Source organism: Arthrobacter sp. Bi26 (assembly GCF_918697925.1).
In the GTDB taxonomy this organism is placed as follows: Bacteria; Actinomycetota; Actinomycetes; order Actinomycetales; family Micrococcaceae; genus Arthrobacter.
In genome coordinates this window covers 1-86,388 of the sequence record NZ_CAKKMF010000009.1, presented here as the reverse complement: position 1 = coordinate 86,388, position 86,388 = coordinate 1, and the positions used below count along the sequence as shown (strand labels likewise).

Annotated in this window: 78 protein-coding genes and 1 pseudogene; 43 read left to right on the top strand and 36 right to left on the bottom strand. The window is 67.6% G+C overall.

Translation table 11 applies throughout. From position 1 onward, the window contains the following. The first annotated feature begins 28 nt into the window (after window positions 1-28). From uvrA to LQV16_RS03955, 13 genes are all read left to right on the top strand, one after another. On the top strand, window positions 29-2,869 hold the full coding sequence (gene uvrA / locus LQV16_RS04015; protein ID WP_229992646.1) for an excinuclease ABC subunit UvrA: 2,841 nt from the start codon (window positions 29-31) through the stop codon (window positions 2,867-2,869). 181 nt (window positions 2,870-3,050) lie between these two features. After that, on the top strand, window positions 3,051-3,815 hold the full coding sequence (locus tag LQV16_RS04010; RefSeq protein WP_229992645.1) for an HAD hydrolase-like protein: 765 nt from the start codon (window positions 3,051-3,053) through the stop codon (window positions 3,813-3,815). Next, window positions 3,802-4,470, top strand: coding sequence for a lysophospholipid acyltransferase family protein (locus LQV16_RS04005; protein WP_229992644.1), 669 nt, complete (start codon window positions 3,802-3,804; stop codon window positions 4,468-4,470). Before LQV16_RS04010 ends, LQV16_RS04005 begins: the two co-directional genes overlap by 14 nt. A gap of 67 nt (window positions 4,471-4,537) precedes the next feature. Then, on the top strand, window positions 4,538-6,547 hold the full coding sequence (gene uvrC, locus LQV16_RS04000) for an excinuclease ABC subunit UvrC (protein ID WP_229992643.1): 2,010 nt from the start codon (window positions 4,538-4,540) through the stop codon (window positions 6,545-6,547). Between the two features lie 124 nt (window positions 6,548-6,671). Then, window positions 6,672-7,595 (top strand): RNase adapter RapZ, encoded by a 924-nt coding sequence (gene rapZ, locus LQV16_RS03995; RefSeq protein ID WP_229992642.1) that lies wholly within the window; start codon window positions 6,672-6,674, stop codon window positions 7,593-7,595. Beyond that, on the top strand, window positions 7,595-8,614 hold the full coding sequence (gene yvcK, locus LQV16_RS03990; RefSeq protein ID WP_229992641.1) for a uridine diphosphate-N-acetylglucosamine-binding protein YvcK: 1,020 nt from the start codon (window positions 7,595-7,597) through the stop codon (window positions 8,612-8,614). Before rapZ ends, yvcK begins: the two co-directional genes overlap by 1 nt. A gap of 10 nt (window positions 8,615-8,624) precedes the next feature. Further along, entirely contained in the window at window positions 8,625-9,605 is a 981-nt protein-coding gene (gene whiA / locus LQV16_RS03985) for a DNA-binding protein WhiA (RefSeq protein WP_229992640.1), read from the top strand. A gap of 169 nt (window positions 9,606-9,774) precedes the next feature. Continuing rightward, entirely contained in the window at window positions 9,775-10,398 is a 624-nt protein-coding gene (locus LQV16_RS03980; protein ID WP_090956088.1) for a superoxide dismutase, read from the top strand. A 267-nt stretch (window positions 10,399-10,665) separates the two neighbouring features. Beyond that, window positions 10,666-11,676 (top strand): type I glyceraldehyde-3-phosphate dehydrogenase, encoded by a 1,011-nt coding sequence (gap, locus tag LQV16_RS03975; RefSeq protein WP_091561639.1) that lies wholly within the window; start codon window positions 10,666-10,668, stop codon window positions 11,674-11,676. 10 nt (window positions 11,677-11,686) lie between these two features. Next, a complete protein-coding gene (locus LQV16_RS03970; protein ID WP_229992639.1) occupies window positions 11,687-12,913 on the top strand; it encodes a phosphoglycerate kinase in 1,227 nt (408 codons plus the stop codon). Between the two features lie 162 nt (window positions 12,914-13,075). Then, window positions 13,076-13,891, top strand: coding sequence for a triose-phosphate isomerase (gene tpiA, locus LQV16_RS03965; protein WP_229992638.1), 816 nt, complete (start codon window positions 13,076-13,078; stop codon window positions 13,889-13,891). A 48-nt stretch (window positions 13,892-13,939) separates the two neighbouring features. Further along, window positions 13,940-14,197, top strand: coding sequence for a preprotein translocase subunit SecG (gene secG, locus LQV16_RS03960; RefSeq protein ID WP_229992637.1), 258 nt, complete (start codon window positions 13,940-13,942; stop codon window positions 14,195-14,197). 117 nt (window positions 14,198-14,314) lie between these two features. After that, window positions 14,315-14,710 (top strand): RNA polymerase-binding protein RbpA, encoded by a 396-nt coding sequence (locus tag LQV16_RS03955; RefSeq protein ID WP_090577749.1) that lies wholly within the window; start codon window positions 14,315-14,317, stop codon window positions 14,708-14,710. On the opposite strand, the gene pgl is transcribed toward LQV16_RS03955, so the two are convergent. From pgl to tkt, 6 genes are all read right to left on the bottom strand, one after another. After that, the gene (gene pgl / locus LQV16_RS03950) at window positions 14,669-15,481 is read right to left on the bottom strand and encodes a 6-phosphogluconolactonase (protein ID WP_290369322.1); all 813 of its coding nucleotides are present in this window, start codon (window positions 15,479-15,481) and stop codon (window positions 14,669-14,671) included. The genes LQV16_RS03955 and pgl overlap by 42 nt on opposite strands. After that, a complete protein-coding gene (locus LQV16_RS03945) occupies window positions 15,471-16,412 on the bottom strand; it encodes a glucose-6-phosphate dehydrogenase assembly protein OpcA (protein ID WP_229992636.1) in 942 nt (313 codons plus the stop codon). Before LQV16_RS03945 ends, pgl begins: the two co-directional genes overlap by 11 nt. Continuing rightward, a complete protein-coding gene (zwf, locus tag LQV16_RS03940) occupies window positions 16,409-17,971 on the bottom strand; it encodes a glucose-6-phosphate dehydrogenase (RefSeq protein ID WP_229992635.1) in 1,563 nt (520 codons plus the stop codon). The genes LQV16_RS03945 and zwf overlap by 4 nt, the downstream gene beginning before the upstream one ends. A 15-nt stretch (window positions 17,972-17,986) precedes the next feature. Then, window positions 17,987-19,621 (bottom strand): glucose-6-phosphate isomerase, encoded by a 1,635-nt coding sequence (locus LQV16_RS03935; RefSeq protein ID WP_229992634.1) that lies wholly within the window; start codon window positions 19,619-19,621, stop codon window positions 17,987-17,989. Between the two features lie 6 nt (window positions 19,622-19,627). Then, window positions 19,628-20,743 carry a transaldolase gene (gene tal, locus LQV16_RS03930; RefSeq protein WP_229992633.1) on the bottom strand — a complete coding sequence of 372 codons (1,116 nt, stop codon included), beginning with the start codon at window positions 20,741-20,743 and terminating at the stop codon, window positions 19,628-19,630. 62 nt (window positions 20,744-20,805) lie between these two features. Then, complete coding sequence (gene tkt / locus LQV16_RS03925; protein ID WP_229992632.1) at window positions 20,806-22,923, bottom strand: transketolase; 2,118 nt, start codon at window positions 22,921-22,923, stop codon at window positions 20,806-20,808. Between the two features lie 498 nt (window positions 22,924-23,421). Here tkt and LQV16_RS03920 point away from each other — a divergent pair, with 498 nt between their 5' ends. Next, window positions 23,422-24,384 carry a heme o synthase gene (locus tag LQV16_RS03920; protein WP_229992631.1) on the top strand — a complete coding sequence of 321 codons (963 nt, stop codon included), beginning with the start codon at window positions 23,422-23,424 and terminating at the stop codon, window positions 24,382-24,384. Between the two features lie 189 nt (window positions 24,385-24,573). Further along, the gene (locus LQV16_RS03915) at window positions 24,574-25,545 is read left to right on the top strand and encodes a threonine/serine dehydratase (RefSeq protein ID WP_229992630.1); all 972 of its coding nucleotides are present in this window, start codon (window positions 24,574-24,576) and stop codon (window positions 25,543-25,545) included. A gap of 81 nt (window positions 25,546-25,626) precedes the next feature. Here LQV16_RS03915 and LQV16_RS03910 read toward each other — a convergent pair whose 3' ends face one another. The 5 genes from LQV16_RS03910 to LQV16_RS03890 all read right to left on the bottom strand — a co-directional run bounded on the left by LQV16_RS03910 (window position 25,627) and on the right by LQV16_RS03890 (window position 30,680). Beyond that, window positions 25,627-26,829, bottom strand: coding sequence for an acyltransferase (locus LQV16_RS03910; RefSeq protein WP_229992629.1), 1,203 nt, complete (start codon window positions 26,827-26,829; stop codon window positions 25,627-25,629). 329 nt (window positions 26,830-27,158) lie between these two features. Continuing rightward, entirely contained in the window at window positions 27,159-27,683 is a 525-nt protein-coding gene (locus tag LQV16_RS03905) for a hypothetical protein (protein WP_229992628.1), read from the bottom strand. Between the two features lie 267 nt (window positions 27,684-27,950). Beyond that, a complete protein-coding gene (locus tag LQV16_RS03900) occupies window positions 27,951-28,895 on the bottom strand; it encodes a COX15/CtaA family protein (RefSeq protein WP_229992627.1) in 945 nt (314 codons plus the stop codon). A 7-nt stretch (window positions 28,896-28,902) separates the two neighbouring features. Next, complete coding sequence (locus LQV16_RS03895) at window positions 28,903-29,715, bottom strand: ABC transporter permease (protein WP_229992626.1); 813 nt, start codon at window positions 29,713-29,715, stop codon at window positions 28,903-28,905. Further along, window positions 29,712-30,680, bottom strand: a complete 969-nt coding sequence (locus LQV16_RS03890) for an ABC transporter ATP-binding protein (protein ID WP_229992625.1) — start codon at window positions 30,678-30,680, stop codon at window positions 29,712-29,714. Before LQV16_RS03890 ends, LQV16_RS03895 begins: the two co-directional genes overlap by 4 nt. 115 nt (window positions 30,681-30,795) lie before the next feature. Between LQV16_RS03890 and LQV16_RS03885 the strand changes: the two genes are divergently transcribed. The 7 genes from LQV16_RS03885 (at window position 30,796) to LQV16_RS03855 (ending at window position 36,868) form a co-directional block, all read left to right on the top strand. After that, window positions 30,796-31,653 (top strand): winged helix-turn-helix transcriptional regulator, encoded by an 858-nt coding sequence (locus LQV16_RS03885; protein WP_229992624.1) that lies wholly within the window; start codon window positions 30,796-30,798, stop codon window positions 31,651-31,653. Further along, a complete protein-coding gene (gene sufB / locus LQV16_RS03880; RefSeq protein ID WP_229992623.1) occupies window positions 31,653-33,116 on the top strand; it encodes a Fe-S cluster assembly protein SufB in 1,464 nt (487 codons plus the stop codon). Before LQV16_RS03885 ends, sufB begins: the two co-directional genes overlap by 1 nt. Next, window positions 33,116-34,402, top strand: coding sequence for a Fe-S cluster assembly protein SufD (sufD, locus tag LQV16_RS03875; RefSeq protein WP_229992622.1), 1,287 nt, complete (start codon window positions 33,116-33,118; stop codon window positions 34,400-34,402). The genes sufB and sufD overlap by 1 nt, the downstream gene beginning before the upstream one ends. Before the next feature lie 31 nt (window positions 34,403-34,433). Beyond that, window positions 34,434-34,793, top strand: a complete 360-nt coding sequence (locus tag LQV16_RS03870; protein WP_090577778.1) for a non-heme iron oxygenase ferredoxin subunit — start codon at window positions 34,434-34,436, stop codon at window positions 34,791-34,793. 89 nt (window positions 34,794-34,882) lie between these two features. Next, the gene (sufC, locus tag LQV16_RS03865) at window positions 34,883-35,680 is read left to right on the top strand and encodes a Fe-S cluster assembly ATPase SufC (protein ID WP_229992621.1); all 798 of its coding nucleotides are present in this window, start codon (window positions 34,883-34,885) and stop codon (window positions 35,678-35,680) included. A 13-nt stretch (window positions 35,681-35,693) separates the two neighbouring features. Beyond that, a complete protein-coding gene (locus LQV16_RS03860; RefSeq protein ID WP_056434018.1) occupies window positions 35,694-36,026 on the top strand; it encodes a metal-sulfur cluster assembly factor in 333 nt (110 codons plus the stop codon). Between the two features lie 242 nt (window positions 36,027-36,268). Then, complete coding sequence (locus LQV16_RS03855) at window positions 36,269-36,868, top strand: hypothetical protein (RefSeq protein WP_229992620.1); 600 nt, start codon at window positions 36,269-36,271, stop codon at window positions 36,866-36,868. A gap of 45 nt (window positions 36,869-36,913) precedes the next feature. Here the strand turns inward: LQV16_RS03855 and LQV16_RS03850 are convergent, their stop codons facing one another. Beyond that, entirely contained in the window at window positions 36,914-37,801 is an 888-nt protein-coding gene (locus LQV16_RS03850; protein WP_229992619.1) for a neutral zinc metallopeptidase, read from the bottom strand. Between the two features lie 58 nt (window positions 37,802-37,859). Here LQV16_RS03850 and LQV16_RS03845 point away from each other — a divergent pair, with 58 nt between their 5' ends. Together LQV16_RS03845 and LQV16_RS03840 are read left to right on the top strand one after the other, a co-directional pair. Continuing rightward, a complete protein-coding gene (locus LQV16_RS03845; protein ID WP_229992618.1) occupies window positions 37,860-39,326 on the top strand; it encodes an AMP-binding protein in 1,467 nt (488 codons plus the stop codon). Between the two features lie 34 nt (window positions 39,327-39,360). Next, window positions 39,361-40,575 (top strand): thiolase family protein, encoded by a 1,215-nt coding sequence (locus LQV16_RS03840; RefSeq protein ID WP_229992650.1) that lies wholly within the window; start codon window positions 39,361-39,363, stop codon window positions 40,573-40,575. 412 nt (window positions 40,576-40,987) lie between these two features. On the opposite strand, the gene LQV16_RS03835 is transcribed toward LQV16_RS03840, so the two are convergent. From LQV16_RS03835 to LQV16_RS03825, 3 genes are read right to left on the bottom strand one after another with little or no spacing between them, the layout of a single operon-like run. Next, window positions 40,988-41,620 (bottom strand): energy-coupling factor transporter transmembrane protein EcfT, encoded by a 633-nt coding sequence (locus LQV16_RS03835; RefSeq protein WP_229992617.1) that lies wholly within the window; start codon window positions 41,618-41,620, stop codon window positions 40,988-40,990. Further along, window positions 41,617-42,450 (bottom strand): ABC transporter ATP-binding protein, encoded by an 834-nt coding sequence (locus LQV16_RS03830; protein ID WP_229992616.1) that lies wholly within the window; start codon window positions 42,448-42,450, stop codon window positions 41,617-41,619. The genes LQV16_RS03835 and LQV16_RS03830 overlap by 4 nt, the downstream gene beginning before the upstream one ends. Then, window positions 42,447-43,094: a biotin transporter BioY gene (locus LQV16_RS03825; protein ID WP_229992615.1), complete on the bottom strand. Its 648-nt coding sequence runs from the start codon at window positions 43,092-43,094 to the stop codon at window positions 42,447-42,449. The genes LQV16_RS03830 and LQV16_RS03825 overlap by 4 nt, the downstream gene beginning before the upstream one ends. A 314-nt stretch (window positions 43,095-43,408) precedes the next feature. On the opposite strand from LQV16_RS03825, the gene LQV16_RS03820 reads away from it, so the two are divergent. Further along, complete coding sequence (locus LQV16_RS03820) at window positions 43,409-45,007, top strand: ABC-F family ATP-binding cassette domain-containing protein (protein WP_229992614.1); 1,599 nt, start codon at window positions 43,409-43,411, stop codon at window positions 45,005-45,007. A 71-nt stretch (window positions 45,008-45,078) separates the two neighbouring features. On the opposite strand, the gene LQV16_RS03815 is transcribed toward LQV16_RS03820, so the two are convergent. The 4 genes from LQV16_RS03815 to LQV16_RS03800 are packed head-to-tail and all read right to left on the bottom strand — an operon-like array spanning window position 45,079 to window position 47,186. Then, window positions 45,079-45,558: a YbaK/EbsC family protein gene (locus LQV16_RS03815; RefSeq protein WP_229992613.1), complete on the bottom strand. Its 480-nt coding sequence runs from the start codon at window positions 45,556-45,558 to the stop codon at window positions 45,079-45,081. Window positions 45,559-45,561: 3 nt separating this feature from the next. Next, a complete protein-coding gene (locus LQV16_RS03810) occupies window positions 45,562-46,440 on the bottom strand; it encodes an SURF1 family protein (RefSeq protein ID WP_229992612.1) in 879 nt (292 codons plus the stop codon). Then, the gene (locus tag LQV16_RS03805; RefSeq protein ID WP_229992611.1) at window positions 46,441-46,734 is read right to left on the bottom strand and encodes a hypothetical protein; all 294 of its coding nucleotides are present in this window, start codon (window positions 46,732-46,734) and stop codon (window positions 46,441-46,443) included. Further along, window positions 46,731-47,186 carry a DUF3099 domain-containing protein gene (locus tag LQV16_RS03800; protein WP_229992610.1) on the bottom strand — a complete coding sequence of 152 codons (456 nt, stop codon included), beginning with the start codon at window positions 47,184-47,186 and terminating at the stop codon, window positions 46,731-46,733. The genes LQV16_RS03805 and LQV16_RS03800 overlap by 4 nt, the downstream gene beginning before the upstream one ends. A gap of 149 nt (window positions 47,187-47,335) precedes the next feature. Between LQV16_RS03800 and fabG the strand changes: the two genes are divergently transcribed. From fabG to LQV16_RS03785, 3 genes are all read left to right on the top strand, one after another. After that, window positions 47,336-48,061 carry a 3-oxoacyl-ACP reductase FabG gene (gene fabG / locus LQV16_RS03795; RefSeq protein ID WP_229992609.1) on the top strand — a complete coding sequence of 242 codons (726 nt, stop codon included), beginning with the start codon at window positions 47,336-47,338 and terminating at the stop codon, window positions 48,059-48,061. A gap of 169 nt (window positions 48,062-48,230) precedes the next feature. Beyond that, window positions 48,231-48,650 (top strand): Hsp20/alpha crystallin family protein, encoded by a 420-nt coding sequence (locus LQV16_RS03790; protein WP_229992608.1) that lies wholly within the window; start codon window positions 48,231-48,233, stop codon window positions 48,648-48,650. A gap of 149 nt (window positions 48,651-48,799) precedes the next feature. Then, a complete protein-coding gene (locus LQV16_RS03785) occupies window positions 48,800-49,564 on the top strand; it encodes an SDR family oxidoreductase (protein WP_229992607.1) in 765 nt (254 codons plus the stop codon). 79 nt (window positions 49,565-49,643) lie between these two features. Here LQV16_RS03785 and serB read toward each other — a convergent pair whose 3' ends face one another. Further along, a complete protein-coding gene (gene serB, locus LQV16_RS03780; RefSeq protein ID WP_229992606.1) occupies window positions 49,644-50,582 on the bottom strand; it encodes a phosphoserine phosphatase SerB in 939 nt (312 codons plus the stop codon). A gap of 132 nt (window positions 50,583-50,714) precedes the next feature. On the opposite strand from serB, the gene LQV16_RS03775 reads away from it, so the two are divergent. From LQV16_RS03775 to LQV16_RS03765, 3 genes are read left to right on the top strand one after another with little or no spacing between them, the layout of a single operon-like run. Further along, window positions 50,715-51,500 (top strand): ABC transporter ATP-binding protein, encoded by a 786-nt coding sequence (locus LQV16_RS03775; RefSeq protein WP_229992605.1) that lies wholly within the window; start codon window positions 50,715-50,717, stop codon window positions 51,498-51,500. Window positions 51,501-51,518: 18 nt separating this feature from the next. Next, complete coding sequence (locus LQV16_RS03770; RefSeq protein WP_229992604.1) at window positions 51,519-52,304, top strand: sulfite exporter TauE/SafE family protein; 786 nt, start codon at window positions 51,519-51,521, stop codon at window positions 52,302-52,304. A 33-nt stretch (window positions 52,305-52,337) separates the two neighbouring features. Next, window positions 52,338-53,153 carry an RNA methyltransferase gene (locus LQV16_RS03765; RefSeq protein WP_229992603.1) on the top strand — a complete coding sequence of 272 codons (816 nt, stop codon included), beginning with the start codon at window positions 52,338-52,340 and terminating at the stop codon, window positions 53,151-53,153. Window positions 53,154-53,511: 358 nt separating this feature from the next. On the opposite strand, the gene LQV16_RS03760 is transcribed toward LQV16_RS03765, so the two are convergent. Together LQV16_RS03760 and LQV16_RS03755 are read right to left on the bottom strand one after the other, a co-directional pair. Beyond that, window positions 53,512-53,670 carry a hypothetical protein gene (locus tag LQV16_RS03760; protein WP_229992602.1) on the bottom strand — a complete coding sequence of 53 codons (159 nt, stop codon included), beginning with the start codon at window positions 53,668-53,670 and terminating at the stop codon, window positions 53,512-53,514. Between the two features lies 1 nt (window position 53,671). Then, a complete protein-coding gene (locus LQV16_RS03755) occupies window positions 53,672-54,145 on the bottom strand; it encodes a DUF6325 family protein (RefSeq protein WP_229992601.1) in 474 nt (157 codons plus the stop codon). A 325-nt stretch (window positions 54,146-54,470) separates the two neighbouring features. Here LQV16_RS03755 and LQV16_RS03750 point away from each other — a divergent pair, with 325 nt between their 5' ends. Both LQV16_RS03750 and LQV16_RS03745 read left to right on the top strand, forming a co-directional pair. After that, window positions 54,471-54,728 (top strand): type B 50S ribosomal protein L31, encoded by a 258-nt coding sequence (locus tag LQV16_RS03750; RefSeq protein WP_018772953.1) that lies wholly within the window; start codon window positions 54,471-54,473, stop codon window positions 54,726-54,728. A gap of 139 nt (window positions 54,729-54,867) precedes the next feature. After that, window positions 54,868-55,971 (top strand): biotin/lipoate A/B protein ligase family protein, encoded by a 1,104-nt coding sequence (locus LQV16_RS03745; protein ID WP_229992600.1) that lies wholly within the window; start codon window positions 54,868-54,870, stop codon window positions 55,969-55,971. Window positions 55,972-56,088: 117 nt separating this feature from the next. Here the strand turns inward: LQV16_RS03745 and pepN are convergent, their stop codons facing one another. Then, complete coding sequence (pepN, locus tag LQV16_RS03740) at window positions 56,089-58,728, bottom strand: aminopeptidase N (RefSeq protein WP_229992599.1); 2,640 nt, start codon at window positions 58,726-58,728, stop codon at window positions 56,089-56,091. A 34-nt stretch (window positions 58,729-58,762) separates the two neighbouring features. Beyond that, window positions 58,763-59,773, bottom strand: coding sequence for a putative sulfate exporter family transporter (locus LQV16_RS03735; protein WP_229992598.1), 1,011 nt, complete (start codon window positions 59,771-59,773; stop codon window positions 58,763-58,765). A 144-nt stretch (window positions 59,774-59,917) separates the two neighbouring features. Here LQV16_RS03735 and LQV16_RS03730 point away from each other — a divergent pair, with 144 nt between their 5' ends. The 3 genes from LQV16_RS03730 to LQV16_RS03720 are packed head-to-tail and all read left to right on the top strand — an operon-like array spanning window position 59,918 to window position 63,280. Next, window positions 59,918-61,513 carry a circularly permuted type 2 ATP-grasp protein gene (locus tag LQV16_RS03730; RefSeq protein ID WP_229992597.1) on the top strand — a complete coding sequence of 532 codons (1,596 nt, stop codon included), beginning with the start codon at window positions 59,918-59,920 and terminating at the stop codon, window positions 61,511-61,513. Continuing rightward, complete coding sequence (locus tag LQV16_RS03725; protein ID WP_090577845.1) at window positions 61,506-62,432, top strand: alpha-E domain-containing protein; 927 nt, start codon at window positions 61,506-61,508, stop codon at window positions 62,430-62,432. The genes LQV16_RS03730 and LQV16_RS03725 overlap by 8 nt, the downstream gene beginning before the upstream one ends. Beyond that, a complete protein-coding gene (locus LQV16_RS03720; protein ID WP_229992596.1) occupies window positions 62,429-63,280 on the top strand; it encodes a transglutaminase family protein in 852 nt (283 codons plus the stop codon). Before LQV16_RS03725 ends, LQV16_RS03720 begins: the two co-directional genes overlap by 4 nt. A 95-nt stretch (window positions 63,281-63,375) precedes the next feature. On the opposite strand, the gene LQV16_RS03715 is transcribed toward LQV16_RS03720, so the two are convergent. Beyond that, complete coding sequence (locus LQV16_RS03715) at window positions 63,376-63,873, bottom strand: pyridoxamine 5'-phosphate oxidase family protein (protein WP_229992595.1); 498 nt, start codon at window positions 63,871-63,873, stop codon at window positions 63,376-63,378. A gap of 158 nt (window positions 63,874-64,031) precedes the next feature. On the opposite strand from LQV16_RS03715, the gene LQV16_RS03710 reads away from it, so the two are divergent. Then, on the top strand, window positions 64,032-65,732 hold the full coding sequence (locus LQV16_RS03710; protein WP_229992594.1) for a GAF domain-containing sensor histidine kinase: 1,701 nt from the start codon (window positions 64,032-64,034) through the stop codon (window positions 65,730-65,732). Between the two features lie 46 nt (window positions 65,733-65,778). Here LQV16_RS03710 and LQV16_RS03705 read toward each other — a convergent pair whose 3' ends face one another. After that, window positions 65,779-66,510 (bottom strand): response regulator transcription factor, encoded by a 732-nt coding sequence (locus tag LQV16_RS03705; RefSeq protein WP_290369320.1) that lies wholly within the window; start codon window positions 66,508-66,510, stop codon window positions 65,779-65,781. 307 nt (window positions 66,511-66,817) lie between these two features. On the opposite strand from LQV16_RS03705, the gene LQV16_RS03700 reads away from it, so the two are divergent. Further along, window positions 66,818-67,261, top strand: a complete 444-nt coding sequence (locus LQV16_RS03700) for a universal stress protein (protein ID WP_229992593.1) — start codon at window positions 66,818-66,820, stop codon at window positions 67,259-67,261. 68 nt (window positions 67,262-67,329) lie between these two features. On the opposite strand, the gene LQV16_RS03695 is transcribed toward LQV16_RS03700, so the two are convergent. The 3 genes from LQV16_RS03695 to glgC form a co-directional block, all read right to left on the bottom strand. After that, on the bottom strand, window positions 67,330-67,797 hold the full coding sequence (locus LQV16_RS03695) for a pyridoxamine 5'-phosphate oxidase family protein (RefSeq protein WP_229992592.1): 468 nt from the start codon (window positions 67,795-67,797) through the stop codon (window positions 67,330-67,332). A gap of 108 nt (window positions 67,798-67,905) precedes the next feature. Next, complete coding sequence (locus LQV16_RS03690) at window positions 67,906-69,414, bottom strand: SDR family oxidoreductase (RefSeq protein WP_229992591.1); 1,509 nt, start codon at window positions 69,412-69,414, stop codon at window positions 67,906-67,908. A gap of 60 nt (window positions 69,415-69,474) precedes the next feature. Continuing rightward, window positions 69,475-70,896: a glucose-1-phosphate adenylyltransferase gene (glgC, locus tag LQV16_RS03685; protein WP_229992648.1), complete on the bottom strand. Its 1,422-nt coding sequence runs from the start codon at window positions 70,894-70,896 to the stop codon at window positions 69,475-69,477. 96 nt (window positions 70,897-70,992) lie between these two features. On the opposite strand from glgC, the gene glgA reads away from it, so the two are divergent. Then, on the top strand, window positions 70,993-72,198 hold the full coding sequence (gene glgA / locus LQV16_RS03680; RefSeq protein ID WP_229992590.1) for a glycogen synthase: 1,206 nt from the start codon (window positions 70,993-70,995) through the stop codon (window positions 72,196-72,198). 75 nt (window positions 72,199-72,273) lie between these two features. Here the strand turns inward: glgA and LQV16_RS03675 are convergent, their stop codons facing one another. Together LQV16_RS03675 and LQV16_RS03670 are read right to left on the bottom strand one after the other, a co-directional pair. Further along, window positions 72,274-74,448: an acyl-CoA dehydrogenase gene (locus LQV16_RS03675; RefSeq protein ID WP_229992589.1), complete on the bottom strand. Its 2,175-nt coding sequence runs from the start codon at window positions 74,446-74,448 to the stop codon at window positions 72,274-72,276. 74 nt (window positions 74,449-74,522) lie between these two features. After that, window positions 74,523-75,245 (bottom strand): TetR/AcrR family transcriptional regulator, encoded by a 723-nt coding sequence (locus LQV16_RS03670; RefSeq protein ID WP_229992588.1) that lies wholly within the window; start codon window positions 75,243-75,245, stop codon window positions 74,523-74,525. Between the two features lie 61 nt (window positions 75,246-75,306). Between LQV16_RS03670 and LQV16_RS03665 the strand changes: the two genes are divergently transcribed. From LQV16_RS03665 to LQV16_RS03655, 3 genes are read left to right on the top strand one after another with little or no spacing between them, the layout of a single operon-like run. Continuing rightward, window positions 75,307-76,743 carry an acetyl-CoA C-acetyltransferase gene (locus LQV16_RS03665; protein ID WP_229992587.1) on the top strand — a complete coding sequence of 479 codons (1,437 nt, stop codon included), beginning with the start codon at window positions 75,307-75,309 and terminating at the stop codon, window positions 76,741-76,743. A 10-nt stretch (window positions 76,744-76,753) separates the two neighbouring features. After that, entirely contained in the window at window positions 76,754-78,094 is a 1,341-nt protein-coding gene (locus LQV16_RS03660) for a 3-oxoacyl-ACP reductase (protein WP_229992586.1), read from the top strand. Then, window positions 78,091-79,005: a MaoC/PaaZ C-terminal domain-containing protein gene (locus LQV16_RS03655; RefSeq protein ID WP_229992585.1), complete on the top strand. Its 915-nt coding sequence runs from the start codon at window positions 78,091-78,093 to the stop codon at window positions 79,003-79,005. Before LQV16_RS03660 ends, LQV16_RS03655 begins: the two co-directional genes overlap by 4 nt. Before the next feature lie 99 nt (window positions 79,006-79,104). On the opposite strand, the gene LQV16_RS03650 is transcribed toward LQV16_RS03655, so the two are convergent. The 5 genes and pseudogenes from LQV16_RS03650 to LQV16_RS03630 form a co-directional block, all read right to left on the bottom strand. Next, on the bottom strand, window positions 79,105-80,256 hold the full coding sequence (locus LQV16_RS03650; protein WP_356815675.1) for an aromatic acid exporter family protein: 1,152 nt from the start codon (window positions 80,254-80,256) through the stop codon (window positions 79,105-79,107). An 81-nt stretch (window positions 80,257-80,337) separates the two neighbouring features. Then, window positions 80,338-81,462: pseudogene (locus LQV16_RS03645) on the bottom strand (serine hydrolase domain-containing protein). 65 nt (window positions 81,463-81,527) lie between these two features. Next, window positions 81,528-82,595 carry a glutathione S-transferase C-terminal domain-containing protein gene (locus LQV16_RS03640; RefSeq protein ID WP_229992584.1) on the bottom strand — a complete coding sequence of 356 codons (1,068 nt, stop codon included), beginning with the start codon at window positions 82,593-82,595 and terminating at the stop codon, window positions 81,528-81,530. 48 nt (window positions 82,596-82,643) lie between these two features. Continuing rightward, entirely contained in the window at window positions 82,644-83,408 is a 765-nt protein-coding gene (locus LQV16_RS03635) for a M50 family metallopeptidase (RefSeq protein ID WP_229992583.1), read from the bottom strand. Next, window positions 83,405-83,758 carry a TraR/DksA C4-type zinc finger protein gene (locus tag LQV16_RS03630; RefSeq protein ID WP_229992582.1) on the bottom strand — a complete coding sequence of 118 codons (354 nt, stop codon included), beginning with the start codon at window positions 83,756-83,758 and terminating at the stop codon, window positions 83,405-83,407. Before LQV16_RS03630 ends, LQV16_RS03635 begins: the two co-directional genes overlap by 4 nt. Before the next feature lie 201 nt (window positions 83,759-83,959). On the opposite strand from LQV16_RS03630, the gene malQ reads away from it, so the two are divergent. Then, a complete protein-coding gene (gene malQ, locus LQV16_RS03625; protein ID WP_229992581.1) occupies window positions 83,960-86,179 on the top strand; it encodes a 4-alpha-glucanotransferase in 2,220 nt (739 codons plus the stop codon). The last annotated feature ends 209 nt before the right edge of the window (window positions 86,180-86,388 follow it).

The following is an 86,388-nucleotide window of genomic DNA, read 5'->3' as shown; positions in this document are numbered from 1 at the left end:
GTCCCGCCCCGTGATGAAACGTCCGGACATGACGCGCCTGGTCGTTAAGGGCGCCCGCGAGCACAACCTGCGCAACGTGGACCTGGACCTGCCCCGCGATGCCATGATCGTGTTCACCGGCCTGTCCGGCTCCGGCAAGTCCTCCCTGGCGTTCGACACCATCTTCGCCGAGGGCCAGCGCCGCTACGTCGAATCACTCTCTGCCTATGCCCGGCAGTTCCTGGGCCAGGTGGACAAGCCCGACGTCGACTTCATCGAGGGCCTCTCGCCGGCGGTGTCCATCGACCAGAAGTCCACGAGCAAGAACCCGCGCTCCACCGTGGGCACCATCACCGAGATCTACGACTACATGCGCCTGCTCTGGGCCCGTGTGGGCCGGCCGCATTGCCCCGTCTGCGGGGAGCCTGTGACCAAGCAGACCCCGCAGCAGATCGTGGACCAGCTGCTCGAGCTCCCGGACGGCACGCGCTTCCAGGTGCTGGCACCCGTGGTCCGCGGCCGCAAGGGCGAGTTCGTCGACCTCTTCAAGGAACTCACCGCCAAGGGCTACTCGCGGGCCCGTGTGGACGGCGAGCTCGTCCACCTGAGCGATCCGCCGAAGCTGGGCAAGCAGTTCAAGCACACCATTGAAGTGGTGGTTGACCGCCTCGTGGTCAAGGAAGGCATCAGCCAGCGCCTGACCGACTCCGTCGAAACCGCCCTCGGGCTGGCGGAGGGCCGCATCCTGGCCGAATTCGTCGACCTCGAAGCGGACGACCCCGAGCGGATCAGGGCCTTCTCCGAACACCTTGCCTGCCCCAACGAGCACCCCCTGGCGATCGACGAGATCGAGCCCCGCTCCTTCTCGTTCAACAACCCGTTCGGCGCCTGCAGCGCGTGCAGCGGCATCGGCACCAAGCTCGAAGTCGACGAGGAACTCCTCATCCCCAACCCGGAGCTCTCGCTCTCCGAGGGGGCCATCGCGCCGTGGTCTCTGGGCACCGCCACCACGGAGTACTGGAACCGGCTGCTGGCCGGCCTCGCGGACGAGCTCGGCTTCTCCATGACGACGGCGTGGGAGAAGCTCGACACCGACGTCCGGCAGACGGTCCTGCACGGCAAGGACCACAAAGTGGTGGTGCAATACCGCAACCGCTTCGGCCGGGAACGCAAGTACAGCACCGGCTTTGAGGGCGTGGTGCAGTACGTCCACCGCAAGCATGGTGAGACCGATTCGGACTCTGCGCGCGACCGCTACGAGGAGTACATGCGCCAGGTCCCGTGCCCGGCCTGCAACGGCGCACGGCTGAATCCTGCGTCCCTCTCGGTGCTGATCAACGGCAAGTCAATCGCCGAGGTCGCCGCACTGCCCATGCGTGAATGTGCAGGCTTCCTTGACAACCTCGTCCTCACCGGCCGCGAAGCCCAGATCGCCCACCAGGTCCTCAAGGAAATCCAGGCCCGGCTGACCTTCCTCCTCGACGTCGGACTGGAGTACCTGAACCTGGAACGGCCCTCCGGCACTTTGTCCGGCGGCGAGGCCCAGCGCATCCGGCTGGCCACCCAGATCGGCTCCGGCCTCGTGGGCGTGCTCTACGTCCTTGACGAGCCCTCGATCGGCCTGCACCAGCGGGACAACCGCCGCCTGATCGAAACCCTCACCCGGCTCCGGGACCTCGGCAACACCCTGATCGTGGTGGAGCATGACGAGGACACCATCCAAGAGGCCGACTGGGTGGTGGACATCGGACCGGGCGCCGGCGAGCACGGCGGCATGGTGGTCCACTCCGGCTCCTACCAGGCGCTGCTGGAAAACACGGATTCGCTCACCGGCGACTACCTCTCGGGCCGGAAGAAAATCGAGATCCCCAAAAAGCGGCGCAAATACGACAAGAAGCGCGAGCTCAAGGTGGTCGGGGCCAAGGAGAACAACCTCCTCAACATCGATGCCAGCTTCCCGCTGGGCCTCTTCACCGCCGTCACCGGCGTCAGCGGCTCGGGCAAGTCCACCCTGGTCAACGAGATCCTCTACAAAGTACTTGCCAACAAGCTCAACGGCGCCAAGCAAGTGGCCGGCCGGCACAAGTCCGTCCAGGGCCTCGAACACCTGGACAAGGTGGTGCACGTCGACCAGAGCCCCATCGGACGCACCCCGCGCTCGAACCCGGCCACCTACACCGGCGTGTTCGACCACATCCGGAAGCTCTTCGCCGAGACCACCGAGGCCAAGGTACGCGGCTACCTGCCGGGCCGGTTCTCCTTCAACGTCAAGGGCGGCCGCTGCGAGGCCTGCTCCGGCGACGGCACCCTGAAGATCGAGATGAACTTCCTGCCGGACGTCTACGTCCCCTGCGAGGTCTGCCACGGCGCACGCTACAACCGCGAAACCCTGGAGGTCCACTACAAGGGCAAGACCATCGCGGACGTGCTGAACATGCCCATCGAGGAAGGGGCCGAATTCTTCGCGGCCTTCTCACCGATCGCCCGGCACCTCAACACGCTCGTCGACGTCGGCCTTGGCTACGTCCGGCTGGGCCAGCCTGCCACCACGCTCTCCGGCGGTGAGGCCCAGCGCGTGAAGCTCGCGGCCGAGCTCCAGAAACGCTCAAACGGCCGCAGCGTCTATGTCCTGGACGAACCCACCACAGGCCTGCACTTCGAGGACATCCGCAAGCTCCTCATGGTGCTGCAGGGCCTCGTGGAGAAGGGCAACACCGTGATCACGATCGAGCACAACCTCGATGTCATCAAGAGCGCGGACTGGATCGTGGACCTTGGCCCCGACGGCGGTTCGGGCGGCGGCCGAGTGATCGCCTCCGGCACGCCGGAGCAGGTGGCCAAATCGAGCGAAAGCCACACGGCCGCCTTCCTCGCCGAGCTTCTGGCCTGACCATCTGCCGCCGGGGACACGTGCGGGCGGGCGCAGGCGGCAAGGACATACTGTCGCCGCACGTGTCCCCGCCCGCACGGGAATGCATTCACCTGATGCAATCGGCTGATGTATCGCCTGACGTATTCCTGAAGGAGTATGCGAATTTCTGGCATCCGCACACTCGTGAGAAACTAAGCCGGTGACGCATACAACAGTGCCCGTAATCTTCGACCTTGACGGCACTCTTGTCGATCCAGCCGGAGGGATTACGGACGGAATCGCCGCGGCCCTCACCGAGCTTGGCCTGCCGGTTCCGGGCAAGTCCCGGATGGACGCCATGATCGGACCCAAGCTGAGCCATTCCCTCACCGAAATCGCCGGGGTTCCGGCCGCGCTGCTCGAAGACGCAATCCGCATCTATCGCGCGCACTACGTTTCCACCGGAATCGCGCAGAGCCGGCTGTACCCGGGGATCCGGGAACTGCTCGAGGACTTTGTGGCCGCGGGCCGCCCCATCGCCGTCGCCACCCAGAAGCCCGAAGGGCTTGCCCGCACCGTCCTGGCGCACCACGGCATCGCCGGGCTCTTCCACAGCATCCGGGGCTCCGCTGCCGACGAGGCCGCCGCCGGCCCGGGATCGGCCTCTGTCCCCGAAGACGCCGTCCCCGAAGGCAAGGCCGGGATTGTCGCTGCCGCGCTCTCGGACCTGGCGGTGGCCGGCCCTACGGCGGCCGGCCGTGCCGTGATGGTGGGGGACCGGGCGCAGGACGTGGCCGGGGCCGCTGCGAACGGACTGGACTGCATCGGCGTAGGCTGGGGTTTTGCGCCCGACGGCGAACTGCACACGGCTGGTGCCATCGAGATCGTGCACAACACCACGGCGCTTCACGCGACGATCAACAGACTCTCCGAACGCCCGGGGATCACAGCCCTGAACGAGGTGCACACCGATGGCAATGTTTGACGCAATCCGCTGGACCACCCGCGGGCTCATATCCTCCACGTGCCGTCCCACGGTTATTGGTCTGGAAAACGTGCCCAAGGACGGACCGTTCATCGTGGCCCCGAACCATCTCTCCTTCCTGGACAGCGTGATCGTCCAGGCCCTGATGCCTCGGCCCGTGGCGTTCTTCGCGAAGGCGGAATACTTCACCACCGGCGGCGTCAAGGGCAAGGTCATGAAGTCCTTCTTCGAGGCTGTGGGCTCCATTCCGGTGGAACGCGGCGAGCAGGCGGCGAGCGTGCAGGCACTGAAGACGCTGCTGGACATCCTCGACTCAGGCAAGGGCGTGGGCATCTATCCCGAAGGGACGCGCTCCCGCGACGGGATCCTGTACCGCGGCCGCACCGGCGTCGGCTGGCTGGCCCTCACCACGGGCGCGCCGGTGGTCCCGGTGGGCCTGATCGGCACTGAACACCTGCAGCCCGCGGACAGCAAGTCCGTCAAACCGCAGCACTTCACCATGAAGGTGGGCGAGCCGCTGTACTTCGACAAGACCGGCCCGGACCACTCCCTGCCGGCCCGCCGCCAGGTCACGGACCGCATCATGGACGCAATCGCGGACCTGAGCGGCCAGGAACGCTCCACGAGCTACAACCAGAGCAAGTCGGCCGAATAGCGCACGCCATCCTGCTCTCCGCAGGGCAGGTGCCTCGGCACCGCCGGCGGCTCAGTAGACTGGATGTGTGGCAGATCCAGCGAGTTACCGACCCCAGACGGGTGAAATTCCGACCAATCCGGGCGTGTACCGCTTCCGCGATCCGCACGGCCGGGTCATCTACGTCGGAAAGGCCAAGAACCTCCGTTCCCGGCTGAATACGTACTTCGCCAACCCCGCCGGGCTCATGCCTAAGACCTACGCGATGGTGCATACGGCCAGCAGCGTCGAATGGACCGTAGTGGGCAGCGAGCTCGAGTCGCTGCAGCTGGAATACACCTGGATCAAGGAATTCACGCCCCGCTTCAACGTGATGTTCCGGGACGACAAAACCTACCCGTACCTGGCCGTCACGATGGGGGAGAAGTACCCGCGCGTCCAGGTGCTGCGCGGCGACCGTCGCAAGGGGACCCGGTATTTCGGCCCGTACACCGCCGGGGCGATCCGGGACACCATGGACACCCTCCTGCGCGTGTTCCCGGTACGGAGCTGCAGTCCCGGGGTGCTGAAGCGCGCCGAAGCCAGCGGCCGGCCCTGCCTGCTCGGCTACATCGACAAATGTTCCGCGCCCTGCGTCGGCCGGATCTCCGCCGAGGACCACCGCGCTCTTGCCGAGGACTTCTGTACCTTCATGGGCGGCGAAGCCAAGCCGTTCGTCAACCGGCTGGAACGGGAGATGGCCGCGGCAGTTGCCGAGCTCGACTACGAACGCGCGGCCCGGCTCCGGGACGACATCGTGGCGCTGAAGAAGGTCTTCGAACGCAACGCCGTGGTCCTCGCCGAGGGCACGGACGCCGACGTCTTCGCCCTGCACGAAGACGAGCTCGAAGCCGCCGTCCAGGTCTTCCACGTCCGCGGCGGCCGGATCCGCGGCCAGCGCGGCTGGGTCGTGGAAAAAGTCGAGGACTCCACCACCCCGGAACTGGTCGAACACCTGCTCCAGCAGGTCTACGGCGAGGAAGCCGGGCTGCAGGGCAGGTTGCCCCGCGAGGTCCTGGTGCCCACCGAACCCAGCAACGCCACGGAGCTCACGCAATGGCTCAGCGGCCTGCGCGGGGCCCGGGTGGACGTCCGGGTGCCCCAACGCGGAGACAAGGCCGCGCTCATGTCCACGGTCCGTGAAAACGCCGAGCACGCGCTCAAGCTCCACAAGTCCCGGCGCGCCGGCGACCTTACCATGCGCTCCCAGGCCCTTCAGGAGATCCAGGAAGCCCTCGAGCTTCCCGTGGCGCTGCTGCGGATCGAGTGCTTCGACATCTCGCACGTCCAGGGCACCAACGTGGTCGGCTCCATGGTGGTGGTGGAGGACGGCCTGCCGAAGAAGTCCGAGTACCGGAAGTTCGCCGTAACCGGAGCCGCCGCCACCGACGACACGGCGGCCATGCATGACGTGCTCACCCGCCGGTTCCGGCACTATCTGCAGGAGAAATCCGAGCAGGCAGCGGCCGCGGCCAAACCGGCGCACCAGGCCGCGCTGGACGCGGCAACCGCCGCAGCGGTCGCTGACTCCACGACGCCGGCGCCGCGGAGCAAGTTCGCTTACCCGCCCAACCTCGTCGTCGTCGACGGCGGCAAACCGCAGGTCAACGCCGCCGCCCGGGCGCTGGCGGAGCTGGGGATCGAGGACGTGTATGTGGTCGGCCTGGCCAAGCGGCTCGAAGAAGTGTGGCTGCCGGAGAGTGACTTCCCGGTGATCCTGCCGCGCGCCTCCGCCGGCCTGTACCTGCTGCAGCGGATCCGCGACGAGGCCCACCGCTTCGCCATCACCTTCCACCGGCAAAAGCGCGGCAAGGCCATGACGGTTTCCGCGCTGGACAGCGTGCCCGGGCTGGGTGAGTCCAAACGCAAGGCCCTCTTGGCCGAATTCGGCTCCGTGAAGGGCATCAAGGCTGCGACGCAGGAAGAACTCACCGGCGCCAAGGGGATCGGTCCGTCCCTGGCCGCAGCAATCGTCCGGCACTTCAATGCCGACGGCGGCGAGGAGGCAGCCACGGTTCCTGCCGTCAACATGACCACCGGTGAAATCCTCGACGCTTAGCTAGCGCCGTCAAACTTAGCTAGGGTAAAGACTTGGGTAACGCCATGGCCGCGGCATCACCGCGGCCATGGGCGCGAACCTGATCGGAACAGCAAATCGCACAGGCAGAGATGGGGCTTCACTGATGGCAGAGTCGACGGCAGGATCCGAGACGGATGCGGACGGCATGACGCCCGTTAAACCCGTCGAGGCGGAACTGCTCGTAGTGACCGGAATGTCGGGAGCCGGCCGGAGCACCGCCTCGGACGCCCTTGAGGACCATGGCTGGTACGTCGTGGAAAACCTGCCGCCGCAGATGCTCGGCACACTCGCCGAGCTCGTGTCGCGGACACCGCATTCGATGTCCAAGCTCGCCGTCGTGATGGACGTCCGGAGCAAGGAACTCTTCGTCGACATGCGCGCGGCCCTCCGCGCCCTGGAAGCCACCGGCGTGAGCTTCCGCGTGCTTTTCCTCGACGCTAGCGACGACGTCCTGGTGCGCCGCTTCGAGCAGGGCCGCAGGCCCCACCCGCTTCAGGGCGGCGGCCGGATCCTCGACGGCATCGCGGCCGAACGCGAGCTTGTCCGTGACCTGAAGGACACCGCCGACATCGTCCTGGACACGTCCTCGCTCAACGTCCACGGTCTCGCCACCGCCATCACGGAACTTTTCAGCGAGACCGGGCCGGTGGCGCTGCGGCTGAACGTCATGAGCTTTGGCTTCAAGTACGGGCTGCCGGTGGATGCCAACTTCGTGGCCGATGCCCGCTTCATCCCCAACCCGCACTGGGTGCCGCAGTTGCGCCCGCACACCGGGCTGGACCAGGACGTCAGCGACTACGTGCTGGAGGCCCAGGGCGTCAGCGAATTCGTGGAACGCTACGTCTTGGCCCTCGAACCGGTCCTGGACGGGTACCGGCGGGAGAACAAGCACTACGCCACCATCGCCGTGGGCTGCACCGGCGGCAAGCACCGCTCCGTGGCGGTCGCCGTCGAGCTTTCACGGCGGCTGGCGCAATATCCGCGCGTCACCGTGACCACGACGCACCGGGACCTGGGCCGCGAGTAATGGCGCTGCTCACCGGCCCGCTGCCCCTTGTCCCGCCCGCCAGCGCGGCATTCGCCAGCCAGCAGGACAAAGGCCCGTCCGTCGTCGCGCTCGGCGGCGGCCACGGCCTCTCCGCCTCGCTGTCTGCCCTGCGCCTGCTGACCTCCGAGCTCACCGCGATCGTCACAGTCGCGGACGACGGCGGATCCTCCGGCCGGCTCCGTGAAGAGTACGGCGTCCTGCCGCCGGGCGACCTCCGCATGGCCCTGTCCGCGCTGTGCGACGACACCGACTGGGGCCGGACGTGGCGCGATGTCATGCAGCACCGTTTCGCCCCCGGCAAGGGCCGCGGCGGGTCCCTCGATGAGCACGCCATGGGCAACCTCCTGATCGTCACGCTCTGGGAGCTCCTGGGCGACACCGTTGCCGGCCTCAAGTGGGCCGGTGCCCTGCTCGGCGCCCGCGGCGAGGTCCTGCCGATGTCCAGCATCCCGCTGACCATCGAGGGCCAGGTGAGGGTCACCGCCCCGGACGGCACCACGGCACTGCAGACCCTCACCGGGCAGGCCAAGTGCGCGGTGGCAGGGAACCTGCAGCATGTCAGGCTGTTGCCCGAGAACGCTCCGGCATGCATGGAGGCACTGACGGCGATCGAGCTGGCCGACTGGGTGATCCTCGGGCCGGGCTCCTGGTACACGTCCGTACTGCCGCACCTGCTGCTGCCCGAAATGCGTGAGGCCCTCTGCAACACGGCCGCCCGCCGCTGCCTGACGATGAACCTCGCCACGGACACCAAAGAGACCGCCGGCATGACCGCCGCCGACCACCTCCGGGTGCTGCGCGAGTACGCGCCGGAGTTCACGATCGACGTCATCCTGGCCGACCCGGCATCGGTCCAGGACCTGCCCGACTTTGAGGCGGCGGCAGGAATGCTCGGTGCCGAGGTGGTCTTGGGTAAAGTGGGGGCGTCTGGTCGCCGTCCGGTCCACGATCCGTTGCGGCTGGCGACGGCGTACCACGATATTTTCGGGAACAGTTAGGAAAGGTGCCATGGCACTGACAGCATCAGTCAAGGAAGAACTTTCCCGTCTGGATATTAAGAAGTCCTCGGTCCGCAAGGCCGAGGTATCGGCCATGCTCCGCTTCGCCGGCGGGCTGCACATCATCTCGGGCCGGATTGTGATCGAGGCCGAAGTCGACCTCGCCTCGACCGCCCGGCGGCTGCGCGCGGCAATCGCCGAGGTATACGGCCACCAGAGCGAGATCATCGTCGTCTCGGGCGGCGGCCTGCGCCGCGGCAGCCGCTACGTGGTGCGCGTGGTGCGCGACGGTGAGGCCCTGGCCCGCCAGACCGGACTCCTGGACGCCCGCGGGCGCCCCGTGCGCGGCCTTCCGTCCGTAGTGGTGAACGGCTCCGCCGCGGACGCCGAGGCTGTCTGGCGCGGCGCCTTCCTGGCGCACGGCTCACTGACCGAGCCCGGCCGCTCCTCGGCCATGGAAGTCACGTGCCCCGGCCCCGAATCGGCACTGGCCCTCGTCGGCGCCGCCCGTCGCCTCGGCATCCAGGCCAAGGCCCGCGAGGTCAGGGGAGTGGACCGTGTGGTGATCCGCGACGGCGACACGATCGCCGCGCTGCTGACCCGCATGGGCGCCCACGACGCGCTCATGGTCTGGGAGGAACGCCGCATGCGCAAGGAAGTCCGCGCCACGGCCAACCGGCTCGCCAACTTCGACGACGCCAACCTGCGCCGTTCGGCGCAGGCCGCCGTCGCCGCCGGTGCCCGCGTGGACCGCGCCCTGGAAATCCTGGGTGACGACGTCCCGGACCACCTCAAGTACGCCGGCGAGCTGCGGGTCGCGCACAAGCAGGCCAGCCTGGATGAGCTTGGCCGCCTGGCCGACCCAATCATGACCAAGGACGCCATTGCCGGCCGGATCCGCCGGCTTTTGGCCATGGCGGACAAGCGGGCCCAGGATCTCGGCATCCCGGGCACGGAAGCCAATGTGACGCCGGAAATGCTCGACGACTAGCCCGCCCCTAGAATCAACAGCAGGAAAATACCGGGAATGGAAATACCCGGGAACCGCGGCGGGTTGTTGCCGTTGGATCCCACCGCAAATCTTCCGGATGCCCCGCATCCGGATGCACAATCCGAGAGTTACCAAACCGGACAACCCGTCCACGACATTGGAGGATTTTGTGACCGAGTACGTACTGCCAGAGCTCGACTATGACTACGCAGCGCTGGAACCGCACATCTCCGCGAAGATCATGGAGCTGCACCACAGCAAGCACCACGCCGCCTATGTGACCGGCGCCAACAACGCCCTCGCCCAGCTGGCCGAGGCGCGCGAAAAGGGCGACTTCGCCAACATCAACCGCCTCTCCAAGGACCTCGCGTTCCACACCGGCGGCCACATCAACCACTCCGTCTTCTGGAAGAACCTCTCCCCGGACGGTGGCGACAAGCCCGAGGGTGAGCTCGCTGCGGCCATCGACGACGCCTTCGGCTCGTTCGACGCGTTCCGTGCCCAGTTCAGCGCAGCGGCGCTGGGCCTGCAGGGCTCCGGCTGGGGCTTCCTGGCGTACGAGCCCATCGGCGGCAACCTCGTGATCGAGCAGCTCTACGATCAGCAGGGCAACGTCGCACTCGGCACAACCCCGCTGCTGATGCTGGACATGTGGGAGCACGCCTTCTACCTGGACTACGTCAACGTCAAGGCCGACTACGTCAAGGCCTTCTGGAACATCGTGAACTGGGCCGACGTCGCCAAGCGCTTCGACGCCGCCCGCAAGAACGCGACGGGTCTCATTACCCTCTAAGGGGTGACGGGATCGACTTCCGTTTGTAACAAACCTCACATTACGGGCCGTTCGGCCCGAAATGTGGACGGACTGCCCCTGCACTTGCGGGGGCAGTCCCGGTTAAACGTAAGATGGATCACGGAAGGCGGTTAGCCTTCAGCAATGTGGCTGGTCGCCCTCCGATCTGGTAATTATCTCTGCCCAATGGCGTGCGGGATCTGTTAGTTGGCTTGAACGCCTTCTCAACTAGTCGTGCTCGCAAAGAGCACCAAGGAGACTGAAAACGTGACGACCCGTATTGGCATCAACGGCTTTGGCCGTATCGGCCGCAACTACTTCCGCGCCGCCCTCGCACAGGGCGCAGATCTTGAGATTGTTGCGGTCAACGACCTCACCAGCCCGGAAGCCCTCGCTCACCTCTTCAAGTACGACTCCGTGGGCGGCCGGCTGGCCGAAACCATTGAGGTCAAGGACGGCAACATCGTCGTCGACGGCAACATCATCAAGGTCCTTGCCGAACGCGATCCCGCGAAGCTGCCCTGGGGCGAGCTCGGCGTCGACATCGTCATCGAGTCCACCGGTTTCTTCACGAAGGCCGCCGATGCGCAGAAGCACATCGACGCCGGCGCCAAGAAGGTCCTGATCTCCGCCCCCGCGTCGGATGAGGACATCACGATCGTGATGGGCGTCAACGACGGCCTGTACGACAGCGCCACGCACCACATCATCTCCAACGCCTCCTGCACCACCAACTGCCTCGGCCCGCTGGCCAAGGTCATCAACGACGCCTTCGGCATCGAGCGTGGCCTGATGACCACCATCCACGCCTACACGGCCGACCAGAACCTGCAGGACGGCCCGCACAAGGACCTCCGCCGCGCCCGCGCCGCTGCCATCAACATGGTGCCCACCTCCACCGGTGCCGCCAAGGCAATCGGCCTGGTCCTGCCGGAGCTCAAGGGCAAGCTCGACGGCTACGCCATCCGCGTGCCCGTCCCCACCGGCTCCGCCACGGACCTGACCGTCACGGTGTCCCGCGAGACCACCGTCGCTGAAGTCAACGCCGCCCTCAAGGCAGCATCCGAGACCGACGAGCTCAGGGGCCTGCTGACTTACACCGACGAGCCGATCGTCTCCTCGGACATCGTTGGCGACCCGGCGTCGTCCATCTTCGATTCGGGCCTGACCAAGGTGATCGGCGACCAGGTCAAGGTTGTGTCCTGGTATGACAATGAATGGGGCTACTCCAACCGCCTCGTGGACCTCACGGAGCTTGTCGCGTCCAAGCTGGGCTAGGGTAAGACTCATGACATTCCACACCCTCAACGAACTGATCGCTGATGGTGTCCGCGGGCGGTACGTTCTGGTCAGAAGTGACCTGAACGTGCCGCTCGACGGCTCTACAGTGACTGACGACGGCCGCATCAAGGCCTCCCTGCCAGTGCTGGCGAAGCTCACGGACGCCGGTGCCCGAGTGCTGGTCACAGCACACCTGGGCCGCCCCAAGGGCGCCCCGGAGGAGAAGTACTCACTCAAGCCCGCAGCCACGCGGCTGGCCGAGCTTGCCGGGTTCAAGGTCGCACTCGCCGGCGACACTGTCGGCGGGTCGGCCAAGGAGCTTTCCGCCGCGCTGCAGGACGGCGAGGCGCTGGTCCTGGAGAACGTGCGCTTCGACGCGCGCGAGACCTCCAAGGCTGACGCCGAACGCGGAGCCTTCGCCGACGAGCTGGTCGCCCTCACCGGTGACAACGGCGCCTTCGTCGATGATGCCTTCGGTGCCGTGCACCGCAAGCACGCCAGCGTGTACGACGTCGCCACGCGGCTGCCGTCCTACCAGGGCGACCTCGTCCGCACGGAGGTCGAGGTGCTGCGCAAGCTCACCGCCGACACCCAGCGGCCCTACGTCGTGGTCCTCGGCGGCTCCAAGGTCTCCGACAAGCTCGCTGTCATCGACAACCTCCTCGGCAAGGCTGACACGATCCTGGTGGGCGGCGGCATGCTGTTCACCTTCCTCGCCGCAGCGGGCCACAAGGTCGCGGCCAGCCTGCTCGAAGAGGACCAGATCCCGGTCGTGCAGGACTACCTGAAGCGGGCCGCGGACGCCGGTACCGAGTTCGTCGTGCCCACTGATGTTGTGGTGGCGGCCAAGTTCGCCGCCGACGCCGAGCACGAGACCGTCGCAGCCGACGCCATCGAGTCGAGCAGCTTCGGAGCCCAGGGCATCGGGCTGGACATCGGGCCGGTATCGGCAGCGGCTTTCGCGGAACGGATCAAGGGCGCCAAGACGGTGTTCTGGAACGGTCCCATGGGCGTGTTCGAATTCGCGGCCTTCGCCGGCGGCACCCGGGCCATCGCCCAGGCGCTGACCGAGACGGACGCGTTCACGGTGGTTGGCGGCGGCGACTCCGCGGCGGCGGTCCGGACCCTCGGCTTCGCCGATGACCAGTTCGGCCACATTTCCACCGGCGGCGGCGCAAGCCTGGAGTACCTTGAAGGCAAGGAACTCCCCGGACTGAGCGTCCTGGACCGTTAGAAGCGCACTGACGGCTAGAAGCGCTGACCGCTAGAAGCAGCGGCGGCCGCCTGGCGACCTGACAGCGCCGGCCGCCAGCCCATCGAGCCGGCAGGGTGCCCTCCGCAAGGAGCCGGGCACCCTGCCGGCTGCTCTCATACAACAAGCACTCTTGGAGATCACGTGACCACGTCAACCAACGGTAAATTCGACCGCAAGCCCTTCATCGCCGGCAACTGGAAGATGAACATGGACCACGTCCAGGGCATCACCCTCCTGCAGAAGCTCGCGTGGACCCTGTCCGACGCCAAGCACGACTACAGCCGGGTGGAGGTCGCCGTCTTCCCGCCGTTCACGGATCTCCGCGGCGTCCAGACCCTTGTCCAGGGCGACGAGCTCGCCGTCGTCTATGGCGGCCAGGACCTCTCCCAGTTCGACTCCGGCGCCTACACGGGCGATATTTCCGGGCAGTTCCTGGCCAAGCTCGGCTGCAGTTACGCACTGGTCGGCCACAGCGAACGCCGCACCATCCACAACGAGTCCGACACCGTGCTCAACGCCAAGACCCAAGCCGCCTTCCGGCACGGCATCACCCCCGTCCTGTGTGTCGGCGAAGGCCTCGAGATCCGGCAGGCCGGCACCCATGTGGACCACACGCTCGCCCAGCTCCGCGCCGGCGTCGAAGGACTCACTCCGGAACAGGCTGCCGAGCTCGTTGTCGCCTACGAGCCCGTCTGGGCCATCGGCACCGGCGAAGTTGCCGGCCCGGAGGACGCTCAGGAAATGTGCGCAGCCATCCGTGCCGAACTGTCCACCCTCTTCGGAGCCGACGTTGCCGCCAAGACCCGGCTGCTCTACGGCGGCTCGGTCAAGGCCAACAACGCGGCCTCGATCCTGAAGGAACGCGACGTCGACGGCTTGCTGGTCGGCGGTGCCAGCCTGGACGCTGCCGAGTTTGCTAATATTGTCAGGTTCGAGAGTCACCTGTTGACGGATTAGTCCGGACACAGCCTGACCCCCGTAATCCAATTCTTCTGAAAGGCCGTCGTGGACGTTCTTCATGTCATTCTGCAGGTTCTCCTGGGCATCACCAGCCTCCTGCTGACGTTGCTCATCTTGCTCCATAAGGGACGCGGAGGCGGCCTGTCCGACATGTTCGGCGGCGGAATGAGTTCGGGCCTGAGCTCCTCCGGGGTCGCCGAACGCAACCTCAACCGGTTCACGGTCGTCCTGGGCATCACCTGGGGGGTCGTGATCATCGCCCTCGGCCTGCTCATGCGGTTCAGCACGGGCGCCGATTCCTAGGACGCCCGTCCGAAAACTTCATATGGGGTCCTTATGGCCCTCCCGGCATCGGGAACTCTCGATCTACACTGTGGCTGTCTTGCACACTTCCACCAGCTAAGTAGCAAGGAGTTCCCGATGCTGCATTCCGCTTCCGGATTCAAGGGAATCCGTGTAGGCGCCACGGAGGGGGCATCTCCCCGCCATGAGCCACTCAACGGGGCCGGCGTACGCCAGCCCCGTATTCGTGTCTCCTTCCGGTGCGCCAAGGGCCATGAAACCGCGCTTGTGTTCGCGCAACTGCCGGAGGAACAGATCCCCGGAGTCTGGGACTGCCGGCGCTGCGGCGGGACCGCAACCCGCGACGAAACAAAGTTTGCCCTGGAGGAAGCGCCCACCGAGGGCTTCAAGACGCACCTGGAATACGTTAAAGAGCGGCGCTCCAGCCAGGACGCCGAAGACGTGCTGGCCGGAGCGCTGGAACGGCTGCGCTCAGGACGGGCCCTTCCGGACGAGCTGCTCCGGGACCCGTGAGGCCGCGTTTTCGTCAATCAGCCACAGGGTTTCCCGGCGGCCGCGCGGCCCCGCCGCGGGAACCTGCACGGGATTGGCGCCGGCCAGCGCCAGTCCCACGGCGCCGGCCTTGTCGTCGCCGGCCACCACCATCCACACCTCTGATGCCGTATTGATCGCCGGCAACGTCAGCGACACCCGGGCCGGCGGCGGTTTGGGCGAGTTGTGGACGCCCACGACAGTCAGTTCCTTCTCCCGGATGCCGGCCTGCTCAGGGAAAAGCGACGCGACGTGCGCGTCCGGCCCGACGCCGAGGAGGACAATGTCCAGGCGTGGGAGCCGCGCCGGAAGTTCCGGCCTGTCGTCTGACATGTCCGCGGCGTGTTCAGCGGCTGCCGCCTCAGCGAGGCGGCGCGCGTAGTCCGCGGCCGCTTCATCCGGGCTGTCGAAGTCATCGGTGGAACCAGGCACATGGACGCGCGCCGGATCAACGCTGATATGGGACAGGAGGGCCTCCTGCGCCTGCCGGGCGTTGCGCTCGGCGTCGTCGGCCGCGACGAAGCGCTCGTCACCCCACCAGAAGTTCACCTTGGACCAGTCGACGGCCGGCGCCGCCGGTGATTCGGCCACGGCCTTCAGCGAGCCGATGCCCATTGTGCCCCCGGTAAGCACCACCGTGGCTTCGCCGTGCCGGTCCTGGATATCCACGAGCTTGGTGATCAGGCGGGCTGCGATCGCAGCCATCAGGACGGACGAGTCAGGATGGATGCTTACTCTCGGGTCAGCGCTCACTGGGACGGACACTCCTTAGATTGGTACGTGGCAGTCCCATAGTAATCACTTCGCCGAAGACTTCGTCCGGGTCCAGGCGGCGGAGCTCTTCGGCGAGGCAGTCTTTGAGGCTGCGCCGCGGCAGGGAGATCCGCTGCGCGGGCTGGCCGGGCTGGGTCAGTTCCGCGATGGTGAGTCCGGGCCGGAAGAGCTGGATGTCGCCGCCGGGCCGGGTCAGCCGGACGCGGCGGATGCCGGTTCCGGCCGGGTCGGCCACGATCGTGACGGGAACGTCCAGGGCCAGAGTCAGCCAGGCCGCGAGCAGCACGGTGCTGGGGGAGTCCGAGGCGCCCTCGACGGCGACGGCCGTGACCGGCGAGTCGTCCGCCTGGTCCAGAACCGCGGCCAGCTGGATGCGCCAGTTGGTCAGGCGGGTCCAGGCGAGGTCCGTGTCGCCGGCCTTGTAGGTGCGGCGGATGTTCTCCAGCGCCGCGACGGGATCCGCTTCGTTGGCCGAGTCGGTGATCCGGCGGTGCGCGATGCCCCCGACCGAGGTCTGGCAGGCATTCCTGGGCGCGCCGTGCGGCCACCAGGCCACGATCGGGGCGTCCGGGAGCAGCAGGGCCGCGACAAGGGATTCGCTTTCCTCGGCGAGTTCGCCGTAGCCGCGCAGCAGGATGACCTCGGAGGCCCCGGCGTCGCCGCCGACGCGGATCTGAGCGTCGAGCCGGGTCGGGGCCGAGGCACCGGCGTCGGCGAGGACGATGATCCGGCACGGGTGTTCCCGGCTGGCCTCGTTGGCGGCCTCGATGGCCTCTTCCTCGAGCCCGGAGCGGGTGACGACCACAAGGGTCAGCACCCGGCCCAGGGCGATCACGCCGCCCTGCTCGCGCAGGGCCATGATCTTCTTGGAGATCTTGGAGGTGGTGGTATCGGGAAGATCTACGATCATGGCCTTCTCCAGGTTCGTCCGTCGCGGGCAAGGAGCTCATCGGCCGAGGCGGGGCCCCAGCTGCCGGGAGCGTAGGGCTGGGGCTGTTCGTCCAGGCCGGCCCAGTAGTCCTCGAACGGGTCCAGGATCTTCCAGGACAGCTCGACTTCCTGGTGCCGGGGGAACAGCGGCGGTTCGCCCAGCAGCACGTCCAGGATGAGCCGTTCGTAGGCTTCGGGGCTGGACTCGGTGAAGGAGTGCCCGTAGCCGAAGTCCATGGTGACGTCGCGGACCTCCATCTGGGTGCCCGGGACCTTGGACCCGAACCGGATCGTGGCGCCCTCGTCGGGCTGGACCCGGATCACCACGGCGTTCTGGCCGAAGTCGTCCTCGCTGTGGTCGCGGAAGAGCAGGTTCGGTGCGCGCTTGAACACGACGGCGATTTCCGTCACCCGGCGGCCCAGCCGCTTGCCGGCACGCAGGTAGAACGGCACGCCGGACCAGCGCCGGGTATTGATGTCCACCCGGATCGCGGCAAACGTCTCGGTCTTGGAATCGGCCGGGATGCCGTCTTCCTCCAGGTACCCGAGGACTTCCTCGCCGCCCTGCCAGCCGCCGGTGAACTGGCCGCGGGCGGAGTGGGTGGAGAGGTCGTGGGGGAGCCTGACGGCGGCCAGGACCTTTTCCTTCTCGGCCCGCAGGTCATCGGCGTTGAAGGAGATCGGCTCTTCCATGGCCGTCAGGGCCAACAGCTGGAGCAGGTGGTTCTGGATGACGTCGCGGGCCGCGCCCACGCCGTCGTAGTAGCCTGCCCGGCCGCCGGTGCCGATGTCCTCGGCCATGGTGATCTGGACGTGGTCAACATAGTTGCCGTTCCAGAGCGGCTCGAAGAGCTGGTTTGCGAAGCGCAGCGCCAGGATGTTCTGCACCGTCTCCTTGCCCAGGTAGTGATCGATCCGGAAGACCGCGTCCGGCGGGAACACCGACTCGACGATGTCGTTGAGCTGGCGGGCCGATGCGAGGTCGTGTCCGAACGGTTTTTCGATCACGACGCGGCGCCAGTTGTCGCCCGCGGCCTGGGCCAGTCCGTGCTTGGAGAGCTGGCGGCAGACCTGCTCGAAGGCCTTCGGCGGGATCGAGAGGTAGAACGCGTGGTTGCCCCGGGTCCCGCGCTGCTCGTCGAGCTCATCGATCGTGTCGGAGAGCCGCTTGAACGCGTCGTCGTCGTCGAACTCGCCCTGCACGAAGCGGATGCCCTCGGAGAGCTGCTTCCAGACCGTCTCATCGAACGGGGTGCGGGCGTAGGCCTTGACGGACTCCTTGACCTCCGCGGCGAAGTCCTCGTTCTCCCACTCCCGGCGGGCAAAGCCCACCAGGGCGAAGCTCGGCGGCAGCAGCCCGCGGTTGGCGAGGTCATACACAGCCGGCATCAGCTTCTTGCGGGCGAGGTCCCCGGTCACCCCGAACAGGACCAGCGATGCCGGCCCGGCAATACGGTTCAGACGGCGGTCACGGGGGTCCCGGAGCGGATTGCGCCCCCGGCCGGCCGTGTTCCTGCCGCCGTTGTAGGTTTCTGGCATGGTTGCGTGAGTGCCTTAGCTTTCAGTGGGGGATGCTGCCCGGCCGGCAAGGGAGGTGACGAGCTCCTGGAGCTGCTTCACACCCGCAGAGCGGTCGGTCAGGTGCAGCCGGAGGACCGGGCGGCCGTGCTCGGAGAGGACCTGGGCATCGCCTGCGGCCTGCGCCGAGATCAGCTCGCCGAACGTAAAGGGCCGGTCCGGGATGGCGAGGTCCGTCGCGGAAGCGGCCGTGACCTGCAGGAAGACGCCGATCGCGGGTCCGCCCTTGTGGAACTGGCCGGTGGAGTGCAGGAACCGCGGGCCCCAGCCGAACGTGACAGGGCGCCCGCTGACAGCAGCCAGTTCGTCCCGGACACCTTCGAGGCTGGCGTAAGCGAGCCGGTCGAAATAAGCCTGGACGCTGAGGTAGCTGTCCGGGCCGAGTTCGGCCAGCAGGGCGCTGACGGCTTCTTCCGCGGTGTCGGCGTCGGCGACCCACTCACCGCCACGGACCTCGATGGCGCCGTCGGTGAAGTTCGCCGGCGTCGGCTCGGGCTGTGCGTCCAGCAGGCCGCGCGCGGCGATCTTGGCTGCCTCGACGTCGGGCTGGTCGAACGGGTTGATGCCCAGCAGGCGGCCGGCCACGGCGGTGGCGAACTCCCACACCATCATCTGTGTGGGCAGGCCACCGGCAATGGCGACCTCGTTCTCGCCAAGCTGCACGTCGGCTTCCGCCGCGACGAGCCGGACGACGAGGACATCGGCAGCGCCGAGGGTGGCTTCCGGGGAGGCAGGACCGGCGACGACCGGCAACACGCCGGTGCCAAGCTTGCCTGTGGATTCGGCGATGAGCTGTTCGGCCCAGTCGGCGAAGCCCACGATCCCGGACCCGTCCTCCGCGATGACGATCTTGTTGCGCAGCGGGTTGGTGCCGCCCAGGGCGGTGCCCAGGGCGAGGCCGATGTTGTCCTCCGAGTCCTCATTGAGGATCTCGGCGGCTTCTTCCGCTTCATCCAGGAAAGCCTGGATGTCCACTCCGGCCAGCCCGCAGGGGACCAGCCCGAAGGCCGTCAGGGCCGAGAAACGGCCACCGACGTTGGGATCGGCGTTGAAGACGGCGCGGTAGCCGGCCTCCCTGGAAGCCTTGTCCAGCGGCGAACCCGGGTCGGTGACGATGACAATGCGGCTCTTCGCGTCGACGCCGGCATCCGTGAACGCCTGCTCGAAGATCCGGCGCTGGGAATCAGTTTCCACGGTGGAGCCGGACTTGGATGAGACGACGATGGCCGTTTCGGCCAGACGGTCCGCCAATGCGGCACTGACCTGTTCGGGGTCGGTGCTGTCAAGAACAGTCAGCTCGACGCCAGCGGTGCCCGCGATGACTTCAGGCGCCAGCGAGGAGCCGCCCATGCCGCAGAGCACGATCCGAGTAACGCCCTCGGCCTTCAGCGCATCGCGGAGTTCCAGAATGTCGCTGACCAGTGGCTGGGAGACGGCAGCCGCCTCGACCCAGCCCAACCGGACAGCGGATTCCTGCTCTGCGTCCGGACCCCACAGGGTGTGGTCCTTCGCGAAGATCCGGGTGGCGATGCGGTCCTCCAGCAGTGCCGGAAGGTGCTGCTCATGTGCCTGGCGGGCTGCGCCGGTGGCGTCGTAGCTGAGTGTGCTCATGATGGGTTAGGAAGCCTTCCGTGCAGAGGCCAGGGCGCCTTCGACGTCACCCAGCAGTTCCTTCCAGCTGGCCACGAACTTGTCCAGGCCTTCTGATTCGAGCAGGGCGACGACGTCGTTGTACGAAATCCCGAGCGCGTCGAGGGAGTTCAGTGTGGCGTTGGCGTCGTCATAACCGCGGGTGACGGTGTCGCCCGTGACGGTGCCGTGGTCGAACGTGGCGTCGAGGGTCTTCTCCGGCATGGTGTTCACCACGCCGGGGGCGACGAGTTCCGTGACGTACAGGGTGTCCGGGTAGGCCGGGTCCTTCACGCCGGTGGAGGCCCAGAGCGGGCGCTGCGGCAGGGCGCCGGCCTCGGCCAGGAGGGCCCAGCGTTCGGTGGAGAAGAGCTCTTCATAGACCTGGTAGGCCAGGCGGGCGTTGGCCAGGCCGGCCTTGCCCTTGAGTGCCTTGGCTTCGTCGGTGCCGATGGAGTTGAGGCGCTTGTCGATTTCGGCATCGACGCGGGAGACGAAGAAGGACGCGACCGAGTGGATCTTGGACAGGTCGTGGCCGTTGTCCTTGGCCTGCTCGAGGCCGGACTGGAAGGCGTTGATCACGGCGCGGTAGCGTTCCAGCGAGAAGATCAGGGTCACGTTGACGCTGATGCCCTCGGCCAGGGTGGCCGTGATGGCCTCGAGGCCTTCGAGGGTTGCCGGGATCTTGATCAGGACGTTGTCCTTGTTGACCTTCTTGTAGAGGTGCTTCGCTTCGGCGATGGTGCCGGCGGTGTCCCAGGCCAGGCGGGGGTCCACCTCGATGGAGACGCGGCCGTCGACACCCTTGGAAGCCGCGGCGACGGGGGCGAACAGGTCGCAGGCGTCGGCCACGTCGGTGGTGGTGATTTCGAAGACGGTCTCTTCAACGGTGGCGCCGGCGGCGGCCTGTGCGGCGATGACGGCGTCGTAGTCGTGGCCTGTGGTGATGGCGGCGTGGAAGATGGACGGGTTGGTGGTGACGCCAACGACGTTCTTCTCTTCGATGAGCTTGCGCAGCGTGCCGGTCTTCAGGCGGCCGCGGGAGAGATCATCGAGCCAGATCGAGACGCCGGCGTCGGAGAGCTGCTGTGTGGGGGTAGTCATTTCATAACTCCTGGAAATCATGGGTTCCGGGGGCACAGGTCCCCCGGAACCGTGGGGTTGGATCAGTTTGTGAGGCCGGCCAGGGATTCCTTGGCGGCGGCAGCGACTGCTTCTGCCGTAATGCCGAATTCCTGGAAGAGGCGCTTGTAGTCAGCGGACGCGCCAAAGTGCTCGAGGGAGATGGAACGGCCGGCGTCGCCGACGAATTCCTTCCAGCCCAGTGCCAGTCCGGCCTCGACGGAGACGCGCGCCTTCACGGCAGGGGGCAGCACGGCGTCGCGGTAGGCGGCGTCCTGCTTGTTGAACCACTCCACGCAGGGCATCGACACCACACGGGTGGGGATGCCCTCGGCCTGCAGGGTTTCGCGGGCGTTGACGGCCAGCTGGACCTCGGAGCCGGTGCCGATCAGGATGACCTGGGCTTCGACGGTGTTGCCGTCCTTGGATGCCTCGGCCAGGACGTAGCCGCCCTTTTCGACGCCGGCGGTGGAGCCGAAGGTGTCGCCGTCGGCCTGGCCCGTGCCGCGGGCGTACGTGGGGATGTTCTGCCGGGTCAGGACGATCCCGGCGGGGTTTTCGTGGTTTTCCAGCATGGCCTTCCAGGCCGCGGCGACCTCGTTCGCATCCCCGGGGCGGACGACGTCCAGGCCCGGGATGGCGCGCAGGGAGGCGAGCTGCTCGACGGGCTGGTGGGTGGGGCCGTCCTCGCCCAGGCCGATCGAGTCGTGCGTCCAGACATACAGCGACGGCACGCCCATGAGGGCGCCGAGCCGGATCGCGGGGCGCTGGTAGTCGGAGAAGATCAGGAACGTGCCGGAGAACGCCCGGGTCCGCCCGTGCAGGGAGATGCCGTTCACGATCGACGCGGCGGCGTGCTCACGGATGCCGAAGTGCAGGACCCGGCCGTAGGGGTTGCCCTTCCACGCAGCGGTGGACCGGGACGCCGGGATGAACGAGGGCGAGCCTTCGATCGTGGTGTTGTTCGACTCGGCGAGGTCGGCGGAGCCGCCCCAGAGTTCGGGCATGACCGGGCCGATCGCGTTCAGGACCTTACCGGACGCGGCCCGGGTGGAAACGTCCTTGCCTGCTTCGAAGACCGGCAGTGCGGCCTCGAACTCGCCCGGGAGCTTCTTGGCTTCGACGCGTTCCAGCAGGGCCGCGGCCTCGGGATTGCCGGCCTGCCACGCCTCGAACGAGGCCTGCCAGTCGGTGCGGGCGGCGGCGCCACGGTCCTGAACGGCCCGGGCGTGGGCCAGGACGTCCTCGTCGACCTGGAAGGCGCGTTCCGGGTCGAAGCCCAGGACCTTCTTCAGGGCGGCGACTTCCTCCGCGCCCAGGGCCGAGCCGTGGATCTTGCCGGTGTTCTGCTTCTTCGGCGCCGGGTATCCGATGATGGTCCGCAGCGAGATGATGGAGGGCTTGCCGGTTTCGGCCTTCGCGGCGAGCAGCGCGGCGTGCAGCTCGGCCACGTCCTCGACGTATTCGCCGGTCCGGGTCCAGTCGACCCGCTGGGTGTGCCAGCCGTAGGCCTCGTAGCGGGCCAGGACGTCCTCGGTGAACGCCACATCGGTGTCGTCCTCGATCGAGATGTGGTTCTCGTCGTAAATCACCACGAGGTTGCCGAGTTCCTGGTGTCCGGCGAGTGAGGACGCCTCGGAGGTCACGCCTTCCTGCAGGTCGCCGTCGGAGGCGATCACCCAGATGGTGTGGTCGAACGGGCTCGTGCCGGCGGGAGCGTCGGCGTCGAACAACCCGCGCATGCGGCGCTGGGAATATGCGAAGCCGACCGCGGAGGCCAGGCCCTGGCCCAGCGGGCCGGTGGTGATCTCCACACCCTTGGTGTGCTTGTATTCCGGGTGGCCGGGGGTCAGCGAGCCCCAGGTCCGCAGCGCCTCCAGGTCCTTCAGTTCCAGCCCGTAGCCGGAGAGGAACAGCTGGATGTAGAGGGTCAGGGACGTGTGCCCGGGGGACAGGACGAACCGGTCACGGCCCAGCCAGTCGGGGTTTGCCGGGTCATGGCGCATCAGCTTCTGGAACAACAAGTACGCGGCCGGTGCCAGACTCATTGCCGTCCCCGGGTGGCCGTTTCCGACTTTCTCCACCGCATCTGCGGCCAGCACCCGGACCGTGTCCACCGCACGCTGGTCCAAGTTAGTCCATGACAGTTCTTGCTCTTCCAAATGTGGCACGAAAACCGGGCCCCTCTCTGTGCTGACGGCCGGCGGTACGCTCTATTTCCCGCCCCGGGCACAGTTCGGTGCCCGCTGCGGTTCGTACCAGCCGTTCACCATCGAAACGTTGATCTATCATTCAGACGCAGATGCAGAGCCGCCTGTACCGGCAATTGCCTGTATGCGTGCCCGTGTGCGCTGATCTAAGGACAGCCTAGTCCCATTCCACTTTGTGGTCAGCGTATATCTCACCAATTGGACGGGATTTCGCTTATATGAATCACCGTCCGCCGTTGCGCCTGTGAGCAAGCGTTAACGCGCCGGAATCATGGGCGCTGTTCGGCGGCCCGGATGCCCGGAGCTCCACGGTATGATGGGTGGTGGCCTTCGACTGGGGCAAAGATACGGGCGTGCGCCGAGCACGGAGCCCGATCTGCAGCCAAACGAGTTGCGAAATCCACCCGGGGCTGCCCAGCCAGACAGAACTGCACAGCCAGACAGAACAGAGTGACTGCCACCGTGAGCACAACTAATACGCCGCTGAACGCCTCGCCGGCCTCGGGACGAATGGGCTTCGGCCGCAAAGCCAAGGCCTACCTGGCGCTCACGAAACCCCGCGTCATCGAGCTCCTCCTCGTCAGCACGCTGCCCACCATGATCTATGCCGAACGTGGCTTCCCGTCGATCGGCCTGATCCTGGCGACGCTTGTGGGCGGGGCATTTGCGGCGGGCTCCGCAGGTGCCTTCAACTGTTACATCGACCGCGACATTGACAAGCTCATGCACCGCACGGAGAACCGGCCGCTGGTCACCGGTGAGGTCACCCCTCGCGAAGCACTCATCTTCTCCTGGCTGCTGGGCGCCGCGGCGATCGCGATCCTCTGGTTCGGGGCCAACCCGCTCTCCGCGTGGCTGGGACTCGGCGCCATCGTCTTCTACGTCGTGATCTACACCATGATCCTCAAACGTCGCACGGCCCAGAACATTGTCTGGGGCGGCGCCGCGGGGTGCTTCCCTGTCCTGATTGCCTGGGCCGCCGTCACCAACACCGTCGAGTGGCCCGCCGTCGTGCTGTTCATGGTGATCTTCCTCTGGACCCCGCCGCACTACTGGCCGCTGTCGATGCGCTACGGCGAGGACTACCGCAACGCCAACGTGCCCATGCTGGGCGCAATCGCCGGTGCAAAGGTGGTCTCGGTGCAGGTGGTCCTCTACGCGTGGGCCATGGTGGCGTGTTCGCTGCTGATGATCCCGGCCGGCGGCGCCGGCTGGGTCTACACGGTGACCGCCGTCGCGGCCGGTGGCTGGTTCCTGTACGAGTCGCACGCACTGTACAACCGCGCCCAGTCCGGCGACGTCTCCAACAAGGGAGCCATGAAGGTCTTCCACGGCTCCATCAGCTACCTGACGCTGCTCTTCATTGCCCTGGCCGTCGACCCGTTTGTCGGCTCGGCCGTCATGGGCGGCTGAGGCCTCCCCGTCCGTCTAGCCGACGCTCCCTCACCAGTGGTGGGGGAGCGTCAGCCGTATCCGGGCATGGTCCTTACGGCCAGGGGATACCCGTACGAACCGACCAGTCAACACCTGGCGAAGTAACACAGAACAGTCCCGACCCGACGAATCAACGCCGGACAGGGAGCGCAACCTCAGGGGGAGCCAGTGATCAACCGCAGCGATGTACTCCAGGCAGAGAGCCGCATCAGCGGCTACGTTCGGCGCACGCCTTTGCTTCGCGGGGGTACCGCCGCCGCTCCTCTCTGGTTCAAATGCGAGTTCCTGCAGCACACCGGCGTTTTCAAGGCCCGGGGCGCCTTCAACCGGCTCCTCGCTGCCCGGGAGCGCGGGGAACTCAACCCCGGCGTCGGGGTGGTGGCGGCGTCGGGCGGTAACGCGGGCCTCGCGAACGCCTACGCCGCGGCGGCACTCGGTGTTCCGGCGACAGTGTTCGTTCCGGAGAACGCCCCGCGCGTGAAGGTGGAGCGTCTTCTCGCGTACAACGCGACGGTCCGGAAGGTCGGCGCCGAGTACGCGGAAGCCTTCGCCGCCGCCACGGAATACGTGGAAGAAAGCGGTGCCCTGTTCTGCCATGCGTACGACCAGCTCGAAATCGCCGCCGGCGCAGGCACGGTCGCCGAAGAGATCCTGAAGGACGAGCCCGGCATCGACACGATCCTCGTCGCCGTCGGCGGCGGCGGACTGTATGCAGGAGTCGCGGCAGCGGCCGAGGGCCGGGCGCGCGTCGTCGCGGTTGAACCCTTCAACATCCCCACGCTGCACGCCGCCCTATCCGCCGGCCACCCGGTCGATGTGGCCGTTTCCGGAGTCGCCGCGGATTCCCTGGGTGCCCGGCGGGTGGGCGAGATCGCCTTCAGCATCGCGTCGCGTGTCCCTCCGACCTCCGTGCTGGTGGATGACGCCGCCATTGTCGCCGCCCGGTCCCAGCTGTGGAGCGACTACCGGATCCCCGCCGAATACGGCGCGGCGGCGGCGTTTGCTGCGCTCACGTCAGGGGCGTACACGCCCCGCGAAGGCGAACGCGTGGCAGTGATCGTCTGCGGCGCGAACACCGATCCTTGCACGCTGGAGAGCTCTCCCGGCGCCGGCGCCGCGGCTGCGCTGCGTACCGGCTGAACCGGCGAGCGAACTAGCGCGTGAGCGGCGCCGTGCCGTTGCAGACCGGTCAGGGCTGCGAACCTGCCTAGTCCGCGGATGTCACTCCGCCCTGTCCGGGTGCTGTCTGGGCGCAGCCTGCCCGGAAACGGCGGCGCTGCCGGCCTTCTGCTGGTCCTGCTGGTTCCGCTGGTCCCGAGCAACGTAATGCCGGTCGAAGCGATCCCGCGCGATCCGTCCCAGCCTTTCGACTGTGTGCCAGCTGATGACCGCGATGAGCAGGGTCAACGCGATGGCCGACACCGCGATGAGCGGCGGCAGATCGGCTGTCGAGCCGCCATTGAGCCACAGAATGACGACGTAGTTCCACAGGTACGCGGCGTAGGACACGGTGCCCAGCATCTGCACCGGGCGCGTCCACTTCGGCATCGCTGCCGTGCGGGAGGCGGCCAGGGCGACCAGGACGGCTGAGGCAGCCATGGCCAGCGGGCCGCCAAGGAAGATGAAAGCCGGTGTTTCGTTTGCCTTGGGGAAGAAGATCAGCCCGGCCAGGACGGCGGCGGAACCGCAGAGAGCCGCACGCCTGAAGCCGTGGCCGGTGAACCAGCTGAACACGTGGACCCTGTACAGCCGCAGGGCCGAACCGACGATCAGCCCCAGGCCCCACGTTGTGGGCAGCGCGTAGACCAGTGAGTGGAGTTGCGGCGCCAGGGTCGCCATGGCCATCACGCTCGCCGCCATGAAGAACAGGGCGACGGCGGCGGAGAAGCCAATCAGCCGGCCCTGGCGGTTGCGTCGCAGGGCGAGCACGAGCAGCGCTGGCCAGATCAGGTAGAACTGTTCTTCCACCGCCAGCGTCCAGAGTGGTCCGATCGCCATGCTCACGTCGAACGGCAGGGGCAGGTCTTTGAGATAGCCAAGCCCGGCGAGGACGGTGTACCCCACGATTCCCTTTGACCGGTCCCCAAGGACGTCGGTGGCCAGTTCGACGATCGCGTACACGCCCAGGAATGAGATCAGTGCCGGCACCAGCCGGAAGGCCCTGTGCGCATAGAAACGGCCGTAGCGAATTTTTCGGTGCCGTTCGATATCCCGGACCAGCACGTTAGTGATCAAGTAACCGCTCAGCACGAAGAAGGCAATGACGCCAACTATGCCGGCGCCTTGAAATATGCCCGGCCAGGAATGTCCCAGCAGGACGGCCCCGACGGCAGCCCCGCGGAGCACGTCCAGGCCGTCAAGCCGTGGGCGAGGTGCGGTTTGCTGGGCTGCCCTTGCGGGTCTTTCGCCGACTAGTAACGTCACATATCCTCCAGTGCCTCTATCTGGCCAGTTCCGATTCCAGCTGCATCAAGGCAAAACCGAGCCGTCCTACTTTCCATGAATGCGAGTGCGGCGCAGTCCTGCGCCGTATCCAAGTATCCCCGACTTCGCTGGACAAAACCTGACCCCGGCCGTCCCGGCCGCCAACCCGGCCAGGCTGCCACGCCGTCCGCGGACCGGCGATCGGCTGCATTTCCAGGCCAACGGGGCTGGGGGATACATGGCCCAGTATTCCCAAAGTTGCCCCCACCCGACAAGTGACCGGTCACTAACCAGCACTCGAATATTGGCAGAAAGTGGTCTTTCGGGGATCAGAGGTTGTGGGCCAGCAGTTCGAGCCCGATCACCAGAAGGCTCAGCACAACCTCGGCGAACATGATGGCGACCTTGTGGCGCAGCGGGATCTCGAGGCGCCGGATCGCGAGGAATCCGACGATGGCCAGCGAGACAACGAGAACGACCACCGCCCACCCGAGCGCAACAGCCGTCGTCCACAGCCCAAAGCCGGCCGCCGCCAGCAGAATCAGCGGAGTCACCAGGACGCCGAGGCCGTCCGCGCTGACGGCGATCATGTGGTGCAGTTCTTCGCCGGTGGGGAGCTTCGAATGTACGGTCAGGTGGCTGAGGAGATCGGCGACGAAAATCCCCAGCAGGGAACCGATCACCACGATGCTGAGGGTCGCCGCCGCGGCTGCGGGCGTGGTCTCGTCCGCGTGACCCCGAAGCGCCAACACCACAGCCAGGCTCGTGAAGATGATGTAGACGCGCTCTTTGAGGCTCGCCGCGCGCTGGCGGGCTGAGGGTGAAGGGGGCACGGTCGGTTCTGTCGCTTGCATCTGGGAAGGCCTTCCGGTCAGCGTCACGGGAGCGAACAAAAAAGAGCCCACTGCCGCGACGATCCATGTCCATGCCATCTCATAGTCCACCCGGAAATCCCGTCAGGGCCAGCCCCCGGAAGGTGAATGCTGTTGGGATCTTCGATGCCGCAGCGCCCTGACCGCCGCGCAGACAGCAAACGCGGAGTCACTTACGGCCCATCCATACGTTCCGGACGGGCGGTAAGTAGCCCCGCGTTGCTTAGTTGCGGCGTGTGCTGCGTCGTGTTAGTCCGCCGGGCTGTAGCGGGCGAGGTCCGCGGCGTTGGTGGCCGCGCTCATCAGCAGCGCCGCCGCCAGCATGTGCGCGCCGACGAGGAGCGCCGGGATGCCGTTGTAGTACTGCGTGAAGCCGATGACGGCCTGCAGCACCGTGACGCCCAGGAGCATGAACACCGCGGAGCGGAACGGCCCCTGGATCCGCCCGCGGACCACAAGGAACACCGCGAACAGCGCGCCGGCGGTCACCAGGTAGGCGGGCACTGCGTGGATGTGCGCGAACAGGTCCCAGTCGAGATCATTGCGCGGGGCGTTCGCGTCGCCGGCGTGCGGGCCCGCTCCGGTCACCACCACACCGAGGCAGACGGCGACGGCGGAGAGAAGCGCGACGGCGGTCATCACCGGGCGCGCCGCGCCCGGCAGGGCGGGAAGCTGCACGGTCCTGGCCTGGCCGGTTCGGCCGTAGGCCCGGTTCACCAGCAGGGTCGCGAGGACCACGAGCGCCATGGAAACGAGGAAATGCAGGCCCACGACCCACGGGTTGAGCCCGGTCAGCACCGTGATGCCGCCGATGACGGCCTGGGCCGGGATGCTGGCGAGCAGGCCGAGGGCCAGCAGGAAGAGGTCGCGGCGCTCCTTGCGGAGGTTCCACAGGTAGACGAGCATCATCACCGCGATGGCCGCCAGCGCGAACGTCAGGAGCCGGTTGCCGAATTCAATGATTCCGTGGAACCCCATTTCCGGGGTGGTCGCCAGGGAGGCCTCGGTGCAGCGCGGCCAGGTGGGGCAGCCGAGGCCCGAGGCGGTCAGCCGTACGGCTCCGCCGGTCACCACCAGCACGATCTGGCCGATGAGGGACAACACAGCCAGCCGCCTGACCGTCTTGTCCACGCTGACGGGCAGCCGGGAGGTGATTCCGGAGACGATCCGGGGAGTTCGTGACGCCGTGCTCACAGTTTTCTCAATTCCACTTGAACCAACGGGTTGCCGCGCCGCCGGCGATCGCCGTCCAGAGCAGCAGGACAAGCACGGAAGCACCATTGACGCTGCCGTACAGGAAAGCATCCCTCAGCGCCTGGCCCAGCGCGCCGGAGGGGAGGAAGTGCACCACGGCCTGCGCCAGCGCAGGGAGCCGTTCGGCCGGGATGACGATCCCGCCCAGGGCGCCGAGGAGGATCCAGAGGAGGTTGGTGATGGCCAGGGTTGCCTCCGGCCGGACCGTCCCGGCGACCAGGAGCCCGAGTGCCGTGAAGGCGGCGGCCCCGAGGACCAGGATGGCCATCCCGGGCAGCCAGCCCGCGGGGTTGGGCTGCCAGCCGAGCAGGAGGGCCACCGCCGTCACGACCAGCACCTGCAGGAACAGCACGGCCAGGACGGCCAGGACCTTCCCCGCAATCAGTCCCGTGCGGCCCAGGGGAGTGGTGGAAAGAAAGCGCAGGACGCCGTAGCGGCGGTCGAAGCCGGTGGAGATGCCCTGCCCCGTGAAGGCAGTGGACATGGCGCATAGGGCCAGGATGCCGGGCACGGCAACGTTGATGCGGCTCGAACCGAGTCCGTCCAACAGTGGCGTCACGGTTAGGCCGACCATGGCCAGCAGCGGCAGCACGATCGCGAGGATCAACTGCTCGCCGTTCCTGAGCATGGTGATGGTTTCGTATTTCCCCTGCAGCAGGATGCGGCGCAGCAAGGAAGCCGGGGCGCTGCCATGGACCGTCTGGGGCGCGCTGCCGCGTCGTGCGCTCTCCAGCGGGGCGCCACCTGTTACGCGGGTCATCGGATCTCCCTTCCGGAGATGTCCAGGAAGACGTCCTCGAGGCTGCGGGCTTCAAGGCTCAGGGAGCTGGGCATGATCCCGCGCACGGCCCACCATGCGGTGATCGCGGCGAGGTCGGCGGGGGTCAGGGCGCCGGTCGCGGCGTAGCTGCCTGCCCGCGCCTCGGTGATGTCGACGCCGTCGGGCAGCACGCCGGTGAAGTCCAGGCCGGGCTCGGTTTCGAACAGCAGGGTGCGGATGTGCTGGGATGCGTCGCCGGCGGGCAGCTGGTGCCGCAGGAGCTCGGCGACCGTTCCTTCGGCGACGTTGCGGCCGGCGTCGATGATGTAAACATAGTCCGCGAGGCGCTGGGCGTCGTCCATCAGGTGCGTCGTGAGGATGATGCCCATGCCGCTGTTGCGCAGTTCGGAGATCAGGTCGAAGACCATTTGTCGGGACTGCGGGTCCAGGCCCGCGCTCGGCTCGTCGAGGAACAGAACCTCCGGATTGCCGACCAGAGCCGCGGCCAGGGCGAGGCGCTGCTTCTGCCCACCGGACAGGCGCCGCACATTGGTGCGGCTGAACGAGTCAATCCCCAGCCGTCCGATCAGCTCATCTACCGGCCACGGGTCCTGGTACATGCCGGCAATGTGCCGCAGCAGGGGGATGGGCCGGGCTGACGGTGGCAGGCCGCCGTCCTGCAGCATGACCCCCACGCGGGCGCGAAGCCCGGCGCCGGCCGAATCCGGGTCCTGGCCCAGTAGGCTGATGGCGCCGGCAGTACGCTTTTGCAGCCCCTGGGCGCATTCAATGGTGGTGGTTTTGCCGGCGCCGTTGGCGCCGAGCAGGGCCGTGACCTGGCCGCGTTCGGCAATGAGGGAAAGGCCGCTGACCACGCGCAGCATCTTGCCGTCGAGGGTGGGCAGTGGACCAACATCCTTGACAAGCCCGTTGATGGTCAGAACGGGGGATTCGGGAGATCGCACCACAGCATTCTACGCGATGTAGTACGTCGCCTCCCCGGAGGGGCCGGGCCCGCAGGCAAGCCATGCCTTACTGGAATGCCGGAGTAAATTACGACATGATTGTGTTGTGTATTCCATGAGCTCCTCTGCGTCCGCAGCCCCGACCGGGCGCGGCGCCGCGCGCGTCGGGTCCGCCCGGGCACACGTGGCGGCCGTTCCCGACGTCGTTCCCGCCGCCGGCAGCCACACCCACGACGCTGAAGAGCGCACGCGTGACCGTGTCCTGAACGCGGTGCTGGAGCATGGACCCATCAGCGCAGCCGAACTCGGCGACCTCCTGGGCTTCACCCCGGCTGCCGTGCGCCGCCACCTCGACCACCTCGCGCGCAGCGGAGTGATTGAGGTCAAGCGGGTTGCCCGCGCCGGTGCGGGCGCCGGACGGCCCGCCCGCCGCTACGTCCTGAGCTCCCAGGGCCAGTCGACCCTGGGCAACGACTATCTCGACATCGCCTCCGTCGCGCTGCGCCGCCTGGAAGAGGCGGCCGGCCCCGAGGCGGTGCGGCAGTTCGCCGTCGAGCGGTTCGCCGACATGGAGCGCCGCTACGCACCCGAGATCGAGCAGGCCGGACCGGACATCACGGCCCGCGCCCAGGCTCTCTCCGAGGCGCTGAGCCGCGACGGTTTCGTGGCCTCGGCGCAGTCGCTCGAAGCCAAGGCGCCGCTGCCGGCCGCGCTCTCCAGCGTCCAGCTCTGCCAGGGGCACTGCCCCATCCAGCACCTGGCGGCCCAGTTCCCCGTGTTCTGCGACGTGGAGACCGAAGTGTTCGCCCGGCTGGTCGGCGTCGATGTGCGCCGGCTCTCCACCCTGGCCCGCGGCGGGCACGTCTGCACCACCCACATACCTACGGGCCGTCCGGCCGCCGTCGGGACTTCCAGTCCCGCAGCCCCGGTCAACCCGGACGAAGTATCCAACCATCTCCAAGAAAGGCCGTGATGACGGACCAACTATCAGAGAAGAAGGTTGCTGGCTCTACTGTGATTTCGGAGATTCTGGAAAAGAATCCCGAGCTCCACGGAATCGGCACCTATGAATACGGCTGGGCCGACAAGAACGACGTCGGGGCCAACGCCCGCCGCGGCATCGATGAAGACGTTGTCCGCGACATTTCGGCCAAGAAGAACGAGCCAGAGTGGATGCTGGACCTCCGCCTCAAGGGCCTGAAGTACTTCGACCGCAAGCCCATGCCCACCTGGGGCGCGGACCTGTCCGGCATCGACTTCGACAACATCAAGTACTTCGTGCGCTCCACCGAGAAGCAGGCCGCAACCTGGGAAGACCTCCCCGAGGACATCCGGAACACGTACGAGAAGCTGGGCATCCCGGAAGCCGAGCGCAGCCGCCTCGTCTCCGGCGTCGCCGCCCAGTACGAGTCTGAGGTTGTCTACCACCAGATCCGCGAGGACCTGGAACAGCAGGGCGTCATCTTCCTGGACACAGACACCGCGCTGCGCGAACACCCGGAGATCTTCCAGGAGTACTTCGGCACCATCATCCCGGTGGGCGACAACAAGTTCGCCTCGCTGAACACGGCCGTCTGGTCCGGCGGATCCTTCGTGTACGTGCCCAAGGGCGTCCACGTGGACATCCCGCTGCAGGCCTACTTCCGCATCAACACGGAAAACATGGGCCAGTTCGAGCGCACGCTGATCATCGCGGACGAGGACTCCTACGTCCACTACATCGAAGGCTGCACCGCGCCGATCTACACCTCGGACTCGCTGCACTCCGCCGTCGTGGAAATCATCGTGAAGAAGGGCGCCCGCGTCCGCTACACGACCATCCAGAACTGGTCCACGAACGTGTACAACCTGGTGACCAAGCGCGCCATCTGCGAAGAGGGCGCCACGATGGAGTGGATCGATGGCAACATCGGCTCCAAGGTCACCATGAAGTACCCGGCCGTCTACCTCGTGGGCGAAGGCGCCAAGGGCGAAACCCTGTCCATCGCGTTCGCCGGCGAAGGCCAGCACCAGGACACCGGCTCCAAGATGGTCCACATCGCGCCCAACACCAAGAGCTCGATCATCTCCAAGTCCGTGGCCCGCGGCGGCGGCCGCGCTGCCTACCGCGGCCTGGTCCAGGTCCGCGAAGGCGCCAAGCACTCGGCCAACACGGTCCGCTGTGACGCCCTCCTGGTGGACACCATCAGCCGCTCGGACACCTACCCGTACATCGACATCCGCGAGGACGACGTCACCATGGGCCACGAGGCCACGGTCTCGCGCGTCAGCGAAGAGCAGCTGTTCTACCTGATGTCCCGCGGCATGCGCGAAGACGAGGCCATGGCGATGATCGTCCGCGGCTTCATCGAGCCGATTGCCCGCGAACTGCCGATGGAATACGCCCTCGAGCTAAACCGACTGATTGAACTGCAGATGGAAGGATCGGTCGGTTAATGACTGACATCACTACTGAAAAGGCCCGCATCGGCGCGCCCTCAGCCCAGCCGTTCATCAACGGTTTCACCGAGGAAGGCGAAAGCCTTTCACCCCTGAACGCAGCGGAGTCCAAAGCGCCGCTGGCCGGCGAAGCCGTCAAGCGCCACTCGCACGGCGGCGGCGTCGGCATTCCGGACAGCTCACGCGCCGGCCGCCTGACCTCCTACAAGCTGGCGGATTTCAAGCCGCTGACCGGCATGGAAGAAGACTGGCGGTTCACCCCGCTCAAGCGCCTCCGCGGCCTGCACACCGAGGTCCTGGGCGGTGCCGCGCCGGCCGTGAGCATCACCGCTCCGGACAGCGTCAGGGTTGAGACCGTCGGCCGCGACGACCGCCGGATCGGCTCCGCCGCCATCCCCGAGGACCGCGTCTCCGCGAACGCCTGGGAGAACTTCGCCGAGGCCACCGTCATCACCGTCCCGTCCGAGGTCCAGGTGGACGGCGAGGTCAGCGTCCTGCTGACCGGGCAGGGCACCGAGGCTTCCGCACAGCACATCGTGATCGTCGCGGAAAAGTTCTCCAAGTCGGTCGTCGTCCTGGACCACCAGGGCACCGCCGTCGTCTCGGAAAACGTCGAAATCCTCGTTGAGGACGGCGCGCAGCTGACCGTCATCTCGCTCCAGGAATGGAACGACGACGCCGTGCACGCCTCCTCCCAGCAGGTCAAGCTCGGCCGCGACGCCAAATTCAAGCACATTGTTGTCAGCCTCGGCGGCGACCTCGTGCGCGTCACGCCCTCGGCCCGCTTCACCGCCCCGGGCGCCGAAGTGGAACTGTTTGGCCTGTACTTCGCCGACGCCGGCCAGCACCTCGAGCAGCGCCTGTTCGTGGACCACGCCGTGGCCAACTGCAAGTCCAACGTCCTGTACAAGGGCGCCCTGCAGGGCCGTAACGCGCACACCGTGTGGGTGGGTGACGTTCTGATCCGCAAGGAAGCAGAAGGCACCGACACCTACGAGGCCAACCGCAACCTGGTCCTGACCGACGGCGCCCGCGCCGATTCCGTGCCGAACCTTGAGATCGAAACCGGCCTGATCGCCGGCGCCGGACACGCCAGCGCCACCGGACGGTTCGACGACCAGCACCTGTTCTACCTGATGGCCCGTGGCATCCCTGAAGACGTGGCCCGCCGCCTGGTGGTCCGCGGGTTCCTGAACGAGATCATCCAGAAGATCAACGTTCCGGCCATCGAAGAGCGCCTCACGGAAGCCGTCGAGCGCGAACTCGCGGCAACGAACCACTAGTGCGCAGCACTAGAGAACACGGAACACATCAATGACTGAACAGCCAAAGGGCGAACTAGTCTGCAACGCCAGCGAGATCCAACTCAAGCAGGCGCTGCGGATCCTGATCGACGACTACCCCGTAGCGATCGTGAAGGACTCGATGGGGGAGATCCACGCGATCGGCGACACCTGCTCGCACGCGGACATCTCTCTCTCCGAAGGAGAGGTTGAAGGCTGCAAGATCGAGTGCTGGGGCCACGGTTCCCAGTTCGACCTGCGCACCGGCGAGCCGCTCCAGCTGCCAGCCTATGATCCTGTTCCCGTGTTTGCCGTGACCGTCCTGGATGACGAGGTCTACGTGGACTTCACCAACGTCCTGAACGGCGCCGAGGCTCCAAACTTCAGCTAGCTGCCTGCAGCCGGCAACTCGCACAAGAAAACTTATCGCCAAGAAAACGCACAGTGCCGGAGGGCACGGTGCAGAGGAGAACAAGACATATGTCGACTCTTGAGATCAAGGACCTGCACGTCAGCATTGACACCGAGCAGGGCACCAAGGAAATCCTGAAGGGCGTCAGCCTGACCATCAGGACCGGCGAGACGCATGCCATCATGGGCCCGAACGGTTCCGGCAAGTCCACGCTGGCGTCCACCATCGCCGGGCACCCGCGTTACAACGTCACCTCCGGCACCATCACGCTCGACGGTGAGGACGTCCTCGCGATGACCGTTGACGAGCGCGCCCGCGCCGGCCTTTTCCTTGCCATGCAGTACCCGGTGGAGGTCCCGGGCGTCAGCATGACCAACTTCCTGCGCACCGCCAAGACCGCGATCGACGGCGAAGCGCCCAAGCTGCGCACCTGGACCAAGGACGTCAAAGAGGCCATGGCGCAGCTGCGCATCGACGCCGACTTCACCCAGCGCAACGTCAACGAAGGCTTCTCCGGCGGCGAGAAGAAGCGCGTCGAGATCCTCCAGCTGGAGCTCTTCAAGCCGAAGTTCGCCATCCTCGACGAGACCGACTCCGGCCTCGACGTCGACGCGCTGAAGGTTGTCTCCGAGGGCGTCAACCGCGCCCACGGCGAAGGCAACATGGGCACCCTGCTCATCACGCACTACACCCGGATCCTGCGCTACATCAAGCCGGACTTCGTGCACGTGTTCGTCGATGGCCAGGTTGTGGAAGAGGGCGGCCCGGAGCTCGCCGACCGCCTCGAAGACGAAGGCTACGACCGCTACGCCACCGGCGCAGGGGCGGCCACCATCGCTGCCGCCTCGGCTGCAGCCCAGGCGTAGTTAGGACTCCGCGATGACCGAACTCAATGTGGCCCGCACGGGCCTCGAGGATGTCGAAGAGGCGCTCAAGGATGTGATCGACCCGGAACTCGGGGTCAACATCGTTGATCTGGGCCTGCTGTACGGTCTGAAGTACTCAGACGACGACGGCGCCCTGCTGATCGACATGACGCTCACCACCGCCGCCTGCCCGCTCACCGATGTCATCGAGGAGCAGGTCGGCAAGGCCCTGGACGGGGTCGTCGATGAATGGCGGCTCAACTGGGTGTGGATGCCGCCATGGGGTCCGGAACGGATCACCGAGGACGGCCGCGACCAGATGCGCGCCCTGGGCTTCAACATCTAGGTCCCCACCGCCTCCCTAGCCTCGCTTCGCTCGGCCAGGGAACCCTCGGCGGCGGAGGCCCCTAATTACGACGACGGCGGCCCCACCTCACCGAGGCGGGGCCGCCGTCGTCGTCGTCGTCCCATCCGGCGTTCCCTGATGGCCGTTCCCTTATCGCCCCGGCGGTGGTCTGATAAAGACAACCAATCCACAGGGCCGCAGGCTTCGGACCGGGCACACTGTCGAACAGGAGGCACACCGGAATGGATGCCACCCCACCACCACGGCCGTCCGGCGCGGGCGGGGACTTTGTGGTCGTTGAGGACAGCGGCGAGTTCTCCTACTACCGCTCCCGGGATGCCCTCCTGGCCGACTTTGAATATGTCGGCGAGGCTCCGTGCATCATTGACCGCAGCGCCACCACGTACCGGCTCGAGCTGGACGAGAACCGCCACCTGCGCATGGGGCCGCCCCTGGGGTCCGTGGAATTCCATTGGCTTCGCCAGGCCCTGGCCGATGCCCGCGACGTTCATCCGGAGGGGCACCGGCTGCAACGCGCCGACACGGCCGGGCTCGCCGGGCTCGTCGCCGGACTGTTCGAGACCCTGCAGCTGGAACGCGGAACGGATGCTGAGCTGGGGCTCTGGAGCCTGGACATCGACGGGCTAGCGACGCGGCGCAACGCACTTGCCGACGTCGACCGCCTCCTGGCCGGGAACGACCGGCTGGAGGCAGTCCTGGTGACCGACCCGTTCGGGCACGAATACCGCCCGGTATGGCACCCGAAGCACCGGCACCTGGGCCACGCCGGATTCCTCAGCTACGTCGAAGTCCCGATCCGGCGCCGGCCGCGGCGCGGATGAGGCCCCGGCGGATGGGGCCGGGGCTTTGGTACCACAGGGGTGGGACTACGGGGTTGCCACCGCAAACGTGTCGCACTTGTTGATGTCCCCGGTGGTGTAGCCCTGGTAGAACCACTTCTGCCGCTGGGCACTTGACCCGTGGGTCCATGCCTCCGGTGAAACGCGGCCAGTCGCGGCCTTCTGGATGCGGTCGTCGCCCACGGCCGAGGCAGCCGACAGGGCATCCCGGATGTCCTGGTCCGTGAAGGGTTCGAGGTAGGGCTGGCCGGTCTTGGGGTCCGGCTGCGTCGTCGCGTAGTGGGCCCACAGCCCCGCGTAGCAGTCGGCCTGCAGCTCAACCCGGACACCCCCGGAGCCGGGGCCCTGGGGATCCTGCTGAGCACGGTCGAGGTCTCCGAGCACGTTCTGGATGTGGTGGCCGAATTCGTGGGCCACCACATACTCCTGGGCCAGCGGCCCGCCGGACGAGCCGAACCGGTCCACGAGCTCCTGGAAGAAGCCGGGGTCGAAGTACGCCGTCGTGTCGACGGGACAGTAGAACGGTCCTACGTCAGAGGTGGCGGCGCCACAGCCCGTATTGGTTCCGCCGGTGAAGATTACGGCGTCGGGCCGCGGGTATTTCGTGTTGTACTGGGCCAGATAGGCCGGCCAGAACGCGTTCAGGCTGTTGACCGTGCCGGTAATCCTGCAGTCGAGGCGGGCGTCGGCGTCGGCGCCGGTCTGGCAGGCGGGGGCAGAGCCCTGGCTCTGCGACTGGGGATCCTGGACGGTGCCGGCCAGGCCCTCGAGAAGCTGGGGATTGATGCCGAAGAGGGCTGCCAGCAGCAGGATGATGCCGCCGCCGATCCCGCCGCCGATCATCGGGCCGCGGCCCATTCCGCGGCGATCCTGGACCTGTGACGGATCCAGCGGGGCGTTGTCGTTAAAGCTCATGGAGTCACAATATCCCGCACAAGCCGCTGGGGCGTCCGGCAACGGTAAAGTTGGTTCGATGCCTTTTCTCGACAGACTCCAGCGCTGGGCCGACGACCGTCCCGACGAAACAGCCGTCGTCGTGGCCGGAGAGCACCTCAGCTGGTCCGGTCTGCGGGACCAGGCAGCGGCGCTGGTGCAAACGGCGCCTGCCATCACCGTGCTCTCCGAACAAAATTCAACCCGCTTCGCCGTAGCGTTCGCGGCGGCCGTCGCTGGTCAGCGGCAGTGCGCCGTGTTGGACCCGGCCTGGCCGCAGCAACTGCAGGACAGCATCACCGCCCGCATCTCCGGGATGGAAACGGGCCGTGCGGACCCGGGCCTTGCGGATCCGGGCCGTGGGGACCCGGGCTCGGCGCTGCCGGCGTGGCAGGGGACCGGGCTGGGCACTGGGCTTGTTGACGGGCCGGCAGACACCTCCTTCCTGATCGGCCTGACCTCCGGCACCACCTCGGTGCCCAAGGCGTTCACCCGCTCGCGACGGTCCTGGCAGGAGTCCTTTGAGGCCTCCATTGAATTCTTCGGGCTGACGCAGGACGACAAAACCCTGGCCCCCGGCCCGCTCGCGGCAAGCCTGAACCTCTATGCCCTCGCCGAATGCCTGTACGCCGGCGCGGAGTTCCACAGCCTGGACCATTTCGACGTCGGCGCCGCCCACGCTGCCGTCAGCCACGACGGCATCACCCGCCTGGTCCTGGTGCCCACCATGCTCCGGCTGCTCAGCGAACGCGGCCTGGCCGGCGGGGTCGATGCCTCCGGCATCCGCAGCATCATCTGCGCCGGTTCCAAGCTGGACGCACGGACACTGGAAGCGGCCCGTCGCTGGGCACCCAACGCCACCATTTTCGAATACTACGGCGCGTCCGAACTCAGCTTCGTCTCGGGCGCCGGGCTGCGTCCGGGTGACCCCGCTGAGCCGGGCGGGACCGGCATTGGGAAGCCGTTTCCCGGCGTCGACATCCGCATCCTGGACGATCGCGGCACCGAACTCCCCGACGGCAGCGACGGCAACATCTGCGTCCGCAGCGGCATGGTCAGCAACGGCTACCTGTGGGGTGACGACGGCCAGGCCCTGCGCTGTTTCGACGGCTGGTACACCGTGGGCGACCAGGGGTACCTCTCCGGCGGGACCCTGCACATGCTGGGCCGCCGCTCCGACATGATCATCACCGCCGCCACTAACGTCTACCCGCACGAGGTCGAGATGGCGCTGGCCTCCGTCCCCGGCGTCGCGGCGGCCGTGGCAGCTGGCATGACCGATGATCTTCGCGGCCAGCGCGTCGTGGCCGGCGTGGTGCCCTCGCACGGGGCGGTCACCGCCACGCAGCTGAGGTCCGGGATCGACGACGTGCTGGCACGGAACAAGCGCCCCCTGGAGTACTTCGCGCTGACGGAGCTGCCCCTGACGGACCGGGGCAAGATCAGCCGGCAGCTGCTGCTCGACTGGATAGCCCGGAACGATCCCAGGATCCGGCGCCTTGGCTGAGCCCCGCGCGGGCACGGGGCCGGCTCCGCTCGGGCTGCCCTTCCCCGGACCGTCATTGCCCCGGCGGCTGCCGGAGGACCGGCAGCCGGTGATCATCGCCGCGCGCCGTACGCCGCTCTGCCGGGCCAACGGGGCCCTGAAGAAGCTGCGCGCCCACGAACTCCTGGCTCCGGTACTCCGCAGCCTGCTCGCCGACGCGGGCGTCGGCCCCGGCCTCGCGCCGGAGTCCGTGACCGACGTCGTGATCGGCAACGCCGTGGGCGGCGGCGGAAACGTAGCCCGACTCGCCGCGCTGGAGGCCGGCCTGCCCGTCACCGTCCCCGGCGTCACGGTGGACCGGCAATGCGGCTCCGGTCTGGACGCGATCGTCCTGGCCTCCCGGCTGGTCGCGGCGGGCGGCGGCAGCCTGTACCTTGCAGGCGGCGTGGAGAGCATCAGCACGGCTCCGCTCCGGGCCCACCGCAACGACGACGGCAGCCCGGACTATTACAGCCGGGCCCAGTTCGCACCCCTCAGCCTCGGCGATCCCGACATGGGAGTGGCGGCCGAGAACGTCGCCGCCCACTTCGGCATCAGCCGGGAACGCCAGGACGCCTTCGCGCTCCGCAGCCACCACCGTGCCCTGGCCGCCGCCGCTGCCGGAAAGTTCGGCGGCGAGATTGTTCCCCTCGCTGCGGGCCCCGGGGTGGCCGCTGAAGCCGACGACGGTCCACGGCCCAGTCTTGGCCCGGCCCTGATGGCCCGATTCCCGCCCGTGTTTGCCAGCGGCGGCACGGTGACGGCCGGGAACTCGTGCTTTGACGCCGACGGCGCGGCCGCCGTGGTCATTACGTCCACGGAACGTGCCCGTCAGCTGGGCGCGGCGGACGGGTTGCTGGTGCTGGGAACCGACACCGCCGGGGTGGCGCCGCAGCTCCTGGGCATCGGCGCGGCCGCAGCAGCCGAACGGCTCCTCGTGGCACACGGCCTGACGGCCGCGGACCTGGGCCTCGTGGAGTTCAATGAGGCCTTCGCCGCCCAGACGCTCGCTTGCTTTGACCAATTGGGGATTGACCCGGAACAGGCCAACCTCGACGGCGGGGCGCTGGCTCTCGGTCACGCCTATGGAGCCTCGGGTGCGGTGCTTGTCACACGGCTTCTGGCACAGGCGCGCAGGTCCGCGGAGCCGGGCCAGCTGGCCCTGGCAATGATCAGCATCGCCGGCGGCATGGGCACGGCAGCGCTGCTGGGGTACTCGCGCCTCACCTGATCCTCCGGGGGACATGCCCATTCTTCGCCGCGCACGGTGGACATATGGGCCACATGTCCACTGGCTGCGGGCAGGGGAGGGCATGCCCATCTGCCGGGTGCGGGGCATGCCCTGCCGTGGCACCGGAGTAGGGACATGTCCGTGCGTTGTGCTGGGGACGGGACATGCCCATTCTTGGGCACGAGGAGCGGGCATGGCGGCCCTATGTCCACTGGCTGCGGCCAAGGGAGGGCATGTCCACTGGCCAACCCCGCGGGGCAGCCACTCCGCGGGCACCCTGATTGGGACATGCCCATTCTTGAGGACGAGGAGTGGGCATGGCGGCCCTATGTCCACTGGCTGCGGCCAAGGGAGGGCATGTCCACTGACCAACTGCACAGGGCAGCCGGGCCGCGCGAGGGCACCCGAGGGGCTATTCCTCCGGGTCCTCCGGCTCACCCAGTCCACGGGCAGCGAGGGCTTCCCCGGTCTGCCGGGCGAAGGCCACAGTACTGATAAAGACGGGCAGCACAAGAGCCCTCGGGTTGCGTTCGAGCCCGCGGGCCCGGGCGGAGTCGCGCACGTCCATGTAGGCCCCGGCAACGAACGGGATGCTGCGGAGCATGATGGCAATGGTCAGGGCGAAGCGTTCCGGGTCCGCACCGAAGCGGCGGAACGGCCGGGCCAGGGACGCCACGCCGTCAAGGAGCGCCTGCACCGGGGTGGTGGCGGTCAGGATTGAAGCCGCGACAACGCAGATCAGGACGTTCAGTACGATCCGCGCGGCGGTCGGTGCGCCCAGCTGCCACCACTGGAAGAGACCGATCGCCGCGAGTACCGGAAGGACCGGGCGCACCGCGCGAAACAGCCGGGCCGGACCCGCCCCGCTGAGCAGGAACAGTCCGCACAGCAGCGCCAGCACGGCGGCGGACACGGCCCAGTCGGCGATCAGGAACGACGCCATTCCGCACCCAACGACCAGCAGGAACTTCAGCCACAGCGGCGCCCGGTGGATCAGCGACGAACCCGGCGCATACGCGGCCAGGAGGAATCCGTGGCTGCTCACGCCTGCTCCAGCCGGGCCTGCTCCGGCACGGCCCGCTCAAGCCCGCCGCCCGCCAGCCCGTCGGCCATGCCGCCCGCCAGCCCGCCGGCCGCAGGCCCCCCGGCCATTCCGCGGCCAGCTGCAGGCAGGCCCGCAGCACTCAGGGCACGGTAGTGCGCGACGGCGGCCGCCGGTTCGCCGTCGAACACCACCTTCCCGTCGTCCACCACCAGGACGCGGTCCATGTCCCGGGCGAGCTCGAGGTCGTGGGTGGACAGAATCACCTGCTGGCGGAGTCCGTCCAGCGTGCGTCGCAGGAGTTCGCGGTTGCGGAGATCCAGCAGTGTGGACGGCTCGTCGAGGACCAGCACCTCAGGATCGACGGCCAGGACCGCGGCGAGCGCCAGGAGCTGGCGTTCGCCGCCAGAGAGTTCGTAGATGCTCTGGTCCGCCAGCGGCAGCAGGCCGAACCGTTCCAGGACTGACTCCGCGTGGGCCCGGCGCTCTGTGGCGTTGCGGAACGATCGCCGTAGGGACAATTCCACATCCTCGCGGCCGGTGGGCATGACGAGCTGGGACAGCGGATCCGTGAAGACAAAGCCCACGCGCCGTCGGACCTCCCGGACCGCGCGGACGGTATCGGCGCCGTCAACCCGCACCGTGCCCTCGCTGGGTGCCACGAGCCCGTTGAGGAGCCGCAGGAGGGTGGACTTGCCCGAGCCGTTGGCCCCGATAACGCCGATCCGCCGTTCCGTAAGGTCCAGCGAAAGTTCCTGGAGCAGCGTCTTGGGTGCGGGGCGGCCGTCAACCGACACCCGCACCGTCACGCGGTCCAGGACGATGATGCTCACGGGCGGGTGTCAGCCGTCCGGACTCGGCTGAGCAGCAGATCCGGGAAGGCTTTGTGCAGGGCCAGGGCGATGCTGACGGCCAGGACGTTCTTGATGATGTCGCCGGGATAGAACGCAAGATCGGCAAGGAAGGCTTTGGAGAAGTCAAGCTTGGCGTTGACCATCATGCCCAGGATGCCCAGGCCGTGGATGAAGACGATGCTGCTCACCATGGCGGCCGCGAACAGGAGGATGCCACGCAGTTTGCCGGTGCGGTTGGCGGTGCGGGCCAGCACGACGACGGCCAGCCAGCCTACCGCTGTGGCGGCCAGCAGGAACCCGATGATGTAGCCGGCGGAGGGGCCGGCGAGGACGCCCAGCCCGCTGCGGCCGCCGCTGAAGATCGGCAGGCCCGCGAAGCCCAGGAGCAGGTAGAGGCCGACGGCGGCGAAGGCGCGGGCCGGGCCGAGGGCCAGCCCCGTGAGCATGACGGCGAGGGTCTGCAGCGTGATGGGCACGCCGAGCCCGCCCACGGGAATGGCGGCGATCAGCGCCGAACCCGCCACAAGGGCGGCGAAGACGGCGATGAGCCCAAGGTCGGTGGCATTCCAGCGGCTCCGGCGGCGCGGGGTCCTGGCTATGGCGGGATGGTCGGTTTGCGTCATGGCGTTCCTGTCGGATGCTGCTGCGGATATCGGACTTGTGATATCGACTGTACGGTCGCGGCGGGGCGGGTTTTTTGTAGGCGCCCCACTAAGGGGCGGCCCGGAAGCTGGAGGGCGTCGCCAATGAACCCGGCCAGCCGCCTGCATCCGCATCGCGCCGGCGGCTGGCCGCTGCCATGTGGGCCCATGTCAGGGAGAAGGGGCCGTGCCGGTAGACTTGTACAGGCCGTGCTCTCGCACCGCCCTGCCCCGGCCCCGCCCAGACTCCACCCGTTGTGCCGCGGCGTTCCCTGTTGTGAAAGGCCTTAGCTGCATTGATTACCGTCCAGGATCTCGAACTGCGCGCCGGCGCCCGCCTCCTCATGGACCAGGTGAGCTTCCGGATCGACAAGGGAGACAAGATCGGCCTGGTCGGCCGTAACGGTGCAGGCAAGACAACGCTGACCCGGGTCCTCGCGGGCGAGGGCCTGCCCGCCGCGGGCAAGGTAACCCGCACCGGCGAAATCGGCTACCTGCCGCAGGATCCGCGCACGCCGGACATGGAGCAGCTCGCCCGGGACCGTATCCTGTCCGTCCGCGGCCTGGACATTGCCGTGAGCAAGCTCCGTCTGGCCCACGAAGAAATGGCCAGCGAGGACGCCGCGGTCCAGCGCAAGGCGATGAACCGCTATGACCGGCTGGAATCAGAGTTCCTGGCCGCCGGCGGCTATGCGGCCGAAGCCGAGGCGGCAGCAATCTGCTCGAACCTTGCCCTGCCGGACCGGCTGCTGAACCAGCCGCTCAAGACCCTGTCCGGCGGACAGCGGCGCCGTGTGGAGCTTGCGCGCATCCTGTACTCGGATGCCGAAACCATGCTCCTGGATGAGCCCACCAACCACCTCGACGCCGATTCCATCTCCTGGCTCCGTGAGTTCCTCAAGAACCACCAGGGCGGGCTGATTGTGATCAGCCACGACACCGAACTGCTCGAAGCGACTGTCAACAAGGTCTTCCTGCTGGATCCCAACCGCGCCCAGATCGACTTCTACAACATGGACTGGAAGCGCTACCTGACCCAGCGCGAAACGGACGAGCGCGCCCGCAAGCGTGAGCGCGCCAACGCGGAGAAGAAGGCCCAGGTCCTGATCGACCAGGCCAACAAGATGCGCGCCAAGGCCACCAAGGCCGTCGCCGCGCAGAACATGGCCAAGCGTGCCGAGCGTCTGCTGGGCGGCCTCGAGGCCGTGCGCGCGACCGACCGCGTGGCAGCCCTGCGCTTCCCCGATCCGTCACCCTGCGGCAAGACCCCGCTCACCGCGGATGGCCTCAGCAAGTCCTACGGCTCGCTGGAGATCTTCACCGACGTCGACCTCGCGATCGACCGCGGCTCCAAGGTGGTCATCCTGGGCCTCAACGGCGCCGGCAAGACCACCTTGCTGCGCATGCTCGCCGGCGTCGACAAGCCGGACACCGGCGAAGTCGTTGCGGGCCACGGCCTGAAAGTGGGCTACTACGCCCAGGAGCACGAGACGCTCGACGTGGACCGCACGGTCCTGCAGAACATGCGCTCGTCCGCCCCGGACATGAACGACGCGGAAGTACGCAACATTCTGGGCTCGTTCCTGTTCTCCGGTGACGACGTCGACAAGCCCGCCGGTGTGCTTTCCGGCGGCGAGAAGACCCGACTGGCGCTGGCCACCATTGTGGCCTCAAGTGCGAACGTGCTGCTCCTCGACGAACCCACCAACAACCTCGACCCTGCCAGCCGCGCCGAGATCCTCGGGGCCCTGAGTAACTACACCGGCGCCGTGGTCCTCGTGAGCCACGATGAGGGCGCCGTCGAGGCGCTCAACCCGGAGCGCGTGGTCCTGCTGCCCGACGGCATCGAGGACCACTGGAACGAAGACTACCTGGACCTGATCACGCTGGCGTAGGGCGCGGGGCCCGCCGCATCCGGGGGCCGTTTTCAGAGCTCAGGACCGCCCACAGCTGCGAGTCACCTGGATCAGCGGACGGGCATCTCTTCTGCGCCCGTGATCCGCTGGAGGTCTTCGTAGCCGATCGAGAACATCGAGTTGTGGTCTCCGGCTCCTGCCCACAGCACACGGTGGACTGACAGGGATTCGTCCAACAGGGTCCGGATCTTCTCCGGGTGGCCTACCGGGGCTAAACCGCCCACTTCCTGGCCGGTGTGTTCGAGGACGAACTCGGGGGAGGCGCGGCGGATCTTGCCCGAGCCCAGCTGTTCGGCGACCTTGTGGACGTCCACCTTGGCAGCGCCGCTGGCCAGGATCAGCAGTGGAGCGCCCCCAAGGTCGAGCACCAGGCTGTTGGTGATCGCCGCGACGTCGCAGCCGAGCGCCGCGGCCGCTGCGGCCGCCGTCGGGACTTTTGAATCGAACACTGTCACCGTGTCTTTGGCGCCCAGGGCGGTGAGGGCGCGTTTGACGTTAGCCACCGGTCCGGGGAAGGCATCAGGGCTCACCGCTCAGAACCCCTGGGCGTCGAGGATGGCGTCTTCCTCTTCTTCCGCCGTCGCGTTCCTGCGCTTGCGCGGAACGGGACGGCGCCGCACGGCCGGGCCGCTGGAGTGCAGGTACACGCCTTCGGCAGCCTCGGCTTCTGCGTCCTCCGCGTCAATCGCGGCGTTGCGGGCCTGCTGCCGGGCGGCGTAGCCGAACCCGACGAACATCAGCACGCCGAATGCGAACCACTGCAGCGAGTAGGACAGGTGCGTGCCTTCATCGGTGGACGGCTTGGGGAACGGGAACGGCATGTCCTGCACCGACGGCGACTCGGAGGCCAGCTGCCCGTATGCGCCCGTGAGCAGCGGATAGCCCAGCTGCGCGGAATAGGCGGCGAGGTCGATCGAGGCCAGTTGGCCGTCAGGGGCGCCGCGCTGCAGCTCGGGCTCCGACGGCTTGAGGCGGGCAACCACTGTTACCGGACCCTGCGGCGGCGCAGGCACGGAGTCGGGCCGGCCCGGGGTGTTGTTGCCGATGGGCAGCCAGCCGCGGTCAATCACCACGGTTTCGCCGGACTCGAGCTTGAACGGAACCACCACCTCGTAGCCGGGCTGGCCGTTGAGCGGGCGGTTGCGGACGATGCGCTGGCCGGCGACGTCGTAGCTGCCCCTGAGTTCCACCTGGGTCCACTCGCGCTCCGGGTTCAGCCGGCTGAACTGGTCCCGGACATCGGCGAAGGGCACGGCGTCGGCGGAATAGTTGGAGACCACCCGGTTGATCTCGGCCAGGGTTTCGGCGCGACGGTCCATCTGCCATCGGCCCAGGCCAACGCAGCCGGCGGCGAAGATCGCGGCCAGCAACAAGTACCCCAGCCACTTACTGGAGAAGAGAAAGCGGTACATTCAGCCGATCCTGCCTGACGGGTCGAGGGGGGCTGTCCCTGCGGAAAGGGGGGCTATTTCTGCGCTGAGGGCCACGGTCTCTTTCCACAGTCCGCGCGTCTGGAGGTAGTCTTCAAGCCAGGCGCGGTGCTCACCGCACGCCAGCCAGATCTTGCGCCGCTCCGGGGTGTGGATCTTAGGGTTGTTCCACAGCAGCTGCCATTCCGCCGCCGCGCGGCAGGCCTTCCGTGAGCAGACGGTGCCGGGGCCCGCGGCGGTGCCGCCACCGTGCCCGGCCAGGTCAAAGAGGTTCATGAAGCTGCCCGTCCGTGGTCGTCATCGTCATCGTTCTCATCATCGATCAGCTCGCCTTCCAGCAGCGTCCCCGAGCCGTCATCGCCGTCGGCCGGGTAAGCCTCGGCCGCGCCCGTGGGGGCCGGGGCATCCAGCTCGGCGAGCGGAACGTAGTCCAGCAGGGAATCACTATGGATTTCCGCTTTGTCGCTGCCGTTGGCGATCACTACCGCAACCCAGGGCAGGAAGACGGCCCCAAGCACCGGGATGAGCTTGAACCAGCCATCCACGACAAAAATCAGGATCAGGCAGACCATGCGGATGCCCATGGCGACGGCGTACTTGATCATCCGTTCGCGCATCTCGTCTGAGTGCGCAGCGGCGGCGTCGGTGATGCTGTGCACCTCGGTACCGCCGGACTCGGCGTCCGGCCTCCCGGGCACATGCGCACCGGGTCGGTTTTTGAGTGTCACGGCTGTCAGATCACGCTCCCAAGGCTTACTTAGATTCTCTCACCATCGGCGGAGCCGCCCAAACGGATGCGAACCGGGCGCTAAGATCGGAGGCAGGAAAAATCCAGCCCCCAGCGCGGCCCTCCCTGCCGCAGAACCCGGAGCCCCATATGTCTGACACACCCACCACCGGCCGCAGCGTTCTGATCACCGGCGGAAACCGGGGGATCGGCTTGGCCATCGCCGAGTCTTTCCTGGCCAACGGCGACAAGGTAGCAGTGACTTTCCGCAGCGCCTCGTCGCTGCCCGAGGGCATCCTCGGCGTCAAGGCGGACGTCACCGACGAAGCTTCGGTCGACGCTGCGTTCGCGGAAGTCGAAGCCGCCCACGGTCCTGTGGAAGTACTCGTAGCCAACGCCGGCATCACCAAGGACACCCTCCTGATGCGCATGAGCGAAGACGACTTCACCTCGGTGATCGACACGAACCTCACGGGCGCCTTCCGGGTCATCAAGCGCGCCTCCAAGGGCATGATCCGGGCGCGCAAGGGCCGCGTGGTGCTCATTTCCTCCGTCTCCGGCCTATACGGCGCGCCGGGCCAGATCAACTACTCTGCCTCGAAGGCAGGCCTGGTGGGCATCGCCCGGTCGCTCACCCGCGAGCTCGGCGCGCGCGGGATCACCGCGAACGTGGTCGCGCCCGGCTTCATCAACACGGACATGACGGCCGAGCTGCCCGAAGCCACGCAGAAGGACTACCTGACCAAGGTTCCCGCCGGCCGCTTCGCCGAGGCCTCCGAGGTCGCCAACGTGGTTCGCTGGATCGCCAGCGACGAGGCGTCCTACATTTCGGGCGCGGTCATTCCGGTCGACGGCGGCCTCGGAATGGGCCACTAGCCCCGGCAACGCCGGACGCGGCGGACAGCGGCCGACGGCGGTATCCGACGTCGTCCGCTGTCTGCCGCGCCGGGCCTTTTTGCCCTTGGCACCGGAACGCCGGGAGCGTGTAATGGGCTCACAGCCCCCGACCATGCCACGGCAGGGGCGTGAGCGCAGGAGGAAAATCATGAGTGATCTCAGCAAGTGGACGCCCTCGGACATGCTGGAACCGGTCCGGCGCTTCCTTGACGGTGATCTGTCCATAGCGCCAGGGATCAAGATCGAACAGTTCCAAGAGGGCAGCACCCTGGTGGTTCGGGCGGAAGTGCCGGGGATCGACCCCGACCAGGACGTCGACGTCTCGGTCAGCGAGGGCATGCTTCATATCGCGGTGCAGCGGCAGGAAGCGTCCGAGCACAAAAGCAAGGCCGGCTACCGCTCGGAGTTCCGTTACGGCCGGTCCGCCCGCAGCATTGCGCTGCCCGCAGGGGCGAAGGAAGAAGATATCACCGCCACGTACAAGGACGGTGTCCTGGAAGTCCGCGCACCGGCTCCCGAGGTAGTGACGGGGGAAACTACCAAGAAGATCCGGATCGACCGCAGCTGACCAACCGCCAGCGCGCTCCGGCCATGACGCGTCGGAACTACACCGCCGGGGCTTCTTTGTTGATGCTGAACAACTGCAATGGTGCGATCCGCTGGCATGATGGATGGCAGACCCACAGTGTTTTGACGTTTGGAACAAAAGGAGCTCGTATGGGACTGCTGGATAACAAGACTGCGATCGTGACCGGTTCGTCGCGCGGAATCGGCGCCGACGTCGCCAAGATTCTGGCTGGCGAAGGCGCGGCCGTCGTCGTGAACTACCGCCAGAAGGCGCCGCGCGCCAACAAGGTTGTCGCGGAGATCGAAGCCGACGGCGGCCGTGCTGCGGCCGTCGGGGCGGACCTAACCACCCAGGAAGGCGTCCAGGCCCTGGCCAGCGCCGCCATGGAGAACTTCGGCTCGCTTGACCTCCTGGTCCTCAACGCCTCCGGCGGCATGGAGACCGGGATGGAAGAGGGCTACGCGCTGAAGCTGAACCGTGACGCCCAGGTGAACATGCTCAACGCCGCCGTGGCGCTCATGCCCGAAGGCTCGCGCGTGGTCTTCGTGACCAGCCACCAGGCCCACTTCATCGACACGGTGCCCACGATGCCCGACTACGAGCCCGTGGCCCGCAGCAAGCGTGCCGGCGAGGACGCACTCCGCGCGCTGGTTCCGGCATTGGCGGACAAGGGGATCTCGCTCGTGGTGGTCTCCGGCGACATGATCGAGGGCACCGTCACGGCCACCCTGCTCGACCGGTCCAACCCCGGCGCCATCGAGGCCCGCCGTGCCGAAGCTGGCAAGCTTTACTCAGTCAAGGAATTTGCCGCGGAGGTCGCCAAGATGGCCACCGCCGACGTCGAGACGGGCCACACCGAGTACGTCGGCGGCGCCGACTACTTCGATAAGACCGCAGACAAGAGCTCCAGCTAGGCGCAGACCGCCGAGATGGCGCGTCGCGGCAGTGTTTACCTAAAACATTGCCGCGACGTGCCATCTCGCGGTTAACGCATCAGACCCCCGCGATGTACCGCACGGCGTCGAGATAGGGGAGGTTGACGGCGGCGTCCGCGGCAGCACGTACGGCAGGCTTCGCGTTGAAGGCGATGCCGATCCCGGCGGCGCCCAGCATGTCGAGGTCGTTGGCGCCGTCTCCCACGGCAATGGTGTGTTCCATCGGGATGCCCTCGGCAGCTGCCCACTCGCGCAGGTACTTCTCCTTGGCCGCCCGGTCGATCACGTCGCCGAGCACCTTGCCGGTCAGCGCGCCGTCGACGATTTCGAGTTCATTGGCGATCCAGTAGTGCAGCCCGAGGTCCTCGGCGATCGGCCGGAGGATCTGGTTGAACCCGCCGGACACCACGGCCACGGCATGGCCGGCGGCCTGGAATGCCGCTACGAGCTCGGCGGCGCCCTCGGTCAGCCTGACCTCGGCGCGGACCGACTCGACGACGCTGGCCGGCAGTCCGGCGAGCACAGCCACCCGGGCGTGCAGGCTCTGGGCGAAGTCCAGCTCGCCGCGCATGGCCGCCTCGGTCACTGCCGTCACTTCCTCGCGCTTCCCGGCGTACGCGGCCAGGAGCTCGATCACTTCCTGCTGGATGAGGGTGGAGTCCACGTCCATGATCAGGAACTTCCGCGGCGCGCTGCGCAGTGCCGCGGGAACCAGCGCCGTGTCCACACCGTCGATGCCGGAGTCCGCCAGCGCACGGCGCGGCCCCTCCAGCCGGGCTCCCGAAACCGCGTCGGGGATGGGACTTTCGGCTTTCGGCGCGCCGTCCAGTTCGGCCTCCAGCGCGCAGTCCGCCGCATATACCTCGAAGCGCCCGTCTCCGGCGCGGGTTTCGGCACCGACGCTCAGCCCCGCGGCCGTCAGGAGCGAACGCAGCCGCTCGATCTCGGGAAGGGACAGTTTCAGGCCGTAGCTCACTGCGGTCACGTTCGAACTCATGGCTTCAATCCTAGCGAGCAGGCGTTGGACGGCCCGAATTCGTTGCGCCCGGGCCGGCGCCGCGTGACGCCCCACGGCAGCGCGCGGCGCCGGTTATCAGTCGTCCGCTTTTTTGTCCTAGTGTCTACTCCTATGAGTGATGTTCTTGAAATGGCCGGCGTCAGCGTTGTACGTGGGGCTAAGACGCTCCTGGACAAGGTGGACTGGCAGGTCAAGGAAGGCGAACGCTGGGTGATCCTCGGACCCAACGGCGCCGGCAAGACCACACTCCTCCAGCTGGCCGCGGCCCGGATCCACCCGACATCCGGAATGGCCGGCATCCTCGAGGAAGTCCTCGGCGCAGTCGACGTCTTCGAGCTCCGCCCCAGGATCGGCCTGTCCTCCGCTGCGCTGGCCAGCCAGATCCCCGAGCACGAGAAGGTCCTCAACGTGGTGGTCACCGCCGCCTACGGTGTGACCGGCCGCTGGCGCGAAGGCTATGAGAAGAACGACGAGCGGCGCGCCTTTGGCCTGCTGAACGAGTGGGGGATGGGCCCGCTGCTGAACCGCCCCTTCGCCTCGCTTTCCGAGGGGGAGCGCAAGCGCGTCCAGATCGCCCGTGCCCTCATGACAGATCCTGAGCTCCTGCTCCTGGACGAGCCGGCCGCCGGGCTCGACCTCGGCGGGCGCGAGGACCTGGTCCAGCGCCTGAGCGAACTCGCCCGCGACGACGCCGCCCCCGCGATCGTCCTCGTCACCCACCACCTCGAAGAAGTGCCGCCGGGATTCACGCACGCGATGCTCATGCGCGACGGCGGCGTGGTGGCCTCCGGTCCGCTGCCGGAGGTCCTCACTGCCGAAAACCTGAGCAAAACGTTCGGCCTGCGGCTGGATGTCACCGTCAACGCCGGCCGGTACACCGCGACCGCCAGCCACTGACGGGTCCACTGACCCCGCGTGGAGCTCCTCAATAGCGCCTTCATTTTCTTCGCCGGGCTGTGGGCGGGCACCATCAACAGCGTCGTCGGATCCGGCACCCTCGTCACGTTCCCGGTGCTGATCGCCCTGGGCTATGCCCCCGTCACTGCCTCCATCAGCAACGCCATGGGGCTCGTGGCCGGCAACGCCACCGGCGCCTGGGGCTACCGGAAGGAGCTCGAAGGCCGCGGCCGGCAGCTGCTCCGGCTTCTGCCGGCTTCGCTGCTGGGCGCCGTTACCGGCGCGTACCTGCTGCTCCACCTGCCCGAGACGGTCTTCTACTACGCCGCCCCTGTCCTGATCGTGCTGGCCCTGCTGATGGTCGTCTTCCAGCCGAGGCTGCAGCGGTGGGTGAAGAACCGCGAGGAAAACCCTGAGCACGCCATCCGGGACCGCCGCCACGGTGTCCTGCTTGTGGCGCTTGTGTACCTGGCCGGCGTCTATGGCGGCTACTTTGTCGCGGCGCAGGGCATCCTGCTGGTTGGCATCCTGGGCGTGTTCATGACGGGGACCATCCAGAACGCCAACGCGATGAAGAACTTCCTGGTCCTGGGCGTGAACGTGATCGCCGCTTGCTCCTACCTTTTGTTCGCCTTCGACCGGATCGACTGGGGCGTGGTCGGACTGATCGCCGTGAGCTCACTGATCGGCGGCGTGATCGGCTCCAAGGTGGGGCGCCGGCTCTCCCCGGCGGTCCTGCGCGGGGTCATCTTCGCCCTGGGCCTGGTGGCACTGGGGTTCATGATCGCCAACCTGTTCAAATAGCCCCCACGAATAGCCTCCGGAAATGACCTGCCCGTGACCATGTACTTTCTCGAATCCGCCGACGACCCGCGGGTTTCCGACTACACGCAGCTCACCGACGTGCACCTGCGCAAAGTCCGGGAACCGGCCGAGGGCCTCTACATCGCCGAGTCCTCCCGCGTCCTGCGCCGGGCGCTGGCCGCGGGGCACCGGCCGCGGTCCTTCTTCCTTGCCGAGAAATGGGCCGAGGACCTGGCGGATGTCTTTGAGCGGTACCCGGATGTCCCGGCGTATGTCGGCTCCGCGGCGCTGCTGGAGGAAATCACCGGTTTCCACCTGCACCGCGGCGCCATGGCCGCCATGCACCGGCCCGCCCCGGTGCCGCTGGCAGAACTGCTCGCCGGAGCCCGCCGGGTTGCCGTGCTGGAGGACATCGTCGACCACACAAACGTCGGCGCCATCTTCCGCTCGGCCGCGGCCCTGGGTGTGGACGCCGTCCTGGTCTCGCCACGGTGCGGTGATCCGCTCTACCGCCGCAGCGTGCGGGTCAGCATGGGCACCGTGTTCCAGGTGCCGTGGGCCCGGCTGGAGGACTGGGCGGAAGGCCTGACCTCGCTGCAGGAGCAAGGCTTCACCGTGGCCGCCATGGAGCTCACGGACGACGCGGTGGATCTCGACGTGCTCGCGGCCCGCCGCCCGGAGCGGCTGGCCCTGGTGCTGGGCACGGAAGGCGCGGGCATGAGCGCAGCGACCCTGGCCGCCGTCGACCTCGCCGTGAAGATCCCCATGCGCCCGGGCGTCGATTCGCTCAACGTCGCCGCTGCGTCGGCGGTAGCGTTCTGGGAGCTCCGTCCGAAGGACTCCCAATGATGCCGTCAACGGATTTTGGCGGTGCCGCTCTCGTTCTCCCGGCCACGCGGCCGGGAGAACTTGGGAGCTTTTAGTCCTTCTTGCCCGGGTAAGGCCCCCAGTCCTGCTCGGGCAGTTCGGCAGCTGCGGCGGGGAGGCTGTCCAGGCCGTCGGACTGGCCCGGGTTCCCGTGGAAGAACACTCCGGCGTTGACCGCTTCGAAGCTGGCGTCCTGTCATCGTCGGGAAGACCCGGAGAAGTGGCCGGTTCGGAATGCCTCGCGGCTTCCGCCTGCTGGGGGAAGTGCGTCAGGTGGGGGTGCGCATGACCCCAGAAGGGTCATGCGCACCCGCGTGTGCCGGGAGCCGGCTCTGTGGTGTCAGTCGCGCCGGTCCTCCCGCCGGTCGCCGCGGTCGTCCTGGCGGTCGTCCCGCCGGTCCTCACGGCGGTCGCCGCGACGGTTTATCCCGTGGGCGACGACAACGGCCCCGCCAACGGCGGCGGCGGTCCTGCGCCTGCGTCGTGCTGCCAGTGGCATGTCAGGCTCCTTCCTTTGCTTCTTCCGATGACTGGGCTTCGGCGTCGGCCTCGAAGGCGGCGATGACGGCCTGGGTCGGGATCCGGCCGCTGGCCACGAGTTGGCCGCCGGCCTTGCGGATGGCCGCGCCGAAAGGGGCCGCCCACTGGTTTTCCCAGACCAGCACCGCGGCGGAGTGGCCGGGCTCGATCGTCTCGGCCAGGTCCATGACGTCCTGCTCAGAGAGCACCATGGCCAGGTCGGCCTCGGCCATGCGCACCTCGCCGAGCTCGCTCGGGTCGAGGTCGGAGATTTCGGCCGTCTCGAGCGTGCCATCGTCGGTTTTTCTCAGGAACACCATGTCGAGCACCCTGATGAGGTCGCGCTTTACCAGGTCCTCCAGGAACGGGGCGAGCTGACCCTTACCGAAGTCGGGCCCGGGGAACTCCACGACGAGCCAGTCCACCGGCCCTAGTTCATCCAGTGTCTCAGCCATACTGATGACCTCCGTTTCTCAATCGGGTACAGGCAATCCGACGGACAGCCGCAGTTCTATCCTGTGCCCGGGTGGGGTGCGGCGCCTCACCCGCGCCGGGTGAGCTCACGCATCAGCCCCGAGCATGGCCTGGATGTGGGGTGTGCTGGGATTTCGCGTGACTGAGGCCAAGCACTGCTGCGCCGCGCTGACGTGCACCGATGGTGTTCGTCAGTGGTCCGGCTATCGGCTATGCTTGATAGCTGGCCGTCCGGTGATTTCCGCCGGCCATCCCATTCATACCTGGCAACTGGCAAAATCCAGTTGTGCGAACAAAGGTCCAATTATGAAGTCTAATACCCACCCGAAGTACGAAGCTGTTGTTTTCAACGACCTGGCTTCCGGCGTCAAGTTCCTGACCAAGTCCACCGTGTCTTCTTCGAAGACCATCGAGTGGGAAGACGGCAACACCTACCCGGTCATCGACGTCGAAATCTCCTCTGAGTCGCACCCGTTCTACACGGGCAAGCAGCGCATCATGGACTCCGCAGGCCGCGTCGAGCGCTTCAACGCTCGCTTCAAGGGCTTCGGCGGCAAGAAGTAAGCTTCTTCTCCAAGGTCTGATGGAAAGCCCGCACCGGCAACGGTGCGGGCTTTCTGCGTCTCTGCCGGTGTTCCGGTTTCGCGTTTTCGTGGTTTCGCAGTTTCCCGGATTCCCGGCTTCATGGGGCAGGATGGATGTCATGACATCCCATCCCGTGGGCACCGCTCCCAGCACTGACGAGGACGCCGGCCGTCACCACGGCGAGTACAAGGTCCCGGGTGGCAAACTCGTGGTGGCCGATTTCGACGTCGTGGACGGCGCACTGGCCCACGTCTCGGTGAGCGGGGACTTCTTCCTGGAACCCGACGAGGCTCTGCCGGAGATCAACCGGGCGATCACCGGGCTGCCCGTCGACACCAGCGCCGCCGACATCGCGGACGCCGTGACGGCGGCCCTGCCCGAAGGCACCGTGCTGTTCGGCTTCTCCGCCGACGCCGTCGCGGTCACCGTCCGCCGCGCCCTGGCGAAGGCGACGGGCTGGGCGGACCACCACTGGAACATCATCGCCCCGTCCGTCCTGCCCACCCACGTCAACGTCGCCCTGGACGAGGTCCTGACCGAGGAAGTCGGCGCCGGGCGGCGCAACCCCACCCTGCGGTTCTGGGACTGGGAGGAGCCGTCAGTGGTGATCGGCAGCTTCCAGTCCGTCCGCAATGAACTCCACCCCGAGGGGGTGGCCCGGCACGGCATCAGCGTGGTCCGGCGGATCAGCGGCGGGGGAGCGATGTTCATGGAGGCCGGGAACTGCATCACGTACTCGCTCTACCTGCCGCAGACCCTCGTGGACGGCATCAGCTTCGCGGACTCTTACCGTTTCCTGGACGCCTGGGTGATGGCGGCCCTGGAAAAAGTCGGCATCAGCGCCTTCTACGTGCCGCTCAACGACATCGCCACGGAGCACGGCAAGATCGGCGGGGCCGCGCAGAAGCGGCTCGCCAACGGAGGGATGCTCCACCACGTCACCATGAGCTACGACATCGACGCCGAGAAGATGGTGGAGGTGCTGCGGATCGGCAAGGAGAAACTGTCCGACAAGGGCACCAGGAGCGCCAAGAAACGCGTGGATCCGCTCCGCCGCCAGACCGGCATGGCCCGGGCCGAGATCGTCGCAGCCATGATGGACGTCTTCGCCGAACGCTACGACGCGACACCGTCGGTACTCACCGACGCCGAGCTTGAGGCCGCCCGCCGCCGCGTGGGGGCCAAGTTCGGCACCGCGGAGTGGCTGCACCGGGTTCCCTAAAGAACCCGCTCCTTAAACACCATCGATTGCTCCCCACCGGCCCCCTCGCCTCGCAAGCTCGGCCAGGGCACCCTGCCGGCGTGGGCCCAGCTGCGTTTTCAGCCGTCAAAAGGGCGGTTACGGAGCAGTCGATGGTGCTATGGCCGGTGCCGTCAGCGCCTGCGCCTTGAGGGAACGGTGCAGGTGGCTGCGCTGTTCGATGATGATCCGGCGCAGGGCGCGCGGCGCGTCGGGGTGGGCGGCCAGCCAGTGGTCGGTGCGGACAATCACGGCATGGGTCTCGGGCGTCCCGCCGTGCCCGTCGAGATCCTGACCTGCGGGATAGAGGCCGCGGACAATCCGGCTGGCGATCTCAATGCTCCGGTCCGCCCAGACCTGCTCGAGGGACTCGAAGTACGGGTCAATGAACCCGGCCAGCAGCGAGGCCGCGCCGGTATTGAACCCGGAAATGGTGGCGCTCAGGAGCTGGTTGGACAGCCCCGTGCCGTGGACGGCGGCCTCCCAGGCTGCCGCCTTGACGGACGCCTCGGGGCGGGCGGCCAGGGCCGTGGCGTGCCCGGACTTCCCTGCCGCCGTGTTGTCCCGGGCGAGCTCCTGGTCCAGCTGCTCCTGTGAGGCCTGGCCGTTGGCGGCCAAGCCATGCCAGAGATTCCAGCGCAGTTCGGCGTCAACAGCGAGACCGTCGATCACGGTGCTGGCGTCCAGGATGCCCCGGAGCAGGTCGAGCCGGCCGGCGTCGTAGCGGCTGGTCGCGGCGAGGGTTCTGGCCCAGGCCAGTTGCTGGTCGGAGCCCGGTGCCGCCGCCTGCAGCTGTTCCGCGGCGGTGGTCAGGAAGCCGCGGCGCGCGGCGTCCCGCTGGCCCCGGGGTACGTAGCGTTCGATCGCCGTCGAGGCGTTGCCCAGCACGTTGAGCAGGACCCCGATTCCCGGTTCGGCGGGGCCGAAGCGCTGGACGGCGTCGACGTAGAGGGCGGCCGGTGTAACGGCATCACGGGCCGAATCCCACAGCGCCGTCCAGCAGAGCGCCCGCGCCATGGGGTCCGTCAGCTTGTCCAGGGAGCCGCGCACAGTGGCCTCGGAGTGCCGGTCAAGCCGGACCTTGGCGTAGCTGAGGTCCTCGTCGTTGACCAGCAGCAGAGCGGGCCGGGGTTTGCCGGCCAGGTCGGTCACGTCGGTCCGGGCGCCGCTGACATCGGTCTCGACGCTGTCCGTGCGGACCAGTGCGCCGGCGTCGTCAAAGTCGTAGAGCCCGATCCGGAGCCGGTGCGGCCGGGGCTCCTGCCTGCCGGTGGCGGGATCAACGGCGTCCTGCAGGACGGCGACGGAACTGAGCGCGTCCCCGTGCTCGGTGATCTCGCTGGAGAGGGTTGAGATGCCGGAGGTCTGGAGCCATTGGCGGGCCCATTCGCCGAGGTCGCGTCCGGACGCCGCGCTCAGTGCCGCCAGCAGCTCGGCGAGGGTGGTGTTGCCGTAGGCGTGGTCCCGGAAGTACTGGCGGGACCCGGCAATGAAGGCCTCGAACCCGACGTAGGCCACGAGTTGCTTGAGCACCGAGGCGCCCTTGGCGTACGTGATGCCGTCGAAGTTCTGTTTCGCGGCCTCCAGGTCCGGGATGTCGGCAACGATGGGGTGCGTGGTGGGCAGCTGGTCCTGGACGTAGGCCCACGACTTGCGGTTGTTGGCAAAGTTCACCCAGGCCGTGTCCCAGTCCGTACTCCGGTCCACGCCGAGGGTGCCCATGTAGTCGGCGAAGGATTCCTTGAGCCACAAATCATCCCACCACTTCATGGTCACGAGATCGCCGAACCACATATGCGCCATCTCGTGCAGGAGCGTGTTGGCACGGGCCTGGTACTGCGAATCGGCGGCCCGGGAAGTGAAGACGTAGCTTTCGGTGAACGTCACCAGGCCGGGGTTTTCCATGGCGCCGAGGTTGTACTCGGGCACGAAGGCCTGTTCGTATTTGCCCCACGGGTAGGGGAAATCAAAGAGCTCGTTGAAGAAAGTCAGCCCGTTCTTGGTGAGGCGGAACAGGGCATCGGCGTCGAAGGACGCGGCCATGGAGGCGCGGCAGTAGAGCGCCAGCGGCACCTCCAGGACCGTGCCGTCGGCGAGTGTGCCGCTCCAGGCGTCCTCGGCCCTGAAGTACGGTCCGGCCAGGACAGTGGTGATGTAGGTGGACATCGCCTTGGTGGGGGCGAAGTCCCAGCGGCTCGTGGCGGGATCGGAAGTTAGTTGGGTGCGCAGCACCTCGGCGCCGTTGGAGGACACCTGCCACTCGGAGGGGGCCATGACGTGGAAGGTGAACTCGGCCTTCAGGTCGGGTTGCTCGAAGTTGGCGAACACGCGGCGGGCGTCGGCGGGTTCGTATTGCGTGTACAGGTAGCACTGGCCGTCGGCTGGGTCGACGAAGCGGTGCATGCCCTCACCGGAAGTGCTGTAGAGCGCTGTCCCGGTGATGGTGACCTGGTTCTCCGGCTGCAGGTTCTCGAGCCGGATCCGGGAACCGTCCACGACGTCGGCGACGGCGAGGCCCTTGCCGTTGAGGAAGACGCTGTGCACGCTGTCCGCGATGAAGTCCACGAAGGTCGATGCCCCGGGTTCGCTGGCCGAGAAGGAGATGACGCTGCGGCTTGTGTAGCCGGCGACGTTCGGGTCGGCTGCCTGCCGGACGTCGAGGGAGACGTCGTAGCTGTGCGTGGTAATGAGAGCGGCACGGACCGCGGCCTCGTCGCGGCTCAAGTTCTGGTTTGACACCCAGCTATCTAATCACGGGAGCGTGTGCGCCGGATCACGCCGGCGGGAACATCAGGTACGCGGCCGCCAGGCCCAGCAGGGCGATCAGCAGCCAGGACGCCAGCGCGGCCAGCAGCGCGCGTGCGCCGGTGTGCACCAGCTGCCCCACGCGGACGGCGGAGCCCAGCCCGAATAGCGCCATGCCCAGCAGCGCGTCCTGGAGGGCGGCGGCCCCGTCCAGCACTGCGGGGGAGAGCCACCCGGTGGTGCGCAGGCCCGCCAGGGCCACGAATCCGATGACGAACAGCGGGATCACCGGCGGACGCGTGGCGCCGTCGTCGGCGGTGCCCAGCCGGTGGTGGAACCCCGCGGCGGCGACCATCGGGGCCAGCAGGATCACCCGGGTGAGTTTGACGACGACGGCGACCGCCAGCGCCGCGGCGCCCGCGGTCTGGGCGGTGGCGACCACCTGCCCGACGTCGTGCACCGAGGCGCCGGTCCACGCCCCGAAGAGCTCCGGGCCGAGTCCCAGCGGCCGCGCGAGCAACGGCAGCACCCCGATTGCCAGCGTTCCACACAGGGTCACGAGCGCCACGGGCAGCACGGTGTCCTCCTGCCGGATTCTGCGCACGGCGGCCATCGCCCCGATCGCGGACGCTCCGCAGATGGCGAAACCGGTGGCCACCAGCAGCGATACCCGGGGAGGAAGCCGGAAGAGCCTGCTGATCCCGTATGTGCCAGCGAAGGCAGCCAGCACCACGGCCGTCACGAGCAGCAGCGCAGCCCAGCCCAGGCCCAGCACATCGCCGAGGCTGACTTTCAGGCCCAGCACCACGATCCCGGCCCGCATCAGGTGTTTGCCGGCGAAGTCGAGCCCGGGACGCGCCGGCCCGGCGGTCCACCCCGCCACGCCGGGCAGGTTCGCGGCCAAGAGCCCGAGGAGCACGGCCAGGGTCATCGCCGGCAGCGCCGGAAGCAGCAGATGGACGGCGACGGCGACGGCAACGGCGGCCGCGGCGCCGATCAGGCCTGGCGCGGCCGCGGCAGCGGATCTCTTGGGGGGCACGCCCCTACATTGCCGTACCCGGCCGGAAAAGCCGTAACCGCGGCCATCCCGGCAAGCGGGCCCGCGCCTGAGGACCGCGCTCCGCGGGCCGCCGCGCGGGCCGCCGAAATGATTTCGTAACGAAAAAGTGGTTGGCTAGTGACCATGTCTGACCTATTCCAGGATTACTCCGAGGCCGCCGGCCGAACCGGCGCCTACGACGAGATGTTTGCCCCCGGCCAGCAGGCCCGGAAGTCCTACGGGCAGGTGGCCGTGGCCCTGCGTGAACTTTCGTTGGCTGACGTCAGCGCCCGTGCCGATTCCATGGCGCGGACCTTCCTGGACCGCGGCGTGACGTTCGACTTCGCAGGTGAAGAGCGGCCGTTCCCGCTGGACATCGTCCCCCGGGTGATCCCCGCCGATGAGTGGAGCGTCCTGGAACGCGGTGTGGCCCAGCGGGTCCGCGCCCTGGAAGCCTTCCTTAACGACGTCTACGACAAAATGACGGTGGTGTCCGACGGCGTCATCCCGCGCCAGCTCGTCACCACCAGCGCGCACTTCCACCGCCAGGTGCACGGCTTCGAACCGGCCGGCGGCGTCCGCGTCCACATTTCCGGTATCGACGTCGTCCGCGACGCCGCGGGCACCTTCCGCGTCCTGGAGGACAACGTGCGTGTGCCCTCGGGCGTCAGCTACGTCCTCGAGAACCGCAGGGCCATGGCCAAGGGCCTGCCCGAGGCCTTCGGCCAGCAGCTCATCCGCCCGGTCGAGGAGTACCCCCGCCGGCTCCTGTCCGCCCTGCGGAAGACGGCGCCCTCCGGCGTCGACGATCCCACCGTGGTGGTCCTGACCCCCGGCGTGTTCAACAGCGCCTACTTTGAGCACACCCTGCTCGCCGGCCTGATGGGTGTCGAACTCGTCGAGGGCCGCGACCTCATCTGCCGCGGCAACCGGGTCTACATGCGCACCACGGCCGGCGAGCAGCGGGTGGACGTGATCTACAAACGGATCGACGACGAATTCCTGGACCCGCTGCAGTTCCGCGCCGACTCCATGCTCGGCTGCCCCGGCCTGGTCAACGCCGCCCGCGCCGGCGGCGTCACGATCGCCAACGCCGTGGGCAACGGCGTCGCCGATGACAAGCTGGTCTACAGCTATGTGCCCGACCTCATCCGCTACTACCTGAGCGAAGAGCCCCTGATCGCCAACGTGGACACGTTCCGGCTGGAAGAGAAAGAGGCCCGGGAGCACGTCCTGGACCGCCTCGACGAGCTCGTGGTCAAGCCCGTGGACGGCTCGGGCGGCAAGGGCCTGGTGATCGGCCCGGACGCCTCCAGGGACGAACTCGATGCCCTGCGCAAGCGGATCATCGCCGACCCCCGCGGCTGGATCGCCCAGCCGGTGCTGCAGCTGTCCACCGTGCCCACGCTCAGCGGCGACAAGTTCGGCCCCCGGCACGTGGACCTGCGCCCCTTCGCCGTCAACGACGGCGAGGACGTCTGGGTTCTCCCCGGCGGACTGACCCGCGTGGCGCTCAAGGAGGGCTCGCTGATCGTCAATTCCAGCCAGGGCGGCGGCTCCAAGGACACCTGGGTCCTGGCGGATTCCCCGCAGGTCCCCGTCGAAGTGATCCCGCGGCCCAGCATCGCAATCCGCGAGCGGGTTTCGGTCTGGCCGGTGGAGAGCAGCTGGCGCGACAGCCAGAAAGAACAGCAGCAGCAGCAGATTTCTGACGCGCAGGAGGTACCCGCGAATGCTTAGCCGTATTGCCGAGTCACTTTTTTGGATCGGCCGCTACGTGGAACGGGCCGACGGCACGGCCCGGATCCTCGACGTCCACCTCGAGCGGCTCAACCATCTGCCCATGGAGGAACAGCGCAGCGTCGCGCAGGAACTCCTCGCCGTCATGGGGGCCCGTGCGCAGAATGAGGATTTCGGCCTGCCGGAACTGCTCAATGCCCTCGCCTACGACAAGCAGAGTGCCACGTCCATTGCCGGCTCCCTCGGCGCGGCCCGGGAAAACGCCCGCCGCGCCCGCGAGACCGTTTCCTCCGGGCTCTGGGAAAGCCTGAACACGACCTACTACGGGCTGAACCAGCACCGCAAGGACGTGGTGGGTACCTACCGCTTCTGCAACTGGGTCCTGGAACGCACGGCCATGGTCAGCGGCCTGGCCGACACCACCGTCAGCCACGATGAGAGCTGGCAGTTCCTGGTCCTGGGCCGGTCCCTGGAGCGGGCCGACATGACCGCGCGCATGCTGTCCACACGCGATGTCCTCTCGGCCGGCATGTCGTGGGTGAACATGCTCCGCTGCGCCGGCGCGTACGAATCCTTCCTGCGGACCCGCCGGGCGGCGTTCGGGGACCAGCACGCGGCCGAATTCCTGCTCCTGGACAGGCTGTTCCCGCGGTCCATCGTCTACGCCCTGCGGGACGCCGACGAGTGCCTGGCGAAACTGGACCCCTCGGCCCAGCGCGTCGGCTTCATTAACGACGCCCGCCGGATTGTCGGCCAGGCCCGCACTTTCCTGGAGTTCCACCGCACCGATGACCTCATGTCGGAGCTGCCGGAGCACATGGAGCGTGTGCAAAAAGCGGTTTCGCAGGCCTCGGACGCCATTTCCCGTAAGTACTTCAATCAGGCAGACGAACTGGCCTGGGTGGGAGAAGTTTCATGACCCGGCTGAACATCGTCCACAAGACGGCGTACAAGTACAACAAACGCGTCACGCTGTCCTACAACGAGGCCCGGATGACCCCGCTGACGGACCCGCAGCAGGTGGTCCTGGAGTCCTCCATGAAGGTGTCGCCCTCGCAGGCGGCCATGAGCAGCTACCGCGACTACTGGGGCACGCGCGTGACGGCTTTCGACATGCAGATGCCGCACGAGCACCTCGAAGTCCTGTCCACCACCACCGTTGAGGTGCACCGGGTCGAGAAGATCGCAGCCGAGGCCGACATCGTGGGATGGGACGTCCTGGCCGCACCGGAGACGCTCAACCAGTTCAGTGACTGGGTTCCCCAGTCCCAGCTGACGAATCCCGGCTCTGAAGTGCTCGCCATCATCCCCGGAGTTGTGGAGGGAAAAACGCCGCACGAGGCGGCCATGGCAGTCTTTGCCTGGATGCGCGGCGAAATGACCTATATGAAGGGCTCCACCGGCGTGACCACCAACGCCGAGCAAGCCTGGAACCAGCGGCAGGGCGTCTGCCAGGACCTGGCACACCTCGCCATCGGCTCCCTGCGCAGTTGCGGTATCCCGGCCCGCTATGTGTCCGGCTACCTTCACCCCCGCTCGACGGCGGATCTCGGCGAGACAGTTGCCGGCCAATCCCATGCGTGGCTCGAGTGGTGGGACGGCGAATGGCGGAGCTGGGACCCGACCAACCACAAGCCGGCGGGGGACTTCCACGTCACTGTCGCCCGGGGCCGCGACTACCGCGACGTGCCGCCGCTCAAGGGCATCCTGTCCGGCGGCGGGGGATCGGCCCTCACCGTCAGCGTGGAGATCACCCGCCTGGCCTAAACCGTTGCGCCGCTCCACGTTGCGCTATCAGATCGGGCTGCCCTGAGGCCCTCAAAGCAGCCCGATCTGATAGAGCATGCGGTGCTTTGGGGGAGTTATTCGAGGCCGGAGCGGGTGGAGTCGTCCAACGGCGTCCACCACGTCTGCGGCGGTACCACCTTGAAGCGCCGGCCTGTGACGGTGTCCGCCGTGATCCGGACGAAGTGTTCCTTTTGTCCGGCCTGCCACGGGAACAGCAGCAGGCCCACCGTGTCCATGACTTCCTGGGGGTTCTGCACCGGCGCGGCCTGGCCTTTGACGACAACGCTCCAGGCGACGCCGGTGTCCGCGTTCACGCCGTCCGCTTCCAACGCCACCGGAGTGTCTCCGGTGGCCGCCTGCAGCTTGGTGCCCTCGGCGGTCCGGAAGACCAGGGTACCGTGGTCCACTTTGTAGTTGATGGGGAAGATGTCGGGGTGATCGTCCACCCAGACCGCAAGCCTGCCGACCGAGACGCTGCGCAATAATTGCCAGCATTCGTGAGTGGCCAGGTTTTCGACGGTGTGGGCCTTGTCCTTTGACTCGTGACTGCCCGGGCTCGACTCAGTACTCATGCCGGCGAGCGTACGCTGCCGGGGCTGGGGACGGCTAGGGCATATGGTCCCAGACGTCGGTTAAAACTGTGAATTCTGAGGCATTCCTGAGTTCTTCGCGGTATTCTGGCATAGGGCCGTCAGCGTCGACACGGGCCGGAGCGAGTGGGGGCAAAGATATGCAATCAACGGGTGAGGGTTCTGGCCATGCCGTATCCGAGCCAAATCCCGTGGTTGAGGAACTGCTGAAGGGGTTCGGCGCCCGGGCAGAAGAGCTGCTCCAATCCAAGGAACGCATGGCGGGGCTGCTGGAAGCGGTTGTCGCCCTGGCCGAGGACCTGAGCCTGGATGCCGTGCTGGAACGCGTGGTCGAATCGGCCTGCCGGTTGTTGCATGCACGCTTTGGTGCCCTGGGAGTCATCGGTGATGACCACGCGCTGAGCCACTTCATCACCGTGGGCATCGATGGCGAATTGTCGCGGCGGATCGGTCCGCTGCCCACCGGTCACGGCGTCCTTGGCCTCCTGATTACAGACCCCCGGCCGCTTCGGCTGCATGATCTGAGCAAGCACCTTGAAGCCTACGGGTTCCCAGCCCACCACCCTCCCATGCAGTCTTTCTTGGGGGTCCCGGTCCGTGTCCGGGAGGTCGTATTCGGAAACCTCTACCTCACGGAAAAGGAAGGCGGGGGCGACTTCACCGCCGAAGACGAAGCCTTGGCCGTCGCATTGGCGGCAGCCGCCGGCGTCGCCATTGAGAATGCCAGGCTCTATGACGACTCCCGCCGCCGGGCCCGCTGGCTGGAAGCCTGCATGGACGTCTCCGGGCTGATGCTGAGCACGGACCGCGACTACACCTCAGGCGGCCTGGACCCGATTGCCGGCCGCGCGCTCCAGGAGTCCGCGTCCGATCTCGCCCTGTTGGTGGCTCCCGCAGCCAACGGCGTTGACCACGTGGTGATCGGCGTTGCCGGTGGGCGCGGCGCGGCGTTTTCGGGAAAGTCATTGCATCTGGAATCAGGGCTCCTGGATAGTGTCCTTGAAGGCGGCGAGCCGGTGCTGTTCGACGACGCGTCGGAAGTGGTCGGGGAGGTCGACGCCGGAGTCACCGGTCCGCTGCTGGCGGTGGCACTGAGCACCCAAGGCGCCCACCATGGTCTCCTGCTGCTGGCACGGAACAAGGATTCGGTCCGCTACGCCCGGACGGACATCGAGATGGGGGCCGTCTTCGGCTCCCACGTTGCCCTCGCCTTGGAACTGTCCCGGGTGCACCGGCTGCGCGAAGAGCTCCTGGTCTTCACGGACCGCGACAGGATTGCCCGGGACCTGCACGACCTCGTCATCCAGCGGCTGTTCGCCGCCGGGCTGAGCGTGCAGAGCCTGACCCGGTTCACCAAGGACGAACTGGCGTGGGAGCGCATCCGTACCATCACAGGTGAACTCGACGAGGCGATCCGCAGCCTGCGCGACACCATCTACTCACTGAAGAGCAATATCGGCGATGCCGAATTGCTGAGCGGACGGATCCGTCGGGTCACGCGAAGTTCGGCGAAATCCATGCCCTTTGCACCGCGCCTGACCATCACAGGACCCGTGGATGCCGTGACTCCGGACAAGGCCGACAACGTCGTGGCTGTGGTTTCCGAAGGGCTCAGCAACGCCATCCGGCACTCCGGGGCTGATACCATCTCGGTCTCGGTGGCGGTCGTCAAGGGCCGCGTGACGGTGGTAATCAGCGACAACGGCGCCGGATTCGCCCAACCCGGAAAACGCAACGGGCTGAGCAATCTCGAGGACCGGGCACGCATGCTGGACGGCGAATGCACCATTACGAGCGCGCCCGACGCCGGCACCAGCCTGGAGTGGTCCGTGCCCCTCTAGCCCGGTGTCCCTCTAGCCGGCGCGCAGGGAGGCTCGCGCAGGGAGGTTACCGGACGCTGTGAGGCCGGGTGCCATCGCCGGTGCCTGCACCGGAGGCCACCGGAAATGCCGGGCTGGCGATGAAGACAGCGGCCTGGGTGCGTCGTTCGAAACCGAGCTTGGCCAGCAGCGACGACACATAGTTCTTGACGGTCTTTTCTGCCAGGAACATTTCGGCGGCAATTTGCCGATTGGTCAGCCCGCCGCCCACCAGCTCCAACACCTTGCGTTCCTGGGGCGTGAGGGATGAGGTGCGCGGGTCAACTTCCTCGGCCTCCACCAGGCTGTCCACGATGCCGGCGGCGACGTCTTCCTCGAAGAGGGTCTCGCCCGCTGCTGCCCGCCGCAGCGCTCCGATCAGGTCCGTGCCGCCGATCTCCTTCAGCACATATCCGCGCGCGCCGGCCAGCACGGCCCCGCGCAGGGCTTGTTCGTCGTCGAAGCTCGTCAGGATGATGCAGTTCAAGGACGGGTCCACCGACCGCACGTCCCGGCAGACTTCAATACCGGTTCCGTCCGGCAAGCGGGCGTCCAGCACGCAGACATCGGGGTGCAGTGCGGGAATGCGGCGGGTCGCCTCCACCGCGGATCCGGAACTGCCGACCACCACGAAACCCTCGCCTTCGAGAAGTTCCTGCAGTCCGCGTCTGACGAGTTCGTGGTCATCGAGGATGAAGACGCGGATCACCGCCTGCACGCCATCAGGTGCAGCGAGACCTGCGTCTGCCCAGGCAATCATGGTTCTCCCGTCCGGCCGCTTGCGGGACCGCTCGATTCTGTAGTCATTGACTTCTGTGGTGCATGAACATCTGTGGTGCATTGACTACCCCAGCCTCTGCCATTCTTCTGCACTGCGGCGCCACGGACAAGGGTCATAGTGCCCAACGGGCCGCCTGCGACCGCTGCACTGATCGCTTTCGGACGCGAGCTGGCTGGTGTGCTTGCATGACTTTTGGCCCTAGGCTCCCTGGCCGGGCGGAGGAAATCATTGGAGCGTCGCCATCTGGCGCAGCAGGCTCGGCCGGCACGAGGACAAGGGTTAACCGATGAACGAAGCCAGGGACGTCCGCACGATCGTGGTAGGCGTTGACGGCTCGGACGCTTCGGTGTCGGCGTTACGGCATGCGCAGGCCCTCGCGGTGCCGCTGTCCGCCAAGATCGTGGCGCTGGCGTGCTGGGACTACCCTCCGGTGTACGACGGCTACGTCGCCGTCGGCATCGAGGACTTCGACGTCCGGGCAGGGGAAATCCTGGCCGAGGCGGTGGTGAAGGCTTTCGGCCCGGACACCCCGGACAACGTCGAGGCCCGCCTCGTCCAGGGACATCCCCGCCGCATGCTTATCGAGGAAAGCAAGTCCGCGGACATGCTCGTGGTGGGCCGCCGCGGCCACGGCGGGTTCGGCGGCCTGCTCCTGGGATCAGTCAGTTCGGCCTGCGTGGCGCATGCGCATTGCCCGGTACTGGTCGTTCACTCGCCAGAAAGCGACTGACGCCGGAATCCCTGCACGGAGCTATTCGAACCCACGTGATTCGAACCGTGTCCTATTCGACCCGCGAGCTATTCGAACGAGGCACGGCGCTGGTCCGAGAGACGGGTGACCCACACATCGGGCCTGTTGACCTTGAAGCGTCGCCCGGTCAGCGCCTTGGGAGCCACACGCACGTAGTACGGCTTGCCGCCGGGCTGCCACGGTTCCAGGAGCAGGGCATCCGCCTCGTCCTTGTCCGCCTGGTTCTCCATCAGTTCGGCTTCGCCGCGTGCCATCACGCTCCAGGCCGTCTCGTCGCGGGCGTCGTACCCGTCGATCTCGAATGCGACCGGCTTGCCCGTGATGGCGCCCCACAGCTTCGTGCCCCCCGAGGTGCGGAAGACAATCGTGCGCCGCTCCAGCACGAAGTTCACCGGAAAGATCTCTGGATGGCTGTCCACGATCAGCGCTACGCGCCCCACGACTTCGGCATCGAGCAGCGCCCAGCACTGGTCCATGGTCAGCGAGTAATCCGGCAGTGGCGTGGTTGTGTCCATGTGGAGCCACGTTACGTACCGGCCCGGACCCCGATTAGGGCCATAAGGCCTGCACTGCGCTCCTCACTGCACTGCACACCTCAGCGTGAGGCGCCACCCGGGTGCCTGTCACCAGGGGCTGGGCTTGTAGTCCTTCAGGAAGACGCCGTACTGGTCCTCGCCGGATTCGCCCATCACGATGGGGTCGTAAACGCGGGCGGCGCCGTCAACCAGGTCAAGGGGCGCGTGGAAGCCCTCTTCCATGAGGCGGACTTTGGTGTAGTGCGGCCGCTCGTCCGTAATCCAGCCGGTGTCCACGGCCGTCATCAGGATGCCGTCGGCGTCGAGCATTTCCTGGGCACTGGTACGGGTCATCATGTTCAGCGCAGCCTTGGCCATGTTCGTGTGCGGGTGCCCGGGGCCCTTGTAGGCGCGGGAGAACTGGCCTTCCATGGCGCTGACATTGACGATGTACTTCCGCCGCGCGGTGGAGCGCTTCATGGCGCCGCGCAGCCGGCTGACCAGCAGGAAGGGAGCCGTTACGTTGCACAGCTGCACTTCGAGCATCTCCAGAGGGTCCACTTCGTCCAGCACCTGGGTCCAGCTGTTGATCGTGGCGAGGTCCGGGACCAGCCCGCCGGCGTCGATGGCGGTGCCGGAGGCAATGCGCTCCAGCGACGCGGAGCCCGTGGAGAGGGCGAGGGAAGTGATTGCGTCCCCGGCCAGGACGGGATGGTCGAACACGCTGCTGGCAAGGGCAAGCGGGTGCTTGTCGTGGGCGTGGCCGAACGTGACGAGTTCCGGGCCCCCGTTGGCAGCCTGGAGAGCGGCTGGCAGCGGCTCGTCCTCTGCGTCGACGAGGGGCTTGTAGGCGTTGCCGGAGCGCCGCACCGTCTGGGCCGCATTGTTGATGATGATGTCCAGCGGCCCTGCGGCATCGAGGGAATCCGTCAGGGCCATTACCTGGGACGGGTCGCGGAGGTCGATGCCCACGATCCGGATCCGGTGCAGCCAGTCGGTACTGTCCTCCATCGCGGCGAAGCGGCGGGCGGCGTCCTTGGGGAACCGGGTGGTGATGGTGGTGTGGGCGCCGTCCCGGAGGAGCCGGAGCGCGATGTACATGCCGATCTTTGCCCGGCCGCCGGTCAGCAGGGCTCTGCGGCCGGTCAGATCGGTGCGGGCGTCGCGCTTGCTGTGGCTGAACATGGCGCACTCGGGACACAGCTGGTGGTAGAAGGCGTCCACTTGGGTGTAGTGCTGCTTACAGATGTAACACGGCCGGGACCTGATGAGATGGCCGGCGATCTCCCCGGTCGCGGACGTGGCGAGCTTGTTGCCGCGCGTCTCGTCGTCGATCCTGTCGGGGGCCGCCGTCGCCGTCTGGGCGATCACGGCGCGGTCCGCCTCGGCGATCTCATCGCGCTTGCTGACCCGCCGGTGGCGCTTGACGGCCTTGAACATCTTCCCGGTGGCGCGGCGCACGGAAAGGTAGTCCGGGTGTTCCTCGTCATAGGCGTGGATCGTGTTCAGGACCTTCAGGCAGGCCTGGATTTCCTCCGGGGTCAGCTCGGCCAAGCCGGGCCCGGCAAGACCAGACTCGGCAGAGGGAAGATCGGAGGACAGATCGGGGGAGCTCATTGCCCTAATTTTACAGGGTGCGGGGACCCGGCCTGACCGCAGCGCCGGGCCCCCGCCTGACTATGCCGTGGGCGATTGCTTGGCCGGTGCGTCCGCGCCGACCGCGGCGGCCTGCACGTGGACAACCTTGTCCACGGACTCCCGCAATTCGGGCCAGCTCTCCGTCGCGGTGCGGACGGCATCCGGCACCAGGCGGAGGTTGGCCGCAGAGAGCGCCCGTTCCGAATCGCTCGGGTCCGGGACCACCTGCCCCTTGGACAGGACCGTAATTCCGGAGTCGGTGACCTTGAACCCGCGGGCGCGGTCCAGTTCGGGGTCGAGCCCGATAGCGGCCCCGGCCGGAACCTTGACGTTCTTGTCGATGATGGCGCGTTTGATGACAGCGCCTTCGCCGACATTGACCTTGTCCATCAGTACCGAGTCCAGGACCCGGCTTGCGGTGCCGACGTAGACGTCATTGGAGAGCACGGACCCCTCCACAATGCCGCCAGAGACGACGACACCGCTGGCCACGATGGAATCCAGTGCCGTACCCACAGTGTTGGACTTGCCGCGGACAAACTTGGCCGGCGGCGAAATGCTCTGGCGGGTGTAGATCGGCCACTCAGAGTTGTAGAGGTTGAAGACCGGAACGGGGGAGATCAGGTCCATGTGGGCGTCGTAGAACGAATCGATGGTGCCGACGTCGCGCCAGTAGGTGCGGTCCCGTTCGGTGGACCCGGGAATGTCGTTGAGGGTGAAGTCGTAGACGCCGGCCTCACCCTGGTTCACGAAGTAGGGAATGATGTCCCCGCCCATGTCGTGCTTGGTGTCGAGGCGCTCGGCGTCCACGTGGAGGGCTTCGACCAGGGCATCGGCGTCGAACACGTAGTTGCCCATGGAGGCCAGGAACTGGCTGGGGTCGGCCGCGAGGCCGGGCGTCGAGGACGGCTTCTCGACGAACGCGGCAATTTTCTCCGGGTTGTCCGCATCCGTTTCGATCACGCCGAACTGGTCCGCCATGTGCAGAGGCTGGCGGACGGCGGCGACTGTGGCTTTGGCCCCGCTGGCGACGTGCTGCGCCACCATCTGGGAGAAGTCCATCCGGTAGACGTGGTCTGCGCCGACCACCACCACGATGTCGGGATTGGCGTCATGAATGAGGTTTAGGGACTGATAGATGGCGTTTGCGCTGCCGAGGAACCAGCTCTTGCCGACGCGCTGCTGGGCCGGAACCGAGGCCACATAGTTGCCCAACTGGGTGGACATGCGCCACGTTTCGGAAATGTGCCGGTCAAGGCTGTGGGACTTGTATTGCGTCAACACCACAATTTGTAGATAGCGGGAATTCACAAGATTTGAAAGGGCAAAGTCAATTAGCCGGTAGCTTCCGGCAAACGGGACACCAGGCTTGGCCCGGTCCGCCGTCAACGGCATGAGCCGGTTTCCCTCGCCACCTGCGAGGACAATTGCCAAAACTCTCTTTTGATGCGGCATGGTGATAGCTCCTGAACGCCTTCGTTACTCCCCAATACAGTCCGGCATGCCCGAACGTCTTCACACTAGATCAGTTCCACCGTAACGACTACCTTGGTGCATGTGCGAATAGATATTGTGACCAAAGAATTCCCGCCGGAAATATACGGCGGCGCCGGGGTCCATGTGGCCGAGCTCAGCAGGGTGCTGGCCCAACGCGTGGATCTTCAGGTGCGTGCCTTCGGCGCGCCCCGCGAGCCCGGGTATCACGGAGCGACCGTCACGTCGTATTCCGTGCCCGACGACCTGGGCTCAGCAAACGCCGCCATCCAGACCCTCGGGGTGGACCTGAGGATCGTTCCGGACATAGCCGGCGCGGACCTGGTCCACTCCCACACCTGGTATGCCAACATGGCCGGACACATCGCGTCCCTGCTCCACGGCATCCCGCATGTCCTCAGCGCCCACAGCCTGGAACCGCTGCGCCCGTGGAAGGCCGAGCAACTCGGTGGCGGATACGCGGTGTCCTCATGGGTGGAAAAGACCGCCTACGAGGCCGCTGCCGCCATTATCGCGGTCTCTGAAGGGATGCGGCAGGACATCCTGCGCAGCTATCCCGACGTGGATCCGGCCAAGGTCAAGGTGGTCCATAACGGCATCGATGTCAGCCAGTGGAACCGGGACGAATCTGATGACATCATCCGTCCGCTCGGGATCGATCCGGAGCGCCCCAGCGTTGTTTTTGTGGGCCGGAACACCCGGCAGAAGGGCGTACCCTACCTGCTGCGGGCCGCCGCCAAGCTCCCGGCCGACGTCCAGCTGGTGCTGTGCCTCGGTGCCGCGGACACTCCGGAACTGGCGGCCGAGACGGCACGCCTGATCGAGGAGCTCCAGAGCCAGCGCAGCGGCGTGATCCTGATCGAGCGGATGCTGCCCCGCAACGAGGTCATCCAGGTGCTCAGCCACGCGACCGCGTTCGCGTGCCCGTCCATTTACGAACCGCTGGGCATCGTCAACCTGGAGGCGATGGCGTGCGGTGCCGCCGTGGTGGCCAGCGCCACCGGCGGTATTCCGGAGGTCGTCGAGCACGGCAAGACCGGGCTGCTTGTTCCGATCGAGCAGGTCACGGACGGCACCGGCATCCCGCTGGACCCGGAGAAGTTCGTCACCGACTTTGCCGAGGCCCTCATCGAAGTGGTGTCCGATCCTGCCCGGGCGCGCGCCATGGGCGAAGCCGGCCGGCGCCGGGCCGAGGAGCACTTCTCCTGGGAATCGATCACGGAGACCACGCTTGAGGTTTACCGCTCGGTGCTCAACGAGGGCTCCTGACCCGCATCTGAACGGCAATCGACGACGGCGCCGCCCCTGCTGAGGCGGCGGCGCCGTCGTCGTAATTCGGCTGGGTCAGGCGCCGTGGGCCTTTGTGCCGTGGGTTTTCGTGTCGTGGGCCTTTGTCACCCGGGCCGCGCGGGCGAGCAGGATCTTTTCGTCCAGGGGTGCCTGGCCGCTGGCCCGCTGCTTCCGGAAGTAGTCCCGGGCCTCGTCCTGGCGGACTTTCTCCGCGCCGGTGGAGATCTCCGCGCGGAGGTGCTCCGGTCCGTAGCCGAAGGCGTCCACCAGGTCCACGGCGTGCGGGCGGATCTTCACGAGCAGGCGGTTGATGTATTCGCCCACGGTGCGTCCGCGCTGCATCGACAGCCTGCCGTTCATGAGGTACCAGGACAGGTTCTTCTCGATCAGGGACAGGCCGAACAGATCACGCAGCCACGTCAGGACCTTGTGCGTGCCCGGGTCGCTGACTTTCCCGAGGGCCTCGGTAAAGGCCTCCCACTGCAGCAGCTCCGCATGGGCCTGGGCGGCCTCGATGAGTTCGTGCTGGTGCGCGTTGAACAAGGCGGCGCCCTGCTGCTGCGGGAGCCGGTTGGCACCCTTGAGGGCCGTGGCCACCTCCGCGACCATGGTCTGGACGCGGTCCGTCAGCAGGGTCCGCTGGCTTGCTTCGTCCTTGATCGCCAGGGCCGCTTTCTGCACTGATCCGGTGTCCGCCACGAACTGGGCGACGCCGCGCAGTCCGGTGCGGTGGATCGCGACACCGGTGGCCTGGCCCACGACGTAGCGGGCCAGCACGCCGAAGTTCACGGTGCGGAATTCCTTGGCGTAGTCGGCCAGCAGCCGCTTGGCGACCAGCTGCAGCAGGACCGTGTTGTCGCCCTCGAAAGTGGCGTACACGTCCAGGTCGGCGCGGAGCGAGGCGAAACGGTTCTCGATCAGGAACCCGGCGCCGCCGCAGGCCTCGCGGCATTCCTGCAGGGTATCGAGTGCGTGCCAGGTGCTGAGCGGTTTGAGTGCCGCGGCCAGGGTCTCGAGGTCCTGGCGGTCCTGGTCGGTGCTGTGACGGCCGGAGAAGACGTCGTCGAATTTCTGCAGCAGCTGGTCACTGGCGAAGCTCGCGGCGTACGTGGTGGCCAGCCGGGTGAAGAGCCGGCGCTGGTGCCGCTGGTAGTCCAGCAGGACTTCTTCGTCGGTCTGCGAGGAGGCGTTGAACTGCCGGCGTTCGGTGGCGTACTGGATGGCGGTTTTCAGGGCCAGTTTCGACGCCGTCACGGCGGCGCCGTCGAGGGAGACCCGGCCCTGGACCAGCGTGCCGAGCATGGTGAAGAAACGGCGGCCCGGACTGCCGATGGGGGACGTGTAGGTGCCCTCAGGGTCGACGTCGCCGTAGCGGTTCAGGAGGTTGGTGCGGGGGATCCGGACCTGGGTGAAGTGCAGCCGGCCGTTGTCGATGCCGTTCAGGCCGCCCTTAACGCCGTCGTCGTCGCCGCCGATGCCCGGCAGAAATTCCTTGGTTTCGGGGTCCCGCAGGTCCATGTAGAACGCGTGCACGCCGTGGTTGACGCCCTTGGTGACCAGTTGGGCGAACACGACGGCGGCCAGGCCGTCGGTGGCGGCGTTGCCGATGTAGTCTTTCCACGCGGCCCGGAACGGCGTGTGGACCACGAACTCCTGGGCCGCGGCGTCGTAGGTGGCGGTGGTGGCAATGCTGGCCACGTCCGAACCGTGCCCGGTCTCCGTCATGGCGAAGCAGCCCGGAATGTCCAGGCTCATGATGCCGGGCAGCCACTTTTCGTGGTGTTCGGCGGTGCCGAGGTGGTTCACCGCGGAGCCGAACAGTCCCCACTGGACACCGGCCTTGATCTGCAGCGACGGGTCGGCGATGACCAGCTCCTGGAAACCGGCCACGTTCCCGCCGTGATCATCCGAGCCGCCCACGGACGTGGGGAATGCGCGGTGAACGGCGCCGTTGTCCACCAGGATCCTGAGCTGTCCGAACGCGCGCTGGCGATGCTCGGTGTGGGTCAGGCCCTCGATCTTGTGCAGTTCCGGGCGGCCGGCGAGGCCCCTGGACTTCAGCCGGATATCGGCCCACTTGCCGAGGAGCTGTTCGCCAAGGGCCGCGACGTCGACGGCGGGCGCCTCAGGGGAGCTGGGTTCGGCGCCGGAACGGCCGGCCGTTGTGGCTGCCGGCGTCGTGGTGTGGCGAGATGCGTTGCCGGTGGTGCGGTCGGCTAGTTCAGTCATGTCGTTTCCTTCTGTGGTTCTGACAATCTTTAGTGCTGACAATTCAGTTCGTCGGCGCGGGCCGGCGTGCCGCGTTACAGCGTGCCCTGGCCTGCCGGGTCCGCCGGTGCTGGCGAGGGCGTCTGCAGCTCGGGCGCGATCCCGAAGCAGAGCCAGTCCGTGATCTGCCGAGCCATGGCTTCCTGGTCCGGTTTACCGGGTCCGGGCGGGCTGGCGAGCCATTGCTCTCCGGCGTTCCGCACCAGGCCGATCGCGGCATTGGGCCAGTAGCCGATCACGGCTTCCTTGTCCGGGCCGCCGCCCAGATGGCTGCGCATGGGCCGGGCAATCATGTCGCTGATGGCGGCGAAGAAGTGGCTCAATGCACCGGCTGTGGAAATGGGCGGGCTGGCGGTATCCGCTTCGCCGGGGGCGTAGCGCGTGACGAAGGTGTAGACATTCGGGCTGGTCTCGGCCATCTGCAGGTAGGCGGACACCATGGCGAACAGTCCTTCACGGGGCGTCTGGGCGCTCTGGGCCGCCTCCTGGATGCGCCGCTGCATCTGGCTCAGGACCACTTCGCCCACGGCCTGCTGGAGTCCGGCCTTGTCGCCGAAATAGCGGTAGAACACAGACTTTGAGGTTCCCGCGGCTGCGGCAATGTCCTCCATCGACGCTTCACTGCCAAGGGCGTGCACAGCCCTCCGGGCCGACTTGATGAGCTCCCGCCGCCGTTCCTCGCGGTGGGATTGCCAGCGGGAAGCGCGGCCGTCGACGGCGGCCTGCCCGGCGGGCGGGGTGTCGTTGGGGATGTTCACGATACCCAGCGTATCAGGTACGCTGGGTATCGGTAATCGCTTTGATCGAAGGAGACAGCCCATGTCCGTCAACGGACCGTCAGTGCCCCGCCCCCAACCAGCCGCCAAACCAGCCGCCGGAACATCCGCCGCGGGGCCCGCCGCGGGGCCCGCCGCCGGGGCGGCCGCAGTGACGACACAGCACGTCGGCGCGGCATCGGCGCAGCTCCGCAGGGCTGTGGTGGTGGGCGGTAACCGCATCCCCTTTGCCCGGACCGGCGGCGCGTATACCAAGTCCTCCAACCAGGACATGCTCACCGCCGCCCTGGACGGGCTGATTGCCCGCTTCGGCCTTCAGGACGAACGGATCGGGGAAGTCGCGGCCGGAGCCGTCCTCAAGCACTCCCGCGACTTCAACCTCACCCGGGAGGCCGTGCTGGGCTCGGCCCTCTCTGCCGAGACCCCGGCGTACGACCTCCAGCAGGCCTGCGCCACCGGCCTGGAAACGGTGCTCGGCCTGGCGAACAAAATCAAGCTGGGCCAGATCGATTCCGCGATAGCCGGCGGCGTCGACTCCGCCTCTGACGCCCCCATCGCGGTCAGCGAGGGACTGCGCGAGGTGCTCCTGGACCTCAACCGTGCCAAGACCGTGTCCCGGAAGCTGCAGGTCCTCAGCCGGCTCCGGCCCAAGGATCTGGCCCCCGATGCCCCGAACACGGGGGAGCCGCGTACCGGACTGTCGATGGGCGAGCACCAGGCGCTGACCACCGCGCAGTGGAAGATCACCCGCGAGGCCCAGGATGAGCTCGCCTTCAACAGCCACCGGAATCTTGCCGCGGCCTTCGACGCCGGCTTCTTCGACGACCTCCTGACCCCTTACCGGGGACTGAGCCGGGACTCTAACCTGCGCGCCGATACGAGCCTGGAGAAACTGGCCACACTCAAACCCGTTTTCGGCAAGAACCTGGGTGCCGAAGCGACCATGACGGCCGGCAACTCCACCCCGCTGACCGATGGTGCCTCCACCGTGCTGCTCGCGTCCGAGGAGTGGGCCGACGCCCACGACCTCCCCAAGCTCGCCGCGGTGGTCGACGGCGAGGCGGCCGCCGTCGACTTTGTCCACGGCAAGGACGGGCTGCTCATGGCGCCGGCATTCGCGGTGCCCCGGCTGCTCGCACGCCACAATCTCACCCTCGCCGACATCGACTTCTTCGAGATCCATGAGGCCTTCGCCGGCACGGTGCTGAGCACCCTGGCCGCGTGGGAGGACGAGGACTTCGGCCGCACCCGCCTGGGCCTGGACGGCGCCTTCGGCAGCATCGACCGGACCAAACTGAACGTCAACGGCTCCTCGCTGGCCGCCGGACACCCGTTTGCTGCCACGGGCGGCCGGATCGTGGCGTCGCTGGCCAAAATGCTGCACGCCCAAGGCCAGGTCAACGGGCGCCCGGCCCGCGGGCTGGTGTCCATTTGCGCCGCCGGCGGCCAGGGCGTCGTCGCAATCCTCGAAGCACTCTAGGGAGAATCGGATGAGCGACAAATACACCCAGTTCGTCAGCCACGGACTCGGCAAGGACATCGCCAAGCGGCTCGGCCTCCCGCAGCCGGTGGCCCTCCGGCGGTACCAGCCCGGCCGCCCCCTCATCGAAGGGCCCTTACTGGTCCAGGGATCAACCGGCGGCGCGGACGAGCTCGCCGCCACACTCCTGTCCTGGAACCTCGATGTCCGCCGTCACGCGATACCCAAGGAAAAGCTCGGCGCCATCATCCTGGTACTGGACGAACTGGCCCACCCCGGCGACCTCGAAAAACCCGTCCTCACCACGGCCGCCTCGCTGCGCGATCTTGCCCCGAACGCCCGCCTCATCACCGTGTCCCGCACGGCAGACTCCGCGCCGGGGCCGGCAACGGCAGCGGCCCGGCAGGGCGTGGACGGTCTCCTGCGGTCTTTGGCGAAGGAACTCCGGGCCGGCGCCACCGGCAACGGCATCCTGCTCGGGGACGGCGCACGGCCTACGAGCCCCGCGACGCTGGGGGCGTTGAGGTTCTTCCTGTCGGGCCGCTCGGCGTTTGTGGACGGGCAGTTCCTGACCGTCAGCTCCGACGCCGGGCAGCTGCCCGGGGACGTCGGGAAGCCGCTGGCCGGCAAGGTGGCCGTGGTGACCGGCGCCGCCCGGGGAATCGGGGCCGCGATCGCCCGCACCCTGTACCGCGACGGCGCCACGGTCATCCTCGTCGACATCCCGGCGGCCGGGGACCATCTTGCTGAGGTGGCCAACGAGGTCCACGGGACGGCCCTGCAGCTGGACATCAGCCGCGACGACGCCGGCCAACGGATCATCGACCACGCCGCGGCACGGCACGGCCGGCTGGACATCGTCATCCACAATGCCGGGATCACCCGTGACAAGCTCCTGGCCAACATGGACGCGGGCCGCTGGAACTCCGTGATCGCCGTCAACATCGCCGCTCAACTGCGGATCAATGAGGCGCTCCTGGCCTCGGAGCATTTCCGCGGCTCGCCCAGGATTGTGTCCGTGGCCTCCACCAGCGGCATCGCCGGAAACCGCGGCCAGACCAACTATGCCGCGTCCAAGGCCGGCGTGATCGGCATGGTCCGTGCCACGGCGCCGCTGATCGGCGGGCGCGGCGGGTCCATCAACGCCGTCGCTCCGGGGTTCATCGAAACCGAGATGACCGCCCGGATCCCCTTCGCGACCCGCGAAGTGGCACGGCGGCTCAACTCCCTGCAGCAGGGCGGCCAGCCCGGCGACGTCGCCGAGGCCATCGCGTTCCTGGCCAGCGACGCTGCCGGCGGGATTTCCGGCGAGGTGCTGCGCGTCTGCGGGCAGAACCTGGTGGGCGCATGAGCGGTTCCCAGACCGTCATCCTCGGCGAGATGCCGGCCCTGTCCAAGCTCTACGTCAACGCGGCGGCCGCGGCGGCGCGGCGACGGGTTCTGGGCACCCACGGCGGCACCGAGCTGCCGGCCTACACCCACGAGGTGCGCGGCGTGAAGGCCGACGTCGCCAACCTGACGGCCTACCAGCACCTGATCGGCGAGAGCGCGAGCGATGTCCTGCCGGCCGGCTTTATCCATGCCCTGGCGTTTCCGCTGGCCATGAGCGTGCTGAACCGGGACGATTTTCCGCTGCCCCTGCTGGGCATGATCCACCTCAGCAACACGGTGGTGCAGTCCGCGCCGGTCCTGTTCACCCAGGCCCTGGATATCCGGGCCCGGGTGCAGGACCTGCGCGGACACCGGGCAGGCACGCAGCTCGATGTCGTGGCAGAGGTCCGTGCCGCCGGCCAGGACGCCGTCCGCTGGCGCGGGGTCTCGACCTACCTGGCCAAAGGGGTGTTCCTGCCCGGGATCGACAAGACCTCGGTGCCGTTGACGCTGCCGCCGTTCTCGGTGCCGGACCCCACGGCCCTGTGGCAGCTGGGCGTTGACACCGGGCGGGCCTACGCGGCTGTGTCCGGCGACTTCAACCCCATCCACCTGAGCGTCCTGACTGCCAAGGCTCTCGGTCAGCGGCGGTCCCTTGCCCACGGCATGTACCTGGCGTCCCGGGCGCTGGCCGACGTCGGCGCCGTCAGGGGGGACTCGTTCCGCTGGGACGTCGCCTTCGAAGCGCCCGTGTTCCTGCCGGCCCGCGTGGCGCTGGACATCAGCACGGTGCAGGCCGACGGGGGCCCATGGCAGCGCTCCGACTATGTGGCGTGGAACCCGCTGTCCGGGCGCCGGCACTTCAGCGGTTCTGTCGCGGCGCTGCCGTAGCCGGGCCCGGGACGAATCTCCCGGGCCGGGACAACCCAGCCCCCGCCGCCGCCGTCCGTTCCGTCGGGCCTGCCCAGCGGGCGGACGCCGCGCGTTTGCCTAGCTTGCAGGCGTGTTGGCCGGTTCTGCCTCCGGCCGGCCCGGCGTGGCGACGCGCAGCATGCGGTGGAGGCTCACGAGGATGGATTCCACCGCGCTCGGGGCGTCCCTGCTGTGCTGTTCGGCGGCAAGCCGGGCCGTCAGCTCGTTGATGGCCGCGTCGGCGGAGCGGGCCAGTTCGGCCTGGCGTTCCGGCTGTTCTTCCTCCAAGGCACGCAGCACGTCCCCGACGGAGGCCATGGCGTCCCCGAGGGGCGCCGCGTAGGCGTCGGGGACCACGAACGGGGTGTCATGGTCCCAGATGACGTCCGAGAGCACCTGGGTCACGTCCTGGACGTGGAAGGTCAGCCGCTCGAGGTCCCGCAGGTTCCGGTAGTCGAGCTCCATATCGCGCGGATGCAGGTGGCGGCGGGGATTGGCCTGGCGGCTCGCATCGGCCTTCTCGACGGCGAGGCGCACGGAGCGGGCGTGGGCTGCGAGCGCCTCCGAGCGGCGGGACCAGTCCTGATGTTCCGGCGGCCAGCTTTCCTTGAGGGCCTTGCCCATGTCCCAGAGCTGCTGGGCGAGCGCCTGGCGCAGTTCCGCGATACTCAGGGCCGCGGCCCGGAAGTGCAGCGGCGGGAAGACCAGCAGGTTCACGATGATGCCCACCGTGACGCCGACGCCCATCTGGAAGAGGTACCCGAACGAGAACGAGTCCGGATTATGGCCGCCGACCAACAGCACCAGAAGCGCCGCCGTCGGGATCCAGTCCCGGCCCGAACCGATCTTGGGCAGGCCGGCAAGAATAACGCCCAGGCCCATGACCACCGCGACCGTCCACGGAGATGGCGCGCCGAGGCTGAACAGCATGAACGCAAGACCGACGCCGATCGCCAGTCCGACGAGCGTCTGTACGCCCTGGCGCATGGAACCGGCAACGTTCTCGTACATGGCCACCAAGGCGCCGAGCGGGGCGTAGTACGGATACTCGGCGGCGGAGCCCGGCATGAAGGGGGCGATCGCGAAGGCGATGCCCGCGGCCAGCCCTGCCTTCAGGGCCAGCTGGAGCCGGGGCCACAGCACGGCCGCGGCGACTGCGCTGCCCGCGGTTCGGGTCCATCGGCGCAGCGGGGAGGGCGGGCTGCCGACAGTCTTTTCTGGAAGGGCCATTCGGCTCACCCTAGGGCCGGGAGGCTCCTGCGACAACTGGACGAACCCCGGGAGGCGCCGAAGGAACCGATGCGGACCCGCTCAGGACGCGGCGTGGGCGGCCCGCCGCACCGCCGCGGACAGCCGCTGGGCCCGGCCCCCGGTCCTGCCCTCTTCGCTGCGGCGGGGCACATACCCGAACCCGAGGCCGTAGCCGGGATCCGCGAAGCCGAGGGCAGCGTTGGCGCCCTCGTGTCCGAACGCCAGATGGCTGCCGAAGTTCCGTCCCGGCTGGGGTTTCATGAACACCACGGCGAAGGCGTTGTCCGAGCCGGAGCAACGGTCCAGTCCCCAGACCTGCTCCGCGGCCATGAGATCGATGGTGGCCGGGTTCAGGAACGCGGGGCTGCCGTCCACCCCCGTTGTGGCGGCGGCATAGAGCCTGGCCAGCCCGTCGGCTGACCCCACACCTCCGGCGCTGCTCATCCCCGAGGCGCGCACTGACCGATGGTTGGGCAGCTCCATGATGGTGCTGACCGGCGCGTTGCTGACCAGGCCATCGAGGCTGAGCGGGTCCAGCCACGGCTGGGCCGGGTCGGGATCGTAGAGTACCTCGCGGTATCGCGGTTCCTGGTCCTCAGGCAGGCCCAGGAAGAAGTCAATGCCCCACGGGTGGCGGATGCGTGCGTCGTAGAGCCCCTGGAGCGGCATCCCGGAGATACGGCGGCAAAGCTCCTCCATCAGGATCCCCATGGTCAGTGCGTGGTAGCCGAAGGCCGTGCCCGGGCGCCACAGCGGCGCCGAGGCCGCGAGACGCCGTGCCGCGGCGGGCGTGGTGAACTCCGCCAGCGGAAAACCGCCGACGACGCCGGGCAGCCCCGCCTGATGGGACAGGGCCTGCCGCACGGTGAGCCGGTCCTTGCCCTGGACGCCGAACTCCGGCCAGTAGGACGCGACGGTCCGGTCAAGGTCGAGCCGGCCGTCCTGGACGAGGAGGGCGATCACGAATGCGGCGACTCCCTTGGAACAGGATTAGGTGCCAGTGATGTCCCCTGGCGCGAAGCCCGGGCCGCCGTAAAGGTCCACCACCTTGGTGCCGCGGCGGTAGACGGACAGTTGCGCGCTGTAGCCCGCGTCATCGGACAGGAAGGAGTCGAAGAGCTCACGAACTTCCGCGAATTCGGGGGTGGCAAGGCCGGTCGAGACGGTCCGCGCTGATGTGTCCACAGCTCCCGTCTCCACAGCTCCGCTTGCCGTGCCCCACCCCGGCTCCGCGCCGGCCGCTGCCGGCATCAGGCTGCGCCGTGTCCCGGGGCGACCTCTTCACCGGCGCGGACCGGTCCGGGAGCCGTGCCGTCGCCGAACGGCCGGCCGCCCAGCGCTTCGCGGCCGTGTTCTGAGAGCCAGTTGCCCAGTTCAGGTCCGCGCGGGACCACTCCGGTGGGATTGATGTCCTCATGGACGATGTAGTAGTGCTCCTTGATCTGCACAAAGTCGGTGGTGTCACCGAACCCGGGCGTCTGGAATAGGTCGCGGGCGTAGGCCCACAGGACCGGCATCTCGCTGAGCTTTTGCCGGTTGCACTTGAAGTGGCCGTGATACACGGCGTCGAAGCGGGCCAGCGTCGTGAACAGGCGGACATCTGCCTCCGTGATGGTGTCGCCCACCAGGTAGCGTTGCCCGGCCAGGCGGTCTTCGAGCCAGTCGAGAGCCGTCCAGAGCCGATCGTAGGCGGCGTTATAGGCCTCCTGGGAACCGGCGAAGCCGCACCGGTAGACCCCGTTGTTCACTTCGGTGAAGACGCGCTTGTTGACGGCGTCGATTTCTTCCCTCAGGTGCTCCGGGTACAGCTCCGGCGCACCGGCCCGGTGATACTGCGCCCACTGCGTGGAAAAGTCGAGCGTGATCTGGGCGAAGTCGTTGGTGACGACCTGCCCGCTGGGCACGTCCACGATCGCCGGGACGGTAATCCCTCGGGGGTAGCCGGGGAAGCGGCGGAAGTACGCGTCCTGGATGCGCTCAATCCCGAGGACGGGGTCCCTGCCATCCGGGTCGAGGTCGAACGTCCAGGACCGGGCGTCGTGGGTGGGACCGGGCTGGCCGAGGGAGATGACCTCTTCCAGCCCGAGCAGCCGGCGCACGATCACCGTGCGGTTGGCCCACGGGCAGGCACGCGCCGCGATGAGGCGGTAGCGGCCAGGCTCCACCGGCCAGCCGGGCTCGCCGTTGCGGCCCGCGCCGCCGTCCCGGGTGATCCGGTCCTCAATGTAGTTGGTGTCCCGGGTGAATTCCTCGCCGCCGGTCACGTAGGCGCCCTTGGTGCTGAATCCCGGATCGTCGGTGTGGGTTCTCTGGCTCATGGTCCCAGCCTAAGGCCGGGCACTGAACGGTCCGAACACTGTTGCGCACTACATGGCGGTGAACACCGGCGCCATGGGCTGCCAGGCAAACCACCAGGCGCCGGCCACCACGGCGGCGAAGAGCGCAATCCATACCGCGGCGGGGACGGAGGTGGCCCGGGCCAGCAGGTAGGCGTCCGACGTCGGGAGCCTGTCGCGGTGCCGCAGATGGACGTTCGCCAGTTTGCCGAGATCCCTGACGGCCGCGACCAGGAGCGCCAGGCCCAGCACGATCATCACGTGAGCGTTGAACGCCGGCGGCACAAACAGCACCAGGAGCGCCGAGCCCAGCACGGCGGCGGCAGTGATGAGGAGGCCGACGCCGTTGCGCAGGAACAGGAATGACGCCAGGAGGATCAGCGTGCCCACCGACATCGCGGCGGGTCCCCAGCCGTTGAATCCGCACCAGACCATCACTGCACCAACGACGGCGGGCACGGGGTAACCCCAGAAGGTCGACCAGGCGGCGGAGAGCCGGCTCCGGCTGTAAGTCGTGGTGGTGCCGGAGTGGTCCAGGCCCAGCCGGATGCCCCCGAGCCGCTGGCCGGAGGTGAGGGCGGCGAACGCGTGTCCGAGTTCGTGGGTCACGGTGGCGAGCAGACCAAAGTAGCGCCAGGTCTGGCGCGGCAGGGACACGGCGACGGCCAGCAGGATCACCGCCACGAGCTCGGTACTGGTCACGTGCGGGCTGGGGGTGTGGGTGAACCCGGCAACGATCCGCTCCCACCACGTCAGGGCCAGGTTCGGTTCCACCGGGAGGCCGTGGCGGGTCATGTCCTGCCCGAGGCATGCTCGATGCAGTACGCCGTCCAGGGCCTGGCCTCCAGCCGGCCCTCGGGGATCGGGGCGCCGCACACTGCGCAGATCCCGTAGGTGCCCTCTTCCATCCGGGAAAGGGCGGCATCGATCTGCGCCAAGGAGGCCCGGCTCTGTTCCAGGAGCGCGGATGCCTGGGACAGCTCGAAGGCGATGGTGGTGCCCTCGGGATCGTGCTCGTCGTCGACATTGGAGTCCCGGCGGGCGGCATTGACCGAGGTGATGTCTTCGCGGAGAGCGGGCAGGAGGGCAAGCTTCCGGTGACGTTCCTCGTGCAGCAGGATCCGGAACCGTTCGACGTCAACCATAGAGTGCAAGGCTAGCGCGGGCGCTGTGGCGGCGCCTAAACGGTCGGAAGGGCCTTTCCGCGCCGCGGGCAGTGTCCGTGGTGGTACCCGTCCATCGGTCCTGCGTTTGCGGCCGCCGTGGAGGGACTCGAAGAACTGGTAGGTGAATCGCACATCCACGGAGGGGGCGCGGGGCGCGGAGGCAGCGTCTAGAGTGGGCGCATGGCGGACCAGACGCATCCCGAGACCACCGAAAACCCCGCAAACCCGGAATGCGCAGGTTCACCTGGAAGTCCCGGGAACCCCGGGGTCACTGACATGGCTGACGCACTGCTGCGCGAACTCGCCGCGGCCCATGGCGTGGACACGAGCTACTGGGGCTGGGACGGAGTAGAGCACTCCGTGGCCGCCGGAACGCTGCGGGACGTGCTGGCGGCCCTCGGTGTCCCCGCCGACGGGCTCCAGGAGCAGCAGCGCTCCCTGGCCGAGTCCCGGCTGGCACCGTGGCGGCGCACCCTCCCGCCGGTTCTTGTGGTGAGGGAGGGACGGGAGACCCCCGTGGATGTCCATGTCCCGCACGGCAGCGGTGTCCGCGTCTGGATCGATGCCGAGGACGGCAGCAGGCATGACGCCGTCCAGAGGGAGAACTGGGACCAGCCGGTTGACGTCGACGGCGTCCTGACAGGACGTGCCACGTTCGCCATTCCCGGCGGCCTCGGCCTGGGCTGGCACACCCTGACAGCCGACGCCGAAGGCACCCTGGCGCAGTGCCCGCTGGTTGTGACGCCCGACCAGCTCCGGGCCCCTGCCGTGCTCGCGAAACGCCGCACCTGGGGGCTGACGGCCCAGCTGTACTCCGTGCGGTCCTCCCGGTCCTGGGGGATTGGCGACTTCGCGGACCTCAGCGACCTCGCCGCGGTTGCCGGTGAGCAGGGGGCCGGCTTTGTGCTGGTCAACCCGCTGCATGCCGCCGAACCCGTGCCGCCGGTCGAGGACTCCCCGTACCTGCCCGCCACCCGGCGCTTTTTCAGCCCGCTCTACCTGCGGGTGGAGGAAATCCCGGAATACGGTTACCTGGACGCTGCAGGCCGGGCCGAGGTGGCACGCCTGGCCGAAGGTTTGCAGGCGGCCAACCGGTCACGGGACCTCCTGGACCGCAACGCCAGCTACACGGCGAAGCTCACGGCCCTGGAGCTCGTGTTTGCGGTTCGCCGCGGTCCGGCCCGCACGCGGCAGTTCGCGGACTTCTGTGCCGAGCAGGGGCAGGGGCTCGAGGACTTTGCGCTGTGGTGTGCGCTCGCCGAACAGCTGCCGCAGTCGGCGCCGGAATGGGCCGGGGCGGCGGCATCCCCGGCCTCGCCATACTGTGTGGAGCAGCGGCAGAGGCTCGCCGCCCGGATCGAGTTCCACTGCTGGCTCCAGTGGCTCTGCGACCAGCAGCTCGAGGCGGCCCAGCGTTCTGCACGCCAGGCGGGGATGGGGATCGGTGTGGTCCATGACCTCGCCGTTGGCGTGAAGCCTGGCGGTGCCGACGCCTGGACGCTGGCCGGCGTTCTCGCCCGGGGCGTTACGGTGGGCGCACCTCCGGACATGTTCAACCAGCTGGGCCAGAACTGGTCCCAGCCGCCGTGGCACCCGGGCCGGCTCGCCGAATCCGGCTATGCCGCCTACCGGGACATGCTCCGGACCGTGCTGCGGCACGCCGGCGGCATCCGCGTGGACCATATCCTCGGCTTGTTCCGGTTGTGGTGGATCCCCGAGGGCGCCGGCCCGGAGCACGGCACGTACGTGCATTACGACTACGAGGCGCTCATCGGCATCCTGGCCCTCGAGGCGCAACGGGCCGGGGCGATCGTGATCGGCGAAGACCTGGGCGTGTTCGAGCCGTGGGTCCGCGGCTACCTGGCCGAACGGGGGATCTTCGGCACATCAATTCTCTGGTTCGAACACGACGCCGACGGCCCGATCCCGCCGGAGCACTACCGCCGGCAATGCCTGACCAGCGTCAACACCCACGATCTGCCCCCGACGGCGGGTTACCTTGCCGGGGAACATGTCACTTTGCGGGAATCGCTCGGGCTGTTGCGGCGCCCCATTGATGAAGAACGCGCCGAGGCCGCGGCCGAGCAAGAGGCAGTGCTGGGCCAGGTCCGGGCACGCGGCCTGCTGACGGACACCGGCGGCACCGATGTCCGGGCCACGGTGGAGGCGCTGTACGCCTACACGGCGTTGGCCCCGTCCTCGCTGCTGGGCGTGGCGCTCGTGGACGCCGTGGGGGAGACCCGGACCCAGAACCAGCCGGGCACCAGCACCGAGTACCCGAACTGGCGCATCCCGCTGGCCGCTCCCGAGGGCGTGGTCCTGATCGATGACCTGCCGGGCAATGAGCGGTTCCTGTCCCTGCTGGGCACCGTCCGGAGTGCCCTCGATTCCGGGACCTGAGCCGGACCTGAGACCCTGCCCGCAGACGGCATTGGCCGCGCCGATGCCGGCCGCTAGCATGGTCCGATGACGCGGATCGGCCGAGGGGGTCTGGCGGGCGTTTGGGCGCTGGCGATGCTGTTGGCGGGGTGCACCCCGGTGCAACCCTTCCAAGCGAGCCCGCCTGCGCCCTTCCAATCCACACCGCCCCAATCCACGCCTGCTGAGTC

Bases quoted from the DNA above. Each gene is read 5' to 3' on its own strand.
- uvrA (WP_229992646.1), top strand. From the start codon at position 29: ATGACGCGCCTGGTCGTTAAGGGCGCCCGCGAGCACAACCTGCGCAAC.
- LQV16_RS04005 (WP_229992644.1), top strand. From the start codon at position 3,802: ATGGCAATGTTTGACGCAATCCGCTGGACCACCCGCGGGCTCATATCC.
- rapZ (WP_229992642.1), top strand. From the start codon at position 6,672: ATGGCAGAGTCGACGGCAGGATCCGAGACGGATGCGGACGGCATGACG.
- yvcK (WP_229992641.1), top strand. From the start codon at position 7,595: ATGGCGCTGCTCACCGGCCCGCTGCCCCTTGTCCCGCCCGCCAGCGCG.
- whiA (WP_229992640.1), top strand. From the start codon at position 8,625: ATGGCACTGACAGCATCAGTCAAGGAAGAACTTTCCCGTCTGGATATT.
- LQV16_RS03970 (WP_229992639.1), top strand. From the start codon at position 11,687: ATGACATTCCACACCCTCAACGAACTGATCGCTGATGGTGTCCGCGGG.
- LQV16_RS03955 (WP_090577749.1), top strand. From the start codon at position 14,315: ATGCTGCATTCCGCTTCCGGATTCAAGGGAATCCGTGTAGGCGCCACG.
- LQV16_RS03945 (WP_229992636.1), bottom strand. From the start codon at position 16,412: ATGATCGTAGATCTTCCCGATACCACCACCTCCAAGATCTCCAAGAAG.
- zwf (WP_229992635.1), bottom strand. From the start codon at position 17,971: ATGCCAGAAACCTACAACGGCGGCAGGAACACGGCCGGCCGGGGGCGC.
- LQV16_RS03935 (WP_229992634.1), bottom strand. From the start codon at position 19,621: ATGAGCACACTCAGCTACGACGCCACCGGCGCAGCCCGCCAGGCACAT.
- tal (WP_229992633.1), bottom strand. From the start codon at position 20,743: ATGACTACCCCCACACAGCAGCTCTCCGACGCCGGCGTCTCGATCTGG.
- LQV16_RS03905 (WP_229992628.1), bottom strand. From the start codon at position 27,683: ATGCAAGCGACAGAACCGACCGTGCCCCCTTCACCCTCAGCCCGCCAG.
- LQV16_RS03895 (WP_229992626.1), bottom strand. From the start codon at position 29,715: ATGACCCGCGTAACAGGTGGCGCCCCGCTGGAGAGCGCACGACGCGGC.
- LQV16_RS03885 (WP_229992624.1), top strand. From the start codon at position 30,796: ATGAGCTCCTCTGCGTCCGCAGCCCCGACCGGGCGCGGCGCCGCGCGC.
- sufB (WP_229992623.1), top strand. From the start codon at position 31,653: ATGACGGACCAACTATCAGAGAAGAAGGTTGCTGGCTCTACTGTGATT.
- sufD (WP_229992622.1), top strand. From the start codon at position 33,116: ATGACTGACATCACTACTGAAAAGGCCCGCATCGGCGCGCCCTCAGCC.
- LQV16_RS03870 (WP_090577778.1), top strand. From the start codon at position 34,434: ATGACTGAACAGCCAAAGGGCGAACTAGTCTGCAACGCCAGCGAGATC.
- sufC (WP_229992621.1), top strand. From the start codon at position 34,883: ATGTCGACTCTTGAGATCAAGGACCTGCACGTCAGCATTGACACCGAG.
- LQV16_RS03860 (WP_056434018.1), top strand. From the start codon at position 35,694: ATGACCGAACTCAATGTGGCCCGCACGGGCCTCGAGGATGTCGAAGAG.
- LQV16_RS03855 (WP_229992620.1), top strand. From the start codon at position 36,269: ATGGATGCCACCCCACCACCACGGCCGTCCGGCGCGGGCGGGGACTTT.
- LQV16_RS03850 (WP_229992619.1), bottom strand. From the start codon at position 37,801: ATGAGCTTTAACGACAACGCCCCGCTGGATCCGTCACAGGTCCAGGAT.
- LQV16_RS03845 (WP_229992618.1), top strand. From the start codon at position 37,860: ATGCCTTTTCTCGACAGACTCCAGCGCTGGGCCGACGACCGTCCCGAC.
- LQV16_RS03825 (WP_229992615.1), bottom strand. From the start codon at position 43,094: ATGACGCAAACCGACCATCCCGCCATAGCCAGGACCCCGCGCCGCCGG.
- LQV16_RS03810 (WP_229992612.1), bottom strand. From the start codon at position 46,440: ATGTACCGCTTTCTCTTCTCCAGTAAGTGGCTGGGGTACTTGTTGCTG.
- LQV16_RS03805 (WP_229992611.1), bottom strand. From the start codon at position 46,734: ATGAACCTCTTTGACCTGGCCGGGCACGGTGGCGGCACCGCCGCGGGC.
- fabG (WP_229992609.1), top strand. From the start codon at position 47,336: ATGTCTGACACACCCACCACCGGCCGCAGCGTTCTGATCACCGGCGGA.
- LQV16_RS03790 (WP_229992608.1), top strand. From the start codon at position 48,231: ATGAGTGATCTCAGCAAGTGGACGCCCTCGGACATGCTGGAACCGGTC.
- LQV16_RS03785 (WP_229992607.1), top strand. From the start codon at position 48,800: ATGGGACTGCTGGATAACAAGACTGCGATCGTGACCGGTTCGTCGCGC.
- serB (WP_229992606.1), bottom strand. From the start codon at position 50,582: ATGAGTTCGAACGTGACCGCAGTGAGCTACGGCCTGAAACTGTCCCTT.
- LQV16_RS03775 (WP_229992605.1), top strand. From the start codon at position 50,715: ATGAGTGATGTTCTTGAAATGGCCGGCGTCAGCGTTGTACGTGGGGCT.
- LQV16_RS03760 (WP_229992602.1), bottom strand. From the start codon at position 53,670: ATGCCACTGGCAGCACGACGCAGGCGCAGGACCGCCGCCGCCGTTGGC.
- LQV16_RS03755 (WP_229992601.1), bottom strand. From the start codon at position 54,145: ATGGCTGAGACACTGGATGAACTAGGGCCGGTGGACTGGCTCGTCGTG.
- LQV16_RS03750 (WP_018772953.1), top strand. From the start codon at position 54,471: ATGAAGTCTAATACCCACCCGAAGTACGAAGCTGTTGTTTTCAACGAC.
- LQV16_RS03745 (WP_229992600.1), top strand. From the start codon at position 54,868: ATGACATCCCATCCCGTGGGCACCGCTCCCAGCACTGACGAGGACGCC.
- LQV16_RS03730 (WP_229992597.1), top strand. From the start codon at position 59,918: ATGTCTGACCTATTCCAGGATTACTCCGAGGCCGCCGGCCGAACCGGC.
- LQV16_RS03725 (WP_090577845.1), top strand. From the start codon at position 61,506: ATGCTTAGCCGTATTGCCGAGTCACTTTTTTGGATCGGCCGCTACGTG.
- LQV16_RS03720 (WP_229992596.1), top strand. From the start codon at position 62,429: ATGACCCGGCTGAACATCGTCCACAAGACGGCGTACAAGTACAACAAA.
- LQV16_RS03715 (WP_229992595.1), bottom strand. From the start codon at position 63,873: ATGAGTACTGAGTCGAGCCCGGGCAGTCACGAGTCAAAGGACAAGGCC.
- LQV16_RS03710 (WP_229992594.1), top strand. From the start codon at position 64,032: ATGCAATCAACGGGTGAGGGTTCTGGCCATGCCGTATCCGAGCCAAAT.
- LQV16_RS03705 (WP_290369320.1), bottom strand. From the start codon at position 66,510: ATGATTGCCTGGGCAGACGCAGGTCTCGCTGCACCTGATGGCGTGCAG.
- LQV16_RS03700 (WP_229992593.1), top strand. From the start codon at position 66,818: ATGAACGAAGCCAGGGACGTCCGCACGATCGTGGTAGGCGTTGACGGC.
- LQV16_RS03695 (WP_229992592.1), bottom strand. From the start codon at position 67,797: ATGGACACAACCACGCCACTGCCGGATTACTCGCTGACCATGGACCAG.
- LQV16_RS03690 (WP_229992591.1), bottom strand. From the start codon at position 69,414: ATGAGCTCCCCCGATCTGTCCTCCGATCTTCCCTCTGCCGAGTCTGGT.
- LQV16_RS03675 (WP_229992589.1), bottom strand. From the start codon at position 74,448: ATGACTGAACTAGCCGACCGCACCACCGGCAACGCATCTCGCCACACC.
- LQV16_RS03665 (WP_229992587.1), top strand. From the start codon at position 75,307: ATGTCCGTCAACGGACCGTCAGTGCCCCGCCCCCAACCAGCCGCCAAA.
- LQV16_RS03660 (WP_229992586.1), top strand. From the start codon at position 76,754: ATGAGCGACAAATACACCCAGTTCGTCAGCCACGGACTCGGCAAGGAC.
- LQV16_RS03655 (WP_229992585.1), top strand. From the start codon at position 78,091: ATGAGCGGTTCCCAGACCGTCATCCTCGGCGAGATGCCGGCCCTGTCC.
- LQV16_RS03650 (WP_356815675.1), bottom strand. From the start codon at position 80,256: ATGGCCCTTCCAGAAAAGACTGTCGGCAGCCCGCCCTCCCCGCTGCGC.
- LQV16_RS03640 (WP_229992584.1), bottom strand. From the start codon at position 82,595: ATGAGCCAGAGAACCCACACCGACGATCCGGGATTCAGCACCAAGGGC.
- LQV16_RS03635 (WP_229992583.1), bottom strand. From the start codon at position 83,408: ATGACCCGCCACGGCCTCCCGGTGGAACCGAACCTGGCCCTGACGTGG.
- LQV16_RS03630 (WP_229992582.1), bottom strand. From the start codon at position 83,758: ATGGTTGACGTCGAACGGTTCCGGATCCTGCTGCACGAGGAACGTCAC.
- malQ (WP_229992581.1), top strand. From the start codon at position 83,960: ATGGCGGACCAGACGCATCCCGAGACCACCGAAAACCCCGCAAACCCG.